Below are 101,635 nucleotides of genomic sequence, written 5' to 3' on the forward strand. Positions count from 1 at the left end.
TTCCTCGCATCGCCACAACCTGGCGGGTTGCCCCTCGTGGTCCCTTTGTTCTGCCCCCCCCCCCCCCCCCCCCCCCCCCCCCGACGGCGTTCACCGGGCCTGGTGGTACGAGCGCGCCTCGGCCGCCGACACCTTCTCGGGTTCACCGCGGATGGCCGCGTCGACGACGGGCAACAACTTCCCGACCTGCTCCGCGAGCTTACGGTGCCGGCCGTCCAACTCCCGGTGCCAGGCACGCGCGTTCTTCCCGACCCAGACCTTGTCCCCGCCGATCTCCTCGGTCGGGGTCTTGAGGGTCTTGCGAAGGCTTTCCACCTCCTTGGCCAGGTCATTGCGGAGATTTTCCAGGTCGGCTCTTTTCGGGTTGGACACTTTCGCTCCCTGCTCCGCCACAAGGACCTCCCTGCTGCTTTTCATATTTTCGACATCGACTGGTCAACACATTGCTGCCGCAGCAGCATCAGCGAATCCGGTCCGCCTCTCACCAGCACATAATCTGAGGCGATGACGTCCCGTGACACAACTCGGGCGAATCCCGAGTTCCTTGTGCTGCCCACACTGGCCGAGGTGGCGCGCAATCCCGACGGCACTCCCTTGGGCGACAGCGAGGTCGAGGCGGCCCTCCTGCCGACGACCGGCGACGACGGCACGCCCCACCTCACCGCTCTCGCCTTCACGTCGGTCCCGCTTCTGGTCGAGGCGATGGGTGAGCAGCAGTCGTGGGTGATCATCCCTACGGGTGAACTGGAGAACTGCCTCGCCGGGTCCGGGGTGCGGACCGTACTGGTCGATCCGCGACCGGCCGACGAGGGGGAGCAGGAGTCCGGCCGTGGTTGACCCCGACTTCAACGGAATCAATCCGGAGAACCTCCGTAGGACCATCGACGACCTCGCCCGCGGCAGCAAGGCGCTGCACGGCGCGAAATCCTCGTACGCGACCCGGTTCCAGCGCCTCGGGGTGGACACCACGCACCTCGGGGAGATCGGGAAGATCGCAGCGTGGGTGGACGACGAGCTGCCCATGCTGCGGCGCAGACAGGTGCTGGCAGCGGCCATGGAGACCGAACCGGGCGGCGTCAGACGCGACGCCATGGTGCACCTGCGTGAGCCCGTTCCGACCGTGGCGGAAGCGCGGGCGGGCGGGAAGAAGCTCGCCGACGAGATGAACGAGACGCTCGCCCCCGGAGCGGGCGAGTCGGGTGCCGCCTTCCATCGGATCGCTGCGGAGTTGGCGAAGCACAAGGGCGATCCGGACTTCGCGTCGGCCTTCTTCGCCAGAATGGACCCGAAGCTGCTCGAGGTTCTTCCGGTGACGGTTGCGGCCGCCGGCGCGTCGACCGCCGAGAACGACGTGAAGGTGTTCGGCTCGGCGTTCACCGCCGCGATCTACGCCCACTCCCCTGCGCCGGGGTTCGAGAAGGCGGCCGCTCTTTTCCACGGGGACTTGGGTGAGGACCAGCCGACTGCGGTGTTCAACCGGGCGCTGATGCAGGGGGATGACAAGACCCTCTGGGACATGGCCTGGATGCATACGAAGACGGCCGTGAAGAATCTGGGCGACCCTGCGGACACCTGGTCCGACACAGCCGGGTTGTTGGCGTCGGTCATCGGTATGCAGGCGAAGTACGCCGGGCACTTCTGGGAGCGTTCGCAGAGGTTCTCCGACGAAGCGAGTCGGCTGTACGAGCAGCGCCTCAACGCCATGAGCAAGGAGGACAAGAGGAAGTTCAAGAACGAGACCAAGCGCGCGGCCCGAGCGTCGAGGCAATCAGTACGTGAGGCGGAGAGGATCCTCGGCAAGTTCGGGATGGGACCGTTCTCACGCTTGATGGAGGCGTCCGTCGCGGACGGGGGAAGCTGGCTGGTGAGTAAGGTACCGGGCCTCTGCCCGCCCAGCTCGACCTCCCTCTTCGGTCGATCACTGCATGCGGGCGGAAAGCTGCCTTTGGTGGGGACGGTACTGACCATCGGGGCCATCGGCTGGGACGTCACTCACGACACAGAAGCGGACGTCGCCATCGCCGCGAATGTCGGAGGTATGGCGGCAGGGTCTGCCATGACTTGGGGGACGATGACCTTTGTTGCGGCAGTCGGCGGGCCAGTTGGCTGGGGCATCGCCGCAGGCGTAGTGCTCGGCTTTGGCGTCGGGTACGGAATTTCGTATGCCATCAAGCACCCGGTAGGCCAAAGGGCTGTGAATGCCGTTACGAGCCTTGCCAAAGATGTTACGAGTAGCGTCAAAGGTAAAGTGAGTGGATGGTTCACGTGAGGCAGGCACCCAGTGCATGAGAAGAAGACAAGACGCCGTCCAGATCAGTATGTTTTGCCGCCCCACGTGGCTGAGACTCAGCGGAAGGCAGCCAGGCGAGCTGCGTACAGACCAGCACCACAGCTTCCCCGGCGCCGTTTGATCGCTGCCCATATTGGCTTCTTGTTGCTGACCGCTGGAATGGTCACTCTATTCTGGCTGCCGCCGCACGTCTTGGTGCACGACTTGCGGTCTCACGGATCCATCGCGCACGCGAAGGTGACCGCAGTCGACAACAAGCCCAAGTACGTCAAAGTCAAGTTCGCCTCAGGCCCAAAACTCGGGATCACGGTAGACCTTAGCGATTACGCAGGGATGTACCCAGACCTTCATGAGGGAAACTCCGTGCTGGTCAACTATGACGCCGCAGATCCGTCCCGCATCCTCACCGCCAGCTGGGTCAGTGATCCTCCTATCAATTGGCCCCTATATGGCGCATCTGCCCTCACAGCCGTTTGCTTGGCAATGACCGTCACATTGGTCCTCCGTCGCCACTGGGTGCTGAAGAACTGGCCCCCCGACCCCCCAGCCAGCGCCGACGGATCCGAAGCAGCCCCCGTCTGTCCCGTCCCCCTGACCAAGCTCGAGCCCTAGACAAAAGACCCGGGCCCCCGCCTCCCAAGCAGGGGCCCGCAGTCGTGCCGTGTAGTGACGCGGCGTCAGTCGTTCAGTACTGCCTGGATCGGCATGAAGGAGCCTCCGGTCACGAAGAGGCCGCTGCCTGCTGGGCCGCCGCCGGCGTTCGCGGGGAGGCGGATGCCGAAGAGTTCGCCCTCGGAGGGGCTCTGGGGGGTGAGGAGCATGCCGTTGCGGGACTTGCGGGCCTCGACGGCGAAGCCCCGGTACTGGCCGGAGAGGCTGTCCGTGGAGCCGGCCGCGATGAGGCCGATGCCGCCGTCGGCGCCCTTGCGGACCACCGTTTCCAGGGCCTCGTCGAGACTCGTGTCGTAGAGCAGTTCCGCGTCGTCGACGACGACGGCGTAGGCGCCGCCGTTCGCCTTGGCCACCAGTTCGTCCAGGTCGGACTCGCGGCTGTCGGCGTTGAGGAGGCCGAGGACGCCGTCCCGTCCTTCCAGGTCGCGCAGCGGGGAGCGGCGGGGGGCGACCAGGACCACCGGCGTCCCGGCGCGCAGGAGGGACTCCGTCGCGGCCATCAGGGTCGTCGAGCGGCCGGACTTGGGCGGGCCGGCGATGACGAAGCCGGGGCCGCTCTCCTCCAGGTCGACGCCGATGGGGTGGAGTTCGTCGCCGCCCACGCCGATCAGCGCCCAGAGGGCGGACGGCGGCGTGAAGTCGGGGTCGAGGGCGAGGGCCTCGGTGGACGTGATGTGCGACGGGAGGGCGTCCACCCGCATGGGGCGGCGTGCCGCGGGGATCCGGCCGTGGCGGGCGGCGGTCTCCTCGGCGATCTCGCGCAGGGCGCGTACCTGGGCCTGGCCGGCCGGGTCCGGGGCGAGGAGGCCGATCTGGGTCTCGTCCACGCCGGTGTCGGTGATGCGCAGGGCTCGGCCGGGCGGCATGTTCTTGGGGACCTCGCGGGCCTGGAGTCCGGCCGTGGAGTAGTCGTTCGGGTCGGCGAAGCGCAGGATGAGCCGGTCGGCGAAGGCGGACGAGACGTGGCCGCTGAGGCCGGTGCGGTCGGCGGTCATGACGACCTTGAGGCCGACCGCGGAGCCCTCGCGGAAGATGCGCTGGGCCGCTTCCAGGAGGGAGCCGTAGTTGTACGCCTCGAAGGTCGAGGCGAAGCCCTCCCAGCCGTCGAGCAGCAGCACCATCCAGGGGAGGCGGTCCTCGGGATCGGCGGTCGCGCGCTGCTCGGCGGCGCTGGAGGCGCCTTCCATGGCGAGCAGTTGCTGACGTCGGGCGATCTCCGCGAGCAGTCGCTCGATGAGGCGGCGGACCCGGTCCGGTTCGTCGCGGGTGACCACGGCGCCGACGTGGGGGAGCCGCATCAGCGGCAGGAGCGCGTTGGAGCCGCAGTCGATGCCGTAGACGTGCACGTCGTGCGGGGAGGTGCCGCGTGCCAGGGAGCCCGCCAGGGAGCGCAGGGCCGTCGAGCGGCCCGAGCGGGCACCGCCCAGGATCATGGTGTGCTCGCCGTGCACCAGGTCGAGGGAGAGCGGCATGCGGGTCTGCCGCGCCGGCAGGTCGATCAGGCCGTACGGGATCGGCGCGACGTCCGTCGCCGGTTCCGGTCCGGCCGGGGAGGCGTACGCCGTCGCCTCGTCCACCGTGACCAGTTCGGAGAGCGGGTCGAGCCAGGGGCTGCGCTGCTCGCCGAAGCCCATCCGGCGCGCACCGTCGCACACGGCGTCCACGAGTACGGCCAGGTCGGTGACCATGGTGCCGTCGTCCTCGGCCTCGTCGCGCTTGGGCAGCGGGCGGCTGTAGGCGTGCCAGGGCAGGGTCAGCAGGGTCGCCTTGGGGCCGGTCCCGCCGATCGCGGGGCGGCGGCCGCCGATACGGGCGGACTGGACGCCGACCAGGGACTGGGCGCCGGAGCGGACGAACATGCGGCCGGGGGTGGACTTGGCGATGGCGCCCGAGTCGGGGGCCTCGATGACGTCGATGGACTCCGAGGCGTCCGTCACGCGCAGCGCGATGCGCAGGTTGGTGTTGGCGCGGATGTCCGCGCTGACGACGCCTGCGGGTCGCTGGGTCGCCAGGATCAGGTGCACGCCCAGGGAGCGGCCCCGGCGGGCGATGTCGACCAGGCCGGCCACGAAGTCGGGGAGTTCGGCGACCAGGGAGGCGAACTCGTCGATGACCAGCACGAGTCGGGGCATCGGCTCCAGTTCGGGACGGAGCTTGCGGGTGTCGTTGTAGTCCTCGATGTCCTTGGCCGCGGCGTCGAAGAGGATCCTTTCGCGGCGGTGCAGTTCGGCGGCGAGCGAGGCCAGCGCCCGTTCGGTCAGGTGGGCGTCGAGGTCGCTGACCATGCCGACGGTGTGCGGCAGCCGGGCGCAGTCCATGAAGGCACTGCCGCCCTTGTAGTCGATGAGGACGTAGTTCAGCGCGTCCGGGCGGTTCACGACGGCGAGCGAGGTGATGATCGTCTGCAGCAGCTCGGACTTGCCGGCACCGGTGGTGCCGGCGACCAGCGCGTGCGGGCCGTCCCGCCGGATGTCCAGGACGAAGGGGCCGTCCGCGGCGATGCCGACGGGCGCGGCGGTCGACGAACCGCCCGCCCGCCACACGCGCTCCACGTCGGTTCCGGACGGGTCGGGCATGCCCAGCAGGGTCAGCAGTCGCGCGGCGGTGGGCAGGGCGCCGCCGGCGTCGTCGCGGCTGACGTCCCGCACCGGCGCGAGGGAACGGGCGAGCAGCTCGCACCAGGCGGGCACGGCCTGGTCGGCCAGGACGTCCCCGGCGGACTCCAGCCCGTGGCCGCGTACGCGCACGTGGTGGGCCGCGTCCGGGGACCAGGCGACGACGGCCTTGCACTCCTCCGGCAGCAGCCGCTCGTCCTCGTCGACGCAGAGGGCGAGGATGCCGTACCGCGGGCCTTCGCTGAGGAGTTGTGGCACGCCGGGTACGCGGCGCAGCAGGCGGGCGCCGTCGAGGACGAGCAGGACGTTGGGGTCGGGGTAGAGCTGGCCGGTCGTGGAGTTCTGCTCGCGGGCGGCCTTGCGCCGGGCCAGTTCGTTGAGCAGCTCGTTGACGCGGCGGGTGACGGTCTCGGAGTCGAAGCCGACGAGGGCTACGCAGTCCTGGCCCTGGTCGGGGCTGGTGTGGGGCAGCCAGTGGACCCAGTGCCAGTCGGCGCCGGCGTGGGGGGTGGCGGTGAGGGACACCAGGGAGAGGTCGCGCGGGCTGTGCAGGACCGCGGCCTGCACGGCGAGCCAGCGGGCGGTGGCCAGTGCCCGTTCCCGGTCGCCGGCGACACCGACCACGCCGAGCTGGGCGAAGGGGAGGGTGACCGGGACGTCGGCGAGGACCGGTGGGTCCGGGGCGTCCTCCTCGTACATGGAGCCGCCGCGGCCGAGGACGAGTTCCACGTCCGAGGGCAGGTTGCCGACGCCGATCCGCAGCTGCATGGCGTCGGGGTCGGTCAGCCGGCGCTCCCACAGGCGGCGGCGCGGGCCGGTGGCGAAGAGCAGGACCTCGGCCGGGTCGGGGGCGTCTGCCCGGCGGGCGCGCTGCTCCTCCTTGGCGAGGGCGGCCAGTTCGACCTGGTGGGCCGCGAGGTCCTTCTTGTACTGCTTGACCGACGTCCGGTGCTTCTTCTTGCCCTCGCGGTTCTCGCTGATCCACTGCGCGGCCATCATCAGCGGGCTCATCAGGCAGAAGAGCAGCATGTAGATCTGCTTGGTGAGGAAGTACATGCCGATGCCGAAGGCCATGGGCATGATCGCCATGAGGAGCTGGAAGCGGGCCCGCTCCCCCTTGCTGGGCGCCACCGGCACCACGAGGCGGCGACGGGGCCGCAGCGGGGACAGCCGCGGCGGGCGGTTGTAGGCGAGGCCGCCCTCGCTCATCGCGGACAGGTGCGCGTCCGGCGCGGCGACGCGGGCCAGGACCAGGAGCGAGTCGCCGAGGCGTACGACGCCGTCCGGCGGCCAGGGCGTCCCGGGCGCCGTCACCGGTTCGTCGTCCAGCTGTACCTCGGCGCCGCCCTCGGGGCCGAGCGTGGCGTTGCCCTGCATGTCCATCGCGACGCGGAGCGCGATCGGCGGCAGGGCGGCTCCGGGCAGGACGAGCGTGCAGGTGGGCGCCGACCCGAGGGTGGTCACGCCGACTCCGAGCCGGACCACCCGCCCGGAAGCGGGTCCGCCGGCCACCCTCAGCTCGAACTGGCCGACGGGTTCTCCCTTGCGCAGCAGCGGGCCCATGGAGTCGTCCACGGTGACGCGCATGCCGTCCTGCAACACCCGGGCGACGGGCGCCGCCGGGTCGCAGAGCACGCCGTCGGCCCACAGGGCGGGTCCGCCGGTCCCGGCCGCCCCGTGGCCGGGGAACGAGGGCGGTGCCATGCCGGGCATGACCCTGACGTTCGACGGCATGCCCACCGGGGCTCCGCTTCGGCCGAGTTCCGTCGACAGCGCCTGGGCGACGTCGCCGGCCGTCGCGGTGTCGTCCGCCGTGACGACGACGTCGTGCGGCTCACCGCCCTCGCTGACGACCGTGACCAGCATCCGCATGGTGGTCTTCCTCCCCGTCGGCCTCGCGGCCGTGTTCGTTGCTCCGGCAACGGAGACTACTGTCCGTCTGCGACGGCGGACCCGGCCGCCCATGTCCCGGACGTCCGGCGGTGCGTACGGCCGCCCGGGGCCCCGGCGTCCGGCGGTGCCTGGGCCCGGGGGCCGTGCGGCGTCGCGGCGGGTTCGCCCGTGGGGGGCGGACCGTGACGGTTCGCCGGCCGCCCTGCCGCGGCGGCGGGCCCGGCGCTGACACAGTAGTGACCGCGGCGGCCGGGCGGGACGCAGGGGCCGGACGTCGCTTCGGCGAACCGTGCCCCGGGAGGCGACCCGTCGGTCACTCCGTCCTCGACAGCCGTGCCTTCGGGCGGCCCGAGGCCTCGCTGTCGGACTCGTACCGGAGGTCGTCGCCGACGGGGGTGAGGTGGACGGTGTGGAGGGCCGGGTTGCAGACGTCCCGGTTGGCTTCGGCTCCGACGGCGTCGGCGACGATCTGGGTCGCCGTCACCTTCCGGAGGGTCAGCAGGTCGTCGCAGGTGCCGCCGAAGATGTCGGTGTGGCGCAGGGTGCCCAGGGGTCGGCCCACCGTGGCCTCGCGGACGGTCAGGCGGAAGGTGCCGAGGGGCAGGTTGCCCTGGACGGCGACCGCCTGGCCCTCCCAGGTGCCGACGTAGCGCCCGGGGACGGTGCGGGGCGCGGACGGCGACTGGGTGGCGGTGTCCGAGCCGCCGGGCGGGGACTCGCCGCCCGAGCCGGGCAGGAGGTCGAACACGAACACCGAGCCGACCGTCACCGCCGCCATCGCCCCCGCCACCGCGAGGGCCACCGTGCAGCTGAGCCTGCGGCCCTTGCGGCCACCGGTGTCCCGGGTGGAGGTGGCCGCGACGGACAGCGAGAGTCTGCCGGGTGTCGGGGTGGCGTGCCCGGTTCCGCCCGTGCCGCCGCCCGCGTCCCTCGGGTGAGGGACCACCGTCGGCGTGGGCATCACCGGCGCCGGCCCGAAGGCGCCGGACACCCGGGGCGCCCCGCCTGCCGCAGCTCCGCCCGCCTCCGCCTCACCCGCCTCGGTCCCACCCGCCTCGGTCCCGCCCACCTCGGCCCTTCCGGACCCGGTCCCGCCCGCCTCGGCCCTTCCGGACCCGGTCCCGCCCGCCTCGGCCCTTCCGGACCCGGTCCCGCCCGCCTCGGCCCTTCCGGACCCGGTCCCACCCGCCTCCGCCCTTCCGGACCCGGTCCCACCCGCCTCCGCCCTTCCGGACCCGGTCCTGCTCGCCTCCGCCCCGCCCACGGACGGCCGGCTGAACCCCACCGGCCCCGACGCGGACTCCGCCGCCTCCAGGTTCAGCAGGTGCACGGCGCTGCGGCTGACGCGCTCCACCAGCGGGCCGGGCAGCCAGCCGCCGGTCACCAGGTGCGCCGCGCCCTCGGGGGCCAGTCGCCGGGCCACCTCGCCCGGGGCCGGGCGGGCGGCCGGGTCCTTGGCCAGGCAGGCCGCCACCAGGTCCCGCAGCTCACCGTCCAGGGCGCCGAGCCGGGGTTCCTCGTGGACGACCTTGTAGAGCAGTGCGGCGGAGGAGTCGCCGGGGAAGGGCGGCTCGCCCGTCGCCGCGTAGGCCAGCACCGCGCCCAGCGAGAAGACGTCCGCCGCCCCGGTGACGCCCTTGCCGAGGATCTGCTCGGGCGCCATGTACCCGGGGGACCCGACCGAGACGCCCGTCGAGGTGAGGGAGGCGGTGCCTCCCGTGGCGCGGGCGATGCCGAAGTCGATCAGGAGGGGGCCGTCGAGGGTGAGCAGGACGTTGGACGGCTTCACGTCGCGGTGGACGAGGTCCAGCTCGTGCACCGCGGCCAGCGCCTCGCCGAGGCCCGCGCCGAGCGCCCGCACGGAGTGGGAGGGGAGCGGGCCGCCGTCCGCGACGGCCGCCGTGAGGGACGGCCCGGCCGCGTAGGCGGTGGCGACCCACGGCACCCGCGCCTCGGGGTCGGCGTCCAGTACGGGCGCGGTCCAGGCGCCGCCCACCCGGCGCGCGGCGTCCACCTCGCGCCGGAACCGGGCCCGGAACTCCTCGTCGAGCGCGAAGTGCGGGTGCACGATCTTCACGGCGACCGTGCGGCCGCCGGAGCTGCGTCCCAGGTAGACCCGGCCCATGCCGCCGGAGCCCAGTCGGCCCAGCAGCCGGTAGGGCCCCACGACCGTGGGTTCGTCGACTTCGAGCGGTCGCATGGCGTCCACCCCTCCCCCGTGTCCCCCGAACGCCGGTACCTGGAAGCAGGGTAGTGCGCAGCCCGCCCGGGGGCCCGGGGCCGCGGACGGCCCGTCAGGGCTGGAGCAGCTCCACCTTCACGTCCGCCGGGAAACCGGTGGTCGGGCCGACCCGGCGGGCGAACTCGGTGACCGCTTCCAGCTGCGGGGCGCCGAAGCGGAAGTCGAGGGTGGTGAAGTACCGCGCGAGGGTCTCCTCGTCGAAGGCCTCCCAGCGGGCCGCCTGCTCGGCCACCTTGCCGACCTCCTCCAGGGAGAGGTTGCGGGAGGCGAGGAAGGCCTCGTGCACCTGGCGGGTGAGCAGGGGCTCGCGCTCGGCGTAGTCCTTGCGCGCCGCCCACACCGCGAAGACGAACGGCAGGCCCGTCCACTCCTTCCACAGCGCGCCCAGGTCGTGCACGGCGAGGCCGTAGCGCGGGCCGTCGATCATGTTGGCGCGCAGGGCCGCGTCGCCGATGAGGACGGCCGCGTCGGCCTCCTGCATCATCAGGCTCAGGTCCGGCGGGCAGGTGTAGTAGTCGGGCTGGACCCCGAAACGCTCGGCGAGAAGCAGCTGGGCGAGGCGGACCGAGGTGCGGGAGGTCGAGCCGAGGGCGACGCGGGCGCCGTCCAGCCGGTCCAGCGGCACCTGGGAGACGATCACGCAGGACATGACCGGGCCGTCGCAGCCGACGGCGATGTCGGGGAAGGCGACCAGGTCGTCCGCGTTCTTGAGGAACTCGACCAGGGTGACGGGGCCGATGTCGAGACCGCCCTGCACCAGCTGCTCGCTGAGCTTCTCCGGGGTGTCCTTCGTGAGCTCGAAGTCGAGGAGCGTGCCTGTTCTCGCGAGCCCCCAGTACAGGGGCAGGCAGTTCAGGAACTGGATGTGGCCGACGCGCGGCCGGGTGCGAGAATTGTCCACATCGCGAGGCTAGCCCTCCCCCGGATTCCGTCCGCCGCCGACCCCCGGCGTCAGCCGAACGGCGGAGGCGTTCAAACGTCCGGGTGAAGTGATCTTGGCCTCTGTTGCGCTCGGGGGCCTGCGTGCTAGGCTCACAGCAAGTTGCAGTTTGGTTTCCCTTGCAGTACAGAGCCTGCGGAGCATGTGACCGCGGGCTCTCGTCGTTCTCAGACGTATGCAGTTGTGCAGCATTCCAGTCTTCACACTTGCTGGTTCTGGAGCAGGGCAACCCTTTGGGCCCAAGGAGGGCTTATGGCTACCGGAACCGTGAAGTGGTTCAACGCCGAAAAGGGCTTTGGTTTCATCGCCCAGGAAGGCGGCGGCCCGGACGTCTTCGTCCACTACTCCGCGATCAATGCTCAGGGATTCCGTTCCCTCGAGGAGAACCAGCAGGTGTCCTTCGACGTCACGCAGGGTCCGAAGGGCCCGCAGGCGGAGAACGTCACTCCTGTCTGATTGACAGCAGTACCCAAGGAGCCCCGCGCCGTCAGGCGACGGGGCTCCTGCCTTTGCGCCGGAGCCCTCGCCTCCCCGCCTCCCCCTCGTCACACGTGCTGCATGACCAGGACGAACGCCGTCCCCGGCGTCAGCGCCTCGTAGGTGTGGGGCAGGTCCCCGCGGTAGGTCAGGTAGTCGCCGGGTCCCAGTTCCACGCTCTCCCCGCGCGGTCCGGCCAGGAGCCGCCCGCTGCCGACGACCAGGTGCTCGACCGTGCCCGGCAGGTGCGGTTCGGACTCCCGGGCCGCCCCCGGCTCCGCCCGCAGGTGGTAGAGGTCCCGGCGCGCTCCGGGCGGGCTGGAGGAGAGCAGGGTGGCCGTGTAGTCGGCGCGTTCGGAACCCACCTGGGGCCCCTCCCCCGCCCTGATCACCCGCACCGCGGCGGCCGGCGGCTCCACCAGGGTGCTGAACGGCACGCCGAGGGCCACGGCCAGCGCCCAGAGCGTCTCCACGCTCGGGTTGCCGCTCGCGCCCTCCAGCTGCGACAGCGTGGACTTGGCGACCCCGGCCCGTTTGGCCAGCTCGGACAGGGACAGTCCGGCCCGGGTCCGTTCGCGCCGCAGGGAGGCGGCGATCCAGTCGAGGGGCGGGCGGGTGGAGGCCGGCTCGGGCATGGTGTTCGCTCCATCGGTACGTTCGTTCAGCTTGACGAACAAGGATCAGTCTGTCCATTGTAGGAAACATGCGTTCGGTACAGCGAACAGACCCGTCTCCTCCGTCCGGGCGGCCCCGGGACCCCGAGCTGCTCAAGGACGTGGCCCTCGTCAGCGCCGCCGGCGGTGTCGTCGGCGTCTCGTTCGGCGCGATCGCCGTGGCCGGCGGGCTGCCGGTGTGGGTGCCGGTGGTGATGTCGCTGCTCGTGTACGCGGGCTCCGCCCAGTTCAGCGCGGTCGGTGTGCTGCTGGCGGGCGGCGGCCCGGTGGCCGCGGCCGCCACCGGCCTGCTGCTGAACACCCGTACGGCGGCCTTCAGCCTGGCGATCGCGGAGTCCATCGGTACGGGACGGGTGGCGCGGCTGGTCGGAGCCCATCTGGTCACCGACGAGACGGTCGCGTTCGCCCTGGCCCAGCGGGACCCGGAGCGGCGGCGGGCGGCCTTCTGGCTGTCGGGTGTGGCGCTGTTCGCGGTGTGGAACCTCGGCGTGCTGCTCGGGGCGCTGGCCGGCACCGCGCTCGGCGACACGGCGACGTACGGGCTGGACGCCGCCTTCCCCGCCGTGCTGGTCGCCCTGGTCCTCCCCGCGCTGCGGGAGGACGCCGGTCTGCGCCGGGCGGCGCTGCCCGGAGCCGCGGTGGCCCTGGCGCTGACCCCGGCCGTCCCGGCGGGGGTGCCGGTGCTGCTGGCGCTGACCGGCCTGTTCCTCCACCGCGCACCCGTCCGGAAGGAGGCCGCGTGAGTGCCATGGTCGCCGTGATCCTGGCGCTGGCGGTCGGGACGTACGCCTTCCGTCTGGTCGGTCCGGCGCTGCACGGCCGGGTGACGGTGCCGGAACGGGCGCGGGAGCTGCTGTCCGCCGGTGCCGTGGTGCTGCTGGTGGCGTTGCTGGCGACGGGGGCGCTCACCGAGGCGGGCGGCTTCGCGGGCTGGGCGCGGCCGCTGGGGGTGCTGGCGGGGGGCGTACTGGCCTGGCGGCGGGCGCCGTTCGCGGTGGTGGTGCTGGGGGCGGCGGCGGTGACGGCGGCGCTGCGGGCGGCGGGGCTGGAATGAGGCCCCGCTCGCTCATGGCTGCACTGCGGGCGGCAGGCTGGAACGAGGCCCTCTGTCGGTGGGCGCCGTTAGGGTCCGCGCCATGACCGACGACGCCGCCACGACCGACCAGGCCACCGGGACCACCGACACCACCGCGACTGCCACGACCGCCGCGACCGCCGACACCATCGGGACCACCGCGACCGCCACGACCGCCACGACCGCCGACACCACCGGGACCACCGGGACCACCGGGACCACCGACACCACCGCGACCGCCGCGACCGCCGCGACCGCCGACACCACCGGGGCCACCGGGGCCACCGGGGCCACCGGGGCCACCGACACCGCCTTCGTCACCACCACCCGCGACTTCTACGACACCATCGCCGAGGACTACGCGGACCGCTTCCGCCACCTCGGCGCCGGCACCCCCCTGGACCGTGCGCTGATGGGCGCGTTCGCCGAGATGGTCGGGCCGGACGGGGAGGTGGCCGACCTCGGCTGCGGGCCCGGCCGGGTCACCGCGCACCTGGCCTCGCTGGGCCTGCGGGTCTTCGGCGTCGACCTCTCCGCGTCGATGCTCGCCATCGCCCGGCGCGAGAACCCGGGCCTGCGCTTCGAGCAGGGTTCGATGCTGGAGCTGGACCTGCCGGACGGCGCCCTCGCGGGGGCCGTCTCCTGGTACTCGTCGATCCACACGCCGTGGGAGCGGCTGCCGGACCTCTTCGCCGGCATCCGGCGCGTGCTGGCGCCGGGCGGGCATCTGCTCCTCGCCTTCCAGGTCGGCGACGCGCCGAGCCGGGTCGACCGGCCCTTCGGCCACCCGGTCTCCCTGGACTACGAGCGGCGGCGGCCGGAACCGGTGGCCCGGCTGCTGGAGGCGGCCGGGTTCACCGTGCTGTCGCAGACGGTGCGCGTGCAGGAGGAGGACAGCTCCGCCAAGGTCCCGCAAGCCTGCCTGATCGCCCGCCGCTGAGCGCCGGGCGGGGTCAGGAGCCGTCGTACAGTCCCTCCACCGCACCCGCGAAGTCCCGCATGATCGCCTCGCGCCGCAGCTTCATCGAGGGGGTCAGATGGCCCTCCCACTCGGTGAAGTCCCGGGGCAGGACGGCGAAGCGGCGGATGGACTCGGGGCGGGAGACCAGCTTGTTGGCCTCGTCGACCGCGCGCTGGAGCACCGCCAGGACCTCCTCGTCGTCGGTCAGCAGCTCGGGCGGCACCGGGTGCTTGCCGTTCATGCGGCGCCAGTGGGTGAGGCCGTCGGGGTCGAGGGTGAACAGGGCGGAGACGTAGGGGCGCCGGTCGCCGAGGACGATGCACTGGGAGATGAGGGGGTGCGAGCGCAGCCAGTTCTCCAGGGGGGCCGGGGCCACGCTCTTGCCGCCCGCGGTGATCAGCAGCTCCTTCTTGCGGCCGGTGATCGTCAGGTAGCCCTCGTCGTCCAGGCTGCCGATGTCGCCGGTGGCGAACCAGCCGTCGGGGGCGGCCGGGACGACGCCGCCCGCCTGCGGGTCCCAGTAGCCGGGCAGGACCTGGTCGCCGGCGACGAGGATCTCGCCGTCGGCGGCGATGCGGACGCGGGTGCCGGGCAGCGGCCAGCCGACCGTGCCGAGGCGCGGCTTCAGCGGGGGCGTGACCGTCGCCGCGGCCGTCGTCTCGGTGAGGCCGTAGCCCTCGAAGATCTCGATGCCGGCACCGGCGTAGAAGGCGGCCAGGCGGCGGCCGAGCGGGGAGCCGCCGCAGATGGCGTAGCGGACCCGGCCGCCCATGGCGTTGCGGATCTTGCGGAAGACCAGGGGGTCGTAGAAGGAGCGGGCGGTCTTCAGACCGCGGCCCGGGCCGCCGCCCCCGCCCGTCTGGCGGGCCTCCATGGCCTCGCCGTAGCGCACCGCCACCGAGACGGCGCGGTCGAAGGCCGAGGACCGGCCGCCCGACTCGGCCTTGGCGCGGGCGCTGTTGAAGACCTTCTCCAGCATGTACGGGATGGTCAGCAGGCAGGTCGGCCGGAAGGCCGCCAGGTCCGGGAGCAGGTCCTCCGGTCTGAGGCTGGGCGCGTGGCCGAGGCGGACCCGGGCGCGGACGCAGGCCACGGCGACCATGCGGCCGAAGACGTGGGACATCGGCAGGAAGAGCAGGATCGACGGCTCCTCGCCCGTCTGCGCCTTGAAGACCGGGTAGAGCAGCTCGATGGCGTTGTCGACCTCGGCGAAGAAGTTCCCGTGGGTCAGCGCGCAGCCCTTGGGGCGGCCGGTGGTGCCCGAGGTGTAGATCAGGGTGGCGAGGGTGCTCGGGCTCAGCATGCCCCGGCGGACCTCCACCTCCGCGTCGGGCACCTGCGCGCCCAGCTCCGCCAGCCGCTCCACGTGCCCCTTCTCCATGACCCACAGGTGCTTCAGGTCCGGGACGCGGTCCAGTTCCGGACCCATGGCCGCGGCCTGCGCGGTGGTCTCGGTGACCAAGGTGACGGCGCCGGAGTCCTGGAGTATCCAGCGGGTCTGGAAGAGGGAGGAGGTCGGGTAGACGGGGACGGTGACCAGGCCCGCCGCCCAGGCGGCGAAGTCCAGCAGCGTCCACTCGTACGTCGTCCGCGCCATGATCGCGATGCGGTCGCCCGGCATGAGGCCCTCGGAGATCATGCCCTTGGCGACGGCCAGCACCTGCCCGGCGAACTCGGCCGCCGTCACGTCGGACCACTCCCCCTGCGCCGACCTGCGGCTGAGGACCACCTGGTGGGGGGCCGCGGCCGCGTTGTCGAAGGGCAGGTCCGCGAGGGAGCCGTGCCGCACCGGCGGGGCGAACGGCGGTACGTACGCCTCCCGTACGGCCCCGTCCAGCCGCCGCGTCTCGGGCTCCACCAGGGTGGGGCCGGGTGAGTCGGCGTAGGCGGCGGACGCGGCGAAGGAGGGAAGCGAGGTGGACACGGGCGGCTCCTGTGACGTGCAGCGGCGACACCGCGTCGCGCGCACTGCGCGGCCGGCAGTGCTCTGCTGCGTGAGGTACGCGCCTCGCGCGCCGAGGCGTTCACCGGCGCCCCCGGAACCCGGGGTTACCGGCGGTCAGTCCGGGGATCGTACGGGGCCCCCGTGGAAAGTTGGTGCGGGTTCGGGGATGGTCCCGCGCCGGAGGTGTGCAGTGTCGGGGGTTACCTGCCAGTAAGTCACGTTCGTTCGAGTACGGCCGTCACACCCTGGCCACCGGCCGCGCAGACGGAGATCAGCCCGCGTCCGGGCCCCTCCCGCTCGGCGAGCAGCGCGGCCAGCGTGGCCACGACGCGGGCCCCCGTCGCCGCGAAGGGGTGGCCGGTCGCCAGCGAGGAACCGGCCACGTTCAGACGGGCCCGGTCCACCGGGGCCAGACCCCGCTTCTCCCAGGCCGCCAGCGTGGCCAGCACCTGGGACGCGAACGCCTCGTGGATCTCGACCAGGTCGAAGTCCTCGATGCCCAGCCCGGCCCGCTCCAGCATCCGCGGGACCGCGTACGCCGGCGCCATCAGCAGGCCGTCCTCACCGCCCGCGACATCGCCGCCGACGAAGTCCACGGCCGCCGTCTCGTACGCCGTCAGGTACGCCAGCGGCTCCAGCCCGCGGGCCCGCGCCCACTCCTCGCTCGCCAGCAGGACCGTCGCCGCGCCGTCCGTCAGGGGCGTGGAGTTGCCCGCCGTCATCGTGGGGCGGTCCCCGGAGAGGCCGAACACCGGCTTCAGCGCGGCGAGTTTCTCCGCGGTGGAGCCGGGGCGCAGGTTCTGGTCGCGGGCCAGGCCGCGGAAGGGGACCACCAGGTCCTGGAAGAAGCCGCGTTCGTAGGCCGCCGCCAGCCGCTGGTGGCTCGCCGCCGCCAGTTCGTCCTGCGCCTCGCGGGTGACGCCCCAGGCCCGGGCGGTCACCGCGGCGTGCTCGCCCATCGACAGGCCGGTGCGCGGCTCCGCGTTGCGCGGGATGTCCGGGACCAGGTGGCCCGGGCGGATGCTCGCCAGCGCCTTCGCCCGGCCGCCGAGCGACTTCGCCCGGCGCGCCTCCAACAGGATGCGGCGCAGGCGGTCGTTGACGCCGAGCGGCGCGTCGCTGGCCGTGTCGGCGCCGCCCGCGACCGCCGACTCGATCTGGCCGAGGGCGATCTTGTTGGCGGCGGCGATCACGGCCTGGAGCCCCGTGCCGCAGGCCTGCTGGATGTCGTAGGCCGGGGTGCGCGGGTCAAGGGCCGAGCCGAGGACCGTCTCGCGGGCCAGGTTGAAGTCGCGGCTGTGCTTGAGGACCGCGCCCGCGACGAACTCGCCGACCGCGCCGGGGCCTTGGAGGTCGTACCGCTCGACCAGGCCGTCCAGGGCCGCGGTGAGCATCTCCTGGTTGGAGGCGGTGGCGTAGGGGCCGTCGGAGCGGGCGAAGGGGACGCGTGTGCCGCCGACGATCGCGACGCGGCGCGTCCGGGGCGGTTCCAGGGGGCTCATCTCGACCTGCTCCTCACCCGTGACATAGGCTTACCTCCGGTAACCTTACTCCAGAGTAAGCAAAGTCGGCACACGCCGCACAGCCGTTGGGGAGACAGGACATGGCCGACCGCTATCTCAGCTTCACCGGCACCGCGCCCGGCCGCTTCCTCACCCGGCGCCTGGGTCTCCCACGGCCCGCACCGCTCCGGCGGGACGCGCTGGACGGCGGCCTGCTGCACCTCACGGCCGGCAGGTCCGACCTGGACCTCGCCCCCGTGCTGGCCCGCACGGGTCTCGCCGCGGGCGGGGACGGCCACCCGGCCGCCGTCGTCCTCGACGCCACCGGCGTGCGGGACGTCGACGGGCTCGCCGGGGTGCACGCCGCCCTGCACCCCGTCGCGGGGTCCGTCGCCACGAGCGGCCGGATCGTCGTCCTCGGTGCCCCGCTCGACCCCGACGACCACCACCAGGGCGCCGCCCAGCAGGCGTTGGAGGGCTTCACCCGCTCGCTCGGCAAGGAGATCGGGCGGGGCCGGACGGTCAACCTGGTCCGGCTCACCGACGCCCCCGCCGCCGAGTCCACCCTCCGCTTCCTCCTCTCCGCCGCCTCCGCCTACGTCAGCGGCCAGGTGATCGAGGTCGCCCCCGACGGCGCCGCCGTCACCGCCCCGGAGGACTGGGACCGCCCCCTCGCCGGACGCACCGCACTGGTCACCGGCGCCGCCCGCGGCATCGGCGCCGCCGTCGCCGAGACGCTGGTCGAGCAGGGCGCCCACGTCGTCGTCCTCGACGTGCCGCAGGCGGAGCGGGAGACACGCGGGCTCGCCGAGCGCCTCGGCGGCACCCCCCTCGCGCTGGACATCACCGCCGCCGACGCGGGCGAGCGCATCGCCGCCGCCCTGCCCGGCGGACTCGACGTCCTGATCCACAACGCGGGCATCACCCGCGACCGGCGCCTGGTCAACATGGGCGCCGACCGCTGGAGTTCCGTCCTCGACGTCAACCTCGCGAGCGTCCTGCGCACCACGGACGCGCTGCTGGCCGCGGGCGCGGTGCACCGGGGCGGCCGGATCGTGGCGACCGCCTCCATCGCCGGGCTCGCGGGCAACGCCGGCCAGACCAACTACGGTGCGAGCAAGGCCGGGATCGCCGGCCTGGTCCGCTCGCTGGCCCCGCGCGCGCTCGCCGGGCACGGGGTGACGGTGAACGCGGTCGCGCCGGGCTTCATCGAGACGAAGATGACGGCGGCGGTCCCGCTGTTCATCCGCGAGGCCGGGCGCCGCATGAACTCCCTGGCCCAGGGCGGTCTCCCGGCCGACGTCGCCCGCACCACCGCCTGGCTCGCCCACCCGGCCTCCGGCGCGGTCAACGGCCAGGTCGTCCGGGTCTGCGGCCAGAGCCTGCTGGGGGCGTGATGGACCCCGCCTCCCCCACCGAGGGCTCCGCCGCCGAGGGCTCCGCCGCCTCCGCCGCCGAGGGCACGGCCTCCCCCGCCGAAGGCTCTCCCTCCCCCGTCCAGGGCACGCCCGCCTCCGCCCAGGGGTCCCGCTCCCCCGTCCAGGGCACGCCCGCCTCCGCCCAGGGGTCCCGCTCCCCCGTCCAGGGCACGCCCGCCTCCGCCCAGGGGTCACCCTCCCCCGCCGAAGGCTCCCCCTCCTCCGCCCAGGGCACGCCCGCCTCCGCCCAGGGGTCCCCCTTCCCCGCCGAAGGCTCCCCCTCCTCCGCCCAGGGCACGCCCGCCTCCGCCCAGGGGACCCCCTCCCCCGCCGAAAACTCTCCCTCCCCCGCCCAGGACACGCCCGCCTCCGCCCAGGGGACCCCCTCCCCCGCCGAAGGCTCTCCCTCCCCCGCCCAGGACACGTCCTCCCCCGTCACCATCCTGAGCGGCCCGCCCGCCCTCGTGCCGCTCCTCGCGCGCGGCGCGCTGCTGTCCCCGTTCAAGCGGCCCCGCGCGGACGCCGCTTTCCCCCGCACCCGGCTGGTCCTGCCCGGCCTGCGCGTCGACCTCGCGCGCCTGGCCGCCTACGAGCGGGCCTGCGGGTTCCCGACCGGGGCGGACGCGCTGCCGGTCACCTACCCGCACGTCCTGGGCTTCCCCGCCGCCATGCGGCTGATGAGCGACCGGCGCTTCCCGCTGCCGCTGCTCGGGCTCGTCCACACCTCCATCGACATCACCGGGCACACCGTCCTGACCGCGACGGCCGCCTACGAGCTGTCCGTCCACGTCGAGGGGCTCGCCCCGCACCGGCGCGGCACCGAGGCGTCCGTGGTGACCCGGCTGCGGGAGGGCACCGACCTGGTCTGGGAGTCGCGCAGCACGTACCTGGCCCGCCACCGCACGCCCGGACCCCCACCCGAGGCCGGGCACGCCCCCGCCGCGGCCCCCGGGCCCCTGCCCACCCGTGCCGAGTGGCGTCTCGCCGGCGACGTCGGACGGCGCTACGGTGCCGCGTCCGGCGACCGCAACCCGATCCACCTGCACCCCCTCACCGCCCGCCTCTTCGGCTTCCCCCGGGCCATCGCGCACGGCATGTGGACCGTGGCCCGGTGCCTCGCGGAGCACGGGACGCCGGACGCGGCCGTGGTGCGGGCCGAGTTCCGCGCACCGGTGCTGCTGCCGGGGACGGTGCGGTACGGGGCCGAGGGCGGGCGCTTCGAACTGCGCGGCGCCGGCGACCGGCTGCACCTGTCGGGCGAGGTCGGCCCCTATCCGGCCCGGACCGGGGCCGGCTGAGCCGCCTGGGCCGCCTGAGCCGCCGGGTCGGCGTCCGGCTCGTCCGGTGCCGACCAGGGCCGGCCCGCCATCAGGTCGCCCAGTCCGGCCCAGGCGAAGTTCATCAGGGTCGCCGCCGCCTGCTTCGCGGTGACGCCCTCGGTGGCGCTCGCCCAGTCCGCGAGGGCCTCGGCGGCACCGACGAGCGCCTCGGCCAGCCCGGCGACCTCGCCCTCGGGCAGGTGCGGGTCCCGGTGCGCGTCCCTCGCCGCGGCGGCGATCAGCTGCGTGACGAAGGCGACGATCTCCGCGCGCATCACCGCCACCTCGGCCGCGAACCGCTCCCCGTGGGTGCGGGCGTGCAGGTGCAGCACCCGCCAGGCGTCCGGGTGGCGCGCGGTGTGGTCGAAGAACGCCCGCAGTCCCGACCAGAGTTGCCCGTCGGCGGACAGTCCCGGCAGCACACCGGCCCGCACCGCCTCGGTGAGGGCGCGGGCCTCGCGGCGGATGCAGGCGGTGAAGAGGTCGTCCTTCGAGTTCAGGTACAGGTACACCAGCGGCTTGGAGACGCCCGCCAGTTCGGCGATCTCGTCCATCGACGCCGCCATGTAGCCCCGCTGCCCGAAGATGCGCACGGCGGCGTCCAGCATCTGCTGCTCCCGCACCGCACGCGGCATCCGCTTGGTCTTCGAAGCACCCATGCGCATCAGCGTACGGTCCGCACGGCGCCGATCAGGACCGCGCGCCGGGGACGGGCCGGCTCTCGCGACCGTCCGGGTCGGACCCCCGGTACCCGGCGAAGACGCGCGGACGCCCCGCGCCGGTGTCCCGGCGCGGGGCGTCGCGATGGTCCGAAGTGCCGTCAGACGGCGGCCGGGACCGGCTCCGAAGCCTTCGTGCGCGGCTCGGGCTCCGGCTCGTCGATCGGCGAGCTGTGCGCCTCGTCGTAGGCCTTGCGGTCGAGGATGCCCTCACGCGCCGAGACCAGGACCGGGACCAGCGCCTGCCCGGCCACGTTCGTCGCCGTGCGCATCATGTCCAGGATCGGGTCGATGGCGAGGAGCAGGCCGACGCCCTCCATGGGCAGGCCCAGCGTGGAGAGGGTCAGGGTCAGCATGACCGTGGCGCCGGTGAGGCCGGCCGTGGCGGCGGAGCCGACCACCGAGACGAAGGCGATGAGCAGGTAGTCGCCGACGCCGAGCTGGATGTCGAAGATCTGCGCGACGAAGATCGCGGCGATCGCCGGGTAGATCGCGGCGCAGCCGTCCATCTTGGTGGTCGCGCCGAAGGGCACGGCGAAGGAGGCGTACTCCTTCGGGACGCCGAGGCGCTCGGTGACCCGCTGGGTGAGCGGCATGGTGCCGACCGAGGAGCGGGAGACGAAGGCCAGCTGGATCGCGGGCCAGGCGCCCTTGAAGAACTGGATCGGGTTGACCTTGGCGACGGTGGCGAGCAGCGTCGGGTAGACGCCGAACAGCACGATCGCGCAGCCGACGTAGATGTCGGCGGTGAAGGTGGCGTACTTGCCGATCAGGTCCCAGCCGTAGGTGGCGATGGCGTGGCCGATGAGGCCGACGGTGCCGAGCGGGGCCAGCCGGATGACCCACCACAGGGCCTTCTGGAGGAGTTCGAGGATCGACTCGCTCAGGTTGAGGATCGGCTGGGCCTTCTCGCCGAGCTGGAGGGCGGCGATGCCGGCGACGGCGGCCATGAAGACGATCTGGAGAACGTTCAGCTCGGTGAACGGCGTGATGACGTCGCTCGGCACGATGCCGGTCAGGAAGTCGATCCAGGAGCCGGTGTTCTCGGGCTTCGCGCCGTCGGCCGGGGTGAGGCCGGTGCCGGCGCCCGGGTTGGTGACGAGGCCGATGACGAGGCCGATGGCCACCGCGATCAGCGACGTGATCATGAACCAGAGGAGGGTGCGGGACGCCAGGCGGGCCGCGTTGTTGACCTTCCGCAGGTTGGTGATGGACACCAGGATCGCGAAGAAGACGAGCGGGGCGACGGCCAGCTTCAGCAGGCCGATGAAGATGTCGCCGATCTTCTCCAGGGTGGTGACCAGCCAGGATATGTCCTGGCTGCGGGCCAGCCAGCCCAGCAGCACACCGAGGACCAGACCGCCGATGATCTGGGCCCAGAAGGGCACCTTGAAGGGCAGCTTGGGCGACTTGGAGGTCTTCTCGTCGGAAGACTTCGTGAGGGAGGACACGGACGGACTCCGTAAGGGGACGGGACGCGGGGACGGACGCGCAGTGCTGACGTGGAGAACGACGGGATGAGGGGGGAACGTCAGGGGCGACAGTTCGCGGACGCGCACCGACAGAGGTCCACGTGCAGGCGCGCCACGAGCCCGAGGCTCGGGGGTGTGTGGGGCGCGGCTGCGTGCTTCATGCACACGACTTTAACACCCTCGCTTTGAGACCCCCAAAGCCTCGCTTTGACAGGCGACGAGGGCCCTGTGCCCGTAAAACGCAGATCGCCCCGGTTTCCTGGGGTATCGGAAACCGGGGCGGGCGGGTCTGTGAGGTGCGTTACGAGGTCTGGCTGCGGGTGCGGGAGGAGTCGTCGGCGACGTCCTCCATGCCGCGGTTGGCGTCGAGGTTGGCCTTCATCCGGTCCACGCGGCCGGCGACCTGGACCGAGGCCCGGTCGCGCTCCTTGCGCAGCACGACGTAGCTGATGGGGGCCGAGACCAGCAGGGAGAGCAGGAGGATCCACATGCCGTTGGATTCGCCCAGGCCGCGCGGGAAGACGCCTGCGTAGACGAGTCCCCAGACGACCACGAGGCAGCCCACGAAGATCCCGAGGCGCATCAGCGTGTAGCGGAGCATCTCAATCCACTCTTCCGTTTCTGGCACAAAGAGGCACGTCCAGTGAAACATGCCGGGGTGCCGATCTTGCAGCGGGGTGGGGTCCGGCCGGGAGACCCGGTCAGGCCAGCGGCAGCAGCAGGATGACGTCGTCCCGGTCGTCGCCGGGGGCCACCCGGATCGCGCCGGGCACCCGGCCGACCTCCTTGTAGCCGCAGGACTCGTAGAAGCGCTCCAGGCCGAGTCCGCCCCGGCAGGTGAGGCGGATCGCCTCGATGCCGTCGACGGTGCGGGCCGCGTCCGCGGCGGCGGCCATCAGGTCGCGGCCGTAGCCCCGTCCCTGGTGGCGGGGGTGGACCATCACCGTGTAGAGCCACAGCCAGTGGGTCATCAGCCGGTGCGCGTTCAGGGCGAGGAAGGCGGTGGCGGCGACCTTGCCCTCCTCGTCGTGGCCGACGAGGAGGCGGGTGCGGCCCTCGGCCATGCCCACGAGGTGCTTGACCAGCTCGGGGCGGATGTCCTCGCGCGTCACCGGCGGTACGAAGCCCACGGAGCCGCCCGCGTTGGAGACGTCGGTCCACAGGTCGAGCACGCCGTCGCGCAGCGCGGGGGTGACGGGCGGGTCGAAGGTGAAGGTAAGGGACACGGAGCCATGGTAACCATTACCCCGGTGCGTGGGCCGTCGCGTTCCGGGTGGTGGACATGCTCCACGGCCACCGCCGTGACCGGTTCGCGTCCGGGGCCGGGTGCGGGTGCTCCGTGGCTGGTCGCGCGGTTGCCCGCGCCCCTTCGGGGCACGTTCACCGAACGCCCCGGAAAGAGGCGCCGGGGCCCGCGCGACCAGCACCCACCGACCCGCAGCCGGCGATGAGACCGGACCGACCCTCGTTCACACCCGCATCGGCTGCGGCGCCTCCCGGCGCGCGGGGTCGGGGCCCTCGAACTCCCGGATGATCTCGTACCGGGTGTTGCGCTCCACCGGCCGGAAACCGGCGTCCCGGATCAGGTCGAGCAGGTCCTCGCGGGTCAGCTTGTTCGGCGTGCCGAAGTCGTCCGCGTCATGGGTGATCTTGTACTCGACGACCGAGCCGTCCATGTCGTCCGCGCCGTGCTGGAGGGCGAGCTGGGCGGTCTGGACGCCGTGCATGACCCAGAAGACCTTGACGTGCGGGACGTTGTCGAAGAGCAGCCGGGAGACCGCGAAGGTCTTGAGGGCCTCGGCGCCGGTCGCCATCTGCGTGCGCGCCTGGAGCCGGTTGCGGACCTTGCCGTCCTTCATGTCCACGAAGTCGTGCTGGTAGCGCAGCGGGATGAAGACCTGGAAGCCGCCCGTCTCGTCCTGCAGTTCACGCAGCCGCAGCACGTGGTCCACGCGGTGGCGGGGCTCCTCGATGTGGCCGTACAGCATGGTGCACGGGGTCTTGAGCCCCTTCTCGTGCGCCAGGCGGTGGATGCGCGACCAGTCCTCCCAGTGGGTGCGGTGGTCGACGATGTGCTGCCGGACCTCCCAGTCGAAGATCTCCGCGCCGCCGCCGGTCAGGGACTCCAGGCCGGCGTCGATCAGCTCGTCGAGGATGTCGGAGGCGGACATCCCGGAGATGGTCTCGAAGTGGTGGATCTCGGTGGCGGTGAACGCCTTCAGCGAGACGTCGGGCAGCGCGGCCTTCAGCTCCCTGAGCGAGCGCGGGTAGTAGCGCCAGGGCAGGTTCGGGTGCAGGCCGTTGACGATGTGCAGCTCGGTGAGGTTCTCGCCCTCCATCGCCTTGGCGAGCTTCACCGCCTCCTCGATGCGCATGGTGTACGCGTCCTTCTCCCCCGGCTTGCGCTGGAAGGAGCAGTACGCGCAGGAGGCGGTGCACACGTTGGTCATGTTGAGGTGGCGGTTGACGTTGAAGTGGACGACGTCGCCGTTCTTGCGCGTCCGCACCTCGTGCGCGAGGCCGCCGAGCCAGGCGAGATCGTCCGACTCGTACAGCGCGATGCCGTCCTCGCGGGTCAGCCGCTCACCGGAGCGGACCTTCTGCTCCAGCTCGCGCTTGAGCCCGGCGTCCATGCGATACCTCTTTCTGAGACAGACTCGTAAACCGTACGCCCCCCGGTGTCAGACCTCGGCGTCAGACCTCTTCGGGCAGCTCGCCCACCCGGTTCTCCCACTTGGTGGAGAGCACGATGGTGGTACGGGTGCGGGAGACGCCCTTGGTCCCCGACAGCCGCCTGATGATGCTCTCCAGGCCGTCCACGTCGGTGGCGCGGACCTTGAGCATGTAGGAGTCGTCGCCGGCGATGAACCAGCAGTCCTCGATCTCCCGCAGGTCCTTCAGCCGCTGCGCCACGTCCTCGTGGTCGGCCGCGTCGGAGAGGGAGATGCCGATCAGGGCGATGACGCCGAGACCGAGCGAGGCGGAGTCCACGGTGGCCCGGTAGCCGGTGATGACCCCGGCCGCCTCCAGCCGGTTGATGCGGTCGGTGACGCTGGGCCCCGACAGTCCGACGAGGCGTCCCAGCTCCGCGTAGGAGGCCCGGCCGTTCTCCCTCAGGGCCTGGATGAGCTGCCTGTCCACCGCGTCCATGCGATCGAAGCCTTCCACTGAAGAGTTCTGAAGATGTGGGTCACAACGTGTGGGGGGGAGGTGGTGCTCAGGTGGTGGGGCGTGCCCCGCCGAGGTCGCCGCGCCAGCGGCGGTACAGGTCGTGCTGGACCCCGGCCGCGTCCAGGACGCGGCCGGCGACGAAGTCGACGAGGTCCTGGATGTGCGTGGCCCCCGCGTAGAAGGCGGGCGAGGCGGGCACCACGGCGGCGCCCGCGTCGTCCAGGGTCACCAGGTGCCGCAGCGTCCGGCCGTCCAGCGGGGTCTCCCGCACGGCGACGACCAGCTTGCGGCGCTCCTTGAGGGTCACGCTCGCCGAGCGCTGGAGCAGGTCCTTCGACAGTCCCAGGGCGACGCCCGCGACGCAGGCCGTCGAGGCGGGCACGATCAGCATGCCCTTGACGGGGTACGACCCCGAGGACGGCCCGGCGGCGAGGTCCCCCGCGCTCCAGTGCCGTACGCCGGAGAGGTCGTCCACGTCGAAGGTCCCGGGCTTGCCGTCGGCGCCGCGCGCGAGCCACTGCCGCAGGTCGGTCTCCCAGTGGGCGTCCCGGAACGAGATGCCGGTCTCGTCGAGCAGGGTGAGCCGCGAGGCCCGGCTGACCACCAGGTCGACGCTCTCGCCGGCGGCGAGCAGCGCCCGCAGCACCGCCGCCGCGTACGGCGTACCGGAGGCGCCCGACACCCCCACGATCCAAGGCGTGCGCTGCGTCTGTCCTGGCTTCATGGTGTCGAGCCTAGTCGCAGGCTCAGGGTTTTCAGACGGTGAGGCCCCGGACGAGCAGGTCGAGCAGCGCGCACACGAACAACGCGATCCCGATGAAGCCGTTGACCGAGAAGAACGCCCTGTTCAGGCGGGTCAGGTCGGTCGGGCGCACGATGGTGTGCTCGTAGACGAAGGCGCCCGCCACGATCAACAGGCCGAGCCAGAAGAAGAATCCGGCGTCGGTGGCGAGGGCGTACCAGACGAAGAGGCCCGTGGTGACGGTGTGGCAGGCGCGGGCGCCCCAGATGGCCGCCGGGATGCCGAAGCGGGCCGGGACCGACTTCACGCCGACCTGCCGGTCGGTCTCGACGTCCTGGCAGGCGTAGATCAGGTCGAAGCCGCCGATCCAGATGCCGACCGCGAGGCCGAGGACGACGGCCTCCCAGGACCACTCGCCGGTGATCGCCAGCCAGCCGCCGATCGGGCCCATGGCCTGGGCGAGGCCGAGGATGGCCTGCGGGAAGTTCGTGAACCGCTTGCCGTAGGGGTAGACCACCATCGGGATCACCGCGACGGGGGCGAGGGCGAGGCAGAGCGGGTTGAGCAGGGCCGCGGCGCCCAGGAAGACGACGAGGGCGATCAGCGCGCCGGTCCAGGCGTGCTTGACCGACATGGCGCCGGTGACGAGTTCGCGGTGGGCGGTGCGGGGGTTGCGGGCGTCGATCTCGCGGTCGATGATCCGGTTGACCGCCATGGCGAAGGTGCGCAGGCCCACCATCGCGACGGTGACCAGGAGCAGCCGGCCCCAGTGGATGTTCTCGTCCCACAGGTACATCGCGGTCAGGGCGGCGATGTAGGCGAAGGGCAGCGCGAACACCGAGTGCTCGATCATCACCAGGCGCAGGAACGCCTTGGTACGCCCCGGCTGCTGCGGCAGCGCGGCGGAAGCCGAGGTCACAGTCCGTACTCCTTCCAGCGGCGGTCGACCTTCGCCGCCGTCTCCGGGTCGGACAGCACCATGTCCGGCCAGCCCCCGTCGCGCGTGTACCCCTCCTCGGGCAGCTTCTTCGTCGCGTCGATGCCCGCCTTGCCGCCCCAGAACTGCTGGTAGGAGGCGTGGTCGAGATGGTCGACCGGGCCTTCGACGACGGTGAGGTCGCGGGCGTAGTCGGTGTTGCCGAGCGCCCGCCAGGCGACCTCGTGCAGGTCGTGGACGTCGCAGTCGGAGTCGACGACGACGATCAGCTTGGTCAGGGACATCATGTGGGCGCCCCAGATGGCGTGCATCACCTTCTGGGCGTGCTTGGGGTACTTCTTGTCGATCGAGACGATCGCGCAGTTGTGGAAGCCGCCGGCCTCGGGGAGGTGGTAGTCCACGATGTCCGGCACGATGATCTTGAGGAGCGGGAGGAAGAAGCGTTCCGTCGCGCGTCCCAGCGGACCGTCCTCGGTCGGCGGGCGGCCGACCACGATCGACTGGAGCAGCGGGCGCTTGCGCATCGTCACGCAGTCGATCTTCAGGGCCGGGAAGGGCTCCTGCGGCGTGTAGAAGCCGGTGTGGTCGCCGAAGGGGCCCTCGGGGAGCATCTCGCCGGGCTCCAGCCAGCCCTCGATGACGACCTCGGCCTGGGCGGGGACCTGGAGCGGCACGGTCTTGCAGTCGACCATCTCGATCCGCTTGCCCTGCACGAACCCGGCGAAGAGGTACTCGTCGATGTCGCCGGGGAGCGGGGCGGTGGAGGCGTACGTCACGGCGGGCGGGCAGCCGAAGGCGATGGCGACGGGCAGCCGCTCGCCGCGCCGGGCCGCCACCTGGTAGTGGTTGCGGCTGTCCTTGTGGATCTGCCAGTGCATGCCGATGGTGCGCTTGTCGTGGCGCTGGAGCCGGTAGAGGCCCAGGTTGCGGATGCCCGTCTCGGGGTCCTTGGTGTGGGTCAGGCCCAGGTTGAAGAAGGAGCCGCCGTCGTCGGGCCAGGTGAAGAGGGCGGGGAGCCGGTCGAGGTCCACGTCGTCGCCGGTCAGGACGACCTCCTGGACGGGGGCGCTGCCCGGCTTCACCTTCTTCGGCGGCACGTGGGTCATCGTGCCGAGCTTGCCGAAGGCCTCGCGCATGCCGACGAAGCCCTGCGGCAGCTCGGGACGGAGCAGCCCGCCGATCTTGTCCGAGATGTCGGAGTACGACTTCAGGCCGAGGGCCTTGAGCAGGCGCCGGTCGGTACCGAACACGTTCATCGCGAGGGGCATGTCGGAGCCCTTCACGTTCTCGAAGAGCAGGGCGGGGCCGCCGGCCTTGTTCACCCGGTCGACGATCTCCCCGATTTCCAGGTACGGGTCCACCTCGGCCTTGATGCGCTTGAGGTCGCCCTCGCGCTCCAGCGCCCGGAGCAGCGAGCGAAGATCGTCGTAAGCCATGCGGTCCAGTATCCCCGAGCCGCTACCCTGGCCCTGTACCTGGGGGCCGTGACGCGTCCCCGCCCACCGCTTGAGCTGGAGAGGCCCCATGCTCCGGGTGCTGATGTTCCTGATCCCACTGGCGCTGAGCGTCTACGCGTTCATCGACTGCATCAGCACGAAGGACGAGGACGTCCGGCACATCCCCAAGCCGCTGTGGGCGATCCTCGTCCTGCTCTTCCCGCTGGTCGGCTCGGTCTCGTGGATCATCGCCGGCAAGAAGCGGCAGCCGGCCGGCTCCTCGCCCTGGCAGGGCGGCGGCGGGCGGCGGCAGTGGGTCGCGCCGGACGACAACCCGGACTTCCTGAAGTCGCTGGACAAGGACGACGAGAAGGACCGCGACCGCGACAAGGACGAGGACCCCAAGGGCGACTGACCCGCGGGGGCCCGGTCACTCGTCGACGAAGATCGCCTCGGCGGTGGATGCGGTGACGGCTCGGGTGAGCCAGTGGCGGAGGACTTCGGGGTCACCGCACGCGGTGATGCGTCCGCGGACTTCGTCGGAGACGGGGAGGCCTCGCTGTTCCAGGACGATCAGGACGTCCTCGGCACCGCGCTGTGCGCGGCCCTCGTCGCGGATCTCTTCGGAGATGTAGGACTTGTAGAAGGAGAGGTCCACGGCCACCAGGTTCCTCCAGAGGTGCTTGGCCGGGCGGTTGCCCAGTCCATGTGCGGTGAATTCGACGATGGGGTCCACGACGTCTTCAGGCGCGTCCCGCAGTGCTGTGGAAAGGGCCTTCAGTATCGCATTCACGACCGGTTCGGCGGCGTGTGTGATGGCCGCCAGGCTGGCCAGCACGAGATCGGCACGGGCCTCCTCCGGGTCGGTGATCACCGGCATGTTGTGCGGTCCGGCCACTAGGGGCGTCAGGGTGAGCGTCGGCAGCTCGGGGGGTCCGCAGGTCACTGGTAGCTGGGCCCACTTGGCCGTCGCGTAGTCCTGGCAGACGACCAGCAGCGCGGTGGGCAGGCGGTACTTCGTCCACAGGTACGAGACGTAGTACGCCCAGCTCGCGGGTTTATCCGGGTCCTTCTTGCCCTGGGCCTCGACGGCCAGCAGGAATGGGCCTTGGTCGGCGGTCTCGAAGCGCAGGAGGGTGTCGACCCGGCGTTCGACGGGGCTCGCCTCGGTGAGGTCGGTGGGCAGGGTGGTCGCCGCGACGGGTCTGGGGATGTCGACCCCCAGGAAGCGGGAGACGCGGCTGAAGAGTCCCGGGTCGTGTTGGAAGATGCGGTGCATCGCCTCGTGAGACGAGCTGACCATGGGGTTCCGTTCTAGGTCAGGGGTGGTGGGCGGCTGCCGTGCGGCAGTCGCGGCAGTGGGGTTCGTGGTCGGGGGCGCGGAAGCCGCGGTCGCAGCGGTCGCAGTTGCGCAGGGGGTGCCGGACCGGGGGTGGTGCGGCGGTCGTCCGGGGGCCCAGCGGTGGTGGGGGTGGTAGCTGGGCCGTCAGGCGGTGGGCCAGGAGGGCCGCCGGGCGGCGTACGCCCTCAGCGGGCAGGCCGGTGGTCAGGGCGTCGCGTACGGCCGCGGGGCTGACCTCGCGTTCCAGCCAGGCGGCCACGCCGGGGGCCAGGTGGGTCGTGTCGCAGGCCGAGAGCAGCAGGCGGCGGTCGTGGCGGCGCAGGCCGGTGAGGACGTCGGTGGCCTGCTTCAGGAGCGCGGGGGCCTTGCAGCCGGGTTGCGGTACGGCGGGCAGCGGGCGTGGCGCCGCGGGCGGGCGACGCGGAGGGCGCTCCACCCGCGCGGGAGCGTGCGGGCGCCCGGAGGTGCGGCGCCGGGCCGCGCTCGCCGGGTCGTTGCACGACACCGTGCGCGTGACGATGCGGCCGTCCGGGATGCGCTCCCGTTCGCGGCGCAGGTAGCCGTACTCCTCCAGCTCGTTCAGGGCCGCGCCGATGCGGGTCGCGCCCTCCTTGAAGCGGGCGGTGAGGCTCCTGATGTCCACCGGGGTGCCGACGCGCACCGACTGGATGTACAAGCCCAGGCCGATCGCCAGCAGCGACAGGTGCGGGTGCTGGGCGAGGTGGTTGCCGACCACGGTGAAGTTGGTGGTGTGGCGCACGTGCTCGTGCGTGACCCCTGATCGGGGGTGTTTGCCGCCGGGGGCGGACGGGGCGTGCGGAGGCGCGCTAAGGTCGCGGGTATCCATCAGGAAGAGGGTTCGACTTCCTCGTTGGCCAGGCCCTCGTGGGGATTGCGAGTCCCCTCGGGGGCTGACATATGTCAGCGGGTAATGCGCTGAGAGTAGGGGAGTTGGGGCCCCCGAAAGCCAGCCCAACCGGTGATGTTCACCCAGGCGAGTGAGGCGACGCCGTGGGCGGGAGGGAGGGGTGGGGCTTGGCTGGGTTTCTTTCTCCCAGTGGTTTTTTCCGGGTAGGCGCCCGTCTCACCGGAGCACGAGAAAGCGGGCTCCGGTGAATGCGGACCAGGCGGCGCGGCCGACCAAGAGGACGGGGCCGTCAGGGCTCTTGCTGTCGCGGACGGGGACGACGCCGGGGAATCCGGGGGCTACTTCGACGCAGTCTCCGCCGTTGGCACCGCTGTAGCTGCTCTTGATCCAGAACATCGCGTCGGGTTTGTGGCTGCCCATGGTGTTCAGACCCTTCGATCGCGTTGGTCTGGCGAGTCGGGCCCCTGTCACCGGTCCACGAGGAAGCAGGCTCCGGTGAATGCGGACCAGGCGCCGCGACCGACGAGCAGGACGGGACCGTCAGGGATCTTGCTGTCGCGGACGGGGACGACGGACGTGAATCCGGGGGCCACTTCGACGCAGTTGCCGCCGTTTTCCCCGCTGTAGCTGCTCCTGATCCAGAACGCCGCGTCGGATTCGTGGCTGCCCATGGTGTTCGTACCCTTCGATCGCGTCGCCGAGGAGGGCGACCGTCTGGCGAGTCGAAAGTGAGTCCGCCCTGAGCACATCATAGGTGTGGCTGTGCTGGGCGAACACGGCTGGATCACTGGTGAAGTGACCCCGTTCCAGCGACTCCGAGTACACCCAACGCTCCCCGCCGGGCAGCTCGATCAGGGACATCGAGACGTTGGGCCGCAGGAGTTCCGGGTAGCTCGCGGGCGCCACCTGGATGCGGATGTTGGGGCGGCGTCCGAGGTTCAAGAGGGCCGCGCACTGGTCCCGCATCACCTCCGGGCCGCCCACCACGTTGCGAAGACAGCTCTCGTCCAGGACGACGACGTAGGACGGGCGCTCGTCGCCCATGAAGCGTTGCTGTCGGCTCAGTCGTGCCCGCACGCGCTCCTCCAGCTCCTCGCCGCTCGCGACGCGGGAGAACAGGGCCCGGGCATACATCTCGGTCTGCAACAGCCCCGGCACCACCCGCTCCTGGTACTCCCGCAGAGCGACGGCCACCGCGTCCATCTCGGCCCGGCGTCGGAACCAGTCCGGATGCTCCACCTCCGGATACCAGTCGATCCGCCCCCACAGCCGCCCCAGCACCCCGCCCGCGCCCAGCAGCTCGTCGCACGTCTTCGCGAAGGTGTCCTGCGGTACCCGCGACCCCGCCTCCACGCGGGCGACGTGTGAGCGGTCGCAGGGGATGCGGGCCGCCAGGGCCTCCTGCGTGAGGCCCGCGGCCTCACGGAAGTGCCGCAGCACCTCGCCGAACACGGCGGCCGTACTCGCGCCCGAGCCACCGGCGTTGCGCCGTCCCACGAAGCGGACCTCCTTCGTGACAGTCCCTGAGTGTCACGCGCCAGGCGTTGCTCCGCACGATTCCCCTGCGCGACGCTCGGTACACCCAGAGTCACGGAGGTTCACGATGGATCACGAGGGGCGACTGAGCGCCGCCGTGCGGGCGGTCAACGGCCGTTCGCTCAGCGACGCGTCGACGGCACGGGCGCTGGTCGCGCTGCCGCCGCCGCCCGAGCCGGTGCCCGGCTGCGCCCTCTGCGCGCAGCTGGCCGTCCTGCGCGCCCACGCGCGGGCCGTCGGCGACGGCAGCGCGGAGACCGACGCCGACGTGCTGCTGGCCCGGCACCAGCGGCAGGCGCACGCGCTGCGCCGGGTGTTCCGGTACGTGCCGTTCACGATCGTCCAGGACCCGTCCGCATGGCCGGAGTACGAGGCGCGGTGCGTGTCGGGGGACGAGGCCGACTGCGGTGCCTCCTCCGGGCCGCGTGGGGGCCCGGAGGAGGTGGAGGAGTGGCAGCGCGGGCACACCCGGGAGACCCGGCACCTGCGCTACCGGCGCTGCTTCGCGGACTACGCGGTGCTGGAGCCGGTCAGGAGCGGGCCGGGTCCGACGGGAGCCACAGGTCGCACTTGTGGTCCTGCGGGAAGGTCGTCGACGCCGTGATCGCCTCGGGGGCGAGCACCTGAACCTTCGGGTACTGGTTCCAGCGCGGGGCGCCCAGCGCGTACGGGACGCCGGTGTGGGCGAAGTTGGTCCAGTAGCCGAGCATCTTGTCCGCCAGGGCGTTCTGGGCGGGCGTGCCGGAGACGCCGCCGAAGACGTACCGGATCTCGGAGCCGTGCGGGGCGCCCAGCGGGAAGCCGACCGGCAGGTTCAGGTGGTCCATGGCCCCGCGGTCGGCGAACTCGTACTGGTAGGAGCGGGTATGGCCGGCCATCAGTCGCGCGGTGCGGGACTGGAGGCAGGCGAACTGGGAGTCGGTGAGGACCGCGCCGAGGGCCTCGGCGGGGGTGCCGTAGTCGGACAGGGGGTAGCGGGCGAGGATCGCGTCGGCGCGGTCGCCGTACAGGGTGCGGACGGCCACCGGGTAGCCGGCCGCCGTGAGGGGCCGGCCGGCCAGGTCGTAGGTGGTCGCGACGGTGAGGCGGCCCTCGTCGGCGGTGGTGCCCTGGAGGACGGGGACGCGGTGGAAGCGGCCGCTCTCCAGGGCGTCCGCGATCTGGAGGGGCAGGACGCGGCCGTCGACGTTGGGGACCCAGCGGGCGGTGGGGGCCGTGGCGGCCCTGAGCAGCTCGCCGGCGGGCTTGGCGCGCAGGCAGGCCACGTCGGCGCAGCCCAGGGAGGCGGCCCAGGAGGCGCCGGTGCGCTGCTGGGACTCCTGGGTGGGCAGCGGGAAGCCGCAGCCGGACTGGGCGATGGCGCGGTCGAAGAGGCCGGTCGCGCGGGGCGAGACGAGGTGCTGGCAGACGCTGCCGCCGCCCGCGGACTCGCCGAAGACGGTGACGTTGCCGGGGTCACCGCCGAAGGCCGCGATGTTCTGCCGTACCCAGCGCAGGGCCGCCTGCTGGTCGAGCAGGCCGTAGTTGCCCGAGATACCCTCCGGGGACTCGCCGGCCAGGCCCTCGTGGGCGAGGTAACCGAAGGCGCCCAGGCGGTAGTTGAGGGTGACGACGACCGCGTCGCCCCGGGTGGCCAGGTTTCCGCCGTCGTAGAAGGCGCCGGAGCCGATGGTGAAGCCGCCGCCGTGGATCCAGACCATCACCGGCCGCTTGGTGACGGAACGCTCGGTGGGCGCGTGCACGTTGAGGTAGAGGCAGTCCTCGCTCGGGGTGCCGGGACCGGCCAGGTCTCCCCAGGGGGTGGAGGAGTTCGCCTGCATGCAGGGGTTGCCGGGGGTGGTGGCGTCGCGGACTCCCGTCCAGCGTGCGGGCGCCGCGGGCGGCTTCCAGCGCAGGTCGCCGACGGGCGGGGCGGCGTAGGGGATGCCCAGGTAGTCGTGGGTGGTCTCGGCCGTCGCGCCGCGCACCTGCCCGTAGCGGGTGGTGACGGTCGGCGCGTCGGCCGCGGCGGCGGGGGCGGCGAGTGCGGTGGGGGCGGCGGCCAGGGCGGTCGCCGACAGCAGGAGGAGGCCGGACAGCGCCCCTCGTAGGCGGCGCGGCCATGACCGTGCGGTGCGGGTTCTCGGCGTGCGTGTCGTGAGCGGGCCGGACATCGGCACCTCCGTGACGGGGTGGGTGGGGGGCAACAGCCCCCGCAGTGTCGGCGTCCGCCGCCGCGTCCCGCATCGCGTGAATCACCAGTCTCCGGGCGGGGCCTACCCTTCTCGTCGATGACGAACGACCGCCGTCTGCGCACCGTGGACCTGGCCCGCCGGGCCGGCCTCTCGACGCAGCAGATCCGCAACTACGAGGACGCCGGGGTGCTCCCCCCGGCGGACCGGACCGAGGCCGGCTACCGCGTCTTCGGCGAGCGGCACCTGCGGGCGCTCCTGACGTACCGGTCGCTGCAACCGGGGTACGGGCCGGTGGCGGCGACGCGGATCATGCGGACCGTGCACGAGGGGGACGTGCCCGGCGCGCTCGCGCTCGTCGACGGCGCGCACGCGGCCCTGCACGCGGAGCGGCTCTCGCTGCGGGAGGCGAGCGCGGCGCTGGAGGAACTGGCCCGCGAGGCGCCCGGGCCGCAGCCCCGCTCCGGCGGACTGCGCATCGGCGAGGTGGCCGCGCTGATCGGCGTACGGACGTCCGCGCTGCGGGTGTGGGAGGCGGCGGGGCTGCTCACGCCCCGGCGCGATGGCGGCACCGGCTACCGGGTGTTCGGGGCCGCCGACGTGCGCGACGCCCGGCTCGTGCACACGCTGCGCGGGGCCCACTACCTGTTCGAGCAGATCCGTCCCGTCCTGGACGGCCTGCGGCGCGAGGGCGGCAGCGAGGCGCTGCGGGCCGCGCTCGGGGCGCGGGAGCGGGCGCTCACCGCGCGGACCCGGGCGATGCTGGCGGGCGCGGGGGCCCTCGACGCCTACCTGGGGGACGGCCGGACGGGGTGAACGGCGGTCCCCGTACCGCCGTTCGAGGGGCCATCCGTTTCGTTGAAGAGTGCCGACACACCCGGTGCAGGGTCGCGGACTGGGCATTCAGTTGGTCGGGTCTGTGACATCTGCGAACGGAGACCCCTCGTGCGACTGACCGACATCCACCGCTGCGAGATCCGGCCCGGCCACCTCGTCGAGTGGACGCTCAGTCCGGCGACCGTCGAGGTCGCGGCGGCCCTGCCCGAGGACGCCCGGCCACCGGCGTACATCCAGGAGTCGCACATCCGCACCGCGCGGTCGCTCCGCGACGACGGCCTGTTCGTGCCGACCTGGCTCGGCGCTGCCTTCGACCTTCCCGGCCCGGTCGACCTGGACGCGCTCCAGGAGGCGCTGCGCGCCTGGACGCTGCGGCACGAGACGCTGCGCAGCGGTTTCCGCTGGGACGGAGGGGCCGACGACACCATGCGCCGGTTCACGCTCGACGCGGACGCGGTGGCCCTGCGCCGGGAGGACGTCGGCCACTTCCCGGACACGACGGACCTGGCCCGCCACCTCCAGACCCGCTTCGACGGCGTCGCGGACGCGCTGCGCTGGCCCAACCTGATCTACACGGCCGTCGTCCGGGACGACGGCGCGAGCGTCTACATGGCCTTCGACCACAGCAACGTCGACGCCTACTCCCTCTACCGCATCCCCGCCGAGGTGCACGAGCTGTACCGGGCCGGCGTGGAGGGCCGGGCCCTGGAGGGGCCGCCGGTCGGCAGCTACGTCGACTTCTGCGAGGCGGAGCGCGCGGAGGCCGACCGGATCGACGGCGACCACGACGTCGTCGCCCGCTGGCGGGAGTTCATCCGGCGGTGCGACGGGCGGCTGCCCTCCTTCCCGGTCGACCTCGGGCTGGAGCCGGGCGGGCCGCTGCCCGAGCAGAAGCTGCTGCGCGAACCGCTGGTGGACGCGGCCGACGCCGCCGCCTTCGAGGCGTACTGCCGTCCCCACGGAGGCAGCCTGGCCGGCGTCCTGGCCGCGACCGCGCTCGCCGTCCACGAGATCGGCGGGGAGCCGGTGTACCGCACGGTGGTGCCGTTCCACACCAGGTCCCGGTCCCAGTGGTCGGAGTCCGTGGGCTGGTACGTGGGCGGCGCGCCCATCGAGGTGCCGGCGGACCGGGCCCGGGACTTCCCCACCGCCCTGCGGACCGTCCAGGCCGAACTCCGGGCCAACCGGCGGATGTCGCGCATGCCGATCGACCGGGTGCTGCGCCTGCTCGGCACGGACTTCCGCCCGGTCTCACCGGACCTGTACTCGATCGTGTCCTACGTCGACGCGCGCGGCGTCCCCGGCGCCGGCCGGTGGCCGGAGCACTCGGCGTACGCACTGCTGCGGGTGTCCTACGGCGACCAGGTGTGCGCCTGGGTCACCCGCCTCCCGGAGGGCCTGTGGTTCGCCGCCCGCCACCCGGACACCGACGTGGCGTACAAGAACCTGAGCCTGTACGTGGAACGCCTGCGGGACATCATCACCGGCGTGGCCCGCGACCACCCCTAGGAACACCGCCCCGTGCCGTGCCTCCCGCGCACGCCGAAGGCCGGTCCCGCGACCCGCGTCGCCGGACCGGCCTTCGGTGCGGAGGGCTCAGAAGCCCACCGACTGGAGGGCGCCCAGGCCCACGTCGGCGTAGGAGTGCTTGCCGGAGACGAAGATGTTGACGCCGTAGTAGTTGAACAGCCAGCAGGCGAAGGCGGCCAGGGCCAGGTAGGCGGCCTTGCGGCCCTTCCAGCCGGCGGTGGCGCGGGCGTGCAGGTAGCAGGCGTAGGCGACCCAGGTGATGAACGACCAGGTCTCCTTGGGGTCCCAGCCCCAGTAGCGGCCCCAGGCGTCGCCCGCCCAGATGGCGCCCGCGATGATCGTGAACGTCCACAGCGGGAAGACGGCGGCGTTGACGCGGTAGGCGAACTTGTCGAGGGAGGCCGCGGCGGGCAGCCGGTCCAGGACGGAGCTGGCGAAGCGGCCCGGCGTGCCGCCGGAGGCGAGCTTGCTCTCGAAGCTGTCCTTGAAGAGGTACAGGATCGTCGAGACCGCGCCGACGTAGAACACCGCGCCGCAGAAGATCGCGGTGGAGACGTGGATCCACAGCCAGTACGAGTGGAGCGCGGGGACGAGCTGGTCGCTGGCGGTGTACAGGACCGTGACGGCGAGGCCGAGGTCGAGCAGGACCGTGGTGATCAGCGGGAGGCCGAGCCAGCGGACGTTCTTCCGCAGCGCCAGGAGCAGGAGGTACACACCGACGGCGGTCGTCGTGAACGTGATGTTGAACTCGTACATGTTGCCCCACGGCGCCCGGTTCACCGAGAGGGCGCGGGTGAGCACACCACCGAACTCGATGACGAAGGCGAGCGCGGTGAGGGAGATGGCGATCCGCCCGTACAGGTCGCCCTGCACGGTGCCGCCGTGCGCCCCCGGTCCGTCGGGCACGTCGCGGGAGCCGCTCGCCGAGCGGACGACGACCTGGGGCCGCTCCAGTACGGCGGTGGAGCCGGCCTTGTTCACGGTGACCGCCGGGGCGGTCCTCGTCCTCGCCGCCCCGCCGGTCGCGGTGAGCGCGGCGGCGGTGCGGCCGACCTTGCTGCGGCTGCCGAAGAGCCACTCGGCGATGTAGGCGAAGAACGCCAGGGTGTAGACCGCCATCGCGGAGTAGATCAGCGTGTTGCTGATGTTCGCGAGGTTCTCGTTGGTCGCGGCGGCCAGATGGGTCGCGGCGGCCAGATCGGTTGCGGCGGCGAGAGTCACTTCTCAGCCCCTTCGGCAGGTACGACGTGGGTGTCGGGGGAATCGGGGGTGTCGTCGTCGTTCTTCGGCGCGTCGGGCGCCCGCTCGTACAGGGCGCCCGCGAGGTCGCCGAGTTCCTCGGGGACCTTCGCGGACTCGCTGCGCCCGAGGCCGGCCATCTCCACGACGGTCACCCCGTCGGCGCCCTTGACGGCCCGCACCCACACGCGGCGGCGCTGGATGAACAGGGAGCCGGCGAGGCCGAGGATCGCGGCGACGGAACCGGCGAGCGCCCAGCCGCTGGCGGGCTGCTCGGTGACCTGGAAGTTGGCCCACTCCTGGACGCCGTCGAAGGTGACCGTGCCGGCGCCGTTCGGGAGGGTCATGGTCTCGCCGACCTTGAGCTGCTTCTTGAACAGCTTGCCGTCGGAGTCCTTGAACTCCTCCAGGTTGGTCTTGTCGAGCTGGTAGATGCTCTTGGCGAAGCCCGCGTCCACCCCGAGGTCGCCGTGGTAGGCGGAGAGCGCCAGCATCGGGTTGATCAGCGCGGGGAAGGTCGACAGCATCGTGCTGCCCTTGCCGCCGTAGGTCGGCAGGAAGAAGGCGTTGAAGCCGAGCTGCTCCTTCTTCCCGTCGGCGTCGCGGTAGCCGTCGCGGACCATGACGGCGCCGGAGGAGGTGACGTTGGAGTCCAGCGGCAGCAGGGCGGTCGCCTCCTTGTCCATGACGACGTTGCCCTGGCCGTCCCTGATCGTGACGATGGGCGCGTAGCCGTGGGCGGTGAGGTAGACCTTCGAGCCGTCGATCTCCAGGGGCTCGTTGACCTCGATGGTCCTGGTCCGCTCCTTGCCGAAGGCGCCCTCGCTGTAGCTCACCTCGGCCTCGTAGACGCGCGGGGTGCCGCGGTTGGGGCCGCTCGCCTCGTAGGTGCCGTGGAAGTCCTTCAGGCTGAAGCTGAAGGGGGTCAGGTCGTGGTCCGGGTCGAAGAGGTTGCCGGACTTGAAGTCGTCGTACTGGGTGAGCGTGTTGGAGAAGCCGTCGCCCTCCAGGATCAGCTTGTTGCCCTCGTACTTGAACAGCTGGCCCCAGCCGAAGGCGATCAGCATCACGATCAGCGCGATGTGGAAGAGCAGGTTGCCGGCCTCGCGCACGTAGCCCTTCTCGGCGGCGACGGCGTCGCCGACCGTGTGGGCGCGGAAGCGGCGCCCTCCCAGGATGCCGAGTGCGGCCTCGCGGACCTGCTCGGGCTCGGCCGCGGTGCGCCAGGTGGTGTACGCGGGCAGCCGGTCCAGGCGGCGGGGCGCGCCGGGCGGGCGGCTGCGGAGCTGGCCGACGAACTGCCAGGTGCGCGGGACGATGCAGCCGATGAGGGAGACGAACAGCAGGATGTAGATCGCGGAGAACCACACCGAGCTGTAGACGTGGAAGAGGCCGAGCTTGTCGTAGAGCGGCCCGAGGATGTCGTGCCGGTCGCGGAACTCGGCGACCTTCATCTCGTCGACGCCGCTCTGCGGGATCAGCGAGCCGGGGATCGCGCCCAGCGACAGCAGCAGGAGCAGCAGCAGCGCCACCCGCATCGAGGTGAGCTGGCGCCAGAACCAGCGGACCCAGCCGACGACGCCGAGGGCGGGGAGGTTCGGGGCCTCCTCGCGGGGGGCGGTGGAGAGCTGGGAGCCGGCGGCGCCGAGGTCCTGGTCCTCGCCCGCCGCCGGGGTCTTGTCCGTGGTCGTGTCACTCATCGGTCAGATCCCTACAGTGAAGCCGTTGGACCAGGTCTGCATGTCCTGCACGATGCTGTCCCACACGCCGGTGAGCAGCAGCAGGCCGGTCGCGATCATCATGACGCCGCCGACCCGCATCACCCACACGTAGTGCCGCTTGATCCAGCCGAAGGCGCCGAGCGCCTTGCGGAAGGCGACCGCGGCGAGCACGAAGGGCACGCCGAGGCCGACGCAGTACGCGACGGTCAGTATGGCGCCGCGCCCGGCGGTGCCCTGGTCGGCGGAGAGCGCCAGCACGGAGGCGAGGGTCGGGCCGATGCAGGGCGTCCAGCCGATGCCGAACAGGGCGCCGAGCAGCGGGGCGCCGACCAGGCCGGTGACCGGACGCTTGTGGAAGCGGAACTCGCGCTGGGTGAACCAGGGCATCAGGCCGATGAAGAAGACGCCCATGAGGATCATGAGGACGCCGAGCACCTTGGTCAGGACGCCCCGCTCCTCCTGGAGCGTCGAGCCGAAGTAGCCGAACAGCGCTCCGCTGGAGACGAACACGGCGGTGAAGCCGAGGACGAAGAGGGAGGCTCCGGCGACCATCCGGCCGCGGCGGGCCTCACCGAGGTCGGTGCCGGTGACCCCGGTCACGTAGGAGAGGTAGCCGGGGACGAGCGGCAGGACGCAGGGGGAGAAGAAGGAGACGAGGCCGCCGAGGAGCGCGATGGGCAGGGCCACCAGCAGGGCGCCGTTGAGCACCGTGCCGTTGAAGCCCTCGGCGGCGAGGGTGGACATCGTGGACATCGGGGTCACGTCTCCGACTTGCCCGACTCGCCGGACTCGCCCGACTCGCTCGTGAGGTACGGGGCGAGCATCTTGCGGAGCTTCTCCTCGCTGAGCGCCTGGAGGGTGCGCGCGGCGACCTTGCCCTCCCGGTCGATGACGAGCGTGGAGGGGATCGCCTGGGGGTTCAGGGTGCCCTTCTCGAAGCGGAGCATCAGCTTGCCGGTCGGGTCGTACAGGCTCGGGTAGCTGACCCCGAACTCCTTCTCGAAGGCGCGGGCCGGGCCGGTGGAGGTGTCGCGGGTGTTGATGCCGACGAACTGGACGCCCTGGTCCTTGACGTCCTGGTAGACCGTCTCGAAGTTCTTGGCCTCGGCCCGGCAGGGCGGGCACCAGGAGCCCCAGACGTTGAGGACGACGACCTTGCCCTTGTAGTCGCCGACGTCGAGCTGCCCTCCGTCGACCGTCTCGCCGGACAGGTCGGGGGCGTCGGCCCGCTCGCCCTTGTCGGCGGTGGAGATGCCGTCCGCACCCGTGACGAAGCCGGTGTCACCGCCGCCGCCCGAGGTGCCGCCGGAGCCGCAGGCGGTGGCCAGCAGCGCGACCGCCGCGGCACCGGCGGTCAGGACGACGCGGCGGCGGGCACGGGCGGTGGTGCTGGCGCGGTGCGAGCGGTTCGACCGGTTCGAGCGGTTCGAACGCAGGGGGGCGCGGCTGGCGGCACTCATGTGAAAAGTTTCGCATGTCCGTTCCGGGGATCTTGCGCACCCCCCTCAGGGGCGGAAACCCGCATTTCAGGCGGCGTTTCCCGAGGGGGTCGGGGCGCCCGATGCCGTCGGCGCCTCCTTGAGGAAGGCGCTCCAGCCGCCGGCCGGCCGCTGCCCCACCTCGACGGTACGGAGCCTGGCCAGCACCTCGGGCCGCTGCACGTCCAGCCAGTCGGTGAACTGACGGAAGGAGACGAGCCGGATGTCCTGGCCGTTCCCCTTCTCCTTCTCCCGCGCGATGTGCTCGATGACGTTCTCGACGGCGTCCATGTAGATGCCGCCGTTCCACTCCTCGAAGTGGTTGCCGACGAAGAAGGGTGCCCGGTTCGTCTCGTATGCCCGCTTGAAACCGGATACGTAGGCGCCGGTGGCCTGTTCACGCCAGCCCGGGTAGTGGTGGGCGGGGGCCTTGGTCGAGTTGACCGACTGGTTGGCGAGGATGTTGTAGTCCATCGAGAGGACCTCGAAGGAGTGGCCGGGGAAAGGTATCTGCTGCAACGGCAGGTCCCAGATCCCGTCCTTCTTCGCCGGCCACACCTGACGGCCGCCGGGCGAGGAGGCGTCGTAGCGCCAGCCCAGCTCGCGGGCGGTGGGCAGCAGGCTGTCCTGGCCGAGCAGACAGGGCGTGCGGCCGCCGACGAGTTCCTTGTCGTAGTCGAAGGGCAGCGACGGCAGGTCGGTCCAGCCGGTGTTGGTCCGCCACTCCTTCACGAAGGACTTCGCCTGGTCGATCTCACTGCGCCACTGCGCGGGCGTCCAGTTGCCGACGGTGCCGGTGCCGCCGCAGAAGTGGCCGTTGAAGTGGGTGCCGATCTCGTGGCCGTCGAGCCAGGCCCGGTGGACGTTCTTCAGCGTGTCCTTGATGTGGGCGTCGGTGAGGTAGCCGATGTCGGAGGCGCCGCGCGGGTTGTTCGGCGGGTCGTAGAGGCGCTTCTTCGACTCGGGCAGCAGGTACAGGCCCGAGAGGAAGAAGGTCATGTGCGCGCCGTGCTCCTGCGCGAGGTCGAGGAAGCGCGGGAAGAGCCCGTTGCCGACCTCGCCCGCCCCGTCCCAGGAGAAGACGACGAACTGCGGCGGCGTCTCGCCCGGCTCCAGCGGCACGGGCGCGTCCGGCTGGTGCGGCTGCCGGCCGGTGTACGACGTGGAGCCGTCGCCGATGGGCTTCGCGGGGGCCTCGCCGCTCCCGGAGGGCGACGGCTTCCCGGAACCGCCGGCCTGGTGCGTCCCGCCCGACGCGGTGTGGGAGCCGGAGCCGCAGCCCGCGAGCCCGGCGGCGGCCGCGGCCCCCGCGCCGAGCCCGAGCATCCCCCTGCGGGTGAGAGTGCGGGTGGAAGTGCGCATCGCAACCTCGTTCGTCACGTCCTCTGGTGGTCATCCAGTCAGAGGACGTGACGAACGTGCGGGTTCCGGAAATATGTGCGGGTTACGTAACGAGCGTCACATACCGCCGGTCGCGCGGTGGTCGCGAGCGCGGGCCGCGGCGGTCAGGCCCCGTACGCCTTGCCCTGCCCCTTGACCGGCCTGGCCCCCGCGAGGAGGTGGGCCGGGACGAGGTCGCGGGCGGGCTCGGTGTAGCCGACGGACACGATCCGGTCGCCCCGGTACGTGAACGTGGTCAGGGACGCCAGCGTGCACTGCCGCTTGCGCGGGTCGTGCCAGAGCCGGCGGCGCTCGACGTAGGACCGCAGGGTCCAGATCGGCAGCTGGTGACTGACGATCACGGCCTCGTGCCCGCGTGCCCGCTCCTTGGCCGCCTCCAGCGCGCTCATCATCCGCACGACCTGGTCGACGTACGGCTCGCCCCAGGACGGCTTGAACGGATTGACCACGTGCTTCCAGTTGGCGGGCCGGCGCAGCGCGCCGTCGCCGATGCCGAAGGTCTTGCCCTGGAAGACGTTCTCGGCCTCCAGGAGCCGCGCGTCGGTGGCGAGGTCGAGTCCGTGCGTCTTGGCGATCGGCGTCGCCGTCTCCTGCGCCCGCTCCAGCGGGGAGGCGACGACGTACGTCACGTCCCGGGGCGCGAGGTGCTCGGCGACCCGGTCGGCCATGCGCCGGCCCAGGTCGGAGAGGTGGTAGCCGGGCAGGCGGCCGTAGAGGACACCGGTCGGGTTCTCCACCTCGCCGTGCCGCATGACGTGGACGACGGTCAGCTCCTGGTCGCGGTCGTCGCTCATGCGCTCGCCTCCGCGGCCGCGCGGGCCGCCGCCGGGAGGGCGTCGGCGATGCGCTCGAGGGCCCGCTCGTCGTGGGCGGTGGACACGAACCAGGACTCGAAGGAGGACGGCGGCAGGTAGACGCCGTTCGCGAGCAGCGAGTGGAAGAAGGCGGTGAAGCGGAAGGACTCCTGCGCCTTGGCCTCGTCGTAGTTCGTGACCGGCCCGTCGGTGAAGAAGACGGAGAACATGTTGGAGGCGTTCTGCACGGTGTGCGCGACGCCCTCCTTGCCGAGCGCCTCGGTGACCAGCGACTGGATCCGCGCCGAGACCGCGTCGACCTTCTCGTACGCGGCGTCGTCGAGGAGCCGCAACTGGGCGAGGCCGGCGGCGGTGGCGACCGGGTTCCCGGAGAGGGTGCCGGCCTGGTAGACGGGGCCGGCCGGGGCGAGGTGCGCCATGACGTCCGCGCGTCCGCCGAAGGCCGCGGCCGGGAAGCCGCCGCCCATGACCTTGCCGAAGGTCATGAGGTCGGGGACCACTCCCTCCACGCCGTACCAGCCCGCCTTGCTGGTGCGGAAGCCGGTCATGACCTCGTCGGAGACGAACAGCGCGCCGTTCGCGGCGCACGCGTCCTTCAGTCCCTGGTTGAACCCGGGCAGCGGCGGCACGACGCCCATGTTGCCGGGCGAGGCCTCGGTGATCACGCAGGCGATCTCGCCGGGGTGCGCGGCGAAGGCCGCGTGCACCGCCTCGAGGTCGTTGTACGGCAGCACGATCGTGTCGCCCGCCTGGGCGCCGGTGACGCCGGGGGTGTCGGGCAGCGCGAAGGTGGCCAGGCCCGAGCCCGCGGCGGCCAGCAGCGAGTCGACGTGCCCGTGGTAGCACCCGGCGAACTTGACCACCTTGGTGCGCCGCGTGAACCCGCGGGCGAGCCGGATCGCCGACATCGTCGCCTCGGTGCCGCTGGAGACCAGCCGCACCTCCTCCAGCGGGGCGACCCGCTCGACCATCGCCTCCGCGAGGGCGACCTCGCCCTCACCGGGCGTGCCGAACGACGTCCCGCGCGCCACCGCCTCCTGCACGGCGGCGACCACCTCGGGGTGCGCGTGCCCGAGGATCATCGGCCCCCAGGAGCAGACCAGGTCGACGTACTCCCGCCCGTCGGCGTCGGTGAGGTACGGCCCGGTGCCGGACACCATGAACCGGGGCGTGCCGCCGACGGCGCGGAACGCCCGCACCGGGGAGTTCACACCGCCGGGCGTGACCGCCGCCGCGCGGTCGAACAGAGCCTGCGAGGCCGGTGCTTCGTATGGGTATGCCAGTTCGCTCATGACCTGCGACTTCTCCGACCTTCTCGACCTTCTCCGACGTATCGGACGCTGCCCGGGCCCGGCTGGGGCCCCGCACGCCCCCTGGTTGCCCAGGGTGACCTCATCAGGGTAGACAACCGCCCCGATCGCCGTACCGTCTGCCAGACTGGAACCCATCCACGCAGCTCACGCGGGCGGCGCGGAGGGGGGCCGCCGACGTCCCGCGGACATATGAACGGACATATGTTTCACCGCACGTTTCGGCGAGCGGCCGTGGGGGAGGTCACTGACACGATGATCGGGTTGCGCGGCGGGGGCCACGCGTCCTAGAAAAGCAGTCGGGTGGAGATATGCATCGCGGTGGCGGACTGGGCGAGGGGACCGACGACCTGGGTCCTCGACGTGCCCGGCGGGGGAGGCACCGGCGCGAGGCGGAGGAAGCGACCGAAGCACGTCAGGCACACGGCATCCCGGGCGAGCCCGACCGGCTCGACCGGCGGGCCGACCGGCTGGGGGCGGGGAGCAGGAATGGTGGTCGGGTGGGGGTGACCTACAAGTACTTCGGCGCGCCCGACGGCGCGACCGCGGCCCGCGTCCCGATCTCGATGCGCCCCGAGGAACTCGGCGGTGACGAGCTCGGGATGAACGGCATGTTCACCAAGATCAAGCCGGAGACCATGGCCGCGATGGTCCTCACCGGCATCGAGGGCGTCCCCCTGCACAAGGTGCCCCCGCTGGAGCTGGTCGTCCTGCACCCCGACTACGCGGTCGTGAAGCTCCCGATGACCGTCGTCGACCCCCTGCGCGGCATCGGCGAGGAGGCGGTCGGCGCGGCGGCCTTCATCTGGTCGACGGTCCCGGACCGGGGCGGCCCGCGCGACGCGTTCAACGTGTACCAGTTGCTGCACGAGTGGCAGGACTTCAGCCACCGGCTGCACGAGGCGGGGCACCAGCCGTACTGCCTGGTGTGGCCCTGAGCCGGGGTTTCGTGAAGGGCGGGCGGGGGCGCCTGTCCTCGGCGGGCGGGGCACGGCGCCGCGGGGGCGGCAACCGCACGGCCGCCCGTCGGGTTCACCTGACTCGGTGATCCCGGCCGGACGGCCGGAGTCCGCGGGCCGCCGAGCGGCCCGCGTGCGGGGTCACTTCCCGAGGAAGGCGAGGAGCGCGGCGTTGACCTCCTCCGCGTGCGTCCACAGCAGTCCGTGCGGGGCGCCCTCGATCTCCACGTAGTCGGCGGACGGCAGCGCCTCGTGGAAGGCCCGCCCCGTCGCCTCGACCGGCAGGATGCGGTCCCCCGTACCGTGCAGGATCAGCGTCGGCACGTCGATGGCCGGGATGTCGGCGCGGAAGTCGGTGTACCAGGTGGTGGGCGCGGCGGCCGCGGCGTGGGAGCCGCCACCCGCGGCGACGTTCCAGCTGTTGCGCACCGCCTCCTCGCTGATCCTGGAGCCGAGGTTCTCGTCCAGGTTGTAGAAGTCCTGGTAGAAGGCCGTGTAGTACGCGTACCGGTCGGCCTTGACGGCGGCGACGACGCCGTCGAAGAACTCCTGCGAGGCGGCCCCGCCGGGGTTGTCGTCGGTCTTCAGCAGCCAGGGCTCCAGCGAGGCCAGGAAGGCGACCTTGGAGACCCGGGCGGTGCCGTAGGTCGACACGTACCGCGCGACCTCGCCGGTGCCCATGGAGAAGCCGACCAGGACGGCGTCCCGGAGGTCGAGGGTCTCCAGCACGGTGTTCAGGTCGGCCGCGAAGGTGTCGTAGTCGTACCCGGTCGTCGGTTGGCTCGACTGCCCGAACCCGCGGCGGTCGTACGTGACGACGCGGTAGCCGGCCTCCAGCAGCACCGCGCTCTGCCGCTCCCAGGAGTGTCCGTCGAGCGGGAACCCGTGGATGAGGACGACCGGCCGGCCGGAGCCGTGGTCCTCGTAGTACAGGTCGATGGTGGTGGAGTTCTCCTGGCCCACGGTGATGTACGGCAAGGTCTCTTCCTTCGTTCGGGGTGTGCCGGTACGCGATCCGTCGCGCGGCACGAGACGGGACAGAACGACGCTAGGACCGTCGCCTCCGCCCGCGTTGTCCCTGAGCGCACCACTCCTTACCGGGGAGCGCCATGCGGCGCGGACGCACCGGGGCGCGGGCTCGGCCGGCGTCGTCCGGACCGCTCTCCCGCCCCCCTGCGGCACCCTCCTGACCTGGGCGGGCGCCGCCTCGGTGCGCGCGGGGACCAGTTACAGTGCACGGACAGGCAAGGGCTCACCGGCGCGCCGCCTCCCCCGTGGTCGCACCGCGCTCGTCACCGGCTCCGGGATCCACGTACACCCGCCGCACCGGGCGGCGGTCCCTACGGAAGAGCGCGGACGGGAAGGGTCATCCATGGCAGGGGCGGGCGGTCCGCTGTCCCGCAGCGGTCTCCGCGGCCGGGAGCACGAACTGGGCGAGTTGGAGGCACTGGTCGCCTCCGTGGCCCGCACGGGGAGCAGCGCACTGGCCCTCATCCGGGGCGAGCCCGGTATCGGCAAGACGACGCTGCTGGCCGCAGCCGTGGCCATGGCCCGGCGGTCGGGGTACTCCGTCGGCGTCGGCAAGGCCGACGAGCTGCACCACGTCGTGCCGCTCTCGTCCCTGGCCGCGTGTGTCCTGCACGGTGACCGACCGCTGCTGTCCGCCGACACGTTCGCCGACATCGCCCGCAACCACGACCAGCGGATCTGGCTGCTGGAACGCCTGGCGGAGGCGATCGAGGCGCGGGCGGGCGGCATGCCGGTCCTGATCGCCCTGGACGACGTGCAGTGGGCCGATCCGCTGAGCCGCTTCGCCCTGCGGCAGCTTCCGGCACGCCTGCGGACGTCGCCGGTGCTGTGGTTGCTGGCCGGGCGCCGGGAGAACGCCGGCCCGGCGGAGGAGATCGTCGCGGCCGCCCGTGGCACCCTCCCGGTGGCCACCGTGGCCCTGGGCCCGCTGTCCGGCGCCGCGATCGCCCAACTGGCCGACGACGCCCTCGGCACGGCGGCCGACGCACGGGTACGGGACCTGCTCGACGGAGCGGGCGGGAACCCGTTCCTGGCGGTGGAGATGCTCACGGCCCTGCGCGATGCCGATTCCTTCGACGACCTCGTCCCCCGCGGACTCGTGGAGGGGGTGCGCGGCAGGCTCAGGTCCCTCCGGGACGACACCCTCCGTTTCCTTCAGATGGGCGCCGTACTGGGGCGCCGGTTCGGCTTCCACGATGCCGCCGCGCTCTGCGGCCGCCCGGTCGCCACCCTGATCGACGCCCTGGAGGAGGCCGTGGGCGCCGGCATTCTGGACGATGACGGTGAGCGCCTGGCCTTCCGGCACGACCTGCTGCGCCAGGCGGTGTACGTGGACATATCGCCCTCGGCCCGCAAAGCCCTCCACCGGGAGGCCGCACGCGGTCTCGTCGCCGCGGGGCGCCCCCCGGTCGACGCGGTGCCGCACATCCTCAGGGGGGCGGCTCCCGGGGACGAGGAAGCCGTCTCCCTCCTGCGGCGCGCGGCCGAGGACGTGCTGCCGGTCACACCGGGCCTCGCGGCGGACCTGATGACACGCGCGCTGGAACTGGTGCCGTCCGCCCGGCCCCTCAGATACGCGGTGGGAGAGCAGACGATCCTCTTCCTGACCCGGGCCGGCCGGAGCGGCGAGGCCCTGTCGACGGGGGACCGGCTGCTGGCGGAGCGACCGCCCCTGGAGGAGTTCAGCCGGCTCCAGGCCGGTCTCGGCGGGGCCCTGTGGAACATGGACCGCGCGGGGGAACTGCGGCGCCGGGCCGAAGCGGCCCTCGCCACGGGAGGTGCCGCCCCCCGGGTCACCGCGCGGCTGACCGCCCTGCGGGCCCTGGCCCTGTCCCGGGAGCACGACCTGGGGGCCGCGCGCGAGGCCGGTGAGGCCGCCCTGCGGGCCGCGGTCCGGGCAGGTGACCGTGACGCGCACACCCTGGCCCTGTCCGGGCTGGGCGAGATCGCCCAGAACGCCGGGGAGAACGCGCTCGCGCTGGACCGCTTCGCCGCGCTGAGCGCCCTCGACGCCGCCTTCCTGCCCGAGGAGATCATCGCGCACCTGCACCTGGACGACTTCGACGCCGCCGGCCGACTGCTGCTGCGGGCGACGGAGGCCGGTACGTCCCGTCAGGCGATGCTGTCGTGGGCGCAGGGCCAGCACGACCTGGGCCTGGGCCGACTCGACGACGCCGACGCCGCCTTCGCGACCATGGAGCACCTGGAGAACGAGGTCGACGCACCGGTCCAGCAGGTGAACGGCCGGGTGATCCGCTCCTGGATCGCCCTGCTGTGCGGTGACCGGGACGCCGCGCGGCTGCATCTGGGTGCGGCGCGGGAGGGACTGGAGGCCAAGCCCAACCCGGGCAACACGGCCGCGGTGCGCTTCCTCGAAGCGCTGCACGCCGACGCCGACGGGGACACCGGCCGTTGCGTCGACAGGATCCGCCAGGTGGAACGGGAAGGCCCGTTCATGCGCTGGCGTGCCCTGCGCGACTGGGCGGGCCCCGCGACGCGTATGGCCCTGGACGGCGGTGACGGGGAACTGGCCGGGAGACTGGCCGCACAGGCCGCGGCCCACGCCGGACGCAACCCCTCCGTACCGACCGCCACGGGGGTCGCGGCGCACGCCCGCGGACTCGTGGAGGACGATCCCACCGTGCTCCGGCACGCCGTGGACGTGCTCGGTCCGGGGCCCCGCCCCCTCGTCAGAGCCGCCGCGGCGGCGGATCTGGGACGGGCCCTCCTGGCGGCGGACCGGACGCGAGGGGCCGTGCCCGCGCTGACCCACGCCCGCGACACCCTCGCCGCGACGGGCGCTCGCGCCGCGGCCGCGCTGGTGCAGCGCGACCTGGAGCGGGCGGGCGCCGGCAGTCGCAGGCCGGCGGCCGTCCGGCGCCCCGTACAGGGGTGGGAGGCCCTCACCGCGTCGGAGCGGAAGATCGCGCGGCTCGTGGCCCAGGGCCACACCAACCGGTCGGCCGCCGACCTCCTCGTCGTCTCCCCGCACACGGTCAACACCCACCTGACGTCCGTGTTCCGCAAGCTGTCGGTCAACTCCCGGGTGCAGCTCGCCAATCTGGTCACGGCCCTGCCCGAGGACTGACCTCAGGGTTGGTACGTTCACGCGAGACGACGCCGCCCCCGGAAAGCCCGTGATGGGGCGCTCCTGGGCCGTTTAGGATGCATTCGAACAGAATCACCGGTCCGGGCGATCCCGACGGCCCCTGGAGCCCCGCCTCCGCGACAGGGCCCCGGCCCCGAACAGTCACTCGGCAGGGGCACCAGCATGATCTCACCGGCCGGACGGCGGGCCCGGCGCGTCTGCGCCCCCTTGGCCGCGCTTCTCGCGCTCGCCCCGGCCCTCACCGGATGCGTCGACGGGTCCGGCACCGGGTCCGCCGGGGACGAGGTCACCTCCATCACCGTGCTGGACTACTACACCGACACCTCCGAGCACGCCCAGTGGAACGACATGCTGGCGGCCTGTGGCAAGGCGGCCGGCGTCGAGGTCGAGCACACGAGCGTCCCCCCGGCCTCACTCGTGCCCCGAGTGCTGCGGCAGGCCTCCGCGCGGACCCTTCCCGACCTGTTGATGCTGGACAACGCCGACCTCCAGCAGATCGCCGGGACCGGCGCGCTGACCCCGCTGGAGCGGTACGGCATCGACACCACCGGCATCGGCGAGGGCATCCTGTCGGCGGGGACGTACGAGGGAGAGGTGTACGGGCTGGCTCCCTACGTCAGCACGGTCGCCCTCTTCTACAACAAGGACATGCTCGCCGAAGCCGGTGTCGGCGTGCCGGAGACCTGGGACGACCTGAAGAAGGCGGCGGCCGGGCTGACCCGCTCGGGACGGTACGGCATGGCGGTCGACGCGAGCGCCACCTTCGAGAGCAGCTGGCAGTTCCTGCCCTTCCTGTGGTCCAACGGCGGGCACGAGCGACAGCTGGACTCCCCGCAGGCCGCGCAGGCGCTGCGACTGTGGGTCGACCTGGTGTCGAGCGGGTCCATGTCGAAGTCGGTGCTGAACTGGACCCAGGCCGAGGTCCACGACCAGTTCGCCGCCGGACGGACGGCCATGATGATCAACGGTCCGTGGCGCATCCCCGAGCTGAACGCGGACAAGGACCTCGACTGGGGAGTGGCTCCCGTCCCCGTGCCCCGAACGGGGCAGAACCCGGTCACCCCGCTGGGCGGTGAGGTGTGGACCGTCCCGCGGGGCCCCTCGGAGGCCCGGCAGCGGAAGGCCGCCCGGGTACTCGCCTGCCTCAACGACTCCGCCAACATGCTCACGCTGGCCGAGCAGCACTTCACGGTCCCCTCCCGTGCCGACGTGGCCGCCCGGTACGCCGCACGGCACCCGTCGTCGGCCGTCTTCGTCGAGAGTGTGGGGCGAGCACGTTCCCGCACCCAGGACCTCGGCGTCAGGTGGCCCGGGGCGGCGACCGGGATCTACACCGCGATCCAGTCCGCGCTGACCGGGCAGCAGACGCCGGAGCAGGCCCTGAGGCGCGCCCAGCGGATCGCGACCGGCGACTGACCCGTCCGGCCCCGGTGAGCCGGATCTAGTGGGTTCACGCGATGTGCCGGTCCGGTCCCGCTGGCACGGTGGTGCGGAAGGCACACACCGGCCGAAGGACAGAGAACAGTGGCCCCAGACGTCCAGGAACCCAGCACGCTCCGCGACTTCCACCCCCTCGACCCGTTGTCCGCGCCCCACCGGCGCGCGGACCGGCACGCGGCTCTGTGCGGGATCTTCGGCCTCGTGGACATCACCGTCCCGGACGACGCGGGTTCCGGCCCCGTCCGTGCCACACCGCTCGGGCGGCTCCAGGCCGTCACCGTGGCCGGCGACGCCCTGACCGGCGTGCGCACGCACCGGCCCGGCACGGCGGACAGCCGGGGCGAGTACGTCGTGGTCACCTTGCTGGACACCGGGTCGGGTCGCCTGGAGCAGGACGGCCGGGTGGCGCTCCTGACCGCCGGCGACGTCTTCGTCCACGACGTGGCACGCCCCCTGCGGTTGTCCTTCCCCGAGCCCTTCCGGACCAAGTCCCTCGTCCTGCCGAGGGACGTCCTGAGGCTGGGCGAGGACGACCTGGCCCAGGTGACCGCCCGTCCGCTCGGCCCCGGGACGTCCCTCGGCGGTCTGCTCGCGCCCTTCCTGGCCGGGCTCGTGGACGGCGCCGGGAACTGCGCGCCGCGCACCGGCGAACTGATGGCACGCAACGTGGTGGACCTGCTCGACGTGCTGGCCGACGAGGTGCTCGGCCGAGCGACCGAGGACACGCCCCGCGGGAACCGGGCACTGCTGCTGCGGATCCAGGCCTACATCGACCGGCACCTCGCCGACCCCGGTATGACCCCGCAGACCATCGCCGAGGCCCACCACATATCCCTGCGCTACCTCCACAAGCTGTTCGAGAGCGAGGACGCCACCGTCGGCCGGTGGGTCCAGCGCCGCCGCCTGGAGACGTGCCGACGCGACCTGACGCTGCACAGGAACGCCGCGATCGCCGCGGTGGCACACCGTTGGGGCTTCACCAGCGCCGCGCACTTCAGCCGGGTGTTCCGGACCGCCTACGGCATGGCACCCCGCGAGTGGCGGGCGTCGCAGGAGCCCGCCCTCGACCGCTGACGAGCCGCAGGGCCCCGCACGCGCGACGCCGCGCGTGTCAGGCCGACGGGGGGCTTCGTCCTCGCCCGAATACCTGTAGTCCCGGATCGAGATTCGAATGGGAAACGCGGACAGATTCTCTGCCGCAGTAACTGGAATGGAATTCTTCTGCGTACGCGGCCCGCCGCACTGTGCTACTGTCGATCTCAGTTGCAGTTGTGGTTCCCAAACTTCAAGCGCTCTCCGTTCGACCTCTGTGCCGATGGAAGCGCTTTTGTATATCCGGTCTTTTTCCGGGTGGGGTGATCATCGCGGCGACGCGGTGTCCGCGCAGTGCGGGCACCGACGCACTGCCCCGAAGGAGAAATGACATGGCTACTGGCACCGTGAAGTGGTTCAACGCGGAAAAGGGCTTCGGCTTCATCGAGCAGGACGGTGGCGGCGCCGATGTGTTCGCCCACTACTCGAACATCGCCGCCCAGGGCTTCCGCGAGCTGCTCGAAGGCCAGAAGGTGAACTTCGACATCGCGCAGGGCCAGAAGGGCCCGACGGCCGAGAACATCGTTCTCGCCTGACACTGACGCGCACTACGCAGCTGGGGCCCGCATCCTTCGGGGTGCGGGCCCCAGCTGTTCGCTTTTTCCACACGTTGCACACGGCAGACGCCTCCCTCGACGCATTCTCGTGGACGCCGGACACCGCATCCACGTCGCGCCACTCACCAAGCGTCTGCGCTCGCCAGTCTTTTCGCCGACCATTTTCCGTGGTCGCGCCCACCGGCCTTTCTCGTAATTCTCCGTGCCGCTTTTTCGCCGCGGGAATTCCTTGGTATGCGCCGCGTCGAGGAAGGTTCCGCATGAACCGCACACGCACGAACGACCGCTCCACCCGCACCCGTGACGGCGGTGCCGACTCCAGGAGGGGTGGCGGCCGTTTCGGTTCGCCGGCCCCGCGCAGCTCCGGCGGGCCGAGCCGCTCCGGCGGTCACGGCCGCCGGCCCGCCGCGGTCCAGGGCGAGTTCGCCCTCCCCGAGACGATCACCCCCGCCCTGCCCCCCGCGGAGGCCTTCGCCGATCTCGACATGCCCCGGGAGCTGCTGGCCGCGCTCGGCGCGCAGGGCGTGACGGTGCCGTTCCCGATCCAGGCCGCCACGCTGCCGAACTCCCTCGCGGGCCGCGACGTCCTCGGCCGGGGGCGCACCGGTTCCGGCAAGACCCTGGCCTTCGGGCTGGCCCTGCTCGCCCGGACGGCCGGACGACGCGCCGAGGCCCGGCAGCCGCTGGGGCTGGTGCTCGTACCGACCCGTGAGCTGGCGCAGCAGGTCACCGACGCGCTCACGCCGTACGCCCGGTCGGTGAGGCTGCGCCTGGCCACCGTGGTGGGAGGGATGCCGATCGGCCGGCAGGCGAGCGCGCTGCGCGGCGGGGCCGAGATCGTCGTCGCCACACCGGGGCGCCTCAAGGACCTCATCGATCGCGGCGACTGCCGGCTGGACCAGGTCGCCGTCACCGTCCTCGACGAGGCCGACCAGATGGCCGACATGGGCTTCATGCCGCAGGTCACCGCCCTGCTCGACCAGGTCCGCCCCGAGGGGCAGCGCATGCTGTTCTCCGCCACGCTCGACCGCAACGTCGACCTGCTCGTGCGCCGCTACCTGAGCGACCCCGTCGTCCACTCCGTCGACCCGTCGGCCGGCGCGGTCACGACCATGGAGCACCACGTGCTCCACGTCCACGGCGCCGACAAGCACGCGGCCACCACCGAGATCGCCGCACGCGACGGCCGGGTGCTCATGTTCCTGGACACCAAGCACGCCGTCGACCGCCTCACCGAACACCTCCTGAACAGCGGGGTACGGGCCGCCGCCCTGCACGGGGGCAAGTCGCAGCCGCAGCGCACCCGCACGCTGAAGCAGTTCAAGGACGGACACGTGAGCGTGCTGGTGGCGACCAACGTCGCGGCGCGCGGCATCCACGTCGACAGCCTCGACCTCGTCGTCAACGTCGACCCTCCGACCGACCACAAGGACTACCTCCACCGTGGCGGCCGCACCGCCCGCGCCGGCGAGTCCGGCAGCGTCGTCACCCTGGTCACCCCCCACCAGCGCCGCGGCATGACCCGGCTCATGGCCACCGCCGGCATCGTCCCGCAGACCACCCAGGTCCGCGCGGGCGCGGAGGCCCTGCACCGCATCACCGGCGCCCAGGCACCCTCCGGCATCCCGGTCGTCATCACCGCGCCCGTGACCGAACGCCCCAAGCACCGCGGCTCCACCTCACGCGGCCGGCGCCGCCCCGCTCCGGCCCGCCGCGCGGCCGCGGGGCGGTCCGCCCTCGGTGGTGCGGCATGACCCCCGAGACCACGACGCCGGCCCACCCCCGCAGGAGGCACCCCTTGACGCTGGTCCAGCCGCAGTTCCGCACGGCTCGCCCCCACCCCGCGCCCGGCTGCGCGGCCGACCCCGCGGACGGGCCCCAGGTGTGGGAGGACATGACCGTGGAGGTGGCGCTGTCCGTGATGGCCGCCGCGCGTACGGGTCATCTGGTCGTACGCGACGAGGACGGCCGGTGCACCGGACTGGTCCACGGTGCCCGTCTCACGGCCATGCGTGACAGCTCCGGATACACGGACCGGATCCGCCTGCGGGACGTCGCCGACCTCATCGGTCCCCCCGCCCCGCCGGCCGCCACGGCGGCCTGAGCCGAGCAGCACCGTCAGGGCCCTACCGGCACGCCGGTAGGGCCCTTTCGCGTGCCGGGACGCGAGCCGCGGAGCCCGGCAATCCCTCACGGTCGCCGCAGGGATGCCTCATCGCCAAGCTCATGAAACCTATACTCGCTGGAGTAGACATTCGGCCGTCCCGTGATTATGGTTTCTTTCGTAGTCGAGATCGAGCGAGGCCCGGCAGACACGAACTGCCGGGCAGCAGTACCCGCATGACGGTCCGGTGGTGGAGTTTCGAAGCCAGGGTTGTCGCAGGACGGCGACGGGACTGACGACCGGACCGGGCGGCCCGCAGTGGTGAGGGGCCGCCGAGAGCAGTACCGCGGTACGAGCGGGACACCGTCCCGCGGACAGCTGGTCCAGAGGGAAGAACGGAGGAGTCGAGCGCCATCAGGATCGCCCGGGCGGATGGCACGAGGCCCGGGTACCGCAGGACATCGACAGGCAGGTGGTCTCCGGTCACGCATCCGCGATCCCCGCACCCCCGCGGCAGTACAGCGCGGCAGTGCGGAAACAGAGGGCCGGCGCAGCACTAGGGCCGGCAGATGGTGTTGCAGTTCCTTCGGGGCCTTGGTGTCGCACGACACCAAGGCCCCTCGACATGCTCCGTCAAAGCCGCCGGAGACAGTACGGTCCAGCGCCCCGGGCACACGGCACGCGTCACCCCCGGCCTTCGACCGGCCGCGCGCGAAGACCATCAGGCGCAGCACGGCGAAACGACCCACGCCGGCGAGGGCGGAGGCGGAGAGGTAGACGGCCTGCTCCAGCACCGGACCGGAGGCCGCCACCACGCAGTGCAGGACGAACATGGCGAGGCAGGTGACCGCGTACGCCGCCGCCGCCGAGCCGGCCGACTGCGCGTGCTCGCGCCAGGTCGCGGCGCGGCCCGCGCCGAAGGTGAAGCGGGCGTGCACCTCGGTGGCGAGGAGCGTGGACCCGGCGGTGATCAGGGCGTTCGCCAGGGCCCACGGCAGCCAGGAGGCGAGGGCCGCCACGGCGAAGCTGGAGGCGAGCCCGATCCCGCCGCCGCAGAGCACGAAGCGCGCGAAGGCGGCGCAGGTGCCGGGTGCCGTCTTCCGCGGGTGGTGCGCCGTGTCCATGATCCGCCCCCTGTTCACCTGATCCGGTCCCCTCCGCGCACGCGTCCCGGGCCTCGTGGCCGGGGACCTGTTCGCGTTGACACCATGATGGCACATCTATGGCACCATAGCGAGCATTTTTGGCACCATGCACTGCCACAATGCGCCACCGGCGGCGTCATCCATCGCCAGGCGGCGACTCGCCCCAGGTCAGCGCCGTGGCACCGGACGCGCATACGTGGCACCGGTACACGCGTGAGAGGCGGCGTACGCCGACGCGGTGTCGGTGTACGCCGCCCCGGTGCGATGGGACGGGTGCCGGGCGGGCGAGGCCGGCCGGCGGTGCGGGTCAGCTCGGGTCGCGGTCGAAGGACGCCTTCGCCCAGCGGTGGCCGAGGCCGGTCAGCAGCAGGCACCAGGCGGCGGCGAGCCAGCCGTTGTGCCCGATCTCGGTGCCGAGCAGCAGGCCGCGCAGGGTCTCGATGGCCGGGGTGAAGGGCTGGTACTCGGCGATCGGCTGGAACCAGCCCGGCATCGCGTCCACCGGGACGAAGGCGCTGGAGATGAACGGCAGGAAGATCAACGGCATGGCGTTGTTGCTGGCGGCCTCGGCGTTCGGGCTGACCAGGCCCATGCCGACCGCGATCCAGGTGAGCGCCAGGGTGACGGCGGCCAGCAGCCCGAGCGCCACGAGCCACTCCAGGACGGTGGCGTCCGTCGAGCGGAAGCCGATGGCCACGGCGACGGCGCCGACGACGACCACGCTCGCCATCGCCTGGACGACGCTGCCGACCACGTGCCCGACGAGCACCGACCCGCGATGGATGGCCATCGTGCGGAAGCGGGCGATGATGCCCTCGCTCATGTCCATGGCGACGGAGACCGCGGTGCCGATGGTGGTGGAGCCGATGGTCATCAGCAGCAGCCCCGGCACCAGGTAGGCGACGTACTCGGACCGGTCGGCGCCACCGTCGCCGATCCCCGCGCTCATCACGTCGCCGAAGATGTAGACGAAGAGCAGCAGGAGTACGACCGGCGTGAGCAGCAGGTTCAGGGTGAGGGACGGATAGCGCCGGGCGTGCAGGAGGTTGCGGCGCAGCATCGTGGAGGAGTCGCGCAGGGCGAGGGAGAGCCGGGTCGGGCGGGCGACGGCCGGGGCGGCGTTCATCGGACGGTCTCCTTGGGCTGGTCGGTGGGGCCGGTCAGGGCGAAGAACACGTCGTCGAGGTCAGGGGTGTGCACGGTCAGCTCGTCGGCCTCGACGCCGGCCGCGTCGAGCCGGTCGAGGAGGGAGCGCAGGGCGCGCTGGCTGCCGTCGGACGGGATCTGCAACGTGAGCGCCTCGTCGTCCCGGGTGACCTCGCGCAGCGCGGCGGCGGCGGACCGGTGGGCGGCGGGGTCGGTGAAGCGCAGGCGGACGTGGCCGCCGGGGATCTGCCGCTTCAGCTCCTCCGCGGTGCCCTCCGCGGCGATCCCGCCGTCGTGGAGCACGGCGATGCGGTCGGCGAGCTGGTCGGCCTCCTCCAGGTACTGGGTGGTGAGGAAGACCGTCACCCCGCCCGTGACCAGCTCGCGGATGATGCCCCACATGGTGTGGCGGCTGCGCGGGTCCAGGCCGGTGGTCGGCTCGTCGAGGAAGATGATCCGCGGGCTTCCCACCAGGGTCATCGCGATGTCCAGGCGGCGCTTCATGCCGCCGGAGTAGGTCGAGGCCGGCTTCTTCGCCGCCTCCGCCAGGTCGAACCGCTCCAGCAGCTCGGCGGTCACCCGACGGCCCTCCGCCCTGGACAGGTGGTGCAGGTCGGCCATCAGGAGCATGTTCTCCTCGCCGGTGATCAGACCGTCCACCGCGGAGAACTGCCCGGTGACCCCGATCGCGGCCCGGACCGCCTGTGGCTCGGCGGCGATGTCGTGACCCGCGACCTGGGCCTGCCCGCCGTCGGCCGTGACGAGGGTGGAGAGGATCTTCACGGCGGTGGTCTTGCCGGCGCCGTTCGGGCCGAGCAGCGCGAAGACGGTTCCGGCGGGGATGCGCAGGTCGATGCCGTCGAGGACGGTCTTGTCACCGTACGACTTGCGCAGACCGACGGCGGAGACGGCGGCCGGCGACGGCTGGTGACCGTTCCCCTGCCTGGGCGTGGGCATGACAGATGAAGGCATGGAGCCCTCCCCTTCGAGGAGTGGGGCGACTGGATGACGGGACGACGGGGACGGACGGGGTGAGCGTGAGGGGCGGGTCCGTCAGACCTTGGCGCGGTGGACGTCGACGTTGCCGTACCGCGTACGGGCGCGGATCTTGACGGTGTCCTCGGTCTGCCCGGGGTCGTCGGACGCGGTGAGCGTGTTGCGCACCCGCCCGGCGTCCGAGTGCGCGTCGAGCCAGGCGGCCGTGCCCTCGCGGATGCCGATCTCGATGGCACCGTAGGAGGTCTCCAGGCGCACCTCGCCGCGCGTCACCTCGCCCACCCGCAGGGTGCCGTGGGCCGTGGTGGCGGTGAGCGAGCCCTCGGCGCGGGTGATGTCGATGTCGCCGTTGGCGTGGCTGACCCGCAGGTCGCCGAGGGCGGCGCCGACGGTCGTGGAGCCGTGCGAGTTCTTCAGGACCGCGGAGCCCTCCACGAGGCCGACGCGCACGCTGCCGGAGCTGGTGGTGATCTCGGCCGTCCCCTCCACCCGGTCCACGGTGACCGAACCGTGGGAGGCGGCGAGCCGGAGCGGGCCGGTCGTGTCCAGGCGGACGTCACCGCCCGAGGTCTTCACCCGGACCTCGCCGAGCGGTCCCTCACCGAGCACCTGGGTCCAGGAGCCGGTCGTGTCGATGTGCGAGCCCGCGGGCAGCTCGACCGTCACGTCGACGACGCCGGTCGGCCCGATGATGCGGCGCTCCTTCGTGCTGATGGTCAGGACGTCGTTCGCGAAGGAGATCTGGGTCTGCTCGGCGGCCCGTACGTCCTTGTCCCGCCCGGGGTCGCCGGGCCGCACCTCGACGACGGTGTCGAGCCGGTCGCCCGCGGTGAACCGGATGGAGCCGGCGCCCACGTGGGCGTTGACGGCGATCGGTCCGGAGGTGTCGAAAGAAGGCATGGCTGTACCGTCCTCATGGGTCATGGGGGCGTCCCCGCTGGTGGGACGTGATGGATTGCGGTGCTTCTTCGAAGTGCGGGCGGTGGCGCTCCCTAGCGCACCCAGCCCTGGAAGCTCTGCCCGACGGTGCGGGCCCTCTCCGTCGGGCGGGGCCCGGCGCCGCCCTCGACCGCGGCCGACACGGCACGGACCAGCCAGGCGTTGACCGACAGCCCCTCGCGGTTGGCGGCCTCCTCGGCGCGCGTCTTGAGGTGGGCCGGCAGACGCAGGTTCACACGCGCGGTGCCGCCCTCGTCGCCGTCGGCGGGAAGCGCCGGGACCCTCGGCGGTTCCGCGGGCGCGGCGGGGGCGCCGTCGTCGGTGGGCGGCGGCGTCACCACGAAGTCGGGGTCCAGCCCGCGCAGCCGTACGTCGACCGAGCCGGGGGCGAGTTCGCGGGTGATCTCGTCCATCGCGGCGGAGAGCACGTGCAGCATGGTCAGCCGGGTCGCCGATTCCAGCGGCGCGGTGAGCCTCTCGGCCAGCTCACGGGCGTCCTCGCCGCCGGCTTCGGCGGCCACCGCCAGTTCGCGGCGAAGGTTGTCGACATACGGGGTGAGGTCCATGACGCCATCATGGCACCACAGTGGCGCCATGCGCAAGCTCCACTGACATCCGGGCGGGGTCCTCTTGGTGCCATCGCTCCTACCTGCGAAAACGTGGGGATCGGAATGCAGAGGGAGGAGCGATCGGCAGGTCTGAGGGGCTCTGCGGGCAGAGGTGGGTGCCACATGGCGCCATGTGGCATCAGGGGGAGCGGCAGGTGGCGCCAGACGAGGGGGCGCGGGGCTTCGGGCGCCGAAGGGCCAGACCCGTACGGCCCCGGTGCGGTCGCCGCACGGCCACGCCAGGGTGACGCTGTCACCGTGACGGACGCGCCCGCCTCCCGCCCGCACCGTGAGGCGCGGTGACCATCGCTCGAAGACGAAGGGTTGAGAGGTCATGGTGGACATGCCCCACGGAGCACGGCACGAGGCCGGCCCGATCGACCGCGAGGACGGGCGATCCGGCAACGGGCGGTCCGACGACGGGCGGTCCGCCGGGCCGTTGCGGTACTTCGGCGTGCCGCTGCTCGTCAGCGGAGTGCTGAGTGTCCTTCAGGGCATCACCGGCATCGCCGAGGACCGTCTCTACGGGGTGCCGCGGCACTACGAGTACCGGTTCGACCTCACCAGCTGGGGCTGGATCCACCTGGTCGTGGGCGTCGCGCTGATCGTCGTGGGGGTGGGGATGCTGCGGTCCATGAGCTGGGGCCGCGCGGCCGGGCTGGCCACCGCCGCGGTCAGCCTCGTGACCCAGTTCATGTTCATCCCGTACTACCCCCTGTGGTCGATCAGCGTGATGGCCCTCGACCTGATCATCCTGTGGGGCCTGGCCCGGCTCGCCGCCTTCTGACCGTCAGGCGCGCCTCGCGGCGACGAGGCGCTGCCGGTGCGCCTCGTAGAGCACGGCGGTCGCGGCGTTGGCGGCGTTCAGGGAACTCGCGGACCCGGTCATCGGGATGCTGACGGTGTGGTCGCACAGGTCCCGCCAGGCGCTGCTCAGCCCGGACGTCTCGTTGCCGACCAGCAGCAGCACCGGCTGGGTGAAGTCGAAGTCGAAGACCTCGCACTCGCCCTTCTCGTCCGTGCCGACCAGCACGATCGGCCGCCCCTCGGCGCGCCGCGCGGCGACCCAGTCCACGACGGTGCCGGGCGACCCCACCCGCACGGCCGGCAGGGCGAACAGGGAGCCGGTGCTGGCCCGCACGGACTTGGGGTCGTAGACGTCCGCGGCGTGCCCGGACACGATGAGCCCGTCCGCCCCGAAGGCGTCCGCGGACCGGATGATGCTGCCGATGTTCCCGGGACTCGTCGGCCGGTCGAACACGACGCCCAGGAAATCGGTGCCGACGCGGAGCCGGTCCAGGTCGTCGGCCGGCATCTCGACGACCGCGACGAGCTCCGGCGCGCTCTCGTTCTTCTCCCCCAGCTCCGCCAGCAGCTCGGGCGCCATCGCCACCTGCTCGGCGTCGACCTCGCGCAGCAGCTCCCGCGCCCACGGGGACAGCTCCCGCCGGTCGTCGTGGATCAACGCCTTCACGGGCCAGCCGTACCGCACCGCCAGCGAGATCGGACGCACCCCCTGGACCAGGAACTCCTTCGCGCGCGTGCGCTTGTTCCGGTTGCCCAGCAGCGCCTCCCACTGCTGGAAACGAGCATTGCGTGCGGTGATCCGCCGGCGTGTCGGCACCGGTCCTCCAAGTGGGGCGTCGTCGATCCGTGTCCAGCGAGCCTACGGCCACCGAACGGGCCCTCCGGAATACCCCCGGGGGGTATGATGTTCCCGATCGCGTGGCTCGTTCGCGTGGCTCGTTCGCGTGGCTCGATCGTGTGGCTCGTTCGTCGGCTCGCCGGGTTCCGCAGGGGCACATGGACACACGGACGGCGAACGGCGGGCCGCCCACCGCACGCGACGGCCGTCGACCGGGCACGAGAAGGGGAGCGACATGGACCACGACACGCACCACGCGCGGCACCCGCGCAAGGCGCACGAGGCGCACGAGGCGCACGAGGCGACCTGGGCCACGGCGGTCAGGGCGACGCTGCACTGCCTCACCGGGTGCGCCGTCGGCGAGATCCTCGGCATGGTCATCGGCACCGCCCTGATGTGGGGCAACATGCCGACGATGATCCTCGCGATCACCCTGGCCTTCGTCTTCGGCTACTCCTTCACGCTCGTCGCGGTGGTGCGCGCCGGTGTCTCCCTGAAGGCCGCCGTCAAGGTGGCGCTGGCCGCCGACACCGTCTCCATCGCGGTGATGGAGCTGGTCGACAACGCCATCATCGCGCTGACGCCGGGGGCGATGGACGCGCACCTGTCGGACGGGCTGTTCTGGTCGGCGCTGCTCGGCGGGTTCGCCGTGGCGTTCGTGATCACCACGCCGGTCAACAAGTGGATGATCGGCCGGGGCAAGGGCCACGCCGTGGTCCACGCCCACCACTGACAGGGGCGCCCACCCCGGCCGCCCGGCCGGTGACCCGAGCCTCGGAACGCCCGGCCGGTGCACCCGCGCCCCCAGGGGCTACCCCAGGCGCCCGCCACCGCCGTCCCCGTCGTCCTCGCCGTTCCCCGGCCCCGGGCCCACCGTGAACCCGATCACCGACCCGCCCCCCTCCCGCCGCACCGCGAACGGCGCTCCCCCGTGCGCCAGCGCCACCTCCCGGACGATGGACAGGCCGAGCCCCGAGCCGGGCCGGGAGCGGGCGGCGGCGGCCCGGTAGAAGCGGTCGAAGACACGGGCCAGGTCGGCGTCGGAGATGCCGGGACCCCGGTCGCGGACCTCGATGCGGACCGTGCCCGGCCGGGCGGGCCCGGAGACGGCGATCTCGATGGGAGCGGTGCCGTCCGGATCGAACTTGGCGGCGTTCTCCACCAGGTTGGTGAGCGCCCGGGTGAGCAGGGCGGGCCGCCCGTCGGTCACCGTCGCTCCGCCGACCGACACCCCGATCTCCCGCCCGGTACGGCGTCTGGCCTGGGCCGCGACGTCGTGCGCGATCCCGGCGAGGTCGACCCGCCGCGGGGGCTCGCCGGCGGACTGGCCGGCCGCCAGCTCGACCAGTTCGTTGACCAGGTCGGTCAGCTCCCGCGCCTCCTGGCCCAGGTCGGCGACCAGTTCCTCGCGGGCGCCCGGCGGGAGTTCGTCGATCCGGCGCAGCAGCGAGATGTTGGTCCGCAGGGAGGTGAGCGGCGTCCGCAGTTCGTGGCCCGCGTCCTGGACCAGTCGCCGCTGGTCCTCCTCCGACTGGGCGAGGCGGCCCAGCATGAGGTCGAAGGCGCGGCCGAGGCGGCCCACCTCGTCGGGGCCGGTGACCGGCACCGGAACGCCGAGCCGACGGGTGCGGGCCACGTTCTCGGCGGCGGAGGTGAGGACCACCAGCCGCCGGGTGATGCGGCGGGCCAGCCACCAGCCGAACAGGCCCGCGGCGGTCACCACCGCGGCCATCAGGAGCAGCGTCCGGCGTTGCAGCGCCCGCAGCAGGTCCTCGGTGCCGCTGAACTCCTGCGCCACCTGCACGGCTCCCCGGCCGCCGCCGAGGGAGACGGTCGCCACCCGGAAGACGTCCCGGCCGACCCCCACGTCCTCGTGCTGCACCGTCCGCCCCGCGTCGGCGGCACCCGCGACCCGCCGGTCGGCACCGGTGACCGGCAGCCGCGGGCCGGCCGGGTCGGAGATCCCGCCGTCCGGCCCGAGCACCTGCACGTCGGTGCGGGCCGGGCGCACGATGTCGTGGCCGGGCGCGGAGGAGGAGAAGTCGCCGGGCGCCATCCGCCGCTCCCGCACCTCGGCCCGCAGGTCCTGCACGACCTGCGCGAAGACGGACTCCTGGTCGACCCGGACCAGCCGGGCCGCCGCGTTGTACGACAGCACCCCGACGAGGACCGTGACCACGGCCGCGACCGTGGCGAACGACACCGCGAAGGTCGTCCGCAGCGACAGCAGCCGGGGCCGGCGCCCGAGCGGAGAGGGGCCCACTCAGTCCTCCCGCAGCACGTAACCCACCCCGCGTACGGTCTGGATCAGCCGCGGCGCGCCCGGCCGGTCGAGCTTGCGGCGCAGATAGCCGACGTAGACGGCGAGGTTCTTGGAGCCGGGCCCGAAGTCGTAGCCCCAGATCCGGTCGTAGATCGTGGAGTGGTCGAGCACGATGCCCGCGTTGCGGACCAGCAGCTCCAGCAGTCCGAACTCGGTGCGGGTCAGTTCCAGCTCGTGGCCGTCCCGCCAGGCGCGCCGGGCCCGCGGGTCCATGCGCAGTCCGGCCGCCTCCAGGTACCGGCCGTCCGCCCCGAGCCGGTCGCCGTCGTCCTCGGGCCGGTCGTCACCGCCTTCGGGCCGGCCGTCACCGGCCTCGGGCTCCGCGCGGTCCGTGCGGCGCAGCAGGGCGCGCAGCCGGGCGAAGACCTCCTCGACGTCGAAGGGCTTGACCACGTAGTCGTCGGCGCCCGCGTCCAGGCCCGCGATGCGGTCGGCGGTCTCCACCAGCGCCGTGAGCATCAGGATCGGCGTGCGGTCGCCCCCGGCGCGCAGCTCCCGGCAGACCTGGAGGCCGTCGGCGCCCGGCATCATCACGTCCAGCACCAGGACGTCGGGCCGGGCGCGATGGGCCTCGGCCAGCGCCTCGACGCCGTCCGCGACCGCGGTGACCCGGTACCCCTCCAGGGTGAGGGCGCGCTCCAGGGCGTGCCGGATGGCGCGGTCGTCTTCGGCGAGCAGAACGGTCCGGGGCACGCACCCAGTCTGCCAAGGGCGCACGCCCCGCGACCGGGCGGCCGGACTTCTCACCGAGATCTCACCCGGCGGGCCGCAGCGCGGCCAGCCGCTCCGCGAACGGCACGATCCCGTCGGCCTCCGCGACCGGCCTCCCGGCCGTCTCCGCGACCGGCGCCGCGCCCGCCCCCTCCGTCGCCTTCCCCGCCGGCCTCCCGGCCGTGGACAGCCCCGTCATCAGCGCGGCCAGCTGCCCGGCCGCCCGCTCGATCCGTCCGTCCAGCCCCTCGGCGCCCCAGTCCTCCGAGGCGGCGTACACGCCGGTGGGGACGACGACGGCCTTCAGGTAGGCGAAGAGCGGACGCAGCGCGTGCTCCAGGACCAGCGAGTGCCGGGCCGTGCCACCGGTCGCGCCGATCAGGACCGGCTTCCCGGCGAGGGCGTCCTCCTCGGTCACGCTCAGCGCGTCGAAGAACGACTTGAACAGTCCGCTGTACGAGGCCGAGAACACCGGCGTGACCACGACCAGCCCGTCCGCCGCCGCGACCGCGTCGAAGGCGGCGGACAGCTTCCGGCCCGGGAATCCGTTGGTGAAGGTGTGCGCGATCTCCACGGCGAGGTCGCGCAGCTCCACCACCTGGACCTCGGCCGGCGCCCGGCCCGCGGTGGCGGCGGCCAGGCGGTCGGCCAGCAGCCGGGTGGAGGACGGGACGCTCAGTCCCGCGGAGACGACGACGAGCTTCATGCCCGTACTCCTTCCTTGCTGTCCTTGCTGCCCTTGCTGCCCTTGCCGTCCTGGCCCTCCTTGCGGGCGGCGGCCAGCAGCGACGCGTGGTTCGGCGCGTCCGGGACGTCGGCCGGGCGGTTCCTGGCGAACTCCTTGCGCAGCACCGGCACGACCTCCTCGCCGAGCAGGTCGAGCTGCTCCAGGACGGTCTTCAGGGGCAGTCCGGCGTGGTCCATCAGGAAGAGCTGGCGCTGGTAGTCACCGGCGTAGTCGCGGAAGGCGAGGGTCTTCTCGATCACCTGCTGGGGCGAGCCCACCGTGAGCGGGGTCTGCTCGGTGAAGTCCTCCAGGGAGGGGCCGTGCCCGTAGACCGGCGCGACGTCGAAGTACGGGCGGAACTCGCGCACCGCGTCCTGGCTGTTCCTGCGCATGAACACCTGCCCGCCGAGGCCGACGATCGCCTGCTCGGGCGTGCCGTGCCCGTAGTGGGCGTAGCGGGCCCGGTACAGCTCGACCATGCGCTTGGTGTGGTCCGCGGGCCAGAAGATGTTGTTGTGGAAGAAGCCGTCGCCGTAGTACGCGGCCTGCTCGGCGATCTCCGGGGAGCGGATCGAGCCGTGCCAGACGAACGGCGCGACGCCGTCCAGCGGGCGGGGCGTGGAGGTGAAGCCCTGGAGGGGGGTACGGAACTTGCCCTCCCAGTTCACGACGTCCTCGCGCCACAGGCGGTGCAGCAGGGCGTAGTTCTCCACGGCGAGGTTGATGCCCTCGCGGATGTCCTTGCCGAACCAGGGGTACACCGGCCCGGTGTTGCCGCGGCCCATCATCAGGTCCACCCGGCCGTCGGCCAGGTGCTGGAGCATCGCGAAGTCCTCGGCGATCTTCACCGGGTCGTTGGTGGTGATGAGGGTGGTGGAGGTGGAGAGGATCAGCCGCTCGGTGCGGGCCGCGATGTAGCCGAGCATCGTGGTGGGCGAGGAGGGGACGAAGGGCGGGTTGTGGTGCTCGCCGGTCGCGAAGACGTCGAGCCCGACCTCCTCGGCCTTCAGCGCGATGGCGACCATGGCCTTGATGCGCTCACGCTCGGTCGGTGTACGCCCGGTGGTCGGGTCCGGCGTGACGTCGCCGACGGTGAAGATGCCGAACTGCATGGTCGCTCAACCTCCGAGTTGTTGACGGTTCAACTATACCGCCTCCAACGGTGGGGTCCCGGACGTTATTCCGGCCCGGCGCCCGGCCTCGGGGAGCGGCGCCCCCACCGGCCCGCGACGCGCCCCGCGTGCGAAGCTGCCCGCATGCTCGTCCTCCGCTCCGCCGCCCTGTTCGTCGTCGCCGCCCTGTTCGAGATCGGCGGCGCCTGGCTGGTCTGGCAGGGCGTGCGCGAGCAGCGCGGCTGGCTCTGGGCGACCGGCGGCGTCCTCGCCCTCGGCGCGTACGGCTTCGTCGCCACCTTCCAGCCCGACGCCCACTTCGGCCGCATCCTCGCCGCGTACGGCGGGATCTTCGTGGCCGGTTCGATCCTGTGGGGCATGGTCGCGGACGGCTACCGCCCGGACCGCTGGGACGTGACGGGCGCGCTGGTCTGCCTCGCCGGGATGGCCGTGATCATGTGGGCGCCGCGCAACGGAGGCTGACTACCCTGGGCGGCGACCGTGTCGCACCGTGACGGGGACGCCTCCCGCACCCCGCCCGCCAGGAACCAGGAGCAGCCCATGGCCCCCGCAGCCGCCCCGTCCGCCGCCTCGCGCATCGCCGTCGTCACCGGTGCGAGCAGCGGCATCGGCGCCGCCACGGCCCGGCAGCTCGCCGCCGCCGGCTACCGCGTCGTCCTCACCGCCCGCCGCAAGGACCGCATCGAGGCGCTCGCCGAGGAGATCGTGGCGGCCGGCCACCAGGCGACGGCGTACCCGCTGGACGTCACCGACCGCGCGGCCGTCGACGAGTTCGCCACCGCCTTCAGGAAGGTCGGCGTCCTCGTCAACAACGCGGGCGGCGCGCTCGGCGCCGACCCGGTCGCGACCGGCGACCCGGACGACTGGCGCCGCATGTACGAGACGAACGTCATCGGCACCCTGAACCTCACCCAGGCCCTGCTCCCCGCGCTGGAGGCGAGCGGCGACGGCACGGTGGTCGTCGTCTCCTCCACCGCCGGCTTCGCCACCTACGAGGGCGGCGCGGGCTACGTCGCCGCCAAGCACGCCGAACACGTCCTCGCCGAGACCCTCCGCCTGGAGATCGTCGGCCGCCCGGTCCGCGTCGTGGAGGTGGCGCCCGGCATGGTGAAGACCGAGGAGTTCGCCCTGACCCGCTTCAGCGGCGACGAGGACAGGGCGGCCAAGGTCTACCAGGGCGTCGCCGCCCCCCTGACCGCCGACGACGTCGCCGACACCATCACGTGGGCGGTCACCCGCCCCGCCCACGTGAACATCGACCTCCTGGTCGTCCGCCCCCGCGCCCAGGCCTCGAACACGAAGGTGCACCGGGAGGGCTGAGGCGGCGGCGCCCCGGGCGTCAGCCCTTCACGCAGACGACCTGCTTCAGCTTCGCCACGACCTCCACGAGGTCCCGCTGCTGCTCGATGACCTGGTCGATCGACTTGTAGGCGCCCGGGATCTCGTCCACGACGCCGGAGTCCTTGCGGCACTCCACGCCTCGCGTCTGCTCCTCCAGGTCCCGGGTGGAGAAGCGGCGCTTGGCGGCGTTGCGGCTCATGCGCCGACCCGCCCCGTGGGACGCGGAGTTGAAGGACTTGTCGTTGCCGAGGCCCTTGACGATGTACGAACCCGTCCCCATGGAGCCAGGGATGATCCCGTAGTCCCCCGAGCCCGCGCGGATCGCGCCCTTGCGGGTGACCAGCAGGTCCATGCCGTCGTACCGCTCCTCCGCCACGTAGTTGTGGTGGCAGGAGATCTCCCGCTCGAAGACCGGCTTCGCCTTCTTGAACTCCTTGCGGACCACGTCCTTCAGGAGCGCCATCATGAGGGTGCGGTTGTACTTGGCGTACTCCTGCGCCCAGAACAGGTCGTTGCGGTACGCCGCCATCTGCGGGGTGTCCGCGACGAACACCGCGAGGTCACGGTCGACCAGCCCCTGGTTGTGCGGGAGCTTCTGGGCGACCCCGATGTGGTGCTCGGCCAGCTCCTTGCCGATGTTGCGGGAACCGGAGTGCAGCATCAGCCAGACAGCACCGGTCGTATCCGTGCACACCTCGACGAAGTGATTCCCGGAGCCGAGCGTTCCCATCTGCTTCCCGGCCCGCTCGTGACGGAACCTGACCGCTTCGGCGACTCCGTCGAACCGCCCCCAGAAGTCGTCCCACCCGCCGGTCGCCAGCCCGTGGAAGCGGCCCGGGTCGACGGGACTGTCGTGCATCCCCCGGCCCACCGGGATGGCCTGCTCGATCTTCGACCGCAGCCGCGAGAGGTCACCGGGCAGGTCGTTCGCCGTCAGGGAGGTCCGCACCGCCGACATCCCGCAGCCGATGTCCACACCCACCGCGGCCGGGCACACCGCACCCCGCATCGCGATCACGGAACCGACGGTCGCCCCCTTGCCGTAGTGCACGTCCGGCATGACCGCGAGTCCCTTGATCCACGGCAGGGTCGCGACATTGCGCAGCTGCTGCAGCGCCCCGTCCTCGACCGTCGCCGGGTCGGCCCACATCCGGATCGGCACCTTCGCGCCCGGCATCTCCACGTACGACATAACGTCCCCATTCCCCCGGAAAACCTACAGAAGTCTCAAAGCGCAAAACCGGCGCCAAGGGCAGCCAAAAGGACGACTGACCGGCGTTCACGGCGGCTCGTGCGATACACATTGTCTTCTGGGGACGCCCCCGCGCGGCAAGCGAATAACCAGCGGGGACACTGGAGTACCGACCCACAGCCACACCGGCGAGAGGAGCCGTACCGTGCAGCGGAAGGCCTATGTACCCGGCGTCGCCGCCGCCCTGGCGGTCATGCTGGCCGGCTGCACCGGCGGCTCGGGCGACGGCGCCACGGCGGACGACTCCAATCCGGGCCGGCCCGGCGTCGCGACCGAGGCAGCCCAGCCCGGCAGGTACCGCACCCTCCCGGAACCGTGCGGCGCGGTGGGCGACAAGTCGCTCGACTCGCTGCTGCCCGGCATCCAGGAGATCACCGACGAGCAGCAGCGCGCGAAGGCCTACGCCGGCGAGGCGACTCTCGCGTACGACACCGACCGCAAGGTCGGCTGCCGTTGGAAGGTGGAGTCGGCCGACGCCACCAACCACCTCTTCGTCGACTTCGAGCGGGTGGTGTCCTACGACAACTCCGTGAGCGACGACAGTCAGGCCGAGCAGCTCTTCGCGAAGCAGGTGGAAGCCGCCGACCTGCCGGAACCGGTCGTCTCCGAGGCCGAGTCGGAGTCGGAATCGCCGTCGGAGCCGTCGTCGGCCTCCGCGTCGGGGTCCGCGTCCCCCTCCGACACCGCGTCACCCGGCGCGTCCGCCACCACCCGGCCGTCCGGCTCCGCGACGTCCAGCGCCCCCTCGTCGGGCGCGTCCTCCGGTGCCACGCCCACCGACCTCCAGCCCCGGCTCCTCGACGACCTGGGCGACGAGGCACTGGTCGACGACGAGCTGAGCAGCTCCGGTTCGACGGCGAAACGACGCACGGTGACTGTGGCGTTCCGCACGTCGAACGTCGTGGTGACCATCGAGTACGCGGAGCAGTCGGCGATGCTCGGCGTCGTCCCGGACAGCGAGGAAATGCAGGACATGGCGCGGAAACTGGCCTCCCAGCTCGCGGATTCGCTGAGCGGTTGAGCCCGGCGGGGGCTCCCCCGGGCCCCCGGGTGAAGCCCTCGAAGACGAGCCGCACACTTTCCCCACCGCGTACGGTGACCCCTCGGACCCGTTCCGACCGCAGGAACCACGAGTGCCATGAGTGAAGGAACCATGCAGCGACGAGCCCAGCGTGACCAGCGAGCCAAGCGACTCCCCCGTGTTGTCTGCGCGGCGGCCGCCGTCCCCCTGATGCTGGTGGCGGCCGGCTGCTCCTCGGACTCCGGCTCCGACGACGGCAAGGACAAGGCCGCGGACAAGGCGACCGCCTCCGCGTCCGCGAGCCCGTCCCCGACGGTGGAGGCGGCCGCGTACGCGAAGCTGCCCGAGCCCTGCTCGGTGCTGGCGAAGAAGACGCTGAAGGACCTGGTGCCCAAGGCCGACTCCGGCAAGGAGGGCGCGTCGAACGACACGGCGACGCGCGGCAGTTGCTCCTGGGACAGCCTCGACGACAACGGCGTGGACGGCTCCCAGTTCCGCTGGCTGAGCGTGTCGATGCTGCGCTTCGACTCGGACGCCACGCGCGGTGCGGGCGACAAGCTGGCGCACGACTACTACACGAAGCAGCTCCAGGACGCCCAGACCGCCGAGGGCGCCAAGAGCCTGAAGACCACGCCGGTGAGCGGCACGGGCGACGAGGCGTCGGTCGTGCGGTACGACCTGAAGAAGAAGGAAGGCACCTTCAAGCAGCAGACGGTCGTCACACGCGTCGAGAACGTCGTCGTGACCGTCGACTTCAACGGTGCGGGCCTGGCCGGCGACGACACCCCCGACGCCGACGACCTGGTCAAGGACGCCCAGAAGGCGGCCAAGGAAGCGGTCGCGGCGGTGGCGAAGGCCAACGGCGGTGCCGCGGCGCCCTCCGGGTCCGCCTCGGGCTCGGCCTCCGGGACGGGGTCGAAGGCGCCGTCCGAGGATGCCGGGACCTCGTCGAAGGCCCCGGCCAAGGCGTCGTAGAGGACGAGCCGAGGGGCCGTACCGACCACCGGCCACCCGTTCCCCGCACACATGTGCCACTCTGTTGCGCGCAACAACAGGCACTGGGAGGGGAGTACGGGTGGCCGCGCCACTAGAGCTGACCCGGACGCATCGCGTTCTCATCGGCATGGTCGTCTTCGGTGCCGTCATCATCGCCGGGATCGGCTTCGCCGGTTCGTACGCGGCGGTGCGGGAACTGGCCCTGCAGAAGGGCTTCGGGAACTTCAGCTACGTCTTCCCGATCGGCATCGACGCGGGCATCTGCGTCCTGCTGGCCCTGGACCTGCTGCTGACCTGGATCCGCATCCCGTTCCCGCTGCTGCGCCAGACCGCGTGGCTGCTGACGGCGGCGACGATCGCGTTCAACGGCGCCGCCGCCTGGCCCGACCCGCTCGGCGTCGGCATGCACGGCGTGATCCCCATCCTGTTCGTGGTGTCCGTCGAGGCCGCCCGGCACGCGATCGGCCGGATCGCCGACATCACCGCCGACAAGCACATGGAGGGCGTCCGCCTCACCCGCTGGCTGCTCTCGCCGGGGCCGACCTTCCTGCTCTGGCGCCGCATGAAGCTGTGGGAGCTGCGCTCCTACGAGCAGGTGATCAAGCTGGAGCAGGAGCGGCTGGTCTACCAGGCCCGGCTGCGCTCCCGCTTCGGGCGCGGCTGGCGCCGCAAGGCCCCGGTGGAGTCCCTGATGCCGCTGCGCCTGGCCCGCTACGGCGTCCCCCTGTCCCAGACCGCCCCGGCCGGCCTCGCCGCGGCGGGCATCGAGCCGGCGCTGCTGCCCCCCGCGCCCCGGCCCCAGGAGACGGGCCCGCAGGCGGCCCCAGCCGCGGAGCAGCGGCCCGAACTGGCCGTCGCCCGGCCGCAGGAGCGGGAGCCCGGACCGGACGCGCCCACCGAGGAACGCAACCCGTGGCTGCACGCCCGGGACCCGCAGACCGTGGAGTACCACGGCGGCTACGACCCGGACTTCGACCCCGAGCAGTACGCGCACTGGGCGGAGGAGCAGCGGCAGGCCGAGCAGTACCGGGAGCAGTTCGAGGAGGAGCCGCCGCCGCAGGAGCCGTCCCCCGAGGAGACCGGCAGCTTCCCGATCCCGGTGGGCCCGACGCGCACGCGGGAGCTGGGCGAGGGCGGCGGCACGGCCGAGCCGCCGCCGACGCCGGAGGACTACTACACCGTCTTCCGCAAGTCGATCGACGGCAGCTACCCCACGGCCGCCCAGTTCCGGGACGACGTGGAGGCGACCTTCGGCGTGCCGCTCGCTGCGCGGGAGGCCGACCGCATGGTGAAGGTCTTCAGCGAACGCCACACCCGCGAACTCCAGGAGGAGCACATCGCGTAGCCGGCAGGCCGAGCGCCTGACCGACAGCCGAAAGGGGCCCTCCGCCGGCGGAGGGCCCCTTTCGCCGTGGCGCCTGTCTACTCCCCGAGCAGGGTCCGCACCCGCTCCTGCCCCACCGCCAGCAGCAGCGTGGGCAGCCGCGGGCCGGTGTCGCGGCCGACGAGCAGGTGGTAGAGCAGCGCGAAGAACGACCGCTGGGCGGCCTTGATCTCCGGCGGCAGCTCCTTGGGCGTGGCGTCGGCGGAGAAGCCCGCCTGGACCTTCGGCACCCCGTAGACGAGGTGGGTGAGCCCGTCCAGCGACCAGTGCTCGGCGAGCCCGTCGAGCAGCAGCCGCAGCGACTGCCGGCCCTGCTCGTCGAGGGACTTCAGCAGCTCGGCGTCGGGCTCCCCGCGCACGATGGTCCGCTGGTCGGCGGGGACGTGGGTGTTGATCCACGCCTCGGCCTTGTCGTACCGGGGCCGGGCCTCCGCGAGCGTCCCCAGCGGGTCGGCCGGGTCCAGCTCGCTGAGGATGCGCAGCGCCTGGTCCTCGTGCCCGGCGGTGATGTCGGCCACGGACGCCAGCGTCCGGTACGGCAGCGGCCTGGGCGTGCGCGGCAGCTCACCGGCGGCGGTGCGCACGGCGCGCGCGTGGGCGGCCACGTCGGCGGGCAGGGCGGTGCCGTCGGCGACCTTGGCGTCGAGGCGGTCCCACTCGTCGTAGAGGCGCTGGATCTCCTGGTCGAAGGCGATCTTGAAGGACTGGTTGGGCCGGCGGCGGGCGTACAGCCAGCGCAGCAGCTGCGGCTCCATGATCTGGAGCGCGTCCGCCGGGGTGGGCACCCCGCCCTTCGACGAGGACATCTTCGCCATGCCGCTGATGCCGACGAACGCGTACATCGGCCCGATCGGCTGCTCGCCGCCGAAGATGCCGACAATCTGCCCGCCGACCTGGAACGACGACCCGGGCGACGAGTGGTCCACGCCGCTGGGCTCGAAGATCACGCCCTCGTAGGCCCAGCGCATCGGCCAGTCGACCTTCCAGACCAGCTTGCCGCGGTTGAACTCGCTGAGCCGGACCGTCTCGGAGAAGCCGCACGCGGTGCAGGCGTAGGTCAGCTCGGTCGAGTCGTCGTCGTAGGCGGTGACCGTCGTCAGGTCCTTCTCGCAGTTGCCGCAGTACGGCTTGTACGGGAAGTACCCGGCGGAGCCGGAGCTGCCGTCGTCCTCGGCGGCGGCGCCGGAGCCCTCGGCGGCCTCCAGCTCGGCCTCGTCGAGGGGCTTCTGCTGCTGCTTCTTCGGCGCGGCCTTCTTCGTCCGGTACTGGTCGAGGATCGCGTCGATGTCCTGCCGGTGCCGCATGGCGTGCAGGACCTGCTCGCGGTAGACACCGGAGGTGTACTGCTCGGTCTGGCTGATCCCGTCGAACTCCACGCCCATCTCGGCGAGCGAGGCGACCATCGCGGCCTTGAAGTGCTCGGCCCAGTTCGGGTGCGAGGAGCCCTTCGGCGCGGGGACGGAGGTGAGGGGCTTGCCGATGTGCTCGGCCCACGACTCGTCCACCCCGGAGATGCCGGCCGGCACCTTGCGGTAGCGGTCGTAGTCGTCCCAGGAGATCAGGTGCCGGACCTGGTGGCCCCGGCGGCGCACCTCGTCGGCGACCAGGTGCGGGGTCATGACCTCGCGCAGGTTGCCGAGGTGGATGGGACCGGACGGAGAGAGTCCGGACGCGACGACGACGGGTTTGCCCGGTGCACGGCGCTCCGACTCGGCGATGACCTCGTCCGCGAAACGGGAGACCCAGTCGGTGGTCTCTGTGCTCTGAGCCACGATCGGCACGTCCTCTTCCCTGGTTCCCTGGAATTCCCAGGACTTCTGCTGAGCAGCCGGTACGGTCGCACGGCTGACCGCTCCATTCTCCCAGCCCGGCCCGCATCCGCGAAAACGGCTTTTCACCGCGTGGGATACTCGGGTTCCGTAGCTACAGACAGCCTCACTCCCGGAACCCCGAGCAGAACGGCGAACCACTCCATGGCCTCGGTCACGTCCCTCAGCGACTCCGTCCAGCAGCATCTCGCGTCCGCCCTCACGGCCACCCGGCCCGAGGCCGCCGGCGCCGACCCGCTGCTGCGACGAAGCGACCGGGCGGACTACCAGGCCAACGGCATCCTCGCCCTGGCCAAGAAGGCCAAGGCGAACCCGCGGGAGCTGGCCACCGAGGTCGTCGCGCACCTCACCACCGGTGACCTGATCAAGGAGGTCGAGGTCTCCGGGCCCGGCTTCCTCAACATCACCGTCGGCGACCGCGCGATCATCGGGAACCTCGCCGCGCGGTACGCGGACGAGACCGGCCGCCTGGGCGTCCCGCACGCCGAGCGGCCGGGCACGACGGTGATCGACTACGCCCAGCCGAACGTGGCGAAGGAGATGCACGTCGGCCACCTGCGTTCCGCGGTGATCGGCGACGCCCTGCGCGGCATGCTCGACTTCACCGGCGAGAAGACCATCGGCCGGCACCACATCGGCGACTGGGGCACCCAGTTCGGCATGCTCATCCAGTACCTGTTCGAGCACCCCGGCGAGCTGGCCCCCGCGGCCGACGTCGACGGCGAGCAGGCCATGAGCAACCTGAACCGGGTGTACAAGGCCTCGCGCGCCCTCTTCGACTCCGACGAGGAGTTCAAGGAGCGGGCCCGCAGGCGGGTCGTCGCCCTCCAGTCCGGCGACAAGGAGACCCTCGAACTGTGGCAGCAGTTCGTGGACGAGTCGAAGGTCTACTTCTACTCCGTCTTCGAGAAGCTCGACATGGAGATCCGCGACGAGGAGATCGTCGGCGAGTCCGCGTACAACGAGGGGATGCCCGAGACCGCCCGCCTCCTGGAGGAGATGGGCGTCGCGGTGCGCTCCGAGGGCGCGCTCGTCGTCTTCTTCGACGAGATCCGCGGCAAGGACGACCAGCCCGTGCCGCTGATCGTGCAGAAGGCGGACGGCGGCTTCGGCTACGCGGCCTCCGACCTCACCGCGGTCCGCAACCGCGTCGGCGACCTGCACGCGACCACGCTGCTGTACGTCGTGGACGTGCGCCAGTCGCTGCACTTCCGGATGGTCTTCGAGACCGCCCGCCGGGCCGGCTGGCTGAACGACGACGTCACCGCGCACAACATGGGCTACGGCACGGTCCTCGGCGCCGACGGCAAGCCCTTCAAGACGCGCGAGGGCGAGACCGTGCGGCTGGAGGACCTGCTGGACGAGGCGGTGCAGCGGGCCGCCGAGGTGGTCCGGGAGAAGGCGCGCGACCTCACCGAGGACGAGATCCAGGAGCGGGCCGCGCAGGTCGGCATCGGCGCCGTGAAGTACGCGGACCTGTCGACGTCGCCGAGCCGGGACTACAAGTTCGACCTGGACCAGATGGTCTCGCTCAACGGCGACACCAGCGTCTACCTCCAGTACGCCTACGCCCGTATCCGGTCCATCCTCCGCAAGGCCGGCGAGGTCCGCCCCGCGGCCCACCCGGAGCTGGACCTGCACGAGGCGGAGCGCGCGCTGGGCCTGCACCTGGACGCGTTCGGCAACACGGTCTTCGAGGCGGCTGCGGAGTACGCCCCGCACAAGCTGGCCGCGTACCTGTACCAGGTGGCGTCGCTGTACACGTCGTTCTACGACAAGTGCCCGGTCCTCAAGGCCGACACCCCGGAGCAGGTGGAGAACCGCCTGTTCCTGTGCGACCTCACGGCGCGCACCCTGCACCAGGGCATGGCCCTGCTGGGCATCGGGACGCCCGAGCGACTCTGATCCGGCGGGCCGGGACGCACCCGGCCCGCCCGTCAGGCGTCAGCCTTCAGACGTCAGGCGTAGTAGTGGATCGTCCCGCGCAGCGCCGGCTCGGCGCCCTCGCAGTGCTGGACGAACGTGGCGGCGAAGGCGGTGATCACGCCGTCCTCGCCGCGGCCCAGCCTGGTGAGGGTCAGGGTGCCCTCACTGGCGTTGCACCCGCCGAAGCCGGACACGTCGAGGCCGGCCACCCCGGGCCCGCTGCCGCGTTCCGTCCGGTAGGTGCGTCCGGCCTCGAAGCGCTCGCCGGCCGGCGGGACGAGCAGGGCCGACCAGGTCTCGCGCTTGCCGGAGACGTCGTACTGGAGACCGCCGGTGCCCCACTCCTGGAGTGAGAAGAGGCTGGTGGCGCCGGTGTGGGTGCCGCTCCTGCCCTGACCGGGGTAATCCCCGGGCTCGCTGGCGTAGGCGAAGGACAGCGGGTAGGCGCGGTACTTGACGACGCCCTTGAGGACCGGGGCGTCGGCCGCCTCGCAACGCTGCGTGTAGGTCGCGTCGAGCACGGTGATCGCGCCGGTGGCGTCCGCCTCGATCTGGTGGACCGAGAACTGCCCGAAGACCTGGTTGCAGCCGCGTGAGTCGCCGCTGACGTCGAGGCCCGGGGCCCGCCCGGTGCGCGAGGACGCCCGTTCCGCGTCGCGGTAGACCCCGGGGTGGAGCTTCTCCCCCTGCGGCGCGGCCAGTTCGACGGTCCACCAGTCGGTCTCGTTCTCGATCCGGACGGTCAGCGCCTCCCGCTCCCCGGACACGGTGATGTCCGCCGTCCCGGGCGTGTAGGCGACGCTTGCGCCCTGCCCGACCCAGTCGCCGGACGCGCTGGTGTGGCTGTACTTCGTCACGGCCACCGGTGTCCCGGTCGCCGCCGCGGCGGGCGCCGACAGGCCGGCGGTCAGGCCGATCGTCGCGGTCAGGCCCGCCAGCGTGCCGAGCACGGCACGCCGCCATCCGGTGCGACTGCGCACGGATGCCTCCCCCTCATGAGGCGGGCGCCCCTGCGGGGCGCCCGAACTGATTGCGCACAACACGGAGTTGACTGTCCCCCGCTGCTTCACACAAACCACTGGAAGCGCACATTCCCCAACGCTCCCCGGCTGTCAGCCGGTCAGCCGCACCCCCTCGGGCGCGTCGATGCCGAACTCCTCCGCCAGCACCCGGCGGACCTCCGCCTCGTCACCCGGCTTCCGCTCGGTGACCGCGCCGTCGGCCCCGGTCCTGGTGAGGACGCCGCCGTCGAGCGCCAGGTGCCCGTCGGGCAGCAGCCGCTGCACATAGGGCCGCCGGGAGAAGGGGGAGCGCGGGTTCGTGGCGACGTGCCAGTTGACGACCTCGTAGTCGGACGCCTCGAACGGCTCCCGGGTGAAGGCGTACTGGGCCTGCCAACCACCGCCCGCGCCGGGCCGGTGGGCCTCCAGCACCCACGTCTCCAGCGGCCCGCGTCGCGGCGCGTGCACCAGCCGGTGCCGGCGCCCGGCGTCGCGGAACTCGGTGTCCGCCGCGAGCGGCACCGGCTCCAGCAGGGAGCCGGCGGCACCGAAGCCGACGTCGGCCAGGTACGGCCGCGGGTCGCCGGGCACCTCGGCCAGGAGCGCCATGTGGGTGCGCGGACGGTCCTCGAAGCGCTCCGCGCCGACGACGACCCGCGCGGTCAGCCGGGTCACCCCGAAGCCCAGCGTCTCCAGGGCGGCCGCGAACAGGGTGTTGTGCTCGTAGCAGTAGCCTCCGCGACGGCGGCCGTGCACCAGCTTGGCCATCAGGTCGGACAGCGCGAGGGAGGGGGCCGTGCCGCCGACGGCGTCGAGGTTCTCGAACGGGACGGCCCGCAGGTGGGCGAGGTGCACCCCGCGGAGCACCGCCGCGTCGGGCCGCCGCTCCCCCTCCCAGCCGATCCGGTCGAGGTAGGCGTCGAGGTCGAAGGGCGTCGTCGTCGGCACGGTCGCAGGCATGCCCTTCACGGTACGTGCGCGCGCGACGCCCCTGCCTCGGCTCTTCGTCCTAGGACCGGGTCCTACGCCCCTCGCGGCGCCGCCTCCCGCAGCGCCGCCCCCAGCCGCCGCAGCCCCTCCGCGATCTCGTCCGGCGTCTGCGTCACGAAGCACAGCCGCAGCGTCGCGCGGTCGGGTTCCCCGGCGTGGAAGGGGGCTCCGGGCACGTACGCCACGTCGTGCCGGACCACCTCGGGGAGCAGGGCGGTCGTGTCGTAGCCGTCCGGCAGCCGCGCCCACAGGAACATGCCGCCCTCGGGACGGCTCCACGCCGACCCCGCCGGGAGCGCGTCCGCCACGCCGGCGAGCATCGCGTCCCGGCGTGCGCCGTAGGCCCCGGCGACCCGGGCGACGTGCGCGTCCAGGTCCCGGTCGGCCAGGTACCGGGCGGCGGCCAGCTGGTTGACCGTCGGGGTGTGCAGGTCGGCGGCCTGCTTGGCCACCGCGCAGGCCCGGCGCAGCGTGGCGGGGGCCCGCAGCCAGCCGAGTCGCAGGCCGGGTGCCATGACCTTGGAGAAGGAGCCCAGCAGCACGGTCCGGTCCCGGGCGGCCTCGTGGGAGGCGATCCACGGCAGCCGCTCGCCCTCGAAGCGCAGCTCCCCGTACGGGTCGTCCTCGACGATCCACAGCCCGCAGCGGCCGGCGATCCCGGCCACGGCGGCACGGCGCGCGGCGGGGAGGGTGCGGCCGGTGGGGTTCTGGAAGGTGGGGACGGTGTAGAGCAGCTTGGGCCGCTCGCGCAGCACCAGTTCCTCCAGTGCCTCGGGGTCCATGCCGTGCTCGTCCCCGGGCACCGCGACGATCCGGGCGCCCGCGAAGCCGAAGGCCTGGAGCGCGGCCAGGTAGCAGGGGTTCTCGACGAGGACGGTGTCGCCGGGTTCGATCAGGGCGGTGGCGAGCAGCGAGAGGGCCTGCTGCGAACCGGTGGTGACGAGGAGGTCGTCGGGGTCGGTGCCGAGGCCGCGGACCGAGGTGCGGGCGGCCAGCGCGGCCCGCAACGAGGGTTCGCCCTCCGTGGTCGAGTACTGGAGCGCCCGCGCGGGCTGCTCGGCGAGGACGTCCCGGTAGGCGGCGGCGATGCCCTCCGCGTCGAACAGCTCCGGAGCCGGCAGCCCGCCCGCGAAGTTGATCACCTCGGGGCGGGCGGTCACGGCGAGGATGTCCCGTACGGGCGACCCGCCGATCGACCGGGCCCGTGCGGCGAGCGGCGGCGGGGAGGCGGAGGGTGCGGGCGCGTTCTCGGTCACGGTCATGCCCGCACCCTAGGAAACCGCGTGCCACCTACACACGGCTTTCCGCGATACGGACACCCGTACGACCGCCGCGTGTTCGGCCCGGTCGGCACCCCGGCCCCGCCCGGCACCCCGGCCCCGCCAGCCTCACTCGGCCGGGACGAACTCCCAGGCGTCGCTGCCGAGGGGATACGCGTAGTAGGAGCTGTCCTTGGAGGCGCTGGTGCGGAACGGGCGGCCGTTGTCGTCGACGCGCACCGTGCCCTCCCGGCCCCCGCTCGACCACTCCAGCTCCAGGTACCAGCTGACGTCGTGGCCGCTGGTGTGCGCGTCGACACGGAAGACCTCGGGGTCGGACTCGCTCACCTTGTACGGGAAGTTCCGCTGCCCGCCGACCGGCATCACCAGGGGGTTGCCCAGGTCGAGGGCGACGTCGAAGTCCTTGGGGTCCACCTGGCCGCCGCAGCCGTTGCCCATCACGTACTGGTCCCAGCCCAGCGGCGGACCGCTGCTCACCACGCGCACGTGCAGGCCCGTCAGGACCACGGTCTCCGCGCCGGTGCCCTGCACGGTCAAAACGGCCGTCTGCCGGTTCGCCGAGACGGCGCCGTAGGCGGTGGCCCAGCCGACCGCGTCCTGCTGGGGCGGTGGCGGCAGCACGTTCTTCGGACTGCGGTCCACCAGGAACGCGTGCTCGCAGGGGGTGTCCCAGTAGTACGGCGTGGTCGACACGGTGAGCGGCGGGCCGGTGTCGGGTGCGCGGCGGCTCGGCCCGGCGGTGCTCCCGCCCGGGGCGGACGCGGACGCGGAGGGCGAGGCGGACCGGGGCGGCGACGCGGACGCGGAGGGGGACGGCGAGGAGGAACCGCTGGGGGACGCCGACGGGGTGGCGGTCGCCGACTCCGGGACGGAGGCCCGCGCGGCGGCCCCGGCCGGTCCCCGGCGCCCGCCCTCCTCACCGCCGTTGCCCGGCACCAGGTTGACCACCAGGGCCACGGCCGCGCTGACGGCGACGACGCCGATCGCGGCGTACAGCGCGGTGCGCGGCACCCGCCGGCGTGCCGTGTCCGGGACGGCCGGTGCGGGCGGGAGCGGCGGGGTGCCGTCCGCGCCCGCCCCGAAGGCGTCGGCGGCCCCGGCCACCTCGCCCCCCGCGACCACATCGGCTGCTTCGGTGACTTCGGCGGCTTCGGCGGCTTCGGCGGCTTCGGCATCCCTCACCGCGTGCGACTCCGCGGGTCCCGTCCCCTTCGGGGCGCTCCCCTCCTCCTTCTTCACGCCACGCAGCGCGTCCGCGCGGATCCAGCGGCGGTGGAGTTCGAGCACCTCCTCGGGGGTCGCCCGGCACACCCGGGCAAGCCGCTCGACCGGGGCGAACTCGGTGGGGACGACCTCCCCGCTGACGTACCGGTGGAGGGTCGAGGCGCTCATGTGCAGCCGCTTGCCCAGCGCTCCGTAACTGAGCCCGGACCGCTCCTTCAACTCCCGCAGCAGTCCCGCGAAATCGTCCCCCGCCACCCGTTCCTCCCTCTCCCCGCATCCCCGTACGGCGTCCCAGCAGGATGCCGTTCCCCCAGGTCAGAGCCGTTCCGGCATCCCATTGTCCCGCATCCCCCGGCTCCACTGGCGACCGGGACGGACCCGACCCCAAGCTGTGGTCATCCAAGCAGCCGCTCCCCGCCGACGGTCGAGCGGCTCACCTCAACTCCTCCCGAAGGGGAACCAGTCATGTCCGCACGCACCACCCGTACCCGCCTGTTCGCCGCCACCACGGTCGCCCTGGCCGCGCTCGCCCTGACGGCCTGCGAGGGCGACGGAACGGACACGGGCGCCTCCTCCCCGTCCTCCGCCGCCCCGGCCGGACAGCAGAGCGAGCGGCCCACCGGCGGGAAGGAGTCGGCCGGGGCGGGCACGGAGGCCGACGGCACCAAGGAGACGAACGGCTCCGCGGGCCCGGCCGCCTCCTCCGGTTCCTCCGGTTCCACCGGTTCCTCCGGCGCTTCCGGCTCCGGCTCCGCCGGCACCTCCGGCTCCGCCGGCACCTCGGGCGGCTCCGGCGACGAGGACTCCGACCTGCCCGGCAAGTGCTCCGCGGCCGACGTCAGGATCACCGCGACGGAGGTGCCCCGCCCGATCAACCACCTGCTGCTGACCGCCACCAACACCGGCTCGAAGACCTGCATGCTCCCGCAGTACCCGGCGGCCCGCTTCGGCGAGGCGCAGTCGGTGCCGCCGGTCGCGGAGTCGACCAAGCCGCAGTCACTGACCGGCGTCCAGCCCGGTGAGGCCGGCTACGCCGGGGTCCTGCTGTCGGCCGGCGACGGCAGCGGCGAGAACGGCTACCAGACCGACACCCTCACGATCCCCTTCGAGGACGGCTCCATCGCCACCGTCGCCCTGCCCTCCGGCGGCGTGTACGTCGACACCGCGCTGACGGTCACGTACTGGCAGACCGACATGGACGCGGCCCTCAGCCACTGAAGGGGTGCCCGCACCCCCTGCACGAAGCACCGGGGGAGGTCGCTCAGCGCAGCGTGCGAGCGACCTCGGTGGCCCAGTAGGTCAGGATGTTGCGCGCGCCGGCCCGCTTGATGCCGGTCAGCGCCTCGATGATGGCCCGGTCGCGGTCGATCCAGCCCTTCTCGGCGGCGGCCTCGATCATCGAGTACTCGCCGGAGATCTGGTAGGCGGCGACGGGCACGTCCGAGGCCTCGGCGACCTTGGCCAGGATGTCGAGGTAGGGACCGGCCGGCTTCACCATCACCATGTCGGCGCCCTCCTCCAGGTCGAGGGCCAGCTCCCGCATCGCGTCCCGCGCGTTGGCGGCGTCCTGCTGATAGGTCTTCCGGTCCCCCCGCAGGGCGGACCCGACGGCCTCCCGGAAGGGCCCGTAGAACGCGGAGGCGTACTTGACCGTGTAGGCGAGGACGGCGACGTCCTCCCGCCCGATCTGGTCGAGCGCGTCCCGGACGACGCCGATCTGCCCGTCCATCATCCCGCTGGGCCCCACCACATGGGCACCCGCGTCGGCCTGGACCTGCGCCATCTCGGCGTACCGCTCCAGGGTGGCGTCGTTGTCGACCCGCCCCTGGGTGTCCAGCACCCCGCAGTGCCCGTGGTCCGTGAACTCGTCGAGACACAGGTCGGACATGACGAGCAGCTCGTCCCCGACCTCGGCCCGCACGTCCCGCAGCGCGACCTGGAGAATCCCGTCCGGGTCGGTGCCGGCCGTACCGGCCGCGTCCTTCTTCTCGTCCTCCGGCACCCCGAAGAGCATGATCCCGGAGACCCCGGCCTCGACCGCCTCCGCGGCGGCCTTCTTCAGGGAGTCCCGGGTGTGCTGCACGACGCCGGGCATCGCGCCGATCGGCACCGGCTCGCTCACGCCCTCGCGGACGAAGGCGGGGAGGATGAAGTCGGCGGGGTGCAGCCGGGTCTCGGCGACCATCCGACGCATGACGGGGGTGCTCCGCAGCCGCCGGGGCCGGGTGCCGGGAAAGGATCCGTACGTCGACATACCACCTACGCTACGCCCGCCCCACCCGTGCCTTTGCCGACGAGGAGTCGGACCCGGCCGCCCTTGACCTCAAGTTCGGTCGAGCTCCTACGGTCGCTCCCACGCACACCGGACGAGGGAGTGACCATGCAGTACACGCACACCGACGCCGAACTGGTGAAGCAGCCGATCGGCTACTGGAGCTGGGCCGCTTACAAGGCCGTCATCGACCGCACCCGCGCAGCGCTCGACGGGATCGGCACCACCCAGCCCCAGTGGTGGGTCCTCAACCAGGTCGCCGACGCCCCGAAGGCCCGCGAGGAGGTGTCCGCCCTCCTGCGGAACTACCTCGACACGGGCCAGGAGATGGAACCGGAGATCGACGCGACCCTCGCGCGGGGCTGGATCACCCAGAGCCCCGACGGCCACCTGGCCCTCACCCCCGAGGGCAGGGCCTTCCAGGAGAAGGCCGCCGCCCTCCAGAGCGAGCTGTGGGCGGAACGCCACGCCGGCATCTCCGACGAGGAGTACCTGACCACCATGAAGGTGCTCCAGCGCTTCATCCACAACACCGGCGGGAAGGCCTGGCACCACTAGGGGGCGGCCGGCGGCCACGGCACGTCGGCCAGCAACGGGATCAGCGTCTCCTCCTCGTGGTCGAGGTGGGCGTCCAGCTCCGCCGACATCGCCGCCAGCTCCGTACGGAAACGCCCCGGGTCGGCGATGTGGATGTCGGCCAGCAGCGCCGCCAGGTCGGCCTGGACGCGGGCGATCGCACGGTGCTCGCCGGCGAGCCGGTCGAAGACGTCGGCCAGACCGGGGTGGTGGGCGGCGATCCCCGGGAAGAGGTGCCCGTCCTCGCTCTCGTGATGGAACTCCAGGGCCTGGCAGAACGCCAGGCACCGCTGCCGGATCTGGAGCCCGAGGCCGGCCGGCGCACCGGCGCCCCGGCGCGCGAAGTGCGCCTCGGTCTCGGCCCGCACCTGACGCAGCTGCCCCCGCAGCCAGGTGTGGACCTCGAGCAGCTTGTCGGCGAGCGTACGGACCTCCGCCGGGCCCTGCCACCCCTCGGGCTCGGCCCGCTCCAGCACCACCCCCGGGGGCAGCGGGCCGGCCGTCGGCACGGCGAGGGCCTCGAAGGAGTCGGTGCCGATCTCGACACCGACCACGGGACGGGCCAGCACGTCGTGGTACCAGGCGGGGAGGTCCGGGCCGGGGCCGGACGCGGGGACCAGGAGGGAGCCCCCGTGGCGGACGTGTCCGAGCCGAGTGGTGCGCGGCGCCCCCGTCCCGGCGTCGGTGGTGGTCAGCAGGAGCGGGTTCCCGTCCTCGGCGGTGACGGGTCGCGGGAAAGGCGTGGGCATAGGGATGCGTGTCTCCATGACGGCGGACCGCGACGGACGTCACGGTGCCGGAAAACCGGAAAAACCCGGGAAGGGGAAGGGGGAAGAGGCGAGGCGGAGGAAGGACGACGACGTGCGGATGCGCTGCGTCGTGTCAGGGCGCGGAGTGCGGACTCATCACGGACCCCTTGGAGAAGGGCGCTCGCCCGATCGCCGGCCGGCCCACTGCTCTTTGACCGGCGCCACGCGGCACCGCCCTCATTACACGCACCCGCCGGCCGGCTGTCAACGGAGTTCCGGCCCGGCCCCGGCGCCCCGCACGCACATGGCCCGCACCCGGGTTCCGGGTGCGGGCCATGTCCGCGAGTCGGTCAGTCGCGACGCCTCACGTCGAGGAGCGACCCCTCACGTCGAGGAGCGACGCCTGCGCGCCCCCGGCCGCCGCTCGCTCGGCCGTGTCACCGGGTCCCCGGCCTCCAGGGCCGCCGCCCGGCGCGCCAGGCCGAAGTCGGCCAGGGCCTCCGCCAGCTTGTGGACGGACGGCTCGGGAGCCATGACGTCCACTCGCAGCCCGTGCTCCTCGGCCGTCTTGGCCGTGGCCGGGCCGATGCACGCGATCACGGTGACGTTGTGCGGCTTGCCCGCGATCCCCACCAGGTTCCGCACGGTGGACGACGAGGTGAACAGCACCGCGTCGAAGCCGCCGCCCTTGATCGCCTCGCGGGTGGTGGCCGGTGGCGGCGAGGCGCGCACCGTCCGGTAGGCGGTGACGTCGTCGACCTCCCAGCCCAGCTCGATCAGCCCGGCGACCAGCGTCTCCGTGGCGATGTCGGCGCGCGGCAGGAAGACGCGGTCGATCGGGTCGAAGACCGGGTCGTAGGGCGGCCAGTCCTCCAGCAGACCGGCGGCCGACTGCTCACCGCTCGGCACCAGGTCCGGCTTCACCCCGAAGGCGACGAGGGCCTTCGCCGTCTGCTCGCCCACCGCCGCGACCTTGATGCCCGCGAACGCACGGGCGTCGAGACCGTACTCCTCGAACTTCTCCCGGACCGCCTTCACCGCGTTGACCGACGTGAACGCGATCCACTCGTAGCGGCCCGTCACCAGGCCCTTGACCGCCCGCTCCATCTGCTGGGGCGTGCGCGGCGGCTCGACCGCGATGGTCGGCACCTCGCTGGGTACGGCCCCGTACGACCGCAGCTGGTCGGAGAGCGACGCCGCCTGCTCCTTCGTGCGCGGCACGAGGACCTTCCAGCCGAACAGCGGCTTGGACTCGAACCACGACAGCTGGTCGCGCCGGGCGGGGGCGCTGCGCTCGCCGACCACGGCTATCACCGGACGGCCACCGTCCGGGGACGGCAGCACCTTCGCCTGCTTCAGCGTCTGCGCGACCGTGCCGAGCGTCGCCGTCCAGGTGCGCTGCCGGGTCGTCGTACCGGCGACCGTCACCGTCAGCGGGGTGTCCGGCTTGCGGCCCGCCGACACCAGCTCACCGGCGGCCGCGGCGACCGAGTCGAGCGTCGTCGAGACCACCACGGTCCCGTCGGAGGCGCCCACCTCGGTCCAGCACCGGGCCGACGCCGTACGGGCGTCCACGAACCGCACGTCGGCGCCCTCGGCGTCCCGCAGCGGCACACCGGCGTACGCGGGCACACCGACGGCGTTCGCGATACCGGGGACGACCTCGAAGGGCACCCCGGCCGCGGCGCACGCCAGCATCTCCTCGGCGGCGTACGTGTCGAGCCCGGGGTCCCCGGTCACGGCACGCACGACCCGCCTGCCGCCCCGCGCGGCCTCCATGACAAGATGTGCGGCATCCCGCACGGCGGGGACGCCCACGGTCGTCGACGAGCCGTCAACTACCGTCAGCTGGGGCGTGCCTGCACCCGGATCCGACGGATCGGCATCCGTGTGCATCTCGGTCACGCCCTGCCGCGCATGCGTGCGCACGACGTCGAGCACCTCGTGCTCGGCGACGAGGACATCCGCGTGCGACAGCGCCTCCACGGCGCGCAGGGTCAGCAGTCCCGGATCTCCGGGTCCGGCACCGAGGAAGGTGACGTGCCCGTGTTCGGGACCGGCGGTAAAGGTGGTGGGGCTCACTGTGCTCGCTCCCCCATCAGACCGGCCGCGCCCTGGGCGAGCATGTCGGTGGCGAGTTCGCGACCGAATGCCAGTGCCGCCTCGTGCGTCTCGGGCACGGGACCGGTGGTGGACAGCTGCACCAGCGTCGAGCCGTCGGTCGTGCCGACGACGCCGCGCAGGCGCATTTCCTTGACAATCTGCCCGTCGGCCAGGAGGTCGGCCAGTGCGCCCACGGGGGCGCTGCAACCGGCCTCCAGGGCGGCGAGCAGGGACCGCTCGGCCGTCACGGCGACCCGCGTGAACGGGTCGTCGAGTTCGGCGAGCGCGGCGACGAGTTCGGCGTCCTGGGCGGTGTTCGCCGCCCTGCACTCGATCGCCAGTGCCCCCTGGCCGGGGGCGGGCAGAACCGTGTCGACCGACAGGAAGTCGGTCACCTCGTCGATGCGGCCCACCCGGTTCAGCCCGGCGGCGGCCAGCACGACGGCGTCCAGCTCACCGCTGTGGACGTACCCGATGCGCGTGTCGACGTTGCCCCGGATCGGGACCGTCTCGATCTCCAGCCCGTGCGTGCGGGCGTACGCGTTCAGCTGCGCCATGCGGCGCGGGGCGCCGGTGCCTATGCGCGCCCCGCGGGGCAGGTCGGTCAGCTTGCGCGCGTCCCGGGCGACGACCACGTCCCGCGGGTCCTCGCGGACCGGGACGGCGGCCACCACCAGGTCCTCGTGCTGCGCGGTGGGGAGGTCCTTCAGCGAGTGAACCGCGAAGTCCACCTCCCCCCGCAGCAGTGCCTCGCGCAGCGCCGCCACGAACACGCCCGTGCCGCCGATCTGCGCCAGGTGCTCGCGCGAGACGTCGCCGTAGGTCGTGATCTCGACCAGCTCAACGGGCCGACCGGTCACCTGGCTCACGGCGTCCGCCACCTGCCCGGACTGGGCCAGGGCGAGCTTGCTGCGCCTGGTCCCCAGCCTCAGTGCCTTCTCAGTCATGCCGGCCCTCGGTTCTTCTCAGTGGTGCTGTTCTCGGCGCGGGAGACGGAGGCCACCGTCTCGGGGTCGAGGTCGAACAGGGTGCGCAGCGCGTCCGCGTACCCGGCGCCGCCGGGCTCGGCGGCAAGCTGCTTGACCCGGACCGTCGGCGCGTGCAGCAGCTTGTCGACCACACGCTTGACGGTCTGGGTGATCTCGGCGCGGTGTTTGTCGTCGAGGCCCGGCAGCCGCCCCTCCAGCCGGGCGATCTCGCCCGCCACGACGCCGGCGGCCATGCTGCGCAGCGCGACGACGGTGGGCGTGATGTGCGCGGCCCGCTGGGCGGCACCGAAGGCGGCGACCTCGTCGGCGACGATCCGCCGGACCAGGTCGACGTCGGCGGCCATCGGCGCGTCGGCCGAGGCGTCGGCGAGCGACTCGATGTCCACCAGGCGCACCCCGGCCAGCCGGTGCGCGGCGGCGTCGATGTCGCGCGGCATGGCGAGGTCGAGCAGGAAGAGCACGGGCTCGGGGCGCGGCGCCTCGGCGACCGGCTCGGGCCGCCGGCGCTCGGGGATGCGGCCGACGCTCGCGGCCGTCGCGGCGAGCGCGGTGATCAGCTCGGCGTCCGCCTCGGCGCCCGCGCGCCCGGCCTCGCGCGGCCGGTCCACGGCCGTACCGCCCGCGGCCCACGCCCCGTGCTGCTCCAGCGTCGCCGCGTCCATGCCGGCCACGGCGGCCTCGCCCATCACGGAGAAGCCGGTCGGCACGGACGACAGGTCGAGCGGGCAGTTCTCGTCGGCGCCCGCACCCGGCAGCGGCGTCTCCGGCGCGGCGTCGGTGCCGGCGACCGGGGCCGCGGCGGACGGGGCGCTGTCCACCTCGGCGACGGGCGCGCCGGTACGGCCCTCCACCGTCGCCGCCACGGCGTCGGCGGTGAGGACGAGCCCGGTCGCGCCGGTGCAGGAGACGGCCACGTCGGCACGTGTCAGTTCGTCCGGCACCGAATCCATCGGTACCGCACGGGCCAGCACGTCCGTGTCGTCGCCCTCGGTCAGGATCCTGGCGAGCCGCTCGGCCCGCTCGAAGGTGCGGTTGGCGACCACGATCTCGGCGACCCCGGCCCGCGCCAGCGTGGCGGCGGCCAGCGAGGACATCGAACCGGCGCCGATGACCAGTGCCTTCTTGCCCCGCACCCAGGTCTGGACCTCGGCCCCGGCCGCGAGCTGCTCCAGGCCGAAGGTGACCAGGGACTGGCCGGCCCGGTCGATGCCGGTCTCGGAGTGGGCCCGCTTGCCGACCCTGAGCGCCTGCTGGAACAGGTCGTTCAGCAGCCGTCCGGCGGTGTGCGAGTCCTGCGCCCGGGCCAGGGAGTCCTTTATCTGGCCGAGGATCTGGCCCTCGCCGACCACCATCGAGTCGAGCCCGCAGGCCACCGAGAAGAAGTGGTGGACGGCCCGGTCCTCGTAGTGCACGTACAGGTACGGAGTCAGCTCCTCCAGGCCGACCCCGCTGTGCTGGGCCAGCAGCGTGGACAGCTCGGCGACACCGGCGTGGAACTTGTCCACGTCGGCGTACAGCTCGATGCGGTTGCAGGTGGCCAGCACCGCGGCCTCGGTGGCCGGTTCGGCGGCGACCGTGTCCTGCAACAGCTTGAGCTGGGCGTCCGCGTTCAGCGAGGCCCGCTCCAGGACGCTGACCGGAGCGCTGCGGTGACTCAGCCCGACGACGAGGAGACTCATGCCGGCATCACGGCGGGCACGTCCCCGTCGGGTCCCTGGTCGGTGGAGGGCTGCTTGCGGGCGGCGACGCGCGGCACGGCACCGGTGTCGGCCGCGGCCTCCTCGCCCGCCTTGCGCTGCTCGTGGAAGGCGAGGATCTGGAGCTCGATGGAGAGGTCGACCTTGCGCACGTCGACGCCGTCCGGCACGGACAGCACGGTCGGCGCGAAGTTCAGGATGGAGGTGACGCCGGCGGCCACGAGCCGGTCGCAGACCTGCTGGGCGGCACCGGCGGGCGTCGCGATCACGCCGATGGAGACACCGTCGTCCTGGATGATCTTCTCCAGCTCGTCGGTGTGCTGCACCGGGATGCCGGCGACGGGCTTTCCGGCCATTCCCGGATCGGCGTCGATGAGCGCGGCGACCCGGAAACCGCGGGAGGCGAAACCGCCGTAGTTGGCGAGCGCGGCGCCGAGGTTTCCGATACCGACGATCACAACCGGCCAGTCCTGGGTGAGCCCCAGCTCGCGGGAGATCTGGTAGACGAGATACTCGACGTCGTAGCCGACACCCCGGGTCCCGTAGGAGCCGAGGTAGGAGAAGTCCTTGCGCAGCTTCGCGGAGTTCACCCCCGCCGCGGCCGCCAGCTCCTCGGAGGAGACCGTGGGCACCGAGCGCTCCGACAGTGCGGTGAGGGCTCGGAGGTACAGCGGAAGCCTGGCGACGGTGGCCTCGGGAATCCCTCGGCTGCGGGTCGCCGGTCGGTGTGTTCGGCCAGTTGCCACGGTGCTCCTGCGGGTAGAGCGGGGCTGTAGGCGGTCATACGTCCCTACATGACCGCCCCGTCGAATGCAGGCTATGTCTTTGTGAACGCGTGCACAAAGATGGTGTCCGATTTGCCCGGCCAACGTGACCGGGCTCACGCGCCCCCGGCGCACGAACCGGGAACCGGCGCATACGCGCCCGCGTTCCTCTCCCATCGGAGGCAAAGCCGCACACGCTCCTCACGATCAACGCCCCCGAGACCAAGTCACCATCGATCCTAAGCGACCATCCGGACTACTTGGACTCGTCGGTCAGTGCCTTGCGCAGCCGTTCCTCGTTCACACGCCAGAAGGTGTGCTGCCGACCGTCCACGAGGACGACCGGGATCTGCTCCCAGTACTGGTCGTGGAGCCCGCGGTCCCGGGTGATGTCCTTCCCCTCCCAGGGGACGCCCAGGTCGGCGCAGACCTTCTCGACGACGAGTTGTGCGTCGTCACACAGATGGCAGCCGGGTTTGCGGATGAGGGTGACGAGATGGTTCTCGGAGTACTCAGGGGACTGCGCGGCCTGCGGGGCTTGCGGGGTCTGCGAGGGCTTTCGGCGGAAGAGGGGACTCATGCCGGCCATTCTCGCGCGCCCGGCCCCGCCGGCCGAGCCCCGCGCACGAACCGGTCCGCCTGCCGCCCCGGCGTCCCGGCGCGCACCGGGGACCGCTCCTGCGGCGACCCGGTCGCCCAGAGTTCACACCCTCCGAACCTCTCGGCTCCGAAGCCTCCGAACAAACTGGCTATGCTCACGGACATGGCCGCTCTTCGATGGCTCACCCCCCGTAGGCGCTCCGCCACGGCGCGGAGCGTGTTGGCAGGCGAGGCCTCGGCCGAGGCAGCCCGCAAGTCCGCGCTGAGCGCGGCGCCGGACACGGGCGCGGAGCCGGACTTCCCCGTCCACGGCGACGAGCGCGCGGCCGCCTTCTTCGACCTCGACAACACCGTCATGCAGGGCGCCGCGATCTTCCACTTCGGCCGGGGCCTGTACAAGCGGAAGTTCTTCGAGACCCGCGACCTCGCCCGGTTCGCCTGGCAGCAGGCCTACTTCCGGCTGGCCGGTCTCGAGGACCCCGAGCACATGCAGGACGCCCGCGACTCGGCGCTGTCGATCGTCAAGGGCCACCGCGTCTCCGAGCTGAAGACCATCGGCGAGGAGATCTACGACGAGTACATGGCCGAGCGGATCTGGCCCGGCACCCGCGCCCTCGCCCAGGCCCACCTGGACGCCGGGCAGAAGGTCTGGCTGGTCACGGCCGCCCCGGTGGAGATCGCCCAGGTGATCGCCCGCCGCCTCGGCCTGACCGGCGCGCTCGGCACGGTGGCCGAGTCCATCGGCGGCGTCTACACGGGCAAGCTGGTCGGCGAACCGCTGCACGGCCCCGCGAAGGCCGAGGCGGTACGGGCGCTGGCGGCCGCGGAGGCCCTCGACCTGTCCCGCTGCGCCGCCTACAGCGACTCCCACAACGACATCCCGATGCTGTCCCTGGTCGGACACCCGTACGCCATCAACCCGGACTCCAAGCTGCGCAAGCACGCCCGCGATCTGGAGTGGCGCCTGCGCGACTACCGCACCGGCCGCAAGGCGGCCAAGGTCGGCATCCCGGCGGCCGCGGGCGTCGGGGCCGTGGCGGGCGGCACCGCGGCGGCCATCGCGCTGCACCGCCGCCGCCGCTGACCCGGGCCGGCCGGCGCACCGAGCCATGTGACGTACCCGTCGGCCGGCCGCTCCAGTCCACCTTTCTCACATCGGCCACAACACGCTCTGTAGTCAACCGGAATCCGAACCATTCCGGTCACCAAGTGATCACCCTGTTGCAGCTGATCGAGCGTCAATCGGGCACGGAAGCGACGTAATCGATGATTTGAGCAACTGGGCGTAGCAGTGCCTGCACGAAGCGTTATTCTCCTCAGACGCATTCCGGCACCCCACCTTCGCTACGACGGGTGAATGGTTCCGTACTGCACGTGATGGAAGCTCTGCCTCTGGGAGTCCCGTGTACCCACACGTCGGGGTTGACGCCTCGGGCCTGGCTACGCTGCGCGCAACGGTCAAAACAGCACAAGACCTGTTGCGCGGCTTCGTCCCCACCGCGTACGCCGTCCCCGTCCTCGCCACCGCCGCCACCCCCGTCGGTCCTTGCTACGCACTGGCCGACGGAAGCGCCGCCGTCGGCAGACGCGCGCGGTCGTCCTCGTCCGGGGCCGCCGCCACCACCCACCGCCGTCCCGCCGCGGACAGCGACAGCGCCCGCATGATGGACCTGGTCGAGCGGGCACAGGCCGGCGAGGCCGACGCCTTCGGACGGCTCTACGACCAGTACAGCGACACCGTGTACCGCTACATCTACTACCGCGTGGGCGGCAAGGCGACCGCCGAGGACCTCACCAGCGAGACCTTCCTGCGGGCCCTGCGGCGCATCGGCACCTTCACCTGGCAGGGGCGGGACTTCGGTGCCTGGCTGGTGACCATCGCCCGCAACCTGGTCGCCGACCACTTCAAGTCCAGCCGCTTCCGCCTGGAGATCACCACCGGCGAGATGCTCGACGCCAACGAGGTCGAGCGGTCCCCCGAGGACTCCGTCCTCGAATCCCTCTCCAACGCCGCCCTGCTGGAGGCCGTGCGCCGGCTCAACCCGCAGCAGCAGGAGTGCGTGACCCTGCGCTTCCTCCAGGGCCTCTCGGTCGCCGAGACGGCCCGCGTCATGGGCAAGAACGAGGGCGCCATCAAGACGCTCCAGTACCGGGCGGTGCGCACCCTGGCCCGGCTGCTCCCGGACGACGCGCGCTGAGATCCCGGCGCCCCGAGGCGCCGTCCCCACCGGAACTCTCCGCTGTCCCCACATGACCACCAGTGAGAGTCTGTTGAGTCCGCGGTCCGATCATCCACCGTCCGTAACCCAAGTGCCACGCCGCTCGTTGTGCGGGATGCAGGCTCCCTGTGGTCACCCCCTGGTCGACTCCGATCACACGATCGGGTGGTTCCGATCAGGGTGTGCAACCCTCAGGACCCCCTGGGGAGTCGACCGTCATGACGAGAGGAGGTGCCGCCAGTGATCGCGAACGTATCGGCACACCGGCGGGCGAACGCCTTCGCCCAGGCTCTGGAGGAGCAGTCCGATCCCGGGGCGGCGGCCGAGCAGTCCGAAGGACCGACAGGCGCCGAGGCCACCGTCGAACCGACCGAGCAGGGTCGTCTCCTGACCCTCGCCACCGGTCTGGAGACGCTGCCCCGGCCCGAGCTGGATCCCGAGGTCAAGGTCGTCCAGCGAGCCCAGCTGGTGGCCGCGTTCGAGGCCATGCTCCAGGAGGGCGGGGCGGCGGCCACTTCGGTTCCCGAGCAGCGCCGGACGCGCGGCACCCACCGGGCGGCCCCGCTCCAGAGGTTCCGGCCGCGCTCACGGCTGGCCAAGGGCCTCACCGCGGGCGGACTGAGCGTGAGCGTGGCAGCCGGAGCCTTCGGCGGAGTCGCCGCCGCCAGTTCGGACGCCCTGCCCGGCGATTCGCTCTACGGCCTCAAGCGCGGCATAGAGGACTTCCGCCTCGGTCTCACCGACGGGGACGACGAGCGCGGCGAGGCCTATCTGGACCTGGCCTCGACCCGGCTCAGCGAGGCGCGCCGGCTGATGGAGCGCGGGCGCAGCGGCCCCCTCGACCACGAGTCCCTCGGCGAGATCCGCCGCGCCCTGTCCGGCATGCGGCACGACGCGTCCGAGGGCCACCGGCTGCTCAGCGCGGCCTATGCGCGCGACCCCGGGTCGCTCGCCCCCATGCAGGCGCTCTCCGCCTTCTCCCGCTCCCACCGGGAAGCCTGGGGAGCCCTGCGCGAGCGCCTGCCCGTACAGCTCGGGGACGTCAGCGAACAGGTGTCATCGGTCTTCGACGCCATAGAGGACGACGTGGCCCCGCTGCAGTCCATGCTGCCGCAGCCACCGGCCCAGGACGACGAGAGCGGCGGCGGCGACGGCGGCCGACGGGGCGGCTCCGAGTCGGCGACCACCGGCACCCCCGGCTCCGGCCGCACGTCGACGCCCAGCACCGGCGGCGACGGCACGCCCGACCGGGGGCGCGGCGACAGCCGTGCGCCCAGCGAGTCGGCCGGCTCCGGCAGCGCCGAGGACGGCCTGCTCGGCGGCAACACGGGCGGCCTGCTCGACCCGCCGAAGGACAGCGGCCCCGCCTCTCCGTCCACGGGCGGCAACACCCCGCCCGCCGAGCCGGACGTGACCCTGCCGCCCCTCCTCCCCGGCCTGCTGCCCGGCCTGGGCATCGAGGCGGAGGACGCGGACTGATCCACGGCTGGTACGCCGACGGGGGCGCCCCTCCCACGAGGGGCGCCCCCGTCGGCGTACGGCGAGCCTCAACCGGACTCCGTCCGCCGACTCACCGCACCCATCGGCACGCGACACCCCACGTCAGAAGAAGACCGACCGCCGCTGCACCAACAGCTTGGCCCCTCCCGTCCGCTGCCCTCGCACCGCTCCGCGGGCTTCACGCAGCTGCGCCGGACTCCGTCCGCCGACTCACCGCACCCATCGGCACGGGGACACCCCACCTCAGAAGAAGACCGACCGCCGCTGCACCAACAGCTTGTACAGCGTGTGCTGGATCTGCTCCCGCACCTGGTCGGTCAGGTTGAACATCAGCATCGGGTCGTCGGCGGCCTCCGGCGGGTAGCCGTCCGTCGGGATCGGCTCGCCGAACTGGATCGTCCACTTCGTCGGCAGCGGCACCGCGCCGAGCGGACCCAGCCACGGGAAGGTCGGCGTGAGCGGGAAGTACGGGAAGCCCAGCAACCGCGCCAGGGTCTTGGCGTTGCCGATCATCGGGTAGATCTCCTCCGCGCCCACGATCGAGCACGGGATGATCGGCGCACCCTGCCGCAGCGCCGTGGACACGAAGCCGCCCCGGCCGAAGCGCTGTAGCTTGTAACGCTCGCCGAACGGCTTGCCGATGCCCTTGAACCCCTCCGGCATCACCCCGACCAGCTCGCCCTGACCGAGCAGCCGTTCGGCGTCCTCCGCGCAGGCCAGCGTGTGGCCGAGCTTGCGGGCCAGCTCGTTCACCACCGGCAGCACGAACACCAGGTCCGCCGCCAGCAGCCGCAGATGCCGGTCCGCCGGATGGTGGTCGTGCACGGCGACCTGCATCATCAGGCCGTCCAGCGGCAGCGTCCCGGAGTGGTTGGCGACGATCAGCGCACCGCCCTCGGCCGGGATGTTCTCCACGCCCTTCACCTCGACCCGGAAGTACTTCTCGTACACCGGCCGCAGCAGGGACATCAGCACCTGGTCGGTGAGCTCGGCGTCGTAGCCGAAGTCGTCGACCTCGTAGTCACCGGTGAGCCGGCGGCGCAGGAAGGCCAGGCCGCCCGCGATCCGCCGCTCCAGGCCGCCGTCCCCGCCCTCCGCACGCGGCTCGGCCTCACCCGGCCTCTCCTGCGGTTCCTCCGTCGCACGGGCATCATCCTGCGCGGCGTCCCGCACCGGCAGGGGCGCCACCTCACGCACCGGCGCGGACTCCGCCGCGCCCTGGGGCCGGCTCCCCGCGCCGGCGCCACGACGCCGCGCCGGGCGCTGTGCCGCCGCGCCGCCGCTCGTGCCGCTCCCCCGCGACCGGTCGTCGTCGAACGGAATGACCTTGGCGTCCGCCATCGTTGCTGCGCTCCTCAGTTGGCGCTCTGCGTCGGGAGGGGGCCACTGCCCCGCAGGGACAGCTCCGCGACCCGGTCGACGGCCCCCGCGAGGGCCTGGGGCGGCAGCAGTCCGGCACCGCGGCCGCGCGCGAAGTCCGTGAACGCCTCGGCCGTCGTGTACTTCGGCCGAAAACCCAGCGTCTCGCGCATCTGCGTCGTGTCCACCACCCGCCCGTGGGTGAGCAGCCGGATCTGCTCGGGGGAGAAGTCCGTCATCCCCAGCGTACGCACGAGCGTGCCCGCCCAGGTGACCGCCGGCAGCAGCAGCGGAACCGTGGGGCGGCCCAGCCGGCGCGAGCACTGGGAGAGCAGCAGCACGCCGTCGCCCGCGATGTTGAAGGTGCCGCTGTTCAGCGTCCCCCGCCGCGGCTCGTGCGAGGAGATCCGCAGGACCTCGATCACGTCGTCCTCGTGCACGAACTGCAACCGCGGGTCGTAGCCGAACACCGTCGGCAGCACCGGCAGTCCGAAGTACGAGGCGAGCGGGGTGTCCGCGCCCGGGCCCAGGATGTTGGCGAACCGCAGGACCGTCACCGCCACGTCGGGGCGCCGGCGCGCGAACCCGCGCACGTACCCCTCGACCTCCACCGCGTCCTTGGCGAAACCGCCGCTGGGCAGGGACTTGGGGGCGGTGGTCTCGGTGCACACGGCCGGGTCGCGCGGTGCGGACCCGTAGACGTTCGTACTGGACTTCACCACGAGCCGCTGCACGGCCGGCGACTTCTGGCAGGCACCGAGCAGCTGCATCGTGCCGATGACGTTGGTCTCCTTGACCGACGTACGGCTGCCGCTGACCAGGGGCGTACCCGTGACGTCCAGGTGGACGACCGTGTCGGCGCGGGTCTCGGCGAGCACCCGCCCGATGGCCGACTGCCGGATGTCGGCCTGCACGAAATCGGCGCCGCCCAGATGGTGCTCGGGCGCGACGGCGTCCACGGCCACGACCCGGTCCACGTCGGGATCGCGCTGGATGCGCCGCACGAAACGGCCCCCCAGCGGCCGGGCCACTCCGGTCACGAGCACGACCTTGCCCAAGATCAGCGCCTTCCTTCCGCCTCGCTCCGTACCCTGCCGCGTTCCCGTCTGCGGGCCAACTTAGCCGGTCGGTGTCGCACGGCGACCACCACCGGACGCGGCACATGACGAGAATTAGCGGATACGGCCGAGCCCCGCGCCGGACACGACTGTGGCCCCCCACCGGACGCGGTGGGGGGCCACAGGACACGCTGACGGCGCAGCGTCGCTTACTTCTTGTTGCGACGCTGAACGCGCGTGCGCTTGAGCAGCTTGCGGTGCTTCTTCTTGGCCATCCGCTTGCGCCGCTTCTTGATAACAGAGCCCACGACTACCCTCGCTCACTTCTCATCACTCGGTTGTTGGGCGCCATGGGCCCACACGACCTACGAGGGGTCAGCCTACCCGCCCGAGCGCTGAGGTCGTAATCGAGGTGCCGAGGGGGTCCGGGAGGCCGGGAGAGGACCTGATGAGCCCTGATGAGCCCTGGCGGGCCCGGAGAGCCTCCCCCGGGCCACCGTCAGGCCGTCTCCACCCCCACGTAGCTCTCGCGGAGGTACTCGTGAACCGCTTGCTCCGGGACACGGAACGACCGTCCCACCCGGATCGCGGGCAGATGACCGCTGTGCACCAACCGGTACACGGTCATCTTGGACACGCGCATCACCGAGGCGACCTCCGCCACGGTAAGGAACTGAACCTCGTTCAGAGGCCTTTCGCCTGCTGCAGCCATGACACACCTGAACCTTCCGCACTCGACGGCCACCGGCTTCCCCTTCCGGTGACTCTTCGTCGCTGCGTGCTCACTCCCCAATGTAGGGGCGGGTGATGCGAATGGGGAAGAGGTGCACCCATCGCTTCCCTACCGTGACAGACACGCGCGATTGAGTACGTAGCGGGTGAGCGGTCGGTAGTACTCGGAACGCACAGCGTCATCAAGTGGAACGACGACGGACACGGACCCCTCCGCCTGGCCGACGAAGGGCGCGGGATCGTCCGTGTCGGCCGGCCCGATCGCCTCGAACCCCAGCTGACCTGCTCCGCAGACCCAGCCGTGGTCCCCGATCACCAGCTCGGGCAGCGGCCCTCCGCCCTCGGCCGCGACAGCCAGCGCGGTACGAACCGGGAGCGGCGAATGCGTGTGTGCGCCGGGCTCACCACCGGCGCGTCCGGTACCGGGCTCCCGCACCAACGCGACTCCCCGGTCGTAGTCGAGACGGTACGTGCGTAGACCGAACCGGGTCGTTATGTCGACACGGCGACCCTGCGCCGGGGTGAGGACAGCACATCCCGCCGCCGACAGCGCCTCGGCCAAGGCGACGTAGAAACCGAGCAGCCGGTGCGGGTGCCCGGTGCCGAGGAGGACCGGTGCGCCACGCTGAGCGACCGCCGCGAGCCGGCCCGCGAAGGCGTCGAGGGCGGCCAGGGTCCGGTCCGGGTCGATCACGTCCTGACCCGAGGTGTGCCGCGGATCGGCCGAGACGCCGCACCTCTCCGCCATCAGTCCGAGCAGCTCCCGCTGCCCCCAGTCCCGCACCGGGTCGATCCCGATCAGCGCCCGCGGATCCCGTGCGGCGAACAACCGGTAACTGCGCAGGCTCACCTCGCGCGAGGTCGCCACGACCCCGGCGAGAGCGGCGTCCAGAAGATGGGCCCGAAGAGCTTCACGGGTCAGCACGCACCTGATGCTGCCGGTTCCGCCGCCTCCGCGACGAGGAACGCCCGAATCCACCCACGGTCGGCGTAACCTCCCGGGCGCGGCCGGACTCGAGCGGGGGCACCCCCGCTGAGCACCCCCTCGACGCCGGGCCCGCGCACCGTCGCGGGCACCGCGCCCCGCTCACCCCGGTCGGGCCCGCACACCGTCAGGCCAGCAGGCCTCGCAACGGGAACACCGCCCGCCGAGCCGCGACCACCGCCTGGTCCAACCGGTCCGCGGGGTCGTATCCCGCCTCCCACGCCGCCCACGACACCGGCCAGCGCCCGTCCGTCATCCGCATCGGCCCGAGCTGCCGCGTCCGCGCGAACACCTCCTGCCGCCATCCCTCGGGGATCACCGTCTCCGGCTCCACCGGCCGCCCCGCCGCGATCCCCACCAGGTGCGTCCACGACCGCGGCACCACGTCCACCACGGCGTAGCCACCCCCGCCCAGCGCCACCCACCGCCCTTCGGCGTGCTCGTGCGCCAGCTCGTGGCAGGCCACCTGCACCGCCCGCTGCGCGTCCAGCGAGACCGCGAGGTGCGCGAGCGGATCCTCGAAGTGCGTGTCCGCCCCGTGCTGCGTCACCAGCACCTGCGGCCGGAAGTCCGCCAGCACCTCCGGCACCACCGCGTGGAACGCCCGCAGCCACCCCGCGTCCCCGGTGCCCGCGGGCAGCGCGACGTTCACCGCCGATCCCTCGGCGCAGTCGGCCCCGGTCTCCTCCGGCCACCCGGTCTGCGGGAACAGCGTCCGCGGATGCTCGTGCAGCGACACCGTCAGGACCCGCGGGTCCTCCCAGAACGCCGCCTGCACCCCGTCCCCGTGATGCACGTCCACATCGACGTACGCGACCCGCTCGGCCCCCAGCTCCAGCAGCCGCGCGATCGCCAGCGCCGCGTCGTTGTACACGCAGAACCCGGAGGCCGCGCCCGGCATCGCGTGGTGCAGCCCGCCCGCGAAGTTCACCGCGTGCGACGCCTCCCCCCGCCACACCGCCTCCGCCGCCCCCACCGACTGCCCGGCGATCAGCGAGGACACCTCGTGCATCCCCGCGAAGGCCGGATCGTCGACCGTCCCGAGCCCGTACGACCCGTCCGCCGAACCCGGCTCCGCCGAGGCCGCCTTCACCGCGTCGATGTAGTCCTGCCGGTGGACGAGCCGCAGCGTCGACTCCCCGGCCGGCCGCGCCGAGACGACCTCCACCTCACGGTCGAGCCCCAGGGCACCGACCAGTCCTCGCGTCAGGGCGAGCCGGACCGGGTCCATCGGATGCTCCGGCCCGAAGTCATAGCCCGTTACCGCCTCGTCCCACATCAGCTGTGCGCGACCGCTCATGCCCGCCACCGTATCGGTCCGGTTGAGCCTCGAACGACCGGGCGTACACGACCGTCACCAGCACCAACACCATCGGTACGAGCATCGCCCCGCGGTAGCTCCAGACATCCCCGAGCGCCCCGACCAGCGGCGAACCGATCAGAAAACCGACGTAGTTGAACACATTGAGCCGCGCCACCGCCGCGTCGGACGCACCGGGCCGGCCGTCCCGCTCCGCGGCCAGCCGCCCGGCCGCCGCGAACGTCTGCGGCACCAGCACGCACAACCCAAGCCCCACCAGCGTGAACCCGAGCATCCCCACCCACGCCCCCGGAGCCCCTGCCACCACCGCGAACCCGCACGCCGCGACGACCGCGCCCACCCGCACCACGGCCGCGGCCCCGAACCGCCGCACACCGAAGTCCCCGACGGCCCGCCCCACCAGCGTGGTCACCATGTACACGTTGTACGGCACGGTCGCTGTCTGCTCCGAACTCCCCAGCACGTCCTGGAGGTACTTCGCGCTCCAGTTGGAGACGGTCGAGTCCCCGATGTACGCGAACGTCATCACCAGGCACAGCGGCAGCAGCACCATGAAGCCGACGCCCGCGCTCTCCCCCTTCCGCGGCCCCTGACTCCCAGCCGCCCCACCGGCCTCCTCCTCCCCGTCGACGTACCAACGGCTGCCCACCAGCGCGGCCGGCAACAGCACGGCCACGACCGGGAGATACGAGACCCACAGCGCCAGCCCCCAGTGCGCACCGGCCCAGGCCAGCGAGGCGCCCAGAATCCCGCCCAGGCTGTACGCCGCGTGGAACCCCAGCATGATGCTCCGCCGGTACGACCGTTGCAGGCTCACCCCCAGCATGTTCATCGACGCGTCCAACGCGCCCACCGCGAGCCCGAAGACGGCCAGCGCGACGGCCAGCACCGCCATCCGGTCCCCCACCCCCACGCCGAGCAGGGCCAGGAGCACCACGGGCTGGGACCACCGCAGCACCCGGCTCGGTGGCGTCCGCCGCACCCACCGCTCGGTCACCACACTGCCGACACCGGCGAGGACGGGCACGGCGGCCAGGAAGACGGGCAGGAGAGCGTCGGACACGCCGTACCGGTCCTGGACGGCCGGGATGCGCGTGACGAGCAGCGCGAAGGCGACCCCCTGGGCGAAGAAGCCGAACGCCAACGAGACCCTGCCGCGCCGCAGCACATCAGTCATGGCGGCGAGCGTAGGGCCCCCGCTTACCCGTGGGTAGATCCAGCCAAAGATGAATCCGGCTCAGCTTCACCGCGGCCGGTCACTGCAACAGGCCCTCCAGGTCCGCCATGTCGCCGAAGAGCCGGTCGGCGTCGGCGAGCTTCGCGGGCGGCGTCATCGCGGTGAACCCGTAGACGTCCATGCCGGCGGCCCGGGCCGCCCGCACGCCGAGCGGGCTGTCCTCGATCACGGCACACCGCTGTGGCGCGACGCCCATCCGCTCGGCCGCGTGGAGGAACAGGTCCGGTGCGGGCTTGCCCCGCCCCACGTCCTCGGAGCTGAAGATCCGCTCGTCCCCGAACCACTGGTCGAGCCCGGTCTTCCGGTGCCCCACCCGGATCCGCTCGTGGCTCCCGGAGGAGGCCACGCAGAAGGCCGTCCCGTCCGCCGCGAGCTTCCCGAGGACGTCGACGGCACCGGGCACGGGCTCCAGGTCGCGCTCGAACGCCGCGAACACCCGCCGGTGGAAGACGTCGTCGAAGTCGTCGGGCAGCCGCCGCCCGGTCCGCTCCAGCACGAGGTCGTGCACCCGGTGCATCGCTCCCCCCATGTAGTCCCGGAGGGAGTCCTCGTACGACGTCGGGTGTCCCAGCTCGGTCAGATAGCCGGCCAGGAGCCGGTTGGAGATCGGCTCGCTGTCGACGAGAACACCGTCGTTGTCGAAGATGACCAGTTCATAGCGCATAGGACGACCCTAAACGCAGAAAACCCCGCACCGTTCCCGGTGCGGGGTCTTCTCGCAATAATTGTTCGGCGGCGTCCTACTCTCCCACAGGGTCCCCCCTGCAGTACCATCGGCGCTGAAAGGCTTAGCTTCCGGGTTCGGAATGTAACCGGGCG

General features: G+C 72.4%; 92 protein-coding genes, 1 rRNA gene and 1 pseudogene. 32 read left to right on the plus strand and 62 right to left on the minus strand.

What is annotated here, in order from left to right:
- Positions 1-90: 90 nt before the first annotated feature.
- Entirely contained in the window at positions 91-393 is a 303-nt protein-coding gene (locus tag AC07FV_RS33485; RefSeq protein ID WP_479091423.1) for a hypothetical protein, read from the minus strand.
- A gap of 111 nt (positions 394-504) precedes the next feature.
- Between AC07FV_RS33485 and AC07FV_RS33490 the strand changes: the two genes are divergently transcribed.
- Complete coding sequence (locus AC07FV_RS33490; RefSeq protein WP_479091425.1) at positions 505-837, plus strand: SAV_915 family protein; 333 nt, start codon at positions 505-507, stop codon at positions 835-837.
- Positions 830-2,269 (plus strand): hypothetical protein, encoded by a 1,440-nt coding sequence (locus AC07FV_RS33495; protein WP_479091427.1) that lies wholly within the window; start codon positions 830-832, stop codon positions 2,267-2,269. The genes AC07FV_RS33490 and AC07FV_RS33495 overlap by 8 nt, the downstream gene beginning before the upstream one ends.
- A 698-nt stretch (positions 2,270-2,967) precedes the next feature.
- Here the strand turns inward: AC07FV_RS33495 and AC07FV_RS33500 are convergent.
- The 3 genes from AC07FV_RS33500 to AC07FV_RS33510 form a co-directional block, all read right to left on the minus strand.
- A complete protein-coding gene (locus tag AC07FV_RS33500) occupies positions 2,968-7,449 on the minus strand; it encodes an FtsK/SpoIIIE domain-containing protein (RefSeq protein ID WP_479091429.1) in 4,482 nt (1,493 codons plus the stop codon).
- Positions 7,450-7,783: 334 nt separating this feature from the next.
- On the minus strand, positions 7,784-9,670 hold the full coding sequence (locus AC07FV_RS33505; RefSeq protein ID WP_479091430.1) for a serine/threonine-protein kinase: 1,887 nt from the start codon (positions 9,668-9,670) through the stop codon (positions 7,784-7,786).
- 94 nt (positions 9,671-9,764) lie between these two features.
- A complete protein-coding gene (locus tag AC07FV_RS33510; RefSeq protein WP_356609293.1) occupies positions 9,765-10,613 on the minus strand; it encodes a menaquinone biosynthetic enzyme MqnA/MqnD family protein in 849 nt (282 codons plus the stop codon).
- Positions 10,614-10,904: 291 nt separating this feature from the next.
- Here AC07FV_RS33510 and AC07FV_RS33515 point away from each other — a divergent pair, with 291 nt between their 5' ends.
- A complete protein-coding gene (locus AC07FV_RS33515) occupies positions 10,905-11,108 on the plus strand; it encodes a cold-shock protein (RefSeq protein ID WP_003974443.1) in 204 nt (67 codons plus the stop codon).
- 89 nt (positions 11,109-11,197) lie between these two features.
- Here the strand turns inward: AC07FV_RS33515 and AC07FV_RS33520 are convergent, their stop codons facing one another.
- Positions 11,198-11,764 carry a helix-turn-helix domain-containing protein gene (locus tag AC07FV_RS33520; protein WP_479091432.1) on the minus strand — a complete coding sequence of 189 codons (567 nt, stop codon included), beginning with the start codon at positions 11,762-11,764 and terminating at the stop codon, positions 11,198-11,200.
- Positions 11,765-11,832: 68 nt separating this feature from the next.
- Between AC07FV_RS33520 and AC07FV_RS33525 the strand changes: the two genes are divergently transcribed.
- The 3 genes from AC07FV_RS33525 to AC07FV_RS33535 all read left to right on the plus strand — a co-directional run bounded on the left by AC07FV_RS33525 (position 11,833) and on the right by AC07FV_RS33535 (position 13,818).
- Positions 11,833-12,546, plus strand: coding sequence for an AzlC family ABC transporter permease (locus tag AC07FV_RS33525; RefSeq protein ID WP_479091433.1), 714 nt, complete (start codon positions 11,833-11,835; stop codon positions 12,544-12,546).
- 5 nt (positions 12,547-12,551) lie between these two features.
- Positions 12,552-12,857: an AzlD domain-containing protein gene (locus AC07FV_RS33530; RefSeq protein WP_479091540.1), complete on the plus strand. Its 306-nt coding sequence runs from the start codon at positions 12,552-12,554 to the stop codon at positions 12,855-12,857.
- A 367-nt stretch (positions 12,858-13,224) separates the two neighbouring features.
- On the plus strand, positions 13,225-13,818 hold the full coding sequence (locus tag AC07FV_RS33535; protein WP_479091542.1) for a class I SAM-dependent DNA methyltransferase: 594 nt from the start codon (positions 13,225-13,227) through the stop codon (positions 13,816-13,818).
- Between the two features lie 13 nt (positions 13,819-13,831).
- Here AC07FV_RS33535 and AC07FV_RS33540 read toward each other — a convergent pair whose 3' ends face one another.
- On the minus strand, positions 13,832-15,763 hold the full coding sequence (locus AC07FV_RS33540) for an AMP-dependent synthetase/ligase (RefSeq protein ID WP_479091435.1): 1,932 nt from the start codon (positions 15,761-15,763) through the stop codon (positions 13,832-13,834).
- Positions 15,764-15,999: 236 nt separating this feature from the next.
- Entirely contained in the window at positions 16,000-17,286 is a 1,287-nt protein-coding gene (locus AC07FV_RS33545; RefSeq protein ID WP_479091437.1) for an acetyl-CoA C-acetyltransferase, read from the minus strand.
- 101 nt (positions 17,287-17,387) lie between these two features.
- On the opposite strand from AC07FV_RS33545, the gene AC07FV_RS33550 reads away from it, so the two are divergent.
- Together AC07FV_RS33550 and AC07FV_RS33555 are read left to right on the plus strand one after the other, a co-directional pair.
- The gene (locus AC07FV_RS33550; RefSeq protein ID WP_479091439.1) at positions 17,388-18,683 is read left to right on the plus strand and encodes a 3-oxoacyl-ACP reductase; all 1,296 of its coding nucleotides are present in this window, start codon (positions 17,388-17,390) and stop codon (positions 18,681-18,683) included.
- Between the two features lie 461 nt (positions 18,684-19,144).
- A complete protein-coding gene (locus AC07FV_RS33555) occupies positions 19,145-20,002 on the plus strand; it encodes a MaoC family dehydratase (protein ID WP_479091544.1) in 858 nt (285 codons plus the stop codon).
- Here AC07FV_RS33555 and AC07FV_RS33560 read toward each other — a convergent pair.
- The 9 genes from AC07FV_RS33560 to AC07FV_RS33600 all read right to left on the minus strand — a co-directional run bounded on the left by AC07FV_RS33560 (position 19,975) and on the right by AC07FV_RS33600 (position 28,500).
- A complete protein-coding gene (locus AC07FV_RS33560; RefSeq protein WP_479091441.1) occupies positions 19,975-20,682 on the minus strand; it encodes a TetR/AcrR family transcriptional regulator in 708 nt (235 codons plus the stop codon). The two genes, AC07FV_RS33555 and AC07FV_RS33560, sit on opposite strands and share 28 nt — an antisense overlap.
- A gap of 161 nt (positions 20,683-20,843) precedes the next feature.
- Positions 20,844-22,193 carry a dicarboxylate/amino acid:cation symporter gene (locus AC07FV_RS33565; protein WP_479091442.1) on the minus strand — a complete coding sequence of 450 codons (1,350 nt, stop codon included), beginning with the start codon at positions 22,191-22,193 and terminating at the stop codon, positions 20,844-20,846.
- 322 nt (positions 22,194-22,515) lie between these two features.
- Positions 22,516-22,815, minus strand: a complete 300-nt coding sequence (locus tag AC07FV_RS33570; RefSeq protein WP_479091444.1) for a DUF4229 domain-containing protein — start codon at positions 22,813-22,815, stop codon at positions 22,516-22,518.
- Between the two features lie 100 nt (positions 22,816-22,915).
- Positions 22,916-23,440, minus strand: a complete 525-nt coding sequence (locus tag AC07FV_RS33575) for an N-acetyltransferase family protein (protein ID WP_479091445.1) — start codon at positions 23,438-23,440, stop codon at positions 22,916-22,918.
- A 243-nt stretch (positions 23,441-23,683) separates the two neighbouring features.
- Positions 23,684-24,847, minus strand: a complete 1,164-nt coding sequence (mqnE, locus tag AC07FV_RS33580; RefSeq protein ID WP_479091447.1) for an aminofutalosine synthase MqnE — start codon at positions 24,845-24,847, stop codon at positions 23,684-23,686.
- A 61-nt stretch (positions 24,848-24,908) separates the two neighbouring features.
- Positions 24,909-25,364, minus strand: a complete 456-nt coding sequence (locus tag AC07FV_RS33585) for an Lrp/AsnC family transcriptional regulator (RefSeq protein ID WP_384696267.1) — start codon at positions 25,362-25,364, stop codon at positions 24,909-24,911.
- A gap of 67 nt (positions 25,365-25,431) precedes the next feature.
- Entirely contained in the window at positions 25,432-26,109 is a 678-nt protein-coding gene (locus tag AC07FV_RS33590; RefSeq protein WP_479091449.1) for a UbiX family flavin prenyltransferase, read from the minus strand.
- A 31-nt stretch (positions 26,110-26,140) separates the two neighbouring features.
- Entirely contained in the window at positions 26,141-27,046 is a 906-nt protein-coding gene (gene mqnP / locus AC07FV_RS33595; protein WP_479091450.1) for a menaquinone biosynthesis prenyltransferase MqnP, read from the minus strand.
- Positions 27,043-28,500 carry a menaquinone biosynthesis decarboxylase gene (locus AC07FV_RS33600; protein WP_479091452.1) on the minus strand — a complete coding sequence of 486 codons (1,458 nt, stop codon included), beginning with the start codon at positions 28,498-28,500 and terminating at the stop codon, positions 27,043-27,045. The genes mqnP and AC07FV_RS33600 overlap by 4 nt, the downstream gene beginning before the upstream one ends.
- A gap of 88 nt (positions 28,501-28,588) precedes the next feature.
- Here AC07FV_RS33600 and AC07FV_RS33605 point away from each other — a divergent pair, with 88 nt between their 5' ends.
- Complete coding sequence (locus AC07FV_RS33605) at positions 28,589-28,915, plus strand: PLD nuclease N-terminal domain-containing protein (RefSeq protein ID WP_391970095.1); 327 nt, start codon at positions 28,589-28,591, stop codon at positions 28,913-28,915.
- A gap of 15 nt (positions 28,916-28,930) precedes the next feature.
- On the opposite strand, the gene AC07FV_RS33610 is transcribed toward AC07FV_RS33605, so the two are convergent.
- From AC07FV_RS33610 to AC07FV_RS33630, 5 genes are all read right to left on the minus strand, one after another.
- Positions 28,931-29,803, minus strand: coding sequence for a hypothetical protein (locus AC07FV_RS33610; protein ID WP_479091453.1), 873 nt, complete (start codon positions 29,801-29,803; stop codon positions 28,931-28,933).
- Positions 29,804-29,819: 16 nt separating this feature from the next.
- On the minus strand, positions 29,820-30,689 hold the full coding sequence (locus AC07FV_RS33615) for a helix-turn-helix domain-containing protein (protein ID WP_479091454.1): 870 nt from the start codon (positions 30,687-30,689) through the stop codon (positions 29,820-29,822).
- Positions 30,690-30,926: 237 nt separating this feature from the next.
- Positions 30,927-31,130 carry a DUF397 domain-containing protein gene (locus AC07FV_RS33620; protein ID WP_479091455.1) on the minus strand — a complete coding sequence of 68 codons (204 nt, stop codon included), beginning with the start codon at positions 31,128-31,130 and terminating at the stop codon, positions 30,927-30,929.
- Positions 31,131-31,177: 47 nt separating this feature from the next.
- On the minus strand, positions 31,178-31,303 hold the full coding sequence (locus AC07FV_RS33625) for a DUF397 domain-containing protein (RefSeq protein WP_479091457.1): 126 nt from the start codon (positions 31,301-31,303) through the stop codon (positions 31,178-31,180).
- A complete protein-coding gene (locus tag AC07FV_RS33630) occupies positions 31,251-32,207 on the minus strand; it encodes a helix-turn-helix domain-containing protein (RefSeq protein ID WP_479091458.1) in 957 nt (318 codons plus the stop codon). The genes AC07FV_RS33625 and AC07FV_RS33630 overlap by 53 nt, the downstream gene beginning before the upstream one ends.
- Before the next feature lie 106 nt (positions 32,208-32,313).
- Between AC07FV_RS33630 and AC07FV_RS33635 the strand changes: the two genes are divergently transcribed.
- Positions 32,314-32,850 carry a DUF7848 domain-containing protein gene (locus tag AC07FV_RS33635; protein WP_479091460.1) on the plus strand — a complete coding sequence of 179 codons (537 nt, stop codon included), beginning with the start codon at positions 32,314-32,316 and terminating at the stop codon, positions 32,848-32,850.
- Here AC07FV_RS33635 and AC07FV_RS33640 read toward each other — a convergent pair.
- Complete coding sequence (locus AC07FV_RS33640) at positions 32,777-34,399, minus strand: carboxylesterase/lipase family protein (RefSeq protein ID WP_479091461.1); 1,623 nt, start codon at positions 34,397-34,399, stop codon at positions 32,777-32,779. The two genes, AC07FV_RS33635 and AC07FV_RS33640, sit on opposite strands and share 74 nt — an antisense overlap.
- 117 nt (positions 34,400-34,516) lie before the next feature.
- Here AC07FV_RS33640 and AC07FV_RS33645 point away from each other — a divergent pair, with 117 nt between their 5' ends.
- Positions 34,517-35,233, plus strand: coding sequence for a MerR family transcriptional regulator (locus AC07FV_RS33645; RefSeq protein WP_479091462.1), 717 nt, complete (start codon positions 34,517-34,519; stop codon positions 35,231-35,233).
- 129 nt (positions 35,234-35,362) lie between these two features.
- The gene (locus AC07FV_RS33650; RefSeq protein WP_479091464.1) at positions 35,363-36,763 is read left to right on the plus strand and encodes a condensation domain-containing protein; all 1,401 of its coding nucleotides are present in this window, start codon (positions 35,363-35,365) and stop codon (positions 36,761-36,763) included.
- Positions 36,764-36,850: 87 nt separating this feature from the next.
- On the opposite strand, the gene ccsB is transcribed toward AC07FV_RS33650, so the two are convergent.
- The 7 genes from ccsB to hemL form a co-directional block, all read right to left on the minus strand.
- Entirely contained in the window at positions 36,851-37,903 is a 1,053-nt protein-coding gene (gene ccsB, locus AC07FV_RS33655) for a c-type cytochrome biogenesis protein CcsB (protein ID WP_479091546.1), read from the minus strand.
- Between the two features lie 98 nt (positions 37,904-38,001).
- The gene (gene resB / locus AC07FV_RS33660; protein ID WP_479091466.1) at positions 38,002-39,723 is read right to left on the minus strand and encodes a cytochrome c biogenesis protein ResB; all 1,722 of its coding nucleotides are present in this window, start codon (positions 39,721-39,723) and stop codon (positions 38,002-38,004) included.
- A gap of 3 nt (positions 39,724-39,726) precedes the next feature.
- The gene (locus tag AC07FV_RS33665; RefSeq protein WP_479091468.1) at positions 39,727-40,497 is read right to left on the minus strand and encodes a cytochrome c biogenesis CcdA family protein; all 771 of its coding nucleotides are present in this window, start codon (positions 40,495-40,497) and stop codon (positions 39,727-39,729) included.
- Between the two features lie 5 nt (positions 40,498-40,502).
- Positions 40,503-41,204 carry a TlpA family protein disulfide reductase gene (locus AC07FV_RS33670; RefSeq protein ID WP_479091470.1) on the minus strand — a complete coding sequence of 234 codons (702 nt, stop codon included), beginning with the start codon at positions 41,202-41,204 and terminating at the stop codon, positions 40,503-40,505.
- Positions 41,205-41,270: 66 nt separating this feature from the next.
- A complete protein-coding gene (locus AC07FV_RS33675) occupies positions 41,271-42,584 on the minus strand; it encodes a polysaccharide deacetylase family protein (RefSeq protein ID WP_479091472.1) in 1,314 nt (437 codons plus the stop codon).
- 143 nt (positions 42,585-42,727) lie between these two features.
- Positions 42,728-43,417, minus strand: coding sequence for a histidine phosphatase family protein (locus AC07FV_RS33680; protein ID WP_432880612.1), 690 nt, complete (start codon positions 43,415-43,417; stop codon positions 42,728-42,730).
- The gene (hemL, locus tag AC07FV_RS33685; RefSeq protein ID WP_479091473.1) at positions 43,414-44,730 is read right to left on the minus strand and encodes a glutamate-1-semialdehyde 2,1-aminomutase; all 1,317 of its coding nucleotides are present in this window, start codon (positions 44,728-44,730) and stop codon (positions 43,414-43,416) included. Before hemL ends, AC07FV_RS33680 begins: the two co-directional genes overlap by 4 nt.
- Before the next feature lie 329 nt (positions 44,731-45,059).
- Here hemL and AC07FV_RS33690 point away from each other — a divergent pair, with 329 nt between their 5' ends.
- The gene (locus AC07FV_RS33690; RefSeq protein ID WP_391970109.1) at positions 45,060-45,686 is read left to right on the plus strand and encodes a hypothetical protein; all 627 of its coding nucleotides are present in this window, start codon (positions 45,060-45,062) and stop codon (positions 45,684-45,686) included.
- Positions 45,687-45,848: 162 nt separating this feature from the next.
- Here the strand turns inward: AC07FV_RS33690 and AC07FV_RS33695 are convergent, their stop codons facing one another.
- Positions 45,849-46,685: an alpha/beta fold hydrolase gene (locus tag AC07FV_RS33695; protein WP_479091475.1), complete on the minus strand. Its 837-nt coding sequence runs from the start codon at positions 46,683-46,685 to the stop codon at positions 45,849-45,851.
- 394 nt (positions 46,686-47,079) lie between these two features.
- Between AC07FV_RS33695 and AC07FV_RS33700 the strand changes: the two genes are divergently transcribed.
- The 6 genes from AC07FV_RS33700 (at position 47,080) to AC07FV_RS33725 (ending at position 55,038) form a co-directional block, all read left to right on the plus strand.
- Positions 47,080-49,824 (plus strand): helix-turn-helix transcriptional regulator, encoded by a 2,745-nt coding sequence (locus AC07FV_RS33700; RefSeq protein WP_479091477.1) that lies wholly within the window; start codon positions 47,080-47,082, stop codon positions 49,822-49,824.
- A gap of 183 nt (positions 49,825-50,007) precedes the next feature.
- Complete coding sequence (locus tag AC07FV_RS33705; RefSeq protein WP_479091479.1) at positions 50,008-51,261, plus strand: ABC transporter substrate-binding protein; 1,254 nt, start codon at positions 50,008-50,010, stop codon at positions 51,259-51,261.
- 108 nt (positions 51,262-51,369) lie between these two features.
- Complete coding sequence (locus AC07FV_RS33710) at positions 51,370-52,359, plus strand: helix-turn-helix domain-containing protein (protein WP_479091481.1); 990 nt, start codon at positions 51,370-51,372, stop codon at positions 52,357-52,359.
- Positions 52,360-52,709: 350 nt separating this feature from the next.
- Complete coding sequence (locus AC07FV_RS33715; RefSeq protein ID WP_003974279.1) at positions 52,710-52,913, plus strand: cold-shock protein; 204 nt, start codon at positions 52,710-52,712, stop codon at positions 52,911-52,913.
- A gap of 281 nt (positions 52,914-53,194) precedes the next feature.
- On the plus strand, positions 53,195-54,688 hold the full coding sequence (locus AC07FV_RS33720; protein ID WP_479091483.1) for a DEAD/DEAH box helicase: 1,494 nt from the start codon (positions 53,195-53,197) through the stop codon (positions 54,686-54,688).
- Between the two features lie 44 nt (positions 54,689-54,732).
- On the plus strand, positions 54,733-55,038 hold the full coding sequence (locus AC07FV_RS33725) for a CBS domain-containing protein (RefSeq protein ID WP_479091484.1): 306 nt from the start codon (positions 54,733-54,735) through the stop codon (positions 55,036-55,038).
- 692 nt (positions 55,039-55,730) lie between these two features.
- Here the strand turns inward: AC07FV_RS33725 and AC07FV_RS33730 are convergent.
- The 5 genes and pseudogenes from AC07FV_RS33730 to AC07FV_RS33750 all read right to left on the minus strand — a co-directional run.
- Positions 55,731-56,162 (minus strand): annotated as a pseudogene (locus tag AC07FV_RS33730) (hypothetical protein); the annotation flags it as partial.
- Positions 56,163-56,490: 328 nt separating this feature from the next.
- The gene (locus AC07FV_RS33735; RefSeq protein WP_479091487.1) at positions 56,491-57,309 is read right to left on the minus strand and encodes an ABC transporter permease; all 819 of its coding nucleotides are present in this window, start codon (positions 57,307-57,309) and stop codon (positions 56,491-56,493) included.
- Positions 57,306-58,301, minus strand: a complete 996-nt coding sequence (locus AC07FV_RS33740; protein ID WP_479091488.1) for an ATP-binding cassette domain-containing protein — start codon at positions 58,299-58,301, stop codon at positions 57,306-57,308. Before AC07FV_RS33740 ends, AC07FV_RS33735 begins: the two co-directional genes overlap by 4 nt.
- 81 nt (positions 58,302-58,382) lie before the next feature.
- Positions 58,383-59,225, minus strand: coding sequence for a DUF4097 family beta strand repeat-containing protein (locus tag AC07FV_RS33745; RefSeq protein WP_479091489.1), 843 nt, complete (start codon positions 59,223-59,225; stop codon positions 58,383-58,385).
- Between the two features lie 92 nt (positions 59,226-59,317).
- Positions 59,318-59,830: a hypothetical protein gene (locus AC07FV_RS33750; protein WP_479091490.1), complete on the minus strand. Its 513-nt coding sequence runs from the start codon at positions 59,828-59,830 to the stop codon at positions 59,318-59,320.
- Between the two features lie 385 nt (positions 59,831-60,215).
- Here AC07FV_RS33750 and AC07FV_RS33755 point away from each other — a divergent pair, with 385 nt between their 5' ends.
- The gene (locus AC07FV_RS33755; protein ID WP_479091491.1) at positions 60,216-60,659 is read left to right on the plus strand and encodes a DUF7144 family membrane protein; all 444 of its coding nucleotides are present in this window, start codon (positions 60,216-60,218) and stop codon (positions 60,657-60,659) included.
- 3 nt (positions 60,660-60,662) lie between these two features.
- On the opposite strand, the gene AC07FV_RS33760 is transcribed toward AC07FV_RS33755, so the two are convergent.
- Positions 60,663-61,496 (minus strand): TrmH family RNA methyltransferase, encoded by an 834-nt coding sequence (locus AC07FV_RS33760; RefSeq protein WP_479091493.1) that lies wholly within the window; start codon positions 61,494-61,496, stop codon positions 60,663-60,665.
- Positions 61,497-61,752: 256 nt separating this feature from the next.
- Between AC07FV_RS33760 and AC07FV_RS33765 the strand changes: the two genes are divergently transcribed.
- Positions 61,753-62,250, plus strand: a complete 498-nt coding sequence (locus AC07FV_RS33765; protein ID WP_479091495.1) for a DUF4396 domain-containing protein — start codon at positions 61,753-61,755, stop codon at positions 62,248-62,250.
- Between the two features lie 78 nt (positions 62,251-62,328).
- Here AC07FV_RS33765 and AC07FV_RS33770 read toward each other — a convergent pair whose 3' ends face one another.
- The 4 genes from AC07FV_RS33770 to AC07FV_RS33785 all read right to left on the minus strand — a co-directional run bounded on the left by AC07FV_RS33770 (position 62,329) and on the right by AC07FV_RS33785 (position 66,390).
- Complete coding sequence (locus AC07FV_RS33770; RefSeq protein ID WP_479091496.1) at positions 62,329-63,780, minus strand: sensor histidine kinase; 1,452 nt, start codon at positions 63,778-63,780, stop codon at positions 62,329-62,331.
- Positions 63,781-64,533 (minus strand): response regulator transcription factor, encoded by a 753-nt coding sequence (locus AC07FV_RS33775; RefSeq protein WP_479091497.1) that lies wholly within the window; start codon positions 64,531-64,533, stop codon positions 63,781-63,783.
- Between the two features lie 61 nt (positions 64,534-64,594).
- Positions 64,595-65,257 carry a CE1759 family FMN reductase gene (locus tag AC07FV_RS33780; RefSeq protein ID WP_479091499.1) on the minus strand — a complete coding sequence of 221 codons (663 nt, stop codon included), beginning with the start codon at positions 65,255-65,257 and terminating at the stop codon, positions 64,595-64,597.
- Positions 65,254-66,390: an LLM class flavin-dependent oxidoreductase gene (locus AC07FV_RS33785; RefSeq protein WP_479091500.1), complete on the minus strand. Its 1,137-nt coding sequence runs from the start codon at positions 66,388-66,390 to the stop codon at positions 65,254-65,256. Before AC07FV_RS33785 ends, AC07FV_RS33780 begins: the two co-directional genes overlap by 4 nt.
- Positions 66,391-66,534: 144 nt before the next feature.
- Here AC07FV_RS33785 and AC07FV_RS33790 point away from each other — a divergent pair, with 144 nt between their 5' ends.
- Positions 66,535-66,873, plus strand: coding sequence for a YnfA family protein (locus tag AC07FV_RS33790; RefSeq protein ID WP_053135097.1), 339 nt, complete (start codon positions 66,535-66,537; stop codon positions 66,871-66,873).
- 78 nt (positions 66,874-66,951) lie between these two features.
- Positions 66,952-67,731: an SDR family NAD(P)-dependent oxidoreductase gene (locus AC07FV_RS33795; protein WP_479091547.1), complete on the plus strand. Its 780-nt coding sequence runs from the start codon at positions 66,952-66,954 to the stop codon at positions 67,729-67,731.
- 19 nt (positions 67,732-67,750) lie between these two features.
- On the opposite strand, the gene AC07FV_RS33800 is transcribed toward AC07FV_RS33795, so the two are convergent.
- On the minus strand, positions 67,751-68,944 hold the full coding sequence (locus AC07FV_RS33800; RefSeq protein WP_479091502.1) for an RtcB family protein: 1,194 nt from the start codon (positions 68,942-68,944) through the stop codon (positions 67,751-67,753).
- Positions 68,945-69,149: 205 nt separating this feature from the next.
- On the opposite strand from AC07FV_RS33800, the gene AC07FV_RS33805 reads away from it, so the two are divergent.
- The 3 genes from AC07FV_RS33805 to AC07FV_RS33815 all read left to right on the plus strand — a co-directional run bounded on the left by AC07FV_RS33805 (position 69,150) and on the right by AC07FV_RS33815 (position 72,366).
- The gene (locus AC07FV_RS33805) at positions 69,150-70,025 is read left to right on the plus strand and encodes a DUF3558 domain-containing protein (RefSeq protein WP_479091503.1); all 876 of its coding nucleotides are present in this window, start codon (positions 69,150-69,152) and stop codon (positions 70,023-70,025) included.
- A gap of 132 nt (positions 70,026-70,157) precedes the next feature.
- Positions 70,158-71,000, plus strand: a complete 843-nt coding sequence (locus AC07FV_RS33810) for a DUF3558 family protein (RefSeq protein ID WP_479091505.1) — start codon at positions 70,158-70,160, stop codon at positions 70,998-71,000.
- A gap of 100 nt (positions 71,001-71,100) precedes the next feature.
- Positions 71,101-72,366, plus strand: coding sequence for a DUF2637 domain-containing protein (locus AC07FV_RS33815; protein WP_479091507.1), 1,266 nt, complete (start codon positions 71,101-71,103; stop codon positions 72,364-72,366).
- A 77-nt stretch (positions 72,367-72,443) separates the two neighbouring features.
- On the opposite strand, the gene lysS is transcribed toward AC07FV_RS33815, so the two are convergent.
- Complete coding sequence (lysS, locus tag AC07FV_RS33820; RefSeq protein ID WP_479091508.1) at positions 72,444-74,186, minus strand: lysine--tRNA ligase; 1,743 nt, start codon at positions 74,184-74,186, stop codon at positions 72,444-72,446.
- A 192-nt stretch (positions 74,187-74,378) separates the two neighbouring features.
- Here lysS and argS point away from each other — a divergent pair, with 192 nt between their 5' ends.
- Complete coding sequence (gene argS / locus AC07FV_RS33825) at positions 74,379-76,139, plus strand: arginine--tRNA ligase (protein WP_479091510.1); 1,761 nt, start codon at positions 74,379-74,381, stop codon at positions 76,137-76,139.
- 53 nt (positions 76,140-76,192) lie between these two features.
- Here argS and AC07FV_RS33830 read toward each other — a convergent pair whose 3' ends face one another.
- From AC07FV_RS33830 to AC07FV_RS33845, 4 genes are all read right to left on the minus strand, one after another.
- The gene (locus AC07FV_RS33830; protein ID WP_479091512.1) at positions 76,193-77,140 is read right to left on the minus strand and encodes a hypothetical protein; all 948 of its coding nucleotides are present in this window, start codon (positions 77,138-77,140) and stop codon (positions 76,193-76,195) included.
- A gap of 132 nt (positions 77,141-77,272) precedes the next feature.
- A complete protein-coding gene (locus AC07FV_RS33835; RefSeq protein ID WP_479091514.1) occupies positions 77,273-78,121 on the minus strand; it encodes an arylamine N-acetyltransferase family protein in 849 nt (282 codons plus the stop codon).
- Between the two features lie 62 nt (positions 78,122-78,183).
- Positions 78,184-79,413 (minus strand): aminotransferase-like domain-containing protein, encoded by a 1,230-nt coding sequence (locus tag AC07FV_RS33840; RefSeq protein WP_479091516.1) that lies wholly within the window; start codon positions 79,411-79,413, stop codon positions 78,184-78,186.
- Positions 79,414-79,539: 126 nt separating this feature from the next.
- Positions 79,540-80,910 (minus strand): helix-turn-helix domain-containing protein, encoded by a 1,371-nt coding sequence (locus AC07FV_RS33845; protein ID WP_479091518.1) that lies wholly within the window; start codon positions 80,908-80,910, stop codon positions 79,540-79,542.
- Positions 80,911-81,120: 210 nt separating this feature from the next.
- Between AC07FV_RS33845 and AC07FV_RS33850 the strand changes: the two genes are divergently transcribed.
- Entirely contained in the window at positions 81,121-81,873 is a 753-nt protein-coding gene (locus tag AC07FV_RS33850; RefSeq protein ID WP_479091519.1) for a DUF4232 domain-containing protein, read from the plus strand.
- A 43-nt stretch (positions 81,874-81,916) separates the two neighbouring features.
- Here the strand turns inward: AC07FV_RS33850 and hemB are convergent, their stop codons facing one another.
- Entirely contained in the window at positions 81,917-82,909 is a 993-nt protein-coding gene (gene hemB, locus AC07FV_RS33855) for a porphobilinogen synthase (protein ID WP_479091521.1), read from the minus strand.
- A gap of 126 nt (positions 82,910-83,035) precedes the next feature.
- On the opposite strand from hemB, the gene AC07FV_RS33860 reads away from it, so the two are divergent.
- Positions 83,036-83,485, plus strand: coding sequence for a MarR family winged helix-turn-helix transcriptional regulator (locus AC07FV_RS33860; protein WP_383646715.1), 450 nt, complete (start codon positions 83,036-83,038; stop codon positions 83,483-83,485).
- Here the strand turns inward: AC07FV_RS33860 and AC07FV_RS33865 are convergent.
- The 6 genes from AC07FV_RS33865 to AC07FV_RS33890 all read right to left on the minus strand — a co-directional run bounded on the left by AC07FV_RS33865 (position 83,482) and on the right by AC07FV_RS33890 (position 90,394).
- Positions 83,482-84,252, minus strand: a complete 771-nt coding sequence (locus AC07FV_RS33865; protein WP_479091522.1) for a nitroreductase/quinone reductase family protein — start codon at positions 84,250-84,252, stop codon at positions 83,482-83,484. The genes AC07FV_RS33860 and AC07FV_RS33865 overlap by 4 nt on opposite strands.
- 384 nt (positions 84,253-84,636) lie before the next feature.
- Positions 84,637-86,334: a bifunctional uroporphyrinogen-III C-methyltransferase/uroporphyrinogen-III synthase gene (locus AC07FV_RS33870; RefSeq protein ID WP_356609430.1), complete on the minus strand. Its 1,698-nt coding sequence runs from the start codon at positions 86,332-86,334 to the stop codon at positions 84,637-84,639.
- A complete protein-coding gene (gene hemC, locus AC07FV_RS33875; protein WP_356609432.1) occupies positions 86,331-87,302 on the minus strand; it encodes a hydroxymethylbilane synthase in 972 nt (323 codons plus the stop codon). Before hemC ends, AC07FV_RS33870 begins: the two co-directional genes overlap by 4 nt.
- Complete coding sequence (locus AC07FV_RS33880) at positions 87,299-89,023, minus strand: glutamyl-tRNA reductase (RefSeq protein ID WP_479091523.1); 1,725 nt, start codon at positions 89,021-89,023, stop codon at positions 87,299-87,301. The genes hemC and AC07FV_RS33880 overlap by 4 nt, the downstream gene beginning before the upstream one ends.
- On the minus strand, positions 89,020-89,787 hold the full coding sequence (locus AC07FV_RS33885; protein WP_479091524.1) for a redox-sensing transcriptional repressor Rex: 768 nt from the start codon (positions 89,785-89,787) through the stop codon (positions 89,020-89,022). The genes AC07FV_RS33880 and AC07FV_RS33885 overlap by 4 nt, the downstream gene beginning before the upstream one ends.
- A gap of 274 nt (positions 89,788-90,061) precedes the next feature.
- Complete coding sequence (locus AC07FV_RS33890) at positions 90,062-90,394, minus strand: glutaredoxin family protein (RefSeq protein WP_479091525.1); 333 nt, start codon at positions 90,392-90,394, stop codon at positions 90,062-90,064.
- A 174-nt stretch (positions 90,395-90,568) separates the two neighbouring features.
- On the opposite strand from AC07FV_RS33890, the gene AC07FV_RS33895 reads away from it, so the two are divergent.
- The 3 genes from AC07FV_RS33895 to AC07FV_RS33905 all read left to right on the plus strand — a co-directional run bounded on the left by AC07FV_RS33895 (position 90,569) and on the right by AC07FV_RS33905 (position 94,103).
- Complete coding sequence (locus AC07FV_RS33895; RefSeq protein WP_479091527.1) at positions 90,569-91,489, plus strand: HAD family hydrolase; 921 nt, start codon at positions 90,569-90,571, stop codon at positions 91,487-91,489.
- Positions 91,490-91,808: 319 nt separating this feature from the next.
- Positions 91,809-92,603 carry an ECF subfamily RNA polymerase sigma factor, BldN family gene (locus AC07FV_RS33900; RefSeq protein ID WP_479091529.1) on the plus strand — a complete coding sequence of 265 codons (795 nt, stop codon included), beginning with the start codon at positions 91,809-91,811 and terminating at the stop codon, positions 92,601-92,603.
- A 261-nt stretch (positions 92,604-92,864) separates the two neighbouring features.
- A complete protein-coding gene (locus tag AC07FV_RS33905) occupies positions 92,865-94,103 on the plus strand; it encodes a DUF5667 domain-containing protein (RefSeq protein WP_479091530.1) in 1,239 nt (412 codons plus the stop codon).
- Between the two features lie 264 nt (positions 94,104-94,367).
- On the opposite strand, the gene AC07FV_RS33910 is transcribed toward AC07FV_RS33905, so the two are convergent.
- From AC07FV_RS33910 to rrf, 9 genes are all read right to left on the minus strand, one after another.
- The gene (locus AC07FV_RS33910; protein ID WP_479091532.1) at positions 94,368-95,465 is read right to left on the minus strand and encodes a lysophospholipid acyltransferase family protein; all 1,098 of its coding nucleotides are present in this window, start codon (positions 95,463-95,465) and stop codon (positions 94,368-94,370) included.
- A gap of 14 nt (positions 95,466-95,479) precedes the next feature.
- Complete coding sequence (locus AC07FV_RS33915; protein WP_479091534.1) at positions 95,480-96,541, minus strand: NAD-dependent epimerase/dehydratase family protein; 1,062 nt, start codon at positions 96,539-96,541, stop codon at positions 95,480-95,482.
- 209 nt (positions 96,542-96,750) lie between these two features.
- A complete protein-coding gene (locus AC07FV_RS33920; protein ID WP_003948845.1) occupies positions 96,751-96,849 on the minus strand; it encodes a 30S ribosomal protein bS22 in 99 nt (32 codons plus the stop codon).
- 191 nt (positions 96,850-97,040) lie between these two features.
- Entirely contained in the window at positions 97,041-97,253 is a 213-nt protein-coding gene (locus AC07FV_RS33925) for a helix-turn-helix domain-containing protein (protein ID WP_004984898.1), read from the minus strand.
- Between the two features lie 129 nt (positions 97,254-97,382).
- The gene (locus AC07FV_RS33930) at positions 97,383-98,198 is read right to left on the minus strand and encodes a phosphatase (RefSeq protein ID WP_479091536.1); all 816 of its coding nucleotides are present in this window, start codon (positions 98,196-98,198) and stop codon (positions 97,383-97,385) included.
- A 187-nt stretch (positions 98,199-98,385) separates the two neighbouring features.
- The gene (locus AC07FV_RS33935; RefSeq protein WP_383646684.1) at positions 98,386-99,558 is read right to left on the minus strand and encodes an acetoin utilization protein AcuC; all 1,173 of its coding nucleotides are present in this window, start codon (positions 99,556-99,558) and stop codon (positions 98,386-98,388) included.
- Positions 99,509-100,756, minus strand: a complete 1,248-nt coding sequence (locus AC07FV_RS33940) for an MFS transporter (protein ID WP_479091538.1) — start codon at positions 100,754-100,756, stop codon at positions 99,509-99,511. The genes AC07FV_RS33935 and AC07FV_RS33940 overlap by 50 nt, the downstream gene beginning before the upstream one ends.
- A gap of 79 nt (positions 100,757-100,835) precedes the next feature.
- Complete coding sequence (locus AC07FV_RS33945) at positions 100,836-101,480, minus strand: HAD family hydrolase (protein WP_479091539.1); 645 nt, start codon at positions 101,478-101,480, stop codon at positions 100,836-100,838.
- Between the two features lie 63 nt (positions 101,481-101,543).
- Positions 101,544-101,635, minus strand: a 5S ribosomal RNA gene (rrf, locus tag AC07FV_RS33950); the annotation flags it as partial.

The sequence above is a fragment of the Streptomyces sp. NPDC045956 genome, from assembly GCF_056430705.1.

Bases quoted from the DNA above. Each gene is read 5' to 3' on its own strand.
- AC07FV_RS33880 (WP_479091523.1), bottom strand. From the start codon at position 89,023: ATGAGTCTCCTCGTCGTCGGGCTGAGTCACCGCAGCGCTCCGGTCAGC.
- hemC (WP_356609432.1), bottom strand. From the start codon at position 87,302: ATGACTGAGAAGGCACTGAGGCTGGGGACCAGGCGCAGCAAGCTCGCC.
- AC07FV_RS33525 (WP_479091433.1), top strand. From the start codon at position 11,833: ATGCGTTCGGTACAGCGAACAGACCCGTCTCCTCCGTCCGGGCGGCCC.
- argS (WP_479091510.1), top strand. From the start codon at position 74,379: ATGGCCTCGGTCACGTCCCTCAGCGACTCCGTCCAGCAGCATCTCGCG.
- AC07FV_RS33615 (WP_479091454.1), bottom strand. From the start codon at position 30,689: ATGGATACCCGCGACCTTAGCGCGCCTCCGCACGCCCCGTCCGCCCCC.
- AC07FV_RS33635 (WP_479091460.1), top strand. From the start codon at position 32,314: ATGGATCACGAGGGGCGACTGAGCGCCGCCGTGCGGGCGGTCAACGGC.
- AC07FV_RS33700 (WP_479091477.1), top strand. From the start codon at position 47,080: ATGGCAGGGGCGGGCGGTCCGCTGTCCCGCAGCGGTCTCCGCGGCCGG.
- AC07FV_RS33750 (WP_479091490.1), bottom strand. From the start codon at position 59,830: ATGGACCTCACCCCGTATGTCGACAACCTTCGCCGCGAACTGGCGGTG.
- AC07FV_RS33780 (WP_479091499.1), bottom strand. From the start codon at position 65,257: ATGAAGCTCGTCGTCGTCTCCGCGGGACTGAGCGTCCCGTCCTCCACC.
- AC07FV_RS33490 (WP_479091425.1), top strand. From the start codon at position 505: ATGACGTCCCGTGACACAACTCGGGCGAATCCCGAGTTCCTTGTGCTG.
- AC07FV_RS33705 (WP_479091479.1), top strand. From the start codon at position 50,008: ATGATCTCACCGGCCGGACGGCGGGCCCGGCGCGTCTGCGCCCCCTTG.
- resB (WP_479091466.1), bottom strand. From the start codon at position 39,723: ATGAGTGACACGACCACGGACAAGACCCCGGCGGCGGGCGAGGACCAG.
- AC07FV_RS33910 (WP_479091532.1), bottom strand. From the start codon at position 95,465: ATGGCGGACGCCAAGGTCATTCCGTTCGACGACGACCGGTCGCGGGGG.
- mqnE (WP_479091447.1), bottom strand. From the start codon at position 24,847: ATGGACGCCGGGCTCAAGCGCGAGCTGGAGCAGAAGGTCCGCTCCGGT.
- AC07FV_RS33670 (WP_479091470.1), bottom strand. From the start codon at position 41,204: ATGAGTGCCGCCAGCCGCGCCCCCCTGCGTTCGAACCGCTCGAACCGG.
- AC07FV_RS33800 (WP_479091502.1), bottom strand. From the start codon at position 68,944: ATGTCGTACGTGGAGATGCCGGGCGCGAAGGTGCCGATCCGGATGTGG.
- AC07FV_RS33570 (WP_479091444.1), bottom strand. From the start codon at position 22,815: ATGCTCCGCTACACGCTGATGCGCCTCGGGATCTTCGTGGGCTGCCTC.
- AC07FV_RS33530 (WP_479091540.1), top strand. From the start codon at position 12,552: ATGGTCGCCGTGATCCTGGCGCTGGCGGTCGGGACGTACGCCTTCCGT.
- AC07FV_RS33850 (WP_479091519.1), top strand. From the start codon at position 81,121: ATGTCCGCACGCACCACCCGTACCCGCCTGTTCGCCGCCACCACGGTC.
- AC07FV_RS33865 (WP_479091522.1), bottom strand. From the start codon at position 84,252: ATGCCCACGCCTTTCCCGCGACCCGTCACCGCCGAGGACGGGAACCCG.
- AC07FV_RS33605 (WP_391970095.1), top strand. From the start codon at position 28,589: ATGCTCCGGGTGCTGATGTTCCTGATCCCACTGGCGCTGAGCGTCTAC.
- AC07FV_RS33790 (WP_053135097.1), top strand. From the start codon at position 66,535: ATGCTCGTCCTCCGCTCCGCCGCCCTGTTCGTCGTCGCCGCCCTGTTC.
- AC07FV_RS33945 (WP_479091539.1), bottom strand. From the start codon at position 101,480: ATGCGCTATGAACTGGTCATCTTCGACAACGACGGTGTTCTCGTCGAC.
- AC07FV_RS33585 (WP_384696267.1), bottom strand. From the start codon at position 25,364: ATGGACGCGGTGGACAGGCAGCTCATCCAGGCCCTGAGGGAGAACGGC.
- AC07FV_RS33680 (WP_432880612.1), bottom strand. From the start codon at position 43,417: ATGAGCGACGACCGCGACCAGGAGCTGACCGTCGTCCACGTCATGCGG.
- AC07FV_RS33645 (WP_479091462.1), top strand. From the start codon at position 34,517: ATGACGAACGACCGCCGTCTGCGCACCGTGGACCTGGCCCGCCGGGCC.
- hemB (WP_479091521.1), bottom strand. From the start codon at position 82,909: ATGTCGACGTACGGATCCTTTCCCGGCACCCGGCCCCGGCGGCTGCGG.
- AC07FV_RS33810 (WP_479091505.1), top strand. From the start codon at position 70,158: ATGCAGCGACGAGCCCAGCGTGACCAGCGAGCCAAGCGACTCCCCCGT.
- AC07FV_RS33935 (WP_383646684.1), bottom strand. From the start codon at position 99,558: ATGAGCGGTCGCGCACAGCTGATGTGGGACGAGGCGGTAACGGGCTAT.
- AC07FV_RS33785 (WP_479091500.1), bottom strand. From the start codon at position 66,390: ATGCAGTTCGGCATCTTCACCGTCGGCGACGTCACGCCGGACCCGACC.
- ccsB (WP_479091546.1), bottom strand. From the start codon at position 37,903: ATGGCGGTCTACACCCTGGCGTTCTTCGCCTACATCGCCGAGTGGCTC.
- AC07FV_RS33925 (WP_004984898.1), bottom strand. From the start codon at position 97,253: ATGGCTGCAGCAGGCGAAAGGCCTCTGAACGAGGTTCAGTTCCTTACC.
- AC07FV_RS33795 (WP_479091547.1), top strand. From the start codon at position 66,952: ATGGCCCCCGCAGCCGCCCCGTCCGCCGCCTCGCGCATCGCCGTCGTC.
- AC07FV_RS33755 (WP_479091491.1), top strand. From the start codon at position 60,216: ATGCCCCACGGAGCACGGCACGAGGCCGGCCCGATCGACCGCGAGGAC.
- AC07FV_RS33745 (WP_479091489.1), bottom strand. From the start codon at position 59,225: ATGCCTTCTTTCGACACCTCCGGACCGATCGCCGTCAACGCCCACGTG.
- AC07FV_RS33835 (WP_479091514.1), bottom strand. From the start codon at position 78,121: ATGCCTGCGACCGTGCCGACGACGACGCCCTTCGACCTCGACGCCTAC.
- AC07FV_RS33740 (WP_479091488.1), bottom strand. From the start codon at position 58,301: ATGCCTTCATCTGTCATGCCCACGCCCAGGCAGGGGAACGGTCACCAG.
- AC07FV_RS33735 (WP_479091487.1), bottom strand. From the start codon at position 57,309: ATGAACGCCGCCCCGGCCGTCGCCCGCCCGACCCGGCTCTCCCTCGCC.
- AC07FV_RS33640 (WP_479091461.1), bottom strand. From the start codon at position 34,399: ATGTCCGGCCCGCTCACGACACGCACGCCGAGAACCCGCACCGCACGG.
- hemL (WP_479091473.1), bottom strand. From the start codon at position 44,730: ATGAGCGAACTGGCATACCCATACGAAGCACCGGCCTCGCAGGCTCTG.
- AC07FV_RS33545 (WP_479091437.1), bottom strand. From the start codon at position 17,286: ATGAGCCCCCTGGAACCGCCCCGGACGCGCCGCGTCGCGATCGTCGGC.
- AC07FV_RS33560 (WP_479091441.1), bottom strand. From the start codon at position 20,682: ATGGGTGCTTCGAAGACCAAGCGGATGCCGCGTGCGGTGCGGGAGCAG.
- AC07FV_RS33860 (WP_383646715.1), top strand. From the start codon at position 83,036: ATGCAGTACACGCACACCGACGCCGAACTGGTGAAGCAGCCGATCGGC.
- AC07FV_RS33590 (WP_479091449.1), bottom strand. From the start codon at position 26,109: ATGAAGCCAGGACAGACGCAGCGCACGCCTTGGATCGTGGGGGTGTCG.
- AC07FV_RS33500 (WP_479091429.1), bottom strand. From the start codon at position 7,449: ATGCGGATGCTGGTCACGGTCGTCAGCGAGGGCGGTGAGCCGCACGAC.
- AC07FV_RS33895 (WP_479091527.1), top strand. From the start codon at position 90,569: ATGGCCGCTCTTCGATGGCTCACCCCCCGTAGGCGCTCCGCCACGGCG.
- AC07FV_RS33550 (WP_479091439.1), top strand. From the start codon at position 17,388: ATGGCCGACCGCTATCTCAGCTTCACCGGCACCGCGCCCGGCCGCTTC.
- AC07FV_RS33520 (WP_479091432.1), bottom strand. From the start codon at position 11,764: ATGCCCGAGCCGGCCTCCACCCGCCCGCCCCTCGACTGGATCGCCGCC.
- AC07FV_RS33505 (WP_479091430.1), bottom strand. From the start codon at position 9,670: ATGCGACCGCTCGAAGTCGACGAACCCACGGTCGTGGGGCCCTACCGG.
- AC07FV_RS33840 (WP_479091516.1), bottom strand. From the start codon at position 79,413: ATGACCGTGACCGAGAACGCGCCCGCACCCTCCGCCTCCCCGCCGCCG.
- AC07FV_RS33675 (WP_479091472.1), bottom strand. From the start codon at position 42,584: ATGCGCACTTCCACCCGCACTCTCACCCGCAGGGGGATGCTCGGGCTC.
- AC07FV_RS33610 (WP_479091453.1), bottom strand. From the start codon at position 29,803: ATGGTCAGCTCGTCTCACGAGGCGATGCACCGCATCTTCCAACACGAC.
- AC07FV_RS33665 (WP_479091468.1), bottom strand. From the start codon at position 40,497: ATGTCCACGATGTCCACCCTCGCCGCCGAGGGCTTCAACGGCACGGTG.
- AC07FV_RS33690 (WP_391970109.1), top strand. From the start codon at position 45,060: ATGCATCGCGGTGGCGGACTGGGCGAGGGGACCGACGACCTGGGTCCT.
- AC07FV_RS33765 (WP_479091495.1), top strand. From the start codon at position 61,753: ATGGACCACGACACGCACCACGCGCGGCACCCGCGCAAGGCGCACGAG.
- AC07FV_RS33890 (WP_479091525.1), bottom strand. From the start codon at position 90,394: ATGGCCGGCATGAGTCCCCTCTTCCGCCGAAAGCCCTCGCAGACCCCG.
- AC07FV_RS33940 (WP_479091538.1), bottom strand. From the start codon at position 100,756: ATGACTGATGTGCTGCGGCGCGGCAGGGTCTCGTTGGCGTTCGGCTTC.
- AC07FV_RS33620 (WP_479091455.1), bottom strand. From the start codon at position 31,130: ATGGGCAGCCACAAACCCGACGCGATGTTCTGGATCAAGAGCAGCTAC.
- AC07FV_RS33715 (WP_003974279.1), top strand. From the start codon at position 52,710: ATGGCTACTGGCACCGTGAAGTGGTTCAACGCGGAAAAGGGCTTCGGC.
- AC07FV_RS33720 (WP_479091483.1), top strand. From the start codon at position 53,195: ATGAACCGCACACGCACGAACGACCGCTCCACCCGCACCCGTGACGGC.
- AC07FV_RS33600 (WP_479091452.1), bottom strand. From the start codon at position 28,500: ATGGCTTACGACGATCTTCGCTCGCTGCTCCGGGCGCTGGAGCGCGAG.
- AC07FV_RS33515 (WP_003974443.1), top strand. From the start codon at position 10,905: ATGGCTACCGGAACCGTGAAGTGGTTCAACGCCGAAAAGGGCTTTGGT.